This is a genomic window from Akkermansia muciniphila (assembly GCF_900184965.1).
GTDB classification, from domain to species: domain Bacteria; phylum Verrucomicrobiota; class Verrucomicrobiia; order Verrucomicrobiales; family Akkermansiaceae; genus Akkermansia; species Akkermansia muciniphila_A.
The window spans coordinates 114,691-229,593 of record NZ_FXYA01000214.1; the positions used below are offsets into that span (position 1 = coordinate 114,691).

The following is a 114,903-nucleotide window of genomic DNA, read 5'->3' on the forward strand; positions in this document are numbered from 1 at the left end:
ATTTCCTGATAACGGTAACCCGTTTTGCCGGAACAGGCATTTTTCTCCTGGTACAATGTAGTCAGGATGGAAGATACTTCCATCGAGTCCATTACGGGAGGGAGTAGGAAGGGAACCTTGATGTTGATTTTGAGTTTTCTCATGGGGTTGATGAAGTCGTCGTCTTCCCTTTCAATAAAGTTTAGCATGGCTTTGAGCGTAGCCATTTTCCTTTTCATGGTTTTGGGCTGAAACTGCGACAGTGATTTGACGTATTGCTTCAAGTCTTCCACGGAGATGGAGGGCAGGGAACATATCTGCCGTTGATCCGTCATGAAGGCCACAAATTGTCTCAAATCGATCGCATATGCTTTCAGGGTTTTTTCACTGAGGTTTTTTTCATATTGGGAATGGAACAAAAAGCGTTCGGTAGTGTTTTCTAACAGAGATGAATGTGATGTGTTTGACATAGCGGAACGGAATAATGGGAGTATTCCGCGGTTGCAAGGTTCTTTTTGATCCTGAATGAAGATGGAATGTTTGAGCCGTGGGACGGCTAGGTGTGCAAAAAAACAGAGAAGAATGGTTTTCGTGAAAGGGAATTTCGGCTCTGCTGACCATGGAGCCGACGACCTATATGTCCCAGTCCGTTGCGTTCGGCGTGACGGATGAATTCTTTTTCCTTCCGGGTCATCAGATATTGTGACGGTTGTTCCTAGCCCGCTAACAATGCCAATTTGCCTCTGAATATTATTCCTGTGACGCAGCCCCTTGAGGACATGAACCATCTGGACGCCATAGGGTGGCAACGCCTGGCTGGCAGCCCTGTACCGTTCACTACTACAGGGGACTTTTTGAGCATTACTTGCACACTTTGTGGAAACGGTCTAACTGATTATTGACGATACAGCGGTTATTTCCATCAACGAATTCCGGGCCAAGACGCGCTGCGTCATGCTGGATCTGGGTAGCCTGACCGTTATTGGCGTGGATTATCTACAACTGATGCGTTCTACGCATGTCCGACTTGCGGGAGTCCGCTCCCATCAAGCAGGACGCGGACATGATAGGCCTGCTTTATCGCTCCGACTACACCGCTGAGGGCAAGAACCAGCGGCAGCAGCTCGCCAAAAACCGCAACGGCTCCTCAAGAGCATTCCGCTCCGCTTTGAAGCAGAACTCATGCGTTTCTCTTTTTCCCGTCCTGATCCTTGCGATTATTTTAAGGATTCACTCTTGCCGTGATTTATGGTTGGTTACACCGGACGGATGAAAGGAGCCTGGATTCCCGAGAGGGAAACGGTTTCTGGAATTTTATTTGGACAGGAATATATCAGGCATTCCCGTTCCTCAAAAAATGATTGCCGTGTCCGTCTGAAACGGGTAGCATGCCAAAAATCGTTGTTTAATCCTGCATTATCTGTATGAGATATTTTTCCAAGCATTCCGGAATGGCTCTGCGCTGTTCCTTGTCAGGGAGCAAAGGGTTTACCCTGGTGGAACTGATTGTCGTGATCACCATTATGGTGGCCATGATGGCCCTGGCCGCCAGCATGTTAAGAGGTGGGGGCAGGGGGCAGGGCCTTCAGGCCGCCGTTGAAATGGTGGACGGCCTGGTGCAGGAGGCGCGGCTGGATGCCATGGGCAAAGGAACGTGGAGCCGCCTGATTATTGTGAGCACTCCCGATGACGAAGCCCGCAATATGCGAACTTTGGGCGTGATGTCCAAAAATACCCGCACCGGGAAATGGCATCTGGTGAACCGTTTGCAGACTCTTCCCGCCGGTTTTTACGTCAGTCCTGCCTACAGCACCCTTCTGGAAGGTTCGAAGAAGGCCCGGGGCGAGAAATCCACGGCCCGCGATTTTTCCAGCCGTGACGGGCAGGATACCGTCAACCTCCCCGGCAACAGAATGACGGATATTTACTTCATTGAATTTGACGAGGAAGGCCGCATGTCCCAGCCGAACGCCCCCACCCGCCTGGTGGTGGTTGCCGGTTCCGCCGGGAACGGCAAGGAGGAGAGGCCAACCCCGATGGTGGACGGCAAACCGGGCCTGGCAGGCGGCATTGTGATTTATCCCAAAGGCAATATCAGCCGTCTGAGGACGACGGAGCAGGTGATTCCCAATTAGTTTCTGTGATATAAACCGGATTTCCTATTTTATGTTGACCAAGCGTATGAAACAGTCTCGTGCCAAGGGGTTCACCCTGACGGAAGTGGTGCTTGCGATCGGCGTGGTTGCCGTGCTGATCGTCGTGTTCATGGCCATGTTTATTCCTGCCAGAAGGACGGTTCAGTCCGCCCTGACTATTCGTGAAGCGGACCGCATTGTTCATGCCCTGACGGCGGAACTGGGAGAACTCCGCAATTCCGAGCGCGCCGCGTCCAACGCCAGAAAGTCTTCCTCATCCAAATATGTTTCCGCTTTTGACAAGGCGTTTTACTGGATGCAGTTTACGTCCAGGCCTGCTACGACCATTCTTGTTTACAATTACAGGGCGGATTTGACCAAAGGAGCCCGCAGGGACGGAACTCCCCAGCCCTGGCTGGAGGAAGGCGGAAGCGTTCCCGGCAAAAATACGGCGGTAGTGACAGGGGTTTGCCTGGCGAACAACAAAGAGCGTTGGGATGATTTCAAGGCCCTTGTGGGTCCCGTCTTCGCCGTGCGCATGACCCAGCTGGTGGTGGAGCGCATGGATTCCAGCTCTTACGGGTATAAACTGGCCCCCAAGTATGGAACGATTTACAATCCTTATAACCGCGGCAAGGTGATTAAGGAACCTTCCCTGTATGTTTATACGCCGGAGAAAGGAGGAGGCCTGAATTTGCCGTGGGGGGCGGAAGTCCTGTACCAGGCGGAGTTTTTCCAGCTGTTGAATACGGATCCCGAGCGGTTACAGCATTTAACGTGGGAAAATTTAAAGACTCCCGTGTTTACGCGCAATCTCGCTTTCCGCCGTTAGCGGGCATTATCTGAAGACCTCTGAAAAAACATGAAGACATTTGCCAAAATCAAATCCGGCGCGTTCACCCTGATTGAACTCCTGGCAGCCATGACCATCACTACCGTGCTGGTTCTGGTCATTGTGGCCCTGACTTCCCGCGGGGTGGATATCTGGAGATGGGTGTTGCAGGATGTGCGGACCACGACGCTTGCCCGCACGGCCATGGATACCATGACCAAGGATTTTGAAAGCATGCAGTTCCGGCCCGGGAATCCCTTTGAGTGGATGCTGGTGCAGCGGGACAGCGACCTGGTTGCCCGTGCGGGAAAGACTGCGGTTTCCAGGAAAAAGGGCCGAGCGTCCTCCCTGGATGAAGCCCGCGTGAACCTGATGACCATGGGGCCGGAAGGCGCCAAAGTCACGAATGCCTCTCAGTTGGTTTTCTTTACCACGGCTACAGACCGCAACCCGGCCAAATCCAGCATGGATATGCGTAATGACCGCATCATCGGTGACGTGAATTGCGTGGGGTACAAGCTTCTTTACCGCGATCAGATTCTGGATCAGGACGCTACGGCGGAGTCTGACGGTTTTCCCGTTTATTCCCTGTACCGCAACTTGATCAGTGCGGAAGATACCGTGCGGAACCTTCTGGGGCAGCAGGATCTCTGGTCCGCTTACGAACGGTACCGGCAGGATGAAACCGTCCCTTCCAACTTCCTGGTGGAGAATATTGTGGAAATGACGCTGATTTTTGAAGTGGATTACCAGAAAAAGATCGGCAATTCCGGCAGCAACAAATCGGACAAGGATGCCACGCAAAGAGCATCCGTGCTGGTTCCTGTCATGACTACGGGCGCCAACCGCCTCGGCTCCTGCACCCAGATGGATGTGTATGGCAACCGCCTGGATATCGTAGGCAGCAGCGTGAATATTGATGATTTGAAATCCGGCCGCGTTACTGCCGTGACGATTTCCATGACGGTGGTGACGGATGAAGGCATGGCCCTTGTGGACCAGATCCGGCAGAAGAAGCGTCCCGCTCCCTCTCCTGAAGAATTTTTCGAACGTTATACCCGGTCTTTCACCCAGCGGATCGCATTGCCTATGAACCGTTAGGCCTGTATCCGGGAAATTGGGAGAGGACGGAGTGTCCGTTGCCGCCTTTTGCCCAGAGCGTTTCCTGCCATTCATTGTTCTGTAGTTGCAATATGTTGGGGTTTACAAATATCGTCGGTAATTTATCCCCTCTGCCGGAGCTGGTGCTGTGGCGTGATCCTGTCGCCAGAAGCGGGGAGGAAGCCATGGCCGTGGACGAAGCTTTGCTGGAATGGGGCAGGAAACCTGTGTTGAGGGCGTACCGCTGGGCGGAACCGACCGTGACTTACGGTTATTTTGATGAGGAAGCCACAGCGCGCGCCATTTTCCCGGGTGAGGAGCTTCATTTTGTCCGCCGCTGGACGGGCGGGGGAATTGTGGATCATCGGCAGGATATTCCCTTTACTCTGGCCATGCACCGCAAGGGAGAACAAGAGCGTCCTTCCAGCGCGGTTCTGTACCGTTGGATTCATGGGGCGCTGGCCCGCGTCCTGAGGGATTGCGGCGTGGAGTGCGTGATGCTGGACGGGGATGCTCCGGATGGAGGCCGGGCCTGTTTTTCCAGCCCCGTAACGAGTGATCTTGTCCTTCCCGGCGGGGAGAAACTGGCTGGCGGCGGCCAGAGAAGAGTCCGCGGAGGCGTTCTTCACCAGGGGAGCATCCAGAATTGTTTTCTTCCTTCCGGATGGGATGAATTGCTGGCCGCCCGTCTGGCGGAGGAACATTCCCTGTGCGTGGACGCGGAACTGTTCCCCGGCATGGATGCCCGCGTGGAGGAACTGCTGGCTTCCAAATACCGTACGGAAGCATGGCGTTCCGGCGTACGGCATGGGCGCCCGTCTCAACCACGGTAATTTCCCTTTTTTCTGATGAACTATCTTCCTGATCCCGGCCGCTACAGCCATGCGGCCTACCGCCGCTGCGGGCGCAGCGGTCTGCTGCTCCCTCCCGTTTCCCTGGGGCTCTGGCACAATTTCGGCGCAGCGGATAATTTTGAAAACGCCCGCCGGCTTATTCACGGCGCGTTTGATGCCGGCATTACGTATTTTGACCTGGCGAATAATTACGGTCCTCCTCCCGGTTCGGCGGAAGAATGCTTTGGCCGTATTTTCATGCAGGATTTGTCCCGTTTCCGGGATGAACTTGTCATTGCTACCAAAGCCGGGCATTTGATGTGGCCCGGCCCGTACGGGGACTGGGGATCCCGCAAACACATGCTTGCCAGCCTGGACCAGTCCCTTTCCCGCATGAAGCTGGAGTATGTGGATATTTTCTATGCGCACCGGCATGATCCGGAAACTCCCCTTGAGGAAACGGCCGGAGCCCTCATTACGGCGGTTCGCTCCGGAAAGGCCCTGTATGCCGGTATTTCCAAGTTCCCGGCGGAACAGGCCAGACAGATGTGCTCCATGCTCGGGGAGGCCGGCGTTCCGTGCCTGGTGCATCAGGTTCGTTACAATATGTTTAATCGGGAACCGGAAACATCCGTTTTCCAAGCTGTCCGGGAAACGGGTACCGGATGCGTCGCTTTTTCTCCGCTGGCCCAGGGGATGTTGACGGACCGTTATCTGGAGGGTATTCCTGAAGATTCCCGCGCGGCAGGTTCCTCCGTCTTTTTAACAAAAGAACGGGTTCTTCAGTATGGGGATAAGATTCGCCGTCTGGCCGCCCTGGCCCGGAGTCGGGGCCAGAGCCTTGCCCAGATGGCCCTGGCCTGGGTGCTGAAAGATCCCGTAGTGACCACGGCCCTGATTGGCGCCAGCCGCCCCTCGCAAATCAGGGATTGCCTGAAAGCTCTGGATAGCGCGCCGTTTACGCCGGAGGAGCTCTCTCTTATTGACGCAAATGCGGATAGATAGGCGCTGCTTTTCCCGTGGAGCTGGTCTTTTTGCAGGAAGGGGCATTTTCCGTTCCGGACACAGGTTTTTTCTTGGAGTAAAGTAGAGCTGGTGTTATGTTTCCACCACTTTAATTTAAAGTGTACTGACAATGATAAGCATCCAGGATTTATTTTGGCTCATCCCATCGGCTTCCGTGCTGGCCCTCATTTTTGCGGGCATCTTTTTTTACCGCATGAAAGCGCAGGATGAGGGGAACGAAGTTATGAAAATGATTGCCAGGCATGTCCGCAGCGGCGCTATGGCCTATCTGCGGCAGCAGTATAAGATTGTCGCCATTTTCTTTGTGCTGATTACCATTGTATTCGCTTTCCTGGCCTATTGCCTGCATATCCAGAATCCATGGGTGCCGTTCGCGTTCATTTCAGGCGGCTTTTTCTCCGGTCTGGCCGGGTACATCGGCATGAAGACGGCTACGTACGCTTCCGGCCGCGTGGCGAATGCCTGCCGCCATTCCCTGGATGCCGGGCTGCAAATCGCTTTCCGCTCGGGCGCCGTGCTCGGCCTGACCGTCGTGGGCCTTGCCATGCTTGATATTGGCGTCTGGTACTGGGTGCTGGATTGGTTTTACGGGGACATGGAGCTTTCCATGCGCCTGGTCGTCATCACTACCACCATGCTGACCTTCGGCATGGGGGCTTCCCTCCAGGCGCTGTTTGCCCGTGTGGGCGGCGGCATTTTCACCAAGGCGGCGGATGTAGGAGCCGACCTGGTAGGGAAGGTGGAGGCCGGCATTCCGGAGGACGACCCCCGCAACCCCGCCACCATTGCGGATAACGTGGGCGATAATGTGGGGGACGTGGCCGGCATGGGGGCGGACCTTTACGAATCTTACTGCGGTTCCATTCTGGCTTCCGCCGCTTTAGGCGCGGCAGCTTACATGGCCGTTCCTGAAATGGCGATCAAGGCCGTCCTTACGCCCATGCTGATCGCCGCCCTCGGCACCATTCTTTCCCTGTTGGGCGTGTACGCGGTGCGCGTGAAGCGCGGCGCTTCCCAGACGGAGCTGATGGCAGCCCTGAACCGCGGCATTAACCTGAGTTCCTTCCTGATTGCCATAGCCTCCGCTTTCCTGCTCCAGCTCATCGGCCTGGATAACTGGGCCGGCATCTGGGGGGCCATCGTCACCGGCCTGGCGGTGGGCATCGTCATCGGCAAGAGCACGGAGCATTACACCTCCCATGATTCCTATCCCTGCCGTAAAATCGCCCACAGCGCGAAGACGGGGCCTGCCACCGTCATTATTTCCGGCATTGGCATTGGCATGATTTCCACCTGCATTCCTGTAATTACTGTCGTCGTGGGAACTGTGCTGGCTTACGGCATGGCTTCCGGGGACTGGCATTTCACCGGGGCTGAAATGAGCAAGGGGCTATATGGCATTGGCATTGCCGCCGTCGGCATGCTTTCCACGCTGGGGCTGACATTGGCGACGGACGCTTACGGCCCCATTTCCGACAACGCCGGGGGTAATGCGGAGATGAGCAAGCTGGACCCGGAAGTGCGCCGCCGCACGGATGCCCTGGATGCCCTGGGCAACACGACAGCCGCCACGGGCAAGGGATTCGCCATCGGTTCCGCCGCGCTGACGGCGTTGGCGCTTCTGGCTTCCTATATTGAAGAATTGAAGATTGCCATCCTTCACTGGAGTGAGGCCACGGGCAATACCATTTACAAAATTAATGACGCCGTAAGCGTGGAGGTTTCCAAAATCGCTACTGCTTCCCTGTCTGATTTCATGGGCTATTTCCAGGTAACCCTGATGAACCCGAAGGTGCTCATGGGGCTCTTCGTGGGGGCCATGATGTCCTTCATGTTCTGCGGACTGACCATGAATGCCGTTGGCCGCGCCGCGGAAAAAATGGTCAAGGAAGTGCGTCGCCAGTTTAAGGAAATCAAGGGAATCCTGACCGGGGAGGCAGAGCCGGATTACGTGCGCTGCGTGGAAATTTCCACGGCGGGTGCGCAGCATGAAATGATCTGGCCGTCCGTGCTGGCGGTCATCACTCCCATCTGCATGGGTATCGTCTTCGGCGTTCCCGGCGTGTTCGGTCTGCTGGCCGGCGGCCTGGCTTCCGGCTTTGTGCTCGCCGTATTCATGGCGAACTCCGGCGGCGCGTGGGACAATGCCAAAAAATATATTGAACAGGGCCATGTGGGCGGCAAAGGCTCGGAAAGCCATAAGGCAGCCGTTATCGGCGATACGGTGGGCGACCCCTTCAAGGATACGTCCGGCCCGTCCCTCAATATCCTGATCAAGCTCATGAGCATGGTGGCCATCGTCACCGCCGGCGTGAACATCGCCGTGACCCTGTTTTAAACAGGAAAATTTTTTTCACGGTTAACGAAGGGAGCCCGCGGGATTGGCGGGCTCCCTTTTTTGGGCTGATAGAGAACTGTCCACTGGCAAGCGGTTGCTTAATGGCCGTTTCTTTCAACGGCTTTTTATTCTGCTGTCAGTATTGACATCAAAAATACTGGATCCAGGGCCGGCAAAGAAACTGTTTTCCGGTATATTCACGATAAAGTGGCTTCAATATCGCAACCGGGGAGGCGGGTTTGCTTCCTTTGGCTCTGTTGGGAAAGCTCCGGTGTTTTTTCGTCATGGACAGAAAGTTTTTTTGACAAGGCAGAGGCAGAGGAGTAATAAACGCGCAGATGCGTTTCAGCACTGTACAGCCCTTTTTTAGCAAGAACCGTTATTATGGCAACGGCTATTGGTGGCGCGTACCCATGTCCGGACGGGGGAATCCCGAGGTGCAGTAATAGCATTCAGCTATGACCATTTTTCAAGAACTGCTTTGATTCCTCCGAGAGTCAAAGCAGTTTTTTTATTTTCAACTTACATCCATCATCCATGCAAACACCATCCATGATTACTCTCCAACAGCGTAGCCGCCGCCTGAGTGCCGATCTGGAGACCCCTATCAGCCTGTTTCTGAGCCTGACTCAGAACAAAATTCCCGGACTTCTGCTGGAAAGCGCGGAAGTGGACGGCAGATGGGGGCGCTACAGCATCATCGCCTGCGATTATCTGATGACCGTTTCCTGCGTAGACGCCAGGCTTTCCCTTTCCATCGAAGACTACCGCCTGGCATCCCTGAAAGAGCTGGAAGGCATGCCTTACCTGGATGGGCTGCGCGTTCTGATGCAGCGTCTGGAGCTGGTAGGGGACGATATGAGGCAGGCTCCCATCACGAGGGCTCTGTACGGCTATTTCGGGTATGAAACCGCCGCCCTGTTCCAGCCCAGGCTGGCGCAGGCCATTCCTGCCTCTTCCGCAGAGTCCTGCCTGGTGCTGGCCGGCACCGTGATTGTTTTTGACCATTTGTACAATCGCCTTACCCAGCTCAGCCTGGGCGAACACCGTGATTTGTCCCATGCCCCGCTCCATGGGGCGGAGGAACCTTCCATAGGGGAGGTTTCCCGCACGCCGGACCAGGCGGCTTACATGAAAGGGGTGGAGCATATCAAGGAGCTGCTGCATGACGGAGAAGCCATCCAGGTGGTGCTTTCCTCCCAGGCTTCCGCGGAGTTCCACGGAGACGCTTTCATGCTGTACCGCCGCATGCGCAGCATTAATCCGTCCCCATACATGTTTTTCATGCGCCTGCCGGAGGTGACGTTGTTCGGTTCTTCTCCGGAGCTGATGGTGCGCTGTACGGACGGCAAACTTCAGCTTTCCCCCATTGCCGGAACGCGCAGGCGCGGCAGGGATGATGAGGAAGACGCCGCCCTGGCCGCCGATCTTCTGAAAGATCCGAAGGAATGTTCGGAACATGTCATGCTGGTGGATCTGGGCCGCAACGACCTGGGCCGTGTCGCCAAGCCCGGTTCCGTGAAGCTGGAACGCCTGATGGAGATTGAACGTTTTTCCCATGTGATGCATATGACTTCCCGCGTGACCGCCCAGGTGAACGACGGGTTGGGCGTCTTGGACATTCTCGGCGCTGCTTTCCCTGCCGGGACGGTTAGTGGAGCCCCCAAGGTGCGCGCCATGGAAATCCTGGCGGAGGAAGAGCCTTTGCCCCGCGGTCCGTATGCCGGATGCATCGGGTGGCTGGGGTTGGACAAAAACGGCGTTCACATGGATTCCGGCATTACCATCCGCAGCATGTGGGTGAAGGATGGGCGCATCCACTGGCAGACGGGAGCCGGCATCGTATATGATTCCGATCCGGCCGCCGAATGGCAGGAGTGCATGAACAAGGGCAAAATTATTGACGTTATTTTGAAAGGAGAAGACCATGTTTCTGTTCATTGATAATTACGATTCTTTTTCGTGGAATCTGGTGCAGGCGTTTTACGCCCTGGGACGCAAGCCCGTGGTGCATGCGAATGACGATCCGCGTATCCTGGAACTGGCGACCAGCCCGGAGCTGGAAGCCGTGTGCATTTCCCCAGGCCCCAGCCATCCGCGCAACGCCGGGCTGTGCCTGGAGTTCCTGAAACGCCTCCCTGCTTCCGTTCCCGTGCTGGGCGTGTGCCTGGGGCACCAGCTCCTGGGCTACTTCGCCGGAGCGGAGGTTTCCCGCGCCCCGTATGTCATGCACGGCAAGAGCTCCGACATCATCCATGACGGCGCGGGGTTGTTTGCCGGACTTCCTAATCCCATGACCGTGGGCCGCTACCATTCCCTGGTGGTCCAGTCCAAGGAGGACGAGCCGAACCCCCGTTTTACCGTTACTTCCCGCGGGCCGGAAGGGGAAGTCATGGCTCTGCGCTACAATGACCGGCCGTGGGTGGGCATTCAGTTTCATCCGGAATCCATCCTGACGCCGGACGGGCTTCAGCTTCTGGGCAACTTTCCGGATAACGTCGTGCCCTCGGGGCAGAAGGAAAAGCGCATCAGCCGCATTTTGGACGCCCTGGCCGCCGGACAGGATCTGACGGCGGATATGGCCGCCGCAGGCTTTGCGGACATCATGGATGGCCGCATGACTCCGGCCCAGGCGGGCTGCTTTTTAATGGGGCTCCGCATGAAAGGGGAAACCCCGCTGGAAATGGCCCACGCCGTGGGCATTGCCCTGGGGCGCGCCAACCGGGTGGAAGGATTGGAGGGCGACTGCATTGACGTGGTAGGCACGGGAGGGGACGGCCGCAACTCTTTCAATTGCTCCACGGCTACGGCTTTGACCCTGGCCGGAATGGGATACAGGGTGGTGAAGCACGGCAACCGCGCCGTGTCCTCCTCCTGCGGTTCTGCGGATGCTCTGGAAGGCCTGGGATTCCCGCTGGACGTAGCTCCGGAGGATGTCCGGCGCCTGTTGGACGAGCGGAACTTCGCTTTCCTGTTCGCGCCTAATTTTCATCCTGCCTTCCGTAATGTAGGCCCCATCCGCCGGGAGCTGGGCATCCGCACCCTGTTCAATCTGCTGGGGCCCCTTATCAACCCGGCGCGCCCCACGCATATCCTGCTGGGTGTGGCCCGTCCGGAACTCGTTGAGCTGCTGGCGGAGACGCTCCGCCAGTCCCACATCCGCAAGGCTGCCGTAGTATATGGCGCCGGGGGATATGACGAGGTGACGCCGCTGGGGCCCACCAAGATGATGATCGTCCACAACGGTAACTTGACGCCCATGTCCCTGGACCCCTCGGATTACGGCATCCAGCCCTGCAATCCGGAGGAACTGGCCGTTCATTCCAAGTCGGAAGCCGTGGATGTGCTGAAGAACATCCTGGCGGGGAAAGGCCCGCGTGCCATGATGGATATGGTGATTCTGAATGTGGGGGTAGCCATGTTCCTGCTGGAGGAGCACATGGACCTGTCCGTCTGCATGGCGAAAGCGCGGGAAGCCGTCTGCGCCGGCATAGGAAGGAGAACGCTTCATGCTGCTTGACCGGTTCCGGGAAGCCAAGGCGGAGGAAATAGCCCTGCTTATGGACATGGCCTCCCGCCGGGAACTGCCGCGCCCGTGGAAGGGGCGCCGGCCGGATTTCCTGAAAGCCATTGCGGAACCGCCGGACGGTCAGCCGGTGGCGGTCATTGCGGAGTTCAAGCAATCCTCTCCGTCGCGCGGCGTCATCGCCTCCGGGTTGAAACCGGAGGAAGTGGCTGAACAGTACGCTGCGTCGGGAGCCTCCTGCATCTCCGTGTTGACGGAAGAACAGTTTTTCGGCGGCCGCATCGGATATTTGGAACGCATGAGCCGCGCCGGGCTTCCGCTTCTCCGCAAGGATTTCATTTTTCATCAGCTTCAGGTGATGGAGACGGCTTCTACGCCGGCTTCCGCGTTGCTGCTCATCGTCCGTCTGACGCCGGACGCACGGACGCTCCGTGTTCTCAGGGAGCAGGCGGAGGCTTACGGCATGCACGCCGTTGTGGAAGTGTTTGACGCGGCGGATCTGGAAATTGCCAGGGACTCCGGCGCGCGCATCATCCAGGTAAATGCCCGTGACCTGGATACCTTGAGAACGGACAGGCAGGCCTGCCTGGACATGGCGAAATTCCGCCGTGAGGGGGAGGTGTGGATTGCCGCCAGCGCCATGAGCGCCGGGGCTCATCTCAGGGAAGCCGCGGAAGCGGGCTTCCAGGCCGTACTGATGGGAACAGCCCTGATGGACGGAGGAAGGCCGGGTGAAAAACTGGCAGCAATTTTAGAAGAAACAATATGAAGAAGCATTCATTTGCAATCAAGGTGTGCGGAATTACCCGCCAGAGCGATTTATCAACCGCCATGGGGATGGGGGCCCATTTCTGCGGCTTCATCTTTCATCCCGGAAGTCCGCGTTATATTGCGCCGTCGCGCGCGGCAGCCTTGGACTCCGCCCTGATCCGCCGCGTGGGCGTTTTCGTGAACCAGAACGCGGAGGAAATCATGGATATCATGAAAACGGCCCGTCTGGAATTTGCCCAGCTTCATGGTGCCCATTCTCTGGACTGCGCGCGCCGCATCGGTCCGGAAAAAGTGATCCGCGTATTGTGGCCGGACCGGTATGAATCCGTAGATGCCCTGCAAAGGGAAATGGAGCTATGGGCGGACAGCTGCGCCTGGTTTCTGCTGGATGCCGGCAGCCAGGGCGGCGGCCACGGCGTTTCCCTTGACTGGTCCTCCCTGGCGTTTCTGAGTTCCCCCCGGCCCTGGTTCCTGGCGGGCGGCCTTTCCTCCGCCTCTCTGAACAGGGCGCTGGAACAATGCTCTCCGGACGGCATAGACCTGAACTCCGGCGTGGAAGCCATTCCCGGCCAGAAAAGCCCGCAAAAACTGCTGGCGGCCCTCAAACCACTCACCCCTTACACTCCTTACCACATCGCATGAAGAAAGAAGGATATTTCGGCAATTTCGGCGGTCGCTTCGTACCGGAAGCGCTGCGCCCCCCGCTTATGGAGCTGGAGGAAGCCATGGACTCCATCATGCCGTCCCGCGAGTACCGGGATGCGCTTCAGGATCTGCTGGTCCATTACGCTGGGCGTGAAACTCCCCTCACGTTCTGTCCCCACCTTTCGGAAAAACTGGGCTTCCGCCTGTGGCTGAAACGGGAGGACCTGCTGCACACCGGAGCCCACAAAATCAACAACGCCCTCGGCCAGGCCCTTCTGGCCAAAATGATGGGGAAAACGCATCTTATTGCGGAAACCGGGGCGGGGCAGCACGGCGTGGCTACGGCTACGGCGGCCGCCCGGCTTAACATGGATTGCACCATTTTTATGGGCGCAGAGGATGTAGAACGCCAGTCCATGAACGTCATGCGCATGAAACTGCTGGGAGCGACGGTTTTCCCGATTGAGAGCGGTTCCCGCACGTTGAAGGATGCCATCAATGAGGCTTTGCGCTACTGGATTTCCCATCAGGCGGATACCCTGTATTGTTTCGGTACGGCGGCTGGCCCCCATCCGTTCCCCACATTGGTCAGGCAGCTTCAATCCGTCATTGGGCGGGAGGCCCGCGCCCAGATGCTGGAGCGCGCAGGCAGGCTGCCGGATGTGGTGGTGGCATGCGTGGGCGGCGGCTCCAACGCCATCGGCATGCTTCACCCCTTTGTGGAGGATGAAGGCGTCCGCCTGGTGGGTGTCGAGGCGGGAGGCACCGGTGAGCCCGGCTGCTATAACTCCGCCCCCATCAATCTGGGCAGTCCCGGCGTGCTGCACGGCCATGTGACGATGCTTTTACAGGATAAAGACGGGCAAATACAGCCGTCCCATTCCATTTCCGCCGGGCTGGACTATCCCGGGGTAGGCCCGGAACACGCCTATCTGGCGGAAACGGGGCGCGTTCATTACGGTATGATTTGCGACGCCTCCGCTTTAAACGCTTTCCAGACGCTCACCAGGAAGGAAGGCATCATTCCTGCGCTGGAATCCTCCCATGCCGTGGCCTGGGTGCTGGACCATGCGGAGGAATTGCCGCAGGGAGGGGACGTTCTGGTCAATCTCTCCGGCCGCGGAGACAAGGACCTGGGAATCGTCAGGAAATATATCAATCTTTAAGCCGCATCATTTCCATGAACAACATGCAGAAAACACCGTTACAGGAAGCCGTGGAAAGGGCCCATGCCCTTGGCAGACGCGCCGTTATTCCTTTTATCACCGCCGGATTTCCGGACAAGGATTCTTTCTGGACCCACCTGTCCCGCATTGACGAATCCGGCGCGGATATTATTGAAATAGGAGTTCCCTTCTCGGACCCCGTGGCGGACGGCCCGGTTATTGAACAGGCATCCCGGGATGCCCTGGCCCGCGGCGTCAGCCTGAAATGGATTCTGGACGGCCTGAAAGCCCGTAAGGGCTGTTTTTCTGCCAAGCTGGTGCTGATGGGATATGTAAATCCCTTTTACCAGTATGGCCTGGAACAGCTTGCCCGGGATGCGGAGGAGGCTGGCGTCAGCGGTTTCATCGTACCGGATATGCCGCTGGAGGAATCCGGAATGTTCCGGGAAGTTTTCAGCCCCCGTGGCCTGACGCTCGTCACTCTGGTGGCTCCCAATACTTCCGTGGAACGCATGCGGGAATACAAGCCTTATACTTCCGGCTTCGTTTATGTGGTTTCCGTTCTGGGAACCACCGGAGGGAAGGCTAACCTGGAACAGAGCGTGACGGAAACTATGCGCCGTGCCCGGTCAGTTTTTGATGTGCCGCTGGCGCTGGGCTTCGGGCTTCAGACGCCGGACCAGCTGGAGACGCTGCCTGAAGATGCCCGGCCGGATGCCGCCGTGCTTGGGAGCGCTCTGCTCAGGCATATTGGAGAAGGGAAGGACGCCTGGGAATTTTTGGGAAAATGGACCAGAGGCTGAACCGCGCGTTTCTCCCTGGCTTTTAAGGATAGGCCTGCGCAACTTATTGTGCAGGCCTATTTTATTTTATCTGGTAATAGGTTATGAAAATACGGATTCGCAATCCGCTTCGCTTTTATTCACATATTATTCAATTTTCTAAATAAAAATTGTATTGATAATTAATATGTTATTATCTTCAGAATAATCTGTCGGAGGGAAATCTGGATTTTCTTTGACGGAAGGAACGGCCCGGATATTCCGGAAAACCGTTGTAACTGCTTCTTTTCCTTTGACAGCGGATTGCGAATTCCTTATTTATATTCACAATCATATTCCCCTTGCCGTGTTGTGGGAAAGGGTCTTATTTGTTTCATTAAATACCTAATTATCAAACGTTACATGAAATTACACCTCCCTTTGAATTTGTTGGCTGCCCTGATGACCTCCTTCTCCGGAGTAACGCTTGGCACTGCCACGCTGGCAGGAGTTTCTGGTCTTCTGATGACAGCATCACAGTCTTATGCGGCGGATGTTGCCTTTGACGGAACGCAGGTGAATGTGGCGGCGGGAGGTACGGCCTCCTATGACATTGGTACTGTCACGGCTTCTACCACCTTGAATTTTGCCGGAGCCGGCACGGCCACCATCACCAATTTGAACGGAACGGCCCCGGAAGCCATACTGACGGTAAACCGCGTGGCCAGCGGGGGCGCCAGCCTTTCCACGCTGACGTTGAACGGAGCAGGGACCTTCAACGGAATCATTTCCCTTTATTCCAACACGACGGGAGGATCACAGAATAACATCCTGAATCTCAACCACGCGCAGGCTGCCCAATACGCCACGATCAAGCTGGGCGGCCACGGTTACACGACGGGAGCTTCCGTCCTGAAAGCCGGCGTGAACACTTCCATCAGCAAGCTGGAGCACAACAATACCGCGGCTCTGATCACCGGGGAGGGGACTACGCTGACCATCACGGGGAATTCTTCCTCCTACGGCGGCAGTTTCGGCGGGACCGTGACAGTGGACTATACGGGGGGAGGGACCTTCACCCTGGGCAATTCCAACAAGGGTACGGCGCTTACGCCCGCGTCCTCTCCTGATGCCACTCTTAAAATCAGCAGCGGCACTCTTTCCCTGTTTTCCGGCAATGTCACCTGGTCCCAGAAACTGGTGATGGGTGACGGCACCACGCTGAACGTACAGGACGGTCCTTCCGTGGCGGGGTCTGCCGGCTATAACGCCACTTCCGTCAACAGCGGCGGTTTTAACTTTTCCGGAGCGACGACGTTCGGCAGCGGCGTCAATCTGACTTCCAGCTGGGGCAAGAACGTGAAGTTTTCCGGTGTTCTTACCGCGGCAAGCGGTTTCTCCATCAGCGGCGGCGCGAATGAATATACCTATTACAACCTGCTCAATGCCTCCAATGAAATTGGAGGGACGATTGCCGTTACGCGTAACTTCACCTCCCTGGGAATTAGTTCTTCTGGCTCCCTTGGCAATGCTGCCGTAACCACTTCCACTGGTTCCCAGTATGTGACGTATTATGGTACTGCGGGAGAAACGGCGGATGTTATTGGCAACTCCATCACCGGAGCCGGCAACTTTGTTGCCCAGTCGGGCTGGGTGCATCTTTCCGAGAACGTAGCGCTTACGGGAACCTATACCGTCAATTCCGGCGCTGTTCTCTCCAAGGTCGGCTCTATCAACGCCGCTCTTGCCGGGGGCAGACTGGATGCGGGGGCCGGAACCATGACCGTGGCGGGGCTGTCGGGAAATGGCGTCCTTTCCGCTTCTGCGGGCACCATGCATTTCCAGGACGCCTTCACGGTAGGGGAAACGATGGGCATCCTTGCCAACGGTTCCGGGGAGATCACGGGCAATGTGACGGTGGATGGAGGCCGCCTGTATTATACTTCCATGGACAATGTAGGCAGCGTGCTGCAGAACGTGACGCTGACTTCCGGTCTCATTGATTTCTCCGGTTTTCAGGAATTCCAGGACCTGTTCGGTTCTGAAGCCCTGGTGAACACCTCCTATAACCTGGGCGTTGATCTGGGGTCTGGCTTCACTCTGGCGGATGTTGACGAATCCCTGTACACGATCAGTACTGTGGACGGAAAAACAGTCATCACCTTTACGGCTTCCGGCGCCCATGAGACCGTCTGGGACCCTGCCTGGGGGCTGGAAGAAGCTCCCTCTTCCGCAACAGGTACGCTGGCGAACCAGCAGTCTTTGTCCCTGTACGGTATCCGGCCTTCTTCCATGCAGGAGGGGTTCGGTTCCGTGAATGCCGTCACCGGAACGGGAGACCTGACAGGAGTGACCCTGGCCGGCGGCTACTACAATACTGCGTCCAATGCCACGGCTACGCAAATCACCACCGGCATCTGGACGGATGTGCTGGGGGGCAATTATAATCTGATTATCGGCGGCAGCTATGCCAACAACTGGAGCGGTTCCGGCAAGTGGAACGTTACGGGAGACGTCCATACCCAGATTCAGGGGGACACCTCCGTCAACTGGGTCGTGGGAGGCAACTACAAGGACGGCCAGGCGGCAGGCATCACGGGAAACGTTTACGTATCCGTGGACGGGAATGCCGTCATTAAAGGCAGTTTGGTAGGCGGAGGCACGGCAGCCCATAATTCCGTAAACAACCTTGACGGCAGCACATACGTCGTCGTGCGCAGCATGCAAAGCGTCACGGACGAAACCATTTCGCTCAACTCCGTTGTCCGGGGCTTCATCATCGGCGGCAGCACTTATGAAGCCAACTCCTCATCCCGTGCCGCCATTACCGGAAGCACCAATGTGACGATTGATTTGGGAACGGCCTCCGGCAGCTTTGTCAAGAGCATCGTGGGCGGTTCCTATTCGGGAGGTTCCGGGGCGTATACGATAGGAGGCGATTCCAGCGTCAGCATTACCGCCGCCAGTGACGCCGTCTTTACCGGGGCTGTCTATGGCGGCGGCTACGGCACCTCCGGAACATCCACCGTCAGCGGCAATTCCAGCCTGACGCTGGATGGCGGCACTTATACGGGAGCCCTCTATGCGGGCGGCGGCGGGGCAAGGTCCGCTGTGAACGGGGACGCTACTCTTACCGTTAAGAAAGCAGTATTCCGTACGGGCAGTACGCTGAATGCATCGGAGGGTACGGTAGGCGGCACCTCTTCCTTGCTTCTGGGCGGTTACGGCAATACGGCGGACCATGCCATTTCCTTCTCCAATACGGCTGTGACCGGTTTCGACATCGTGACCATGTTCCAGGATTCTTTCTTTACGGGGAATCTGAACATGACCGGTTCCAGCGTGCTGGCGCTGGCGGGAGGGGCAGGAACGGGAATCAGTGTGGACGGTACGTTCGCTCTTTCCGCTGAAGGAGAATTGAGCCTGGATCTTTCCGAATTCGGAACCCTGACAGACGGCATGTCCGTCCTTTCAACTACAGGCCTGTCCAATATATCTTCCATTAAGGTTTCCTTTGCTGACGGCGTGGCGGGAACCGTCACCGTTTCCGAAAACGGCAAAGACCTTGTTTATACGGCGGGAACCCTCCTCTTGTGGGCGGGCGGTGAAAGCGGCGTCTGGAGCGCGGAAAATGTCTGGACGGACGACGGCGCCCCAGCCTCGTATGAGGACGGTCTGGCGGTTTCCTTTGCAGACCAGGCCGGAGTCTCTAACTCTGTTGTACAGCTGGATTCCGAGGTTTCGCCAAGCTCCATGCTTGTCCGCAACTCCACTACCCGTTATGAACTGACGGGGACGGGAGAAATTACCAATACGGCCGTCACCAAGGAAGGCACGGGAACGTTGGTCCTCGGCACCTCTTCCATACTCGGCACGGGTACTACTGTGGCTGTGTCGCAGGGTGTTCTGGCATTCGGTTATGATACGGCCCTTCCCGGCACGGGGGTAACCTGGGAGGCCGGTTCCTTTTTGGGTGCGGCCAATGGAGCGACGGTGACGGTGGATTTGGGAACCGTCACTAACCCGGTATTCTCCCTTTCTCCGGATGCCAACTCTTTCATCACTCTGGCGACTCCGTCCGACATCGTTTTCGGCAATGCCATTACTGGGGAAGGAACTGTCCGGAAAACCGGCACGGGCTTGCTGAAACTGACGGGGAGCAACTCCGGCCACATCGTGGTGCAGGAGGGCAACCTCCAGATAGGGAACGGAACCTCATCCATCCGCTGGGGAAGCGCGGGTTCTTCCGTCACCCTGGAAAACGGCACGTCGCTGATTATTGCCGGCAACAGTTCGGGAACCTCCCACCATACCATCAACTCCGATTTGATTTTGGGAACAAACGCGTCCGACGCCGTTTCCCTGAAATGGGTGGACGCCTCCCAGGCAAGCGCCGCGGACTATCAGCATAGCTTCACCGGAACCGTTACCGTCAACGGGGCGGTCTCCCTGGTGGGCAGGGACAACTGGGCCAAAGAAATGGGCTTCACCGGAACGCTCACTGGAGCCGGCTCTCTGACTTACAGCCGCGGAGCGGGCGACGGCAGGTACAATTCCAACGGAAAGCTCATCATCAGCGGAGACGCTTCCGGATTTACCGGAATGATCACCATGAATGCTTCCAACGGCTATAGCGCCGGGCTGGATCTGCGCACTTCCATCTCTCAGGGTGGCGTCACCCTGACATCCGGAACGGACACGACCGGATTCGCTTTCATGCGCGTGCTGGGGGATGTTGAAATTGCCTCTCTGGACGGAACGGAAAATTCCCAAGTGGGAGCCGTAGGCGGTGCGCGCACGCTGACGGTGGGGGCCGGCACGTACAACGGCACGCTCACAGACCGTGGTGTTGCTCTTGGGTACGGAGCCACTTCCATTTCGTATGACGAATCCGGCGTCCTGTCTCTGACCAAGGTCGGCGAGGAAACGCTGACGCTGGGAGGAACGGTCAGCTACACGGGGCTGACGGATATTCAGGGGGGAACGCTCGCTCTTACTGCTTCCGGAGCTACGTCCCTGGGGAATATCACGATGGCGGCCAATACGCGGATGACGACTGCGGGCGCCCTGAACCTGGCGGCCAACTCTACGCTGACACTGGATATCAGCTCCGCCCTCGAAGTGGGCGGCGCTTTCGGGGCCGGAACGTTCAATCTTACGCTGAACGGGCTTGAAGGCATTACGGATGCCGGGGAATATACCCTGATTTCCGCCGCCAGCGGTCTTGATGCCGCCAGCGCCGTCTTTAACTGGGCCGGATATACTGGGGACGAAACGCTGATTTATGAACTGGAGCAGACGGGAACATCCCTCAAGCTGGTAGTGACTTCCGCCGGGGACGTGTGGATCTGGCAGGGAGCGGAAGGAGTGACCTGGAGCGATACGAACACGGGCGCCATGTGGGGCATTGAAGGTTCCACGGATACGGCTGCCGGGAAGAATCTGATCTTCAACAGTACCGGGGCGGGAACCGTCACCCTATCCGGAGCGGTGAATCCTGCTTCCATCACAGTCAACAATGCTGCCGGCAGCGATTATGTCTTCGTTTCCGACGGCACCGGAAAAATCGCCCAGGGAACGCTGACCAAGCGCGGCGAAGGGAAGCTGGTCCTTAATTTGGACAACACGGGCTGGAACGGGGATATTTCCGTCCAGCAGGGCGAACTGGTAGCCCAGGTCGTCAACTCCCTGGGGTCCGGCGCCATTACCGTTACGGACGGCATGCTCACGCTGGCTACCGCGGAAGTTCAGCCGGGAATGGGCATGATCAACCTGCAGGGCGGCAGCCTCAATCTGGCTTCCGGTTCTTTTGCCACGGCGTTTACCGCAGACAACATGACGTGGACGGGCGGTTCCATGACGCTGGGCGAGGAAGTGGCCGCCACCGTCGCCAAGGCTCTGGCCAATGGAAAAGCCGTGGAATTGGCGGACGGTTCCGTACTGATGGTCAGCGGGGCTAATGATAACTCGGCTCTGAACCTGAATGCCTCCGGTTCCGGTACCGTTTCCGTGGGACTGGGAACCAGCTATGGGGCCAATGTCCTGAATATGAGCACGGAATTTCAGGGGATCCTGTCCGTGACGTCCGGCTATTTCCAATTGAATAACGTAACGATGGGGGCGGACGGCATCTTGAAACTTGCGGATTCCAACGTCCGTACGGAATGGAACGGAACAGCCGGAGGAACGTTTGCCAATGACGTTGTCTTTACGGGCAACCAGGTCTTTGCCACCAAGGATTTCACCTTCAGCGGCGATTTGAGCGGAACGGCGTTCTCCACCCAGGGCGCGGGCAATATGACCCTGGCGGGCGGCGTCAACCTGGACGGTCAGCTAAAGGTGCACCGCGGCACGGTGACCGTGAATTCCGCCAATGTGACCAAACTGGGGGACAGCATTGACATCCAGAACAACTCCACGCTGGCCTTTGCCCGCGATTTCTCCTACGGAGGCGTCATCAGCGGCACGGCCGGCAGCACGGTATCCGTAAACGCCGGAACGCTGGAACTCACTGGAGCGAACACCTTCCTGGGCGCACTCTCCATTGCGGGCGGCGCTACGGCGCGTCTGGGTGACGGGAGCGCCTGGGCCGGGTCCCTCTCCGGAGACGGTTCCCTGGTCATTGACACTGCCGGAGAGATAACGCTGGCGGCCGGCAACACCGGGTTCACCGGTTCCACCACCCTCGCGGGAACGGGCACCGTTACTTTGGGAGGGGCTGACTCCCTGGGGTCCGGGCGGGTCACCGTCAACGACGGCGTTCTCGATCTGGCTTCCCTGGATGCGGCCAACGTCATTCTGATTACGAAGGGCAGCCTGGAAAACGCGGAAGCCAAAACCGCCGGGAATGTGGAAGTAGCCGCTTCCGCCGGAACGCAGGGAGACCTGAATACGATCAACCTGGGCGGTTTGTCCGGTTCCATGGTCGGCTCCATCGTCATGGAGGATTACTCCCGGCTTACAGGCGTTTCCGGGGCTCTGGACATGACGGGCAAGACGGTGACGCTGAAACTGGATTCCGGCAGCCTTACCGCGGGCGGAACAACCGGACAGGGCGTCATTGATGCGGACAGCCTGACGCTCTCCGCCGCCGACACAACCATCAACCTCAGCAACCAGGGCGTTCTGGACCTGCTCGCCGCCAACCGGGATTCCACTGACGGCGTAGGGCTTGTACTGACAATGGGAACCCTGGCTGTGGATAATTTCAAGCAAATCGGATTCTCACCTCTTCTGACTTCTCTCGGTTATACCGTGACGGAAGTCCTGGGTGCGAACGGGACGCTGATGGTCAGCGGCAATACGGATCTTGTCTATCTGGTGGACACCACCCCCAATTCAGACGACCCCAATATCGGCGATTACGCCGCGCTGGATCCCTACAAGTCCGTCGGTATTAATGGCACTACGCTTCATGTGAGCCTGAACGGGGCGCCGGAAGCCTCCCGGAACGGAGACGGCTTGAAAGTCAGCAATCTGGTCGGCAGCGACGGTGCGCTGGTGGTGACGAATACGGCGGATGATGCGGCCTCCAACCACGTCGTAGTGGATCTGGTTCAGGACGTTGACGCCGGCAGCAACAGCTACGGCGGAACCATCAGCGGGGACCATGTGGATTTTGTCAAAAAAGGCGCGGAAACCCTCACCGTGGAGGGCAACTTCACCGGAAATGATTCCAGGCTCACTTCCTCGGAAGGGAACATCGTCCTGAACGGCGCCGGCAATAGCCTTACTGAGCTGGAACTCGCGGGCGGAGACATAACGCTGGGCGGCCGTGATGACGGCGCGTCCCGCATAACTACGGTGGAAACACTGGCTTCCGGCGCGGAAGGGGGAACTCTGGAGCTGGGTAACGGAACCCAGATGGTTCTTACCGGCCAGCAGGCCGGCAGCCATGTCACGGAGGTGACTATCTCCGGGGACGGTACGCTGACCCTGGGCGGCACGGGCACGGACTCCTCCCTGACATTGGGCAACGGCTCTTCCCTGAATGGTGTTCTGCTGGACATCCGTGAAGGTTCCGCCCTGTCCGCGGCAACCGGTTCCGTGAACACCGTTTCCGGATTGGCGGGCGGCGGAGCCCTGAAGCTGAGCGGCGCGGAAATGACGATCAACTCCTCCGCCTCCCATACCTTTACCGGTACGCTGGACGGGGCATCCGGAACGCTCAACGTCAAATCCGGCAACGGAAGCGTCCAGACTCTCAAGGGTGCGGGCAATGCGGGTTATCTCCTGAATGTGAGTGACGGCGGCGTCCTGACCCTGGCCGGAGCGGCAGGGGAGGGCGGCAATCCCGCCCAGGCTTCCTATCAGGGGATTACCGTGAACGGCGGCACGCTCAATATCGGCAGTGCGGACGATCCTAAAACCCAGCTGACGCTTGGCTCGGACGGCCTGAGCGTAACGGGGGACAGCACGGTTGCCATTACCACCTCCGCCACCACGGTGGACGGCCTGGGCAATCCTTTCGTTACTTCCAGCGGCAACATTACGCTGGGAGACGGGACGGGAGAAGTCACGCTGGTCATGAACAATCTGGATACCCTGGTTTCCGGGAGCGCGGAAACGCTGAATATGGAATTGTTCAAGACGACGGACGGCGCGCTGGTGTCCCTGGGCGGCAACGTCACCCTTCAGGACATGATTCTTGGCTCCATGTATGAAAATCTGGAGCTGGCCACCAATGACAGCATGACGGCCATCATCCTCACCGGCACGGCGCGCACGGAAAACATTTTCCGTAACTCGTCCCTGACGCGGAATGCCTCCACGGGAGCGGACATCCTCTGGAATTCCCGCTACCACATGGAGGAAGGCTCTGCCTTGCGCGATTTCTATACCTCTGTTCTTCTCTCCCAGAATTCAGGCGACTATTCCGGCGCCGCCCGCAAACTGGCCGCCGCCGCCGGCAGCACGGTTACCAGCCTGGGCATCGCCCAGCGCGACTCCCTGCGTGACCAGATGGGCTGGATACGCAACCGCGTGGCGCAGATGGGCGTTAATCCCGCATACGTCCATGAGGACATGCCCTACTTCCATATGTGGATGCAGGGGACAGGGTCCTATGCCAAGCTGGATACCAAGGGCGATGAAAGCGGCTACGAACTTACTACCTGGGGCGGCACGGTAGGCATGGACGTGGATATCAACGCCCGCTTTACGGCGGGAGCGGCGTTTACGGCCAATTACGGAAGCCTGACAGCCAATGCTGCGGATACGGCGGATGGAGACCTGGACAGTTACTATGTCAATTTGTTCGTCCGCTACCAGTCCCGCAAATGGTCCCATCTGCTGATCCTGACGGGCGGCTGGAATGATGCCGCGCTGACGCGCACGGTGAACTATGGTACGGGTTCTTACCAGGCCCACGGCAGTACGACGGGGGCCGGTTTCGGAGCCATGTACGAATTGGCGTACGACATCGCTCTCAATGAAGACAGGAGCGTGATTCTCCAGCCTTTATTCAACGCTTCCATTGTGACGACCCGCATGGACGGTTATCAGGAAAGCGGCTCTGCCGGAAATGCCGGATTGAGGGTGGAAGACCAGGAACTGACTACGGCTGCTGTCGCTGTGGGCGTCCGGCTCTCCGGACTCATGGGGGCCAACGTCTTCGGGCGTGAAGCGCTGGGAGAGGTACGGGTGAACGTTTCCCAGGATATGGGAGACCGCCGCGGGCAGGCCAATGTGGGCTTCCTGGCGGATCCTTCCTATACGCGTCCGGTATATGGCGCCAAGGTTGGAAGCACGGCCTTCCAGATTGGTGCGGGGCTGAGCGTTCCCGTGGGCACCAAGGGCGTCATTTTCGTGGACGGCAACGCGGATGTCCGCAGCGGTTCCAGCTCCATCAACGGGAGCGTCGGCTACCGCTACAACTTCTAAAGGAAAAACGTTGGCAATCGAAAAGCCGCTGCGGATGATTCCGCAGCGGCTTTTTTATAAACAGGCGGGATTTTGAGGATAACTTCAAGCTTGAGTTTTTGGCCCTGATGGCGGCTTACTTCCATTCCCATTCAATGGGCGTTTCCAAATCAGGCCGCAGCGCCTGGCGCACAGGGCAGGACATGGCGGTTTTTTCCAGCATGGCGCGGAGAGGGTGGCTGCCTTCCAGGGGCATAATGGCCTTGAGTTCAATTTTTTCAATTCCCCTGGATGATTCCGCCGCACGCGCCAGAACGCGCATGCCTTTCAAATCCACTCCTTTTCTGGCCGCGACCACGGAAACAAGGCTCATCATGCAGGAGGCGAGCGTGGAGCCGAGCATGACGCCGGGGGAGGGGAATTCTGCGCGGCCTTCAAAAGAAGCGGGCAGGTCCGTGGCAAAAGTGATGTTGGAAGGAATAAAGGTGGTTTCGCAGCGGAATTGCCCGACATTCTCCGTTTCGGAGGTATAATAATGATCAGTCATGAAGGTTTGACAGCGGCAACCCCGTCCGGGTTCATCCGAATCAGGTTATTTTCATATGAAAGCGCCGTGTGGTTCCGCGGTGCAGGGAACCCGGCCGTTCCTCCATGACATGGTCAATTTTTTCTTTTTACCTTCTCACGGCGGGAAAAAGCTTACGCCGACCTCTTCGGCTGCTTTGCCGTCAGAATGCGCCGGATGGGTTCCGCATAAAGCTCCGGCTCCAGCAGGAAGGAATCGTGTCCCTTGGTGGAAGCGATGGTATGGAACTCCGTGGGAATATGGGCGGCTTCAAGCTGCGCCGCGAAATCCTGCTGTTCCGCCGGGCGGAAACAGCAGTCCGTATCAATGGAAAAGACAAGCGCGGGAATCCCTGCGCGGCGGAAGCCTTCCAGGGCGGTTTGAAAGGTTCCGTCCGGGGTATGGTCGCGGATGTCGAACTCCGCCCACATATCCGCAATGCGGATATAGGAGTTGGCGTCAAAGCGTTCCGCGAACTTGGTCCCCTGATGAAGCATGTAGCTTTGCGTGCTGCGGGTGGGGGTCATCCACGTGAGCAGGCCGTATTGGCCACCTACCTCTTTTCTGGCGCGCTGTTCCAGCCCCTCCTGGTAAACAAATGATTTGTGGCCGATGATGCGGGCGAACGCCAGCCCTTTTTTGGGCGCCGGCCCCCGGTAATAATCTCCGCCCTGGAAATCCGGGTCAAGCTCAATAGCCAGGATTTGTTCGAACAGGGACAGGCGGTGTTCAATGGAAGCCCGGTAACCGGAACCGATGGAAATGAAGCTCCGTACCCGTTCCGGGAACTGGCACGCGAAGCTGAGGGCGATCAAGCCGCCCACGGAGGGACCCATAAGATGAACGCGTTCTATGCCCAGGCTGTCCAGCAGAAGGGCCTGGAAGCGCGCCTGGTCTGCGACCTCCACATGCGGGAAGCGGGAGCCGTAGGGCTGGCCGTCCGCAGGGCATGGGGTAGCGGGGCCTGTGGTGCCGTAGCATCCTCCCAGGTAATTGGCGCAGATAATGCAGAAGCGGTCCGTGTCCAGCGGCTTGCCGGGGCCGATGATGCTGTTCCACCAGCCTTCGTGGTTTTCCGGTTTCCAGAGGGAGCCGGTGCCCGGGACTTCCGGATTGTAGCCGTAGGCGTGCTGACTGCCGGAAAGGGCATGGAACAGCAGGATGGCGTTGTCTTTTTCCGGCGTCAGGCTTCCGTACTGTTCATAGGCGACGCATACCTTGTCCAGTGTAGCTCCATTCCTCAGGGAGAATGAATTGGACAGATGCAGGAATTTGGTTTGGACGGCAGGAGGCTGCATGGTTGTACGGAAAGATGCTTGGTCAGCAAAAAAAGACCGGCACCCGGCGGGCGGCGGTCTTCTTGAAATCTGTGCTGGGCCAGGGAATTACTTGACGCCCTTTTTGGAAAGGCGCGTACCTGCCGTAGCGCCCTGGCGGGCCTTGAACTTGGGATTGCTCTTGCAGATCACATACAGCGTGCCCTTGCGCTTCACGATTTGGCAGTCTGCGTGGCGGCGCTTCATAGAGGCTAAGGAAGAAAGAACTTTCATGGTGTATAACTCCGGTTTGGTGTTCGGTTCGGGAGACGGAATATACCGATTAGTTAAGAATTGTAAAGTCATTTCTTTGCCAAAAGTAAGATGCGGTCTCCTCGGGGATGCTTTTGTGAGGAATATGCCGTGGGCATGGATGGCTTTGAATTCCGGTCCGGCGGAACAATTTTGAGAAGACATGATTTATCCGAAAAGATAAAGTGCGGGAATGGGGGCAGTCGGGGAATAAAGGGTTTGTGGACCGGAAGGGATTCGTATAACATCTTTTCCGGTTTCCTTATGACTGATTCTTCCTCTTCTGATTCCACCCCGGCTTCCCGGAATGCGTTTGTTCATCATCTGGGAATGAAAGGGTTTCTGCTCATGGAAGGGCTGTTGAAGCTCGTGGGCATGAAAACGCTGTACCGTCTGGGGCGCGTGGCAGGGGCCGTGGCGTGGCATTTGCTTCCCCAGCGCCGGAACATTGTGGAAAGAAACCTGCGCATCGTTTTGAATCCGGCCCTGCGCGGAAGGGAATTGCAGAAATTAAGCAGGGAAAATTTCAAAAGGACTATTGCCAATTTCCTGTGTTCCGCGAAGACGGCCACCCTGACGGATGAGCAGCTGAAACATTGCGTGACGGTCGGAGGGCACGAACAGTTTGCCGCGCCTGTGCTGGAAGGGCGCGGGCAGGTCTGCGCCATAGCCCATTCCGGCAACTGGGAAGCGCTGGCGAGAATACGCGCGTTTTACCCGGAGGTGGAGCGTTACGGGTCCATGTACCGCCAGTTTGACAATCCGCTGATGGAGGAATACGTGTACCAGCGGCGCACGGAACGTGGAACTCAGATGTTCTCCAAGGAGGGCGGCATTAAGGCGCCCATGAAAATGCTCAAGGAAGGAGGGGCCCTGGGCGTGCTGAGCGACCAGTTTGTATGGGAGGGGGTGTATGTCCCCTTCTTCGGCAAGGTGACCGGCACGACTCCGCTGCCCGCTCTGCTGAGAAAAAGGACGGGCGCGGACATGGTGGCCATAGCGGTGCGCACGGACGCTCCCGGACACTGGATAGCGGATATGGGGAATGTGGTGGATTTTTCCGGGTCGGACGGCTCTCTGGCGGGAGATACTATTGAAGTGAACAGGGGGCTGGAAACGTTGATCCGGGAATCCGTGCTGGATGTGTTCTGGATGCACCACCGCTGGAAATCCGTTGACCGCTTTGCTCCGCAGGATAAAAAAACGGCTGCGCTTCTGGAAAATATGGAGCTGAAGCCGTACCGCATTCTGGTAGCCGTTCCCGGGGCGCTGGATGAAGCCCTGGCGACTGTTCCCCTGATTCGTGCCCTGAAAACCGTCCGGTGCGACATGCAGGTGAACGTCATCTGCCCGTCTGCCCAGCTGGGGATATGGAAGACGGTGCCGGAAATTACCCATGTGCTGCCGCACGATTCCCTGAAGCAGCTTCGGGAAGCTTTGGCGGCAGATGAATTTTACAATGAAGGCCCGCTGGATCTGGGCGTCATGCTGGATGGAGATATGGAAACCCTGAAAGCGCTGGAACCGTATGGCCCCATGATGTTCTCCGGGCTGGACACGCATCCCGGCGCCCGGAAATACAAATTCCGGGTAAAGGCCCCCGTCCTGCGCGCCGCCCCCCCGGTGCACCGGGTGCAGCTGTATCTGCAATTGGGTGGGCTGCATGGGCTGGACGTCGGCAAACCGTCTTTGTTCCCTGTGAAAAAAGCGGCCCCGGCGGAAGGCGCCCCCATTTTAATTGCTCCGTTTTCCCGTCTGGGGAGCGCCAGTGAATGGAGCAGGGAGCAGTGGACGGAGCTGGTTTCCCTTCTGCCGGGCAGGACGGTGCTGGCGGCTTTGGAAGAAGACCGGGAGCGCGCCGCCGCGCTGGCGGAACATTTGAATGTGGAGCTCGCGGTGGGAACGCCGGAGGCTCTGTTCTCCGTGATGGACGGCGCTGCGGCGGCGGTAGCCGTGGATGGCGATTTCCCGTCCCTCTGTTCTTTCCGGGGGCTTCCGGTGGTGACTCTGTTTTCCACCCGGCTTCCGGATGTGTACCGCCCTATGGGCACGTTCAACCGCTCCCTTTACAGCCACCAGTGCTGTTCCCCCTGCTTCCGGGAGACATGTGACCGGGATGTCCCCTGCAACCGTCACATTGCCGTGCGGGAAGTACTGGATGCTTTGCGGGAAATTTCCGGGAAGGAATAATTTGGGAAAGGGGGGGAAGATACCTGTATCCGGGGTTTGTTGCGGTTGATGGCGCCAAGGCGCGCAAATCCGGTTAATGCACGCAATCCGGAAAGCCTTCCCGCCGGAAAACGGCGCGTACCTGTTCCACAAGTTCTGCGGACGGTTCCGGGACGTCCTTCAAGGTATAATCCAGCTTCAATTCGTCCCATTTGAATCTCCCCATCTGGTGGAAAGGGAGCACGTCCACGCGTTCCACGTTGCCCAGGAGTGCCGCATGGCGGGAGAGTTCCTCAATTTCTTCCAGATTGTCCGTAACGCCGGGTACCAGCACATACCTCAGCCACACGGGCTTGCGGAGGGAGGCCAGGCGTTCCGCAAACTCCAGCGTAGGGCGCAGTTCCCCGCCTGTCAGGGCGCGGTACCGTTCCGGATTCCATGCCTTGATATCCAGCAGGACCAGGTCCGTATCCGCCAGCATTTTTTCGTCTGCATTCGCGCCCAGATGGCCGGAGGTGTCCAGGCAGGTGTGCAGCCCAAGCTTCCGGCAGCCTTTCAGCACGGCGCCGGTAAAATCCGGCTGGAAGAGGGGGTCCCCGCCGGAGAGGGTAACGCCGCCGCCCGCCGCCTGCAAAAAATCCCGGTAACGGGCTATTTCCCTGAGGACATCATCCGCGCTTCTGGTCCGGCCCCGCCGCACGTAGGAGGTATCCGGATTGTGGCAGTAGCGGCAGCGCAGGCTGCAGCCGGACAGGAAAAGGACGAAGCGGATGCCGGGGCCGTCCACGGTGCCGCAGGATTCCACGGAATGAACCAACCCGGTGACGGAGTTTTTCCCGTCCGGGTCATGGTTTTGTGGAAAAACCTGCGGCATCCGTTTGTCTTCCGGGTTAGCGGGTGTGGAAGGTGCGGTTGATGACTTCCTGCTGCTGTTCCCTGGTCAGCTTGATGAAATTCACGGCATAGCCGGAAACGCGGATGGTAAGCTGCGGGTATTTTTCCGGGTGGTCCATGGCGTCGAGAAGCGTTTCCCGTTCCAGTACGTTCACATTAATGTGGTGGCCTGTAGCGGCAAAGTAGGCGTCCAGCAGGGAGACGAGCTTGACGCGGCGTTCCCGTTCCTCCTTGCCCAGGGCCTGCGGAACGATGGAGAAGGTGTAGGAGATGCCGTCCAGGGAGTCGTCATAGGACAGCTTGGCTACGGAGAGCATGGAGGCCACGGCTCCGTTCCTGTCCCTGCCGTGCATGGGGTTGGCGCCGGGGGCGAACGGTTCCCCGGCGCGGCGGCCGTCCGGCGTGTTGCCCGTCTTTTTGCCGTACACCACATTGGAGGTGATCGTCAGGATAGACTGGGTGGGCAGGGAATTGCGATAAGTGTGGAGCTTGCGCAGTTTTTCCATGAAATTGCTGACCAGGCTGCATGCTATGTCGTCCACGCGCGGGTCATTGTTCCCGTAACAGGGGAATTCCCCTTCCGTCTTGAAGTCCACAATCAGCCCTTCTTCATTGCGGATGGCTTTCACGGTGGCGTATTTGATGGCGGACAGGGAGTCCGCCGCCACGGAAAGCCCGGCGATTCCCGTGGCCATCGTGCGCAGGATTTCCGGATCATGCAGCGCCATTTCAATGCGTTCATAGCAGTATTTGTCGTGCATGTAGTGGATGATGTTCAGCGCGTCAATGTAAGTTTTGGCGAGCCAGTCCTGCATCTTGTCGTACAGGGCCATCACTTCATCATAGTGGAGAACTTCCTCCGTATAGCGGGGGGAGGGCGGGGCCACCTGCTTGCCCTTGAGTTCATCCACGCCGCCGTTCAGGGCGTAAAGAAGGCACTTGGCGAGGTTGGCGCGCGCTCCGAAGAACTGCATCTGCTTGCCGATGCGCATGGCGGACACGCAGCACGCGATGCCGTAGTCGTCGCCCCAGTGCGGACGCATCAGGTCGTCGTTCTCGTACTGGACGGAGGACGTTTCAATGGAGACCTTGGCGCAGAAGCTTTTGAAGGCTTCCGGCAGATCCCGGGACCACAGAACGGTCAGGTTCGGTTCCGGAGCCGGCCCCAGGTTGTACAGGGTCTGCAGCATGCGGAAGGAGCTGCGGGTGACGAGGGTGCGCCCGTCCTCTCCCATGCCGCCGATGGATTCCGTCACCCAGGTGGGGTCTCCGGAGAACAGATTATTGTAATCCGGCGTGCGGATGAAACGGACGATGCGCAGCTTCATCACAAACTGGTCGATGATTTCCTGAGCTTCCTCTTCCGTGATGAGCCCCTGTTCCAGGTCGCGGGTGAAATAAATGTCGAAGAAAGTGGAAACACGGCCCAGGGACATGGCCGCTCCGTTCTGTTCCTTCACGGCGGCCAGGTAGCCCAGGTACGTCCATTGCACGGCTTCGCGGGCGTTTGCGGCGGGGCGCGTGAGGTCGCAGCCATAGGAGGCGCCCAGCTGGGCGAGTTCTTCCAGGGCGCGTATTTGTTCGCTCATTTCCTCACGCAGACGGATCAGCTCATCCGTAAGGGGGGAATGTTCACGGTTTTTGAGATCTTTGCGGCGTTCGGCAATCAGCCTGTCTGTGCCGTACAGGGCCACCCGTCGGTAGTCCCCGATAATGCGGCCGCGGCCGTAGGCGTCCGGAAGGCCGGTGATAATGCCGGCGGAACGGGCCGCCCGGATGTCGGAGGTGTAGGCGTCGAAAACGCCTTCATTGTGCGTTTTGCGTATCTTTTTGAAAATATCCGCGGTTTTCTCGCACATCTTGAACCCGTAGGATTCCAGGGCCTGCTGGGCCATGCGCAGGCCGCCAAAGGGCATCAGGGCCCGTTTCAGGGGGGCGTCCGTCTGGAGGCCTACGACCACTTCCAGTTCCTTGTCAATGTAGCCGGGCTTGTGGGATGTGATGGAGGATACTACTTCTTCATCAGCATCCAGTACGCCGCCGTTGTCTATTTCCCGTTTCAGCAGGACTTTCAGTTCATCCCATAAACGAAGCGTGCGCTGGGAAGGTCCGGAAAGAAACTCTTCATTGCCGGAATAGGGTGTATAATGATGCTGGATGAAGTCCCGTACGTCAATGGACTCCGTCCATGCTCCCGGCTTGAATCCCCGCCATTCCTGCGGAAGGGCGGTGGATTCCGTCAAGTCTTTTACTATGCTGATCATAAATGGAATGTAGTGAAGAAGACCGGAGAAAAACGTTCCGCAACCCCTGAAAGGCCGGAAACGGCAAAACTCCGCGCCGCGTAATTATATCGTGAATTCCGGGGGACAACAAGGCTAATTCTTTGTGAACGGAATATGGGAGCGTTGGCTTGGCATGTTTCACCTGTTTGTCCGTTGCGGAACGGGAGATGAGGGGGGAAATACGATTGCGGGAAAGTGGCGGAAACAATGTATTTTTCTCCAATCCCGGCGGGGAATTTCAGGGGAGGGAGGCGTGTCCGCAAAGCCCGGGCTGCCGGCGGATGGGCTGTATCCCTGTGCCGGGGGGACGACATGCGGGGAGGTCATTGAGCGTATTGCTGAAGAAAATGGATCGCAAGTACGGCAAACTGCCCTTTCTCTGATGGAAGTAGAATAAGAAGGGGAGATCGCTCCTGTTCCAGGAGATGCCGGGAGATGGATGAAATGGAATGCATTTTGGAAAAGGCCGGACGCGGTGTTTGCCTGGGGTCTTATGATGGCGGGATTTGCCGGACGGGCAGTGGTCTTTTTTATTCCGCCGGCGGAAGTGCCGCCTGCGGTCTTGATCGCCCGGCGGGATTTGCTTAAAATGAAAACCGGTTTCACTTTTTTATCATGAAGTTCCTATCCTGCATGCTCACCATATTGCTGGTGGTTTACTGTCTGGTGTTTTCTGCATCTTCCGTTCCGGCCCCCGTGTTGCCCGCTACCCTGAAGCCGGAGCCCCATCAACGGGACCCGTATGATTGGAATGCCCGGCATGAAGCCGTTAAAAAAAGAAACCGGACCGTCAAACCTGAATACGTGATGATAGGGGACAGCATTACCCACCATTGGGGAGGAGAGCCTTCCGGTGACGGAAAAAATACGGGAGCGGGTTCCTGGGAGAAATTATTCGGCCCGCATGCGGCGACGAATATGGGTTTTGGATTTGATTATGTGGATAATGCCTATTACCGTGTGCAAAACGGGGAGCTGGACGGCATTTCTCCGCGGGTCGTCATTGTGTTGCTGGGAACCAATAATCTGGGGCACCGCAAGGATACGCCGCAGGCATGTGCGGACAATATCAGGGCTTTTGTCCGCCTGGTGCGCCAGAAATGCCCTTCTTCCAAAATTTTGTTGCTGGGCGTTCTCCCGCGGAAGGAGAAAAACCTGGCGGAACCGGTAAAGCAGACGAACAGGCTTCTGGCGGGGCTGCATAACGGAAAGAACATTTTCTTTGCCAATCCGGGAAAGGCGCTTCTTTCCGCAGACGGCGTTTCCCCGAAGAATGAATTCATGAAGGATGTGGTGCATCCCAATGCCAGGGGGTATGAGGTTTTGGAAAAGGAACTGGCCGTGCTTTTGAAAAAGCTTGATGCAAAATACCGGGGAGGGAAGCAGTAGGGAAAGCGTCCTGATGAACGATCTTTTGGAGGAAAGCGGGAATTGCGCTTGAAGAGAAAGCCCCGGTTGAGGAAATATACGGCCTTTATTTAGTTTATGAAAAACCTGTTGTTTGCATTGTTGACCGGTTCCTTTTGTTGCTGTTATGCCCAACAGAAGGCTGCACCCGTTCCGGAGCCTGAAGTTGTCGCCATTCCGCCGGCTGACGCGGGGCGCGGCCTTATCCGTGTGGACTCCCGTGAAATACGCCATTATTCCGGTACCCGCAAGGAACCGGATTACCTGGTGAGCAGGGATAACGGAAAAACATGGGAAATGAAGGCCGCTCCGGCCGGCTATCCTCCCAACTACGGCGGCATTCCCAAGGAATCCCCGGCTATTGTGCGCAACCCTCTGACCAGGGAATTCATTCGTGTGCAGCCTATCGGAGGCTTTGTTTTTCTTTCCAGGGGCGGGCTGGACGGCAAGTGGCTTGCCGTCACGAATGACGGCAAACTGGAAGAAGACTGGAAAGACCCGGAAAAGAGGAAAAACCTGAAAAAACTGGGCGGCATTATGCGCACCCCCATTTTTGTGAACAAGGGACGCAGGGTGATCGTGCCGTTCCACAACATGGGCAGCGGCACCAAGTTCCATATTTCCGATGACGGGGGGCTGACCTGGCATGTATCCAGGAACGGTGTGACTTCCCCCAGACATGAAGCCAGGCCTCCCCACCAGGGCGTCAGATGGTTCAACAATGCCGTGGAAGCCACGGTTTTGGAAATGAAGGACGGTACGTTGTGGGCGCTTGCCCGCACTTCCCAGGACCAGGCGTGGCAGGCTTTCTCCAGGGATTTCGGGGAAACATGGAGCAGCCCGGAACCTTCCCGCTTTTTCGGCACCCTGACCATGAACACGTTGGGTCGCCTGGATGACGGAACCATCGTTTCCCTGTGGACGAATACGATGCCCCTGCCTGAAAACGCTACAGCCGGCAACGGAACGTGGGAGGACGTGTTCACGAACCGTGATTCCCACCACATTGCCATGTCCGGGAACGAGGGCAAAACCTGGTACGGGTTCCGGGAGATTATCCTGGACGAACACCGCAACCATCCCGGCTATGCTACGCTGGATGGTCCGGAAGACCGCGGCAAGCACCAGAGCGAAATGGTGCAGCTGGACAAAAACCGCATCCTTATTTCCCTGGGGCAGCATAAAAACCACCGCCGCCTGGTTATTGTGGACCGCCGCTGGGTAGGGGCCAAAACGCGCGCCACGCAGACGGGGAAAGATTTGGATTCCCAGTGGACCATTCATACTTATATCCCCCAGAAAAAAGGCCATTGCAGTTATAACCGCAAGCCTTCCGCAGAGCTGGTCCCGGACCCGTCCGGAGGCGCGAAAAAGGTTCTGCAAATCAAGCGTCTGAATGATCCCGAACTGGTCAATGAAAAATCCAATGTGGATTACCGGAACGGCGGAGCTTCCTGGAACTTTCCGAACGGAACTACAGGGTTGGTCAAATTCCGCTTCCGTGCAGCGGACGGGGAGCAGGCGGATGATTCCGGCCTTCAGGTCTCTCTGACGGACCGGCTGTTCAATGCCTGTGATTCCACCACAAAGGATTATGCCCTGTTCACCTTCCCGATCAGGCTGAGACCTGCGCCCCATCTGTTGCTGGGGATGAAAAAAGTGCCTTTCACGCCCGGCGCGTGGCATGAAATTTCCCTTCTGTGGCAGGGGGCTCAGGCTGTGGTGTCTTTGGACGGAAAGAAGGCCGGAACGTTGAAGATGGCTAATAAATCCCCCAACGGAGCCAGCTATATTCATTTCATCAGCACCGGTTCCCAACCGGATGCCGGCATTCTGCTGGATACGGTGAATGCCCGGGTGAAGTAAAGAGCGGCGGGATTCAGCGGTTTTCCTTCTTCGGCAGCGGCGGAGCGCTTAATTCCGGCAGGTATTTCAGCACCATTTGGAGATGTTCGTTTGACCGGCTGCCTGTCCGCTGGAGGGCTGTGCGTCCGTGTTTGTCTCTCAGGGAGGGGTTTGCGTGGTGGTCTAGCAGAAGACGCGCGATACCCAGTTTCAGCCGGTCCAGGGAATCGTCTCCCAGCAGCATGCCCTGGCAGCACGCCATGAGGGGAGTTTCTCCTGCGGCGTTTTGATGGTTGACGTCCGCTCCCTTGCTGATGAAGAGACTGACCAGCTCCCTGATTTGAGGGAGGTAGGACACATCAATGAAAGCCAGCTGGCGGCACAGGTTCAGCAGGGCCGTATCCCCCGCGGTTTCCGGCAGGGTTGTGGACGCGGGCATGGCCGCATTCACGTCCGCTCCGTATTCCAGCAGAATATGTGCTGTTTGCAGTGCGGTGTTCGGAGTGTTCAGATTCAGGGAAAGAAGGGGAGGGGCCATCTCCCCGCGGAAATTGGGATCATACCCGGCTTCGCAGAGCTTGCGGATCAGCCGTGGGTATCCGGCGGCCGCGGCCCAGGTGAGAAGGCTTGTTTTTTGGCCTTTCAATTCAGGCTGGAGGGAAATATCCGCACCGCATTTCAGGAGAAACAGGGCCGTTTCCTCATAAGGCGCTCCTCCAATGCCGGACACGCAGGTGATGACGATGGGCGGCCAGCCCAGCGGCCCCGGTTTATTCACATCCGCACCGTGTTGAATCAGGAGATGAATGCAGGAGAGCCTGTTATGCACCGGCAGGGGAATGGAATCGTCCATGCCTGGCTGGCAGGCGTAAGTCAGGGGGGTATTTCCCTGTTCGGAGTTCGGGATGGAGGGAAAAGCCTGTTGCGGCAGGATAATCTGAACGTTCGGGTCCGCATGGCGCTGTAAAAGGCGGTTCAGCAACTGCACTTCTCCGAGCCCGGCGGCAAGATGCAGCAGGGTTTCATGGGAGGGAGTGATGCAGCGGCCGTCTGCGCTTTCCGCCGTGTTCCGTATCATCTGAAGCCGTTCCCTGATTTCGTCCTGCATATATTGGCGCATGGAAACCTCGGAGAACATGTGCCAGTCAATATGGCGTGAATTGAGGGAAAGCCCGCGGTAAATGAAACGTTCCGGATTCCGATGGGCTGTGAAGTTCGCAGCGGTAAGAATTTGTTCTTTTTCCGATTTTGTCCAGATGGGGTTGAAATTCCATTCCACGGAAGAAGAATTATTCCTGTTGAGCCAGAAGATAGCGAACCCTGCGGCAAGAGGGGCAAAAAAGCTCAAAGCTCCAAGAAACCAGAGAGTTTTCTTTCTTAAAGTCATGTGTATCATAAGCAGGGGTACTGCGAAACGCCATGATGCAGGAATCCATAACTACGGGCAATGAAAAAATCGTATGAGTAAAGAATGCCCGGGGCAAATGAGGCGGGAATTCGGGTGGCGGATTGCAAATCCGGAGGAGAATTTTTTCCGCTTTATCTAGGAAAAGAACCCGTGGATAAAGCGAATTACGAAGGAAACGGAAAATATGGTGTCATGACCTGGCTTTCAAAAAAGTTATGGGGTTTATGGCGTGGATCATTTAGTTCCAGTTATTTGAATTGTATCCGGATTTGCAATCCGGTATAATATGTTAGATATTGCAGATGTGCTGTTGATTTCAAATTATTTGCATTTGTCGTTGTTGCAATCACGGTAAAATAAAGGAAACGGAGGTTGATGGAAGAAATGGAAAGTTTCCCGTAAGACGAAGGGGAAAACTCTATCTCCGCTGTTGGCCCGCTGCTTTCTCCTTTCATAGTCCGGTCCGTGCTGTCTGAAGCCGCTCTTGCCTTGGAAGAGAGGACAAACGATGATTCTGGCAACGTTATGGATTCCGTCAAACTTATTGCGTCCGATATGGATGGGACGCTGCTTAATGGAAAGGGAGAGCTGGACCCTGCGTTTTTTCCCTTGTTTAAGGAGCTTGAGCTTCGCGGCATTCGTTTTGCGGCGGCAAGCGGACGCCAGTATGACGGGTTGCTACGAACCTTTGCCCCTGTGGCGGACCGGATGCTGTTCATTGCCGAGAATGGCGCCTATGCGGCGGAGGGGAGAGAAGAGTGGCTGCTTCTGGATATGGATCATGAAACGGTAGCCGGTTTGATTGCCGGGATCAGGCGCATTGAAGGGACCTGCATCGTCCTCGCAGGGCGGGATTCCGCATATATTGAGGACAAACAGCCGGAATTCGTCCGGGAGGCCCGCAAATATTACACACGCTGTCAAGAAGTGGGGAATCTGCTGGATGTGCAGAGGGACAGATTTCTGAAAATAGCAGTGTATGATTTTCTGGGCGCCGGGGAAAACAGTTATCCCCGGTTGAAACATCTGGAACATGGTTTCCAGGTGGCGGTGTCCGGAGAGAAATGGATGGATATCAGCCGGAAAGAGGCCAATAAGGGGGCCGCCCTGGAATTGATTCAGCGGAAACTGGGAGTTTCTTCGGAGGAGACGATGGTGTTCGGCGATCAGATGAATGACGCCCCGATGATGCGGCAGGCGCGCTTCAGCTATGCCGTGGCGAATGCCGTGCCGGAAATCCGTTCCATGGCTGCTCTCGAGGCGCCGTCCAATGAGGAAAACGGAGTGATGCAGATACTTGAAAAGATGTTGGAAGCCCGTTCTCTGCAGGAAAGGGCCGGGGATTGCAGAAGACCCCGTTCCTAATTGCCAGGGAGGAATGAAATCAGGGTTATGCTGATGTTCTTGTCAGATTTTTTTGAGATGCTGGTGATGGCCGTGTTCGCTTGCATAGGCGGTTTTTTTTTGGGAATGGGATTTCTGCTGCTCAAGTTGGCGGGGATTTTTTTGGGAATATTAGCGGGGTGCATTATTTTGATGGAAGCGGCCGGGAGGTGGATGTTCCATTTGATGGGAGCATAATCCTGTTATTCGCGGCAATGAAGGGGGCGCTTCCCGTTGTCGGCTGGTGCCGCTCCGCGTTTTCACCGGAAAATGCCCGGTTTGCCTTCTGCGTGCAGGGGAAAATCTTCCCTCAGGATTCCGTTGGCGCCTCCATGAAACGGACTTGTTGCCTTTGTACTATCTGGCAGGGCGGGAGACGGAATTTCCCCGTCTCTCCCGTCAGCATGAAAGCTGTTGCCCTTTTTAGTTTTGCTTTTCCGGAATGTCTGTGGTACATCCGTGCCAGACGTCATGAATCAGGAATTTTTTTCAGTGCTCGTGCAGGTGGCGGCCGCCCTGGGGCTGGCCGGCATGATCTTGTTGCTCAGTATCTTGATGGGCAAACGTTCTTCCGTGCGCAAACCTGCGGACATCCCCTATGAATGCGGGATGATTCCCATGGGGGAAGGAGCCCCCATGTTCTCCGTGAAATTCTATATGGTGGCCATGCTCTTTGTCATTTTTGACTTGGAAGTAGTATTCCTCTATCCCTGGGCCGTCAATTTCCGGGACTATATTATGATGAATCCGGAATCGTTCACGGCCATGTGCATTTTTATCGGCATTTTGCTGGTGGCCTACCTGTATGCGCTGGGCAAGGGTGCTCTGAACTGGCACCACGATCCCCGTTGACCGTTTTTGTTCCTTCTCCCTGACGCCGTGTTCCATGAGGAATACGGCGTTTTTTTATGTGAAAGAAAAATTGCTTTGGAAAAATGGCGGGGGGGAAATATCCGTAAATCCTGTCCTTTTCCCGGATGACTTTTTTGCATGTAACATCTTATTGTATAAAAGATGATTTCTCTTGCCAGGAAAAGGGAATAGGGGTAGCGTTTGCGCAGTCAGGAAATGCAGCATGAATGTGCCTCTTCCCAAAACCACGCAAGGTGTTTACCGCCTGTCGGTCAGCGCCTTTTATTTTCTTCAGGGTTTGGTATTCGCCAGTTGGGCCTCCCGCATCCCGGATATTAAAAGCGCATTGGGGATGAACGATGCCGACCTGGGCTCCGTGCTCTTTGCCGTTCCGGTGGGGCAGATGTCCGCCATGGCGCTGTCCGGTTACCTGGTTGGCCGCTGCGGCAGCCGGAAAATACTGATGGCGGCATCCGTCTTTTATCCTGCCGTGCTTGTATGCCTGGGGATGGCGGGGTCTTTCTGGGAACTGGCGGCCGGGTTGTTTTTCTTTGGGGTAGCCGCCAATCTGACGAATATATCCGTCAATACGCAGGGAGTGGGAGTGGAACGGCTGTACCAGTGCAGCATCATGGCCCGGTTTCACGGGTTATGGAGCCTGGCGGGTTTTTTCGGCGCTTTGCTGGGAGCTGCCATGGTGGACTGGCATATCTCTGCGGAGACGCACTTCATCGCCATTTTTCTGATATGCATGATTATTCTGGCCGTTTTTTCCCCCTCTCTTCTGCCGAGGGATGCCCGGCGTTCCTCCTCCCAGGGCGGCGGCATGTTCCGGAGCATGGATGCCTATGTACTGCTCATCGGGCTGATCGCCTTCGGAAGCATGGTGAGCGAAGGAACCATGTTTGACTGGAGCGGCGTGTATTTTGAAAGCGTAGTAAACCCCGGCCCGGGGCTGGTGCAGATAGGCTACGTGGCATTCATGAGCACCATGGCCCTGGGGCGTTTTACGGCAGACCGCCTGGTGATGCGCTTCGGGCCTGTGCGGGTTCTGCGCGCCAGCGGCATCCTCATTTCCTCCGGGTTGCTGGTCTCCGTCTTGTTCCCGATGTTGTGGTCAGCCACGCTGGGCTTCCTGCTGGTGGGTTTTGGCACCTCTTCCATTGTCCCGCTCTGCTACAGCATGGCCGGGAAATCCCGGAAAATGATTCCCAGCATGGCGCTGGCTTCCGTCTCTACCATCGGCTTTCTGGGATTCCTGCTGGGGCCTCCGGTCATCGGACATATCGCCCATGCTTCTTCCCTCCGGTGGTCCTTCTCCCTGATTGCTCTGGTTGGACTGGGGACGGCTTTCATTGCCCCTTATCTCAAGAAATATAGGTAATCACTGTTAATGATATGCCTCTATTATGAACATGGTGCGTCTGGCAGGACTCGAACCTGTACGCCTTTCGGCACCAGATCCTAAGTCTGAATCTGTGTACTTATTATCAATAAGTTAAATGACTATACACACTTTGAGTTTGTCAATCTAAGTGATCCATGGGATACTCTCAACCGTGAAAAGATCCCGAAAAGACAGTACGGCTCTCATGCCTCTCTTTCCCCGAGAATGCACCAGGGAAAGAGAAAATGGCTGGTGCGCGGCATGTCGGGAGATCGTCATAATCACCGACTCTTTGATTCCTATGAAGAGGCATTGGAAGCATATCAACGACTTCAGCATCAATCATTGGACGATATGCTACTGGAGCACTTGCGAAAGCAGGAATGGTGGGAACATGTAGATGAACATGACTACAACGCCATTGTTTTATGGAGAGAATTCAGGAACATCTATGATGAAGTAACTCAGCAAACTTCTCTCCCTTTATATCTGGTTGTCCGGGAAGCGTTGCAAACCCTGAAGCAGGAAATAGCCAGTGGAGCGATTTATGGTCGGAAAGATGCTAATGGCAACTGGATGGTAACGCGTACGGACGAGGAAAATCTGGACAGGCTGGAGGAACTGACCAATTTGTTTTCTCTGACCAGATTTCTTGCCAATAAAACAGAACAGATCAAAGTCGATTTCAAAAGAAAGTTTGGTGTTCTTGCAGAACAATGTCAGACAGTTATCGGCAAGAAGCTTGAATCAAACCTGATCAAGAAAGCCCATCATGACAGCATGGTCATGGAACTGGAAAAATGGTCACAGGGATGGGAAGAGCTCCCGCTCAACCAGATAACGCCGGACATGATTGAAGAAAAGCTGGCTTCATTCCGATATCGGAAACAATCACTCAGTAATGCTACCAAACGACGTTACCGTACAACCCTGCATGGATTCTTTGTCTGGGCCCAGAGCAGGGACCTCATTGCGTATAACCCGGTTGAAAGGACGCTTGCTCCGAGAGCGGAATCTGTCCAGATTGGCATCATTTCTCCACCTGAGCTAAAGAAACTCCTGCAAGCTGCACTTGATCACGACAGAGGAATGTTGTTCCGATTAGTCTTGGCTGCCTTTTGCGGTTTGCGCCGTTCCGAATGCGTCAGAATAACACCGGATGACATCCTTGATGAAAAGGATGAAGTATTTGTCTCAGCCTCCATAGCCAAAACCGGGAAACAACGTTTTGTTCCACTCCCTGCCGCAGCCAAGGTCTGGCTTGCCTTGGCAGAGCATGAACCGTCTCCTGACGAAATTGACAGATTATACGAGAACCACCATGGACGTTGCCTCAAAAAACTGGCAGAAATTGCGGGCATCACGTTACCACGCAATGCCCTGCGCCATTCGTTCGCCTCATACGCAGCCGCCAAAACACACGATATCCCCTGGGATCCATGGGGCTCGGGCATTCGGGAACCAACATGACGGAAAAGCATTTCCGGGAAGGAGTCCGTGCTGCCGAAGGTGAAGCATGGTTAAGTGTTTTGCCGGAACAAAAGACGAGATAAATTCGTGTTTTACCACCAAGACTTGTCCCTGCAAGACCGGTAATATCGACCCCGGCAGCCTTCTCACGCAAAATCTTCGCGACAGCTTCCTTGGCGAAACCGAGTCCCCGGTATTCCGGGAGAATGCCGATGGAGTACGAGCCGATAAGTCTGCCTCCCTCCAACATTTGTTGCCATCCGACAAAGCCGGCGGCCTGCTTGGTCATCTTATCGCGAATAAGATAGACGCCGTCGTGTCCGGGAATACCGAGACCGTAGGGCCAGTAGCTGGGATCTTCGTTGTAGATGCGCTCCATAATGGCCTGCGCTTCCATGCGTCCTGAAAGATCATAAGCAGACTTTATGCCGGGCGATGGGAACGCGATATAATCGACTGTGTGCGCCTGTTTGGCCTGCATATCGAGGGCATCATTGATAGTTCCCTGCAGTTTGAGCGAAAGATCGTCGAGATTACCTGCAGGTGGGGCTCCGGATTTACTTGCTGCTGGAACTATACCTGGGGAAGGAGCAGGGTGTTCGTGACGGGACGCCGGACAAGCTGATTGGCTGGCCTGGGTGGGCCTTGATGTGGAGGAGCCGAAGCGTACTGGTCGAGATCGTCATCGCTGAAATCTTCATCCGGGTCGGCAGTATAGCCAGCTGGCGATGAGCCTGTGTTTGCGTAGGATGCTTGCGCTTCAGCCTTCGGAGCGCCCTCGGTGGCAGGAGGAACAACAGCATTTGCAACAGATGAACCTAGCAGTACACCGCTGAGATCTCCAGCTCCCATTCCAAGGATACCGGTCAGTGCGGTAGCTGTGTCCCCTGCTCCGAGATGTTTTGCCAAGTGAGCGGCTCCTGCACCGCCGCCAAGAGCTCCTATAAAAGTGTCTCTTTTGGCGGGTGTACTCTACGATGCTGGCCTTGCTCATCTTCGGGGGGCCTTGATTGGTTTACTTAGCTGGACTTTTTGCTCATGCCTTCCATCGTCCTCATATTTTGAGGCAACCAATAGGTTTTTCTCTTCCTTCGATTTTTCTCCAGCGTCCTGGCTCATGAGTCAACACGTTTGCGGGCTTATACGGACGAAAGCGTTTGACAATTGGTCCTTGCCTAAATATATAAATCGAGAAACATGCGATATACGCCCAGCGCATGAGCCGTCTTTAGAAGTTCAAGAAAGAAGGGGATGACGAGTGGGTGAAGGCTGGTATCACAGCTGATTGTAATAAGAAGGATTCGGAAGCATGATTACAAATTACCATGCAAGTTACTACGCGCATGAATTGAGCCGGGTCGGCGGCACCGGTGTCGACCGTCTTGGTCGTGCGCTATTTGATGCATGTGTAGACCTGAATCCTCACCAGATTGAAGCAGCCCTTTTCGCATTACGCTCCCCCCTTTCAAAGGGTGTACTGTTAGCTGACGAGGTTGGCCTTGGCAAGACCATCGAGGCAGGTCTTGTGCTATGTCAATACTGGGCGGAACGCAGACGAAACATTCTGGTAATTAGCCCAGCCTCTCTCCGGAAGCAATGGGCGCAAGAGCTCTCCGAAAAGTTTAACCTGCCATCCATCATTCTGGATGCAAAAAACTATAAGGAGCAGCAAAAGCTTGGGAGGGCAAATCCGTTCAGGGACAAGCAAATCATTATTTGCTCTATGCATTTTGCCGCCAGCCGGGCAGAAGATCTCAAAGAGATTGTCTGGGATCTTGTGGTTATTGATGAAGCGCACAAGCTCCGTAATGCCTACCGGGAAAGCAACCGACTGGGCCAGCGTATCCGCTGGGCAATAGAAGAGCGCAAAAAGCTCCTTCTGACGGCAACTCCGTTGCAAAACTCCCTTCTCGAACTCTATGGCCTTTCGACCCTGATCGATGACAGGTTGTTTGGTAACTTGGCATCTTTCCGAACGCAGTACATCAACTATGGCGGTGATATCTCTAGCCTGAAGGAACGCTTAGGCGCATTCTGCTGGCGTTCACTTCGCAGCCAGGTCATCGAATTCGTGCGCTACACCGAACGCAAGCTCATTACCAGGCCGTTCAAGCCTACGGAGCAGGAGCACAAACTATATGAGGCAGTTTCCAGCTATCTCATGCGAGACGAAACCTATGCTCTCCCATTCGGACAGAAACATCTCCTAATACTGCTTGTTCGAAAAGTTTTGGCCTCCTCGCCCCACGCCGTTGCCGGGACACTTGAGATCATGCGTGATCGCCTGCTGAAACTGATGGACGAAGCCAAGCAGAATGCAAGTGCTCTGGATCTGTTGATTTTCGGTGAAGAAATTGATGACGACCTTCTTGATGAAATTCTCGAAGACCAGGAGGATACATCTCTGGACGATGAAACCCCAATGCCAGAGAAAACACATGAGCCGCAGATCAAGAAGGTCAATCTGGAAAAGCTCAATGCCGAAATTAACGAGCTGACCGACTATATCCGCTGGGCCAGAAGCCTCGGTATTGATACAAAAACCCGAGCACTCCTAAAGGCTTTAGATATCGGCTTCAGTGTCATGGATGAAATGGGCGCGGCCAAAAAGGTCGTCATCTTTACCGAATCCCGGCGAACCCAGAGCTGGCTGAAAGATTTCCTCGAAGGGAACGGCTATGCCGGTCAGGTTCTAACCTTCAATGGCACCAACAAGGATGATGCTTCCGGCAAGATTTATCAGGAGTGGCTTGTTGCCAATAAAGAATCAGGTAGGGCAACCGGCTCTCGTCAGGTAGACCTCAGAGCTGCAATCATTGATCGTTTTCGTGACCAGGCAAGTGTGTTGATCGCGACAGAGGCCGGTGCTGAAGGCCTTAACCTTCAGTTCTGTTCCGCCATCGTTAACTTTGATCTGCCCTGGAATCCTCAACGTATCGAACAGCGGATTGGGCGATGCCACCGTTACGGACAGAAACACGACGTGGTCGTTATCAACTTCCTCAACGAGCGTAACGAGGCCGACAGGCGTGTCCATGAACTGCTGGAACAGAAATTTAATCTGTTTACCGGAGTATTTGGTGCCAGTGATGATGTTCTCGGCTCCATCGAAGCCGGTATGGATTTTGAACGCCGCATTCTGGAAATCTACCAAGGGTGTCGAAGTGAAGAAGAAATTCAGTCTGCGTTCGAGAAGCTGCAGAAGGAACTGGACGAACAGATCCAGACCAAGATGCGCGACACACGGAAAATGTTGCTGGAGCATTTCGACGAGGATGTACACGACCGCCTGAAAGTGAATCTAGATGGGACTCAAGAGCGTCTCGACCGTATTGGCCACTTGTTTTGGGCCGTCACACGGCACACATTGCAAAATCATGCTACGTTTGACGATCAGGACTTCTCCTTCACCCTGCAAAACAGCCCGGTCGCTCATGTTTCACATGGTCGTTATCACCTGATTTCCAAAACTCAGGAAAACGTGCCCGGCGAATACCTGTATCGCCTGAACCATCCACTAGGGGAATACGTCATTCATGAGGCTTCAAAGCGACCTTGTCCGCCCGCTGAAGTTGTTTTTGATATTTCCGGGCACTCTACCCGCATCGCGGTGGTGGAGCGCCTCAGGGATAGATCCGGCTGGCTGAGCCTCCAGCATATGCACATCGAGTCATTCGATTCCGAGGAATATCTGCTTTTTTCGGGAATGGACGATGCAGGCAACAATATTGACCAGGAAACCTGCGAAAAGCTGTTCAACTGCAGCGGTCAGGTTCGTAGCATTGCCGAGATTCCGAATTCTGCCAAAGAACGCCTCATGGGGGATCAGGTGCGCCATGCCAAGGCAACCCTGGCCAAAAACCTGGAGGAGAACAACCGTCACTTCTCCGAGGCCCGTGACCAACTCGACAAATGGGCCGAAGACATGGAAATGGCGACGCAAAAAGAATTGGACGATACCAAACGTCAAATCCGCGACTTGCAACGGCGCAGTCGCCAAGCTCCCACCATCGAGGAGCAGCACAACCTGCAGGAAGAAATAGCCAAGCTTGAGCGTAAGAAACGCGCCTTACGCGAACGTATTTTTGAAATAGAGGACGAGATTGCTGAAAAGAGGGACCGCCTCGTGGAATCTCTCGAAAAACGTATGCAACAAAAAACAACTGTCACGCCGGTGTTCACCATCCGGTGGAGCGTAATTTAAGGAACCAGGAGATAACCATGCCATCTACCGAACAACTTCGCAGCCGCCTTTTGAAAAAGCTTTCCGAGCTGTTTCAGCTCGACCAGCCGGACCTCGATTTCGGCTTTTACCGCATCATGCATGCCAAGGCGCAGGAAGTTCAGGAATTCATCGCCACTGACCTGCTGAAAATCGTGGCAGATGCCTTCGGTGATGTGGACGAGGCCCGCAAGGCCGAGCTACAGGCCGCCTATGAGAAGACCATTCAGACCGCCAAGGATTTTGGCGCTCCCAATCCGGAAGAGACCGAGCCAGTCAAAAAGGCCAAAGACGCTCTGGAAGCTGTCAAGGATATGGCCAGCGCCGAGGCCGATGTGTATGACCACCTGTATCGCTTCTTTGAGCGCTACTACGACGATGGCGACTTTATCTCCCGCCGCTATTACACCCGGGAGACATCCGGCAAGGCTGCTCCCTTTGCCGTGCCGTACAACGGTGAGGAAGTAAAACTGCACTGGGCCAATGCCGACCAGTATTACATCAAGAGCACCGAGTATTTTTCCAACTTCACCTTCGATTTGCGGCAGGCGCAAGAGATCCGCGCTCTGCGACAGCAAAATCAGATCGGTATCATGCTCGGTGCCGAGGACGGTTCCCCGATTAAAGTCCACTTTCGCGTCGTTGAAGCCACCGAGGGCGAGCATGGCAACGTCAAGGCTTCCGAGGCCAACAAGCGTTTCTTCATTCTGCATGCCGAAAATCCCGTCGCCTTGACCGAAACCGGCGAGCTGGTCGTCAATTTTGAATACCGGCCCGACCCGGAAAAAACCGGACAAGAAAACACCTGGCGGGACAAGCGCAACGCCGAGGCGGTGAAGACCATACTGGAGCGTCTCCAAGCCATGGCTACTGCTGGTGGCGAACACGAAAAACAGGTCGCAGAATATTTGCGTCTGTGCAAAGTCCCCGCTCCGACCGACAGCAACAAGGAGCGCCCCGTGCTGGCCAAGTACGTGAACCAGTACACCGCCCGCAACACCATGGACTATTTTATCCATAAAGACTTGGGCGGCTTTCTGCGACGGGAGTTGGACTTCTACATTAAGAACGAGGTCATGCGCCTCGATGACATTGAAAACGCCGAAGCTCCGGCGGTCGAAAGCTATCTGGCCAAGATCAAGGTGCTGCGCAAAATCGCGGACAAACTGATCGACTTTCTGGGCCAGCTTGAGGGTTTTCAGAAAAAGCTCTGGCTCAAGAAGAAGTTCATTATTGAAACCAACTACTGCATCACCCTCGACCGGGTTCCCGAGGAACTCTTCGCGGAAGTGGCGGCCTGTGATGCGCAGTGTGAAGAGTGGATCAAGCTGTTTGCCATCGACGAGATCCAGGCCGATCTGCACAGCCCAGGGTTCTCACGGCCTTTGACGGTCGAGTTCCTCAAGGCCAACAACAAGCTGGTGCTGGATACCCGCTTTTTCAATGACAGCTTCAAGGCCCGTCTGGTGGCGTCCATTGAGAACTTCGATGAGCAGTGCGATGGCCTGCTGATAAATGGAGACAATTTTCAAGGAATGACTTTAATTCTCGAACGATACGCAAAGCAGATTCGCCTTACTTACATCGACCCACCATATAACACGGGTGGTGACGATTTCATGTATAAAGATGCCTACCAACACTCTTCTTGGCTTTCGTTTATCCAGAGCAGAGTTTGCGCATCAATACCCCTACTTGCCAAAACATATAACTATATATCAAGTATAGATGATGAAGAGGCAGCTAAACTGAGGCTTCTTTTTGAGGAAATTCTGTCACATGATAATTTTGTTGCCGATGTTGCGTATGAACGATCAGGAAGTTCTGGACTGGGTCAAGGTGGGAAGATTGTTAATACAAAGGAGCATATCCTAGTTTACAGCTCAGACAAGTCTGCTATGAACGATGTACAATATGAGCGAGAAATAGAGTTTGAGACACTGAAACGCTATAACAAAATACTCAGCAATGCTGGCGATCGTGAGCTTGTGGAGTCTTTTGTGGCACCATCAACCGGGGAAGATGTCAAGATATATCGTCACGAGAACTTCCAGATAGATACAATATCACTTCGCAATTTCGTTGAGCGCAAGGACGAGATTAATCGAGAGTATATCTCTAATTTTAGGAATGTTTTTAGATTAACTAGTGTTCAGAAGGAAAACGAGTTTCAAAATAGAATATTATCATTATGCAAAATTGGACTTTATTCAGCGGACTATCTTGTATCAAGAGGACGTTTTGCTGGGAAAAACATTACGCTCTACTATTTTAATGGTCAGATATTTGTTTGGCTACGTGATAGTGCAAAGCTTGATGGGAATACAATACTCAAAGAAAACAAAATTACTGACCATTGGTCACATGGAGAAATTCCAAAAGCAGACTTAGCAAACGAAGGTGGAGTAACTCTCTCAAGAGGGAAAAAACCTGAACAGCTGATGAAGCGCCTCATCGAGTGGTGTTCAAACGAACGAGATATTATCTTGGATTACTTTGCAGGGTCAGGCTCTACTGCAGCTGTTGCAATGAAACTTAGAAGAAAATTCATTGCCATCGACGCAGAGAAATACTTCGACGACAAAAGTATTCTTCGAATCAAAAATGTTTTTGGTGGAGATAAATCAGGGATTTCCAAGCAAACTGAATGGAAAGGTGGAGGGCTTTGTAAATACCTCCGTCTAGAATCCTACGAGGACACACTCAACAACCTGCGCTTCGACCATAATTCCCAGCGTAAAAAGGCGGTGGCGACCAATCCTGCGCTCAAGGAAGACTACATGCTCCGTTACCTGCTGGATGTGGAGACACGGGGTAGTCAGTCGTTGCTCAATATAGACGCCTTTGCCGATCCTTGCCGCTACACCCTGGATGTCAAGAAGCCGGGAACGGACGAGTACGCCACCCGTGCGGTCGATCTGATCGAGACCTTCAACTATCTGATCGGCCTGCGTGTGCTGCACATCTCTGTGCCACAGACCTTCCAAGCGACCTTCAAGCGCATTACGGACCCGGAATTACCCGAAGACCAGAACACCAAGCTGGTGGTGGATGGCCGCATCCGTCTGGACGAAAACGGCCCATGGTGGTTCCGCAAGGTCGAGGGCTGGGTACCTAAGGACCCGACCAATCCCAACAATGGCCAGCAGGAAAAGGTTTTAGTTGTCTGGCGCAAGCTCACCGACGACATCGAGCAGGACAACCTGATGCTGGATGAATGGTTCCAGAAGAATCGCATCAGCACCCGCGATTTCGAGTTCGACACCATCTACGTCAACGGCAGCAACAATTTGCCCAATCTGAAGCTGGATGACGAGAACTGGAAGGTCCGCCTCATCGAAGAAGAGTTTATGAAACGCATGTGGGATGGCGAGAACGCATAAGAAGGCGATGTGATGGCAAAGAAACGTTTACGCGGCCCCAAACCGCATAATTTTCGCAATAAGCTGCTGCTCAATCAGTGGCTGGTGAGCCTATTCGGCATCGATCCACTCACCGAACACAAAGTAAATGGAAAGGTGGTTCGTCCCTTTCACAAGCTGGCTGAACCCATCCGCGATCCGCGCCTGGAAGGGTTGGACAAGGATAATCTGCATTTTTTCTACCACCATCTCGGCGATAGCCCGCTCTTCAGCTATGCCGATCCAACGGCTAATTTCCCGGACTTTCGCATCAGTCGGGACATGCTCTTGACCTATGAGCAGAACATCGTCCGCCATACCCAAGCAATCAACGAAAAACGCCACCGCCCGATTGGGTGGAAATACTACCAATGGCTGACACTGATCTTTGTTGAAATCTACTTGGACCGCTTTTTTGGCAATCGTGAAGGGATGCTTGCCGATCTCAATGCATTCGTTGAACGTTTCAACCGCCACTGGGACGATTATGCCGATGTGCCGCTTTACAACGAGAATGACCTGAACAAGCTCTGCATGCAGAACGCCACCGGCAGCGGCAAGACGCTGCTGATGCACGTCAACCTGCTGCAATACCGACACTATGCCACAAAGTATGGAAAGGATAAAGAACTCTCACGAGTTATCCTGCTGACGCCCAACGAGCGTCTCTCGGAGCAACACATCACCGAGTTTCGCGAGAGCGATATTTCTGCAGGCAGCTACCTGCAATCCCGTGGCGGCCTGTTCGGCCTGGTCCAGGGCCTTGAGCGTGTAGATGTGCTGGAAATCACAAAACTGGCCGATCAGGAAGGCCCGAACACCATCGCCACGCGAAGCCTGGGCGATCAGAACCTGCTTCTGGTTGACGAGGGTCATCGCGGCATGAGCGGCAAAGAGGAAGGCGTTTGGTTCACACGACGTTCAGACCTTTGCGCCAAGGGGTTTACCTTCGAGTATTCGGCCACCTTCGAGCAGGCCGTTCAGGCATCAGGCAAGGCCGATTTTGAGAACAGCTACGCCAAGACGGTCGTTTTTGATTACTCCTACCGATGGTTCTATGAGGACGGTTTCGGCAAGGATTACCAGATACTGAATCTGCCAGGGTCATTCGAAGAGACGCAGTCGATCTATATGACAGCCTGTCTTCTGAAGTTCTATCAGCAGCTCCGGATCTACGGGGAAAAGGCGAAGGATTTCGAGCCGTTCAATCTGGAAAAGCCGCTGTGGGTCTTTGTCGGTAGCACGGTTTCATCTGGCAAGATGAGCAAAGATGAACAGATCGTAGCCACGGACGTAGCGCTCATCATCCAGTTTATAGCCGACTTCCTCGAGAATCGGAAGGAGGCTACGCGGCGCATACACGAGCTTCTCACCGGCAAAGGCCGGGATACCGGGCTGCTGGACAAGGATGGGAACGACATATTTGCCGGGGCCTTTACCTATCTGGCCCGGGCCATGAATGGTGGTGAAACCGTTGAAACCATTTACCGAGATATTCTCGCAAGGCTGTTCAATCATGCCGCAGGCGGGCATTTGTCACTGGATCGAATCAAAGGCGAATCCGGCGAAGTGGCCTTGCGTGTGGGTACAAGCGACACGCCCTTCGGTCTGATCAACGTCGGTGATGCCAAGAGCCTGTGCGACCACGTGGCCGAAGTGGCGGCGCAAAACGGCACACGACTTACCGTAGAAGATAGTAACTTCACGGAGGCAATGTTCGCTTCCGTGAAGAATTCCACGTCACCGGTCAATCTGCTTATCGGCTCGAAGAAATTCGTTGAAGGCTGGGACTGCTGGCGCGTCAGCACAATGGGCCTAATGCATGTCGGGCGCTCGGAAGGTTCGCAGATTATTCAGCTCTTTGGACGTGGTGTTCGCTTGAAGGGTTACGAGTGGAGCCTTAAACGTAGCGGCCATTCCCATGCTCCGCACCGGCCACCCTTCATCGAGGAATTGGAAACCCTCAACGTGTTCGGCATCGAAGCCGACTTCATGGAGAAGTTCCGCGAGTTCCTTAAAGAAGAAGGCCTACCCGGCAACGAGCGCCGTAAGATCATTACCATCCCGCTGAATGTCACCTATGACTTCGGCAAGAAGCTTAAAATCCTCCGCCCTAAGCGGAAGGCCTCTGACGGCAAGGAATACGACTTCAAAAAAGATGCAGCGGTGCTCTCTGTCGGGGATATCCCGGACTACATGACGCACAACACGGTAGTTGCGGACTGGTATCCGCGCATTCAGACTATGCAGTCACGCGGTACATCTCAGACAACCCAAAAGGATAGAGTGTCGTTGCGTGAACAACATTTGGCTCTACTGGACTATGACACACTCTTTTTCGAACTGGAGCGCTTCAAACGCGAACGGAGCTGGTACAACTTCAACATCACCAAGGAGGGTATTCAACATTTACTGGTCACCCCGAACTGGTACACCCTCTACCTGCCCGAAACCCGCTTGAACCCGACAACCTTTGATGGCGTGCTCTTGCTGCAGCAGGTGGCGTTAGAGCTTTTAAAACGCTACTGCGATCACTACTACAACTATTGCAAACGTGAATACATTGAGCCACGTCTGGAGCTACGCGACCTAACGCCGGATGATGACAACATCCCGCAGGAGGAATTCTACCAGCTCATCGTGGATGGTGATGAAGAACAGGTCATTCAGGGGATTCAGCAGATCAAAAAGGATCTGGAGCAGAAGAAGGATGATCTGCTGAAGGTTGGTGATCTGAACGCCTGCAATTTCGGCAAGCACCTGTTTCAGCCGCTTTTTCACGTCCGGCGCGGTGGAAAAATCACCATCCTGCCTGTCGTCCTCAACGAGAGCGAATATCAATTTATCACCGATCTCAAAACATGGTGTGACGACAACAAAGCTGCTTTGGGAAAGGAGGGAGGGGAGATCTTTTTGCTCAGGAACATGAGCCGGGGCAAGGGTGTGGGATTCTTTGAAGCGGGAGGCTTCCATCCAGACTTCATTCTGTGGATGCTTATTGGCGAAAAACAGTACATCACTTTCATCGAACCGCACGGTCTTTTGCACGAAGGCCCCGCCAGCGAAAAGATTCTGTTTCACAAGCGGATCAAGGATGTTGAGCAACGGTTGAAGGACCCGACCGTGATCCTCAACAGTTTCATCCTCTCTTGGACGCAATATCCGCAACTGAAATGGGACAGCACGCAGGACGAGCTCGAGGATATGCACGTGTTGTTCATGACCAATGATCGGGAAAGATATATCGACAAGTTATTTGCTCGGCTGAGGGGGATGGTAAAATGAGTAAAAAACATGAGGCCTCACGTTTATCGCATCGAGAACCTTGATGTCCAAGTTCCCGATGATAGCAAAAGCATTGAACTCCAGAAAAAATATCGAACCTTGGCTGGCGGCTGTTTTTCAGTGTGAGCACCTTACTCTCTTACTTGGTAGCGGTTTCACAAAAGCGGTTGCATATCAGTTCGGAACAAACGCAGATGACATAGCTTGTAACTATGGAGGTTTCCCACTGAATGAAAAGCTGGAGGATGCCCGCTCAGTAGGCCACTGCGACCATGGGGTGTGTCGAGGCAAATATTAAGGATCAGATCCGGACCGCCAACTCGTTGGCTTAAGTTTGGTAAATCCTCTATCCAAGTCCAGCTTGTTATACCGTTTTTCTTGCCCCATGTAGCGTACAAGAGTCGTAAGTCGGCAAAGTTGGTGTCCCTTATGTGGTAAATATCACTCCTGCCGACCTAGCGGACATCATCTTTTATGGGATAGAAGACTTATTTTCAACTCACGCTACCTGCTTTTGAGAGGAAGCGAGAATGCATCGGAGTAGGGTACGAAGAGGATTGATCAACTCTTATATCTAACAGAAAAATGGCGGATGACTGGAACCATGACCGAATTGATTAAATTTCATCCGTTCATTATTGCAAGACGAACACCTTTTTACGGAGTAATTCCGCCTTCTTTCTTCACCGATGAGGCAGAAATGTAGATGTGCTGACTAAAAAGGCGACACACCTCACGACAAGTTTCTGAATAAGAATGGTTCTGTTACCTCCAGAACCACCAGGAATACTCCCTCCTGTACTGGCACCACGAGCCATTACATCCCAGGTTGGGATGGAAACGTTCGGTGGTAATGCCTTCGTAGGCGATCTTGTACAGGTCGGCGACGTGCTGCTGGCGCTGTTCGTTGGCTGGTACGACTGGAGACAGATAATCCAAGTGGATAGCAGAGAAAGGCGAAGACTCCGGGGAGAGAGGTAGATCTATTCCATCGTATAGCCCCTTTAATGCTGCTGGAGTCATTTCCTTCTCCATTAAAGTCGGATGCACTAAGTTCCTGGAAATACCCTTCGATAGCGCGTGCTTCATGAGCAGACCGTGATTGGCAAACGATGTAGTCGTCCTCCTTCCTGTCCACATTATGGTCCTGAAACAGGCGTTTTTCTGCATTGTTGGTTACTCCGATATAAACCCTGTTTCAGGTGATACCTTTATCTTCGAAGAAGGCGGTAATGCTTCGAATGATCTGTTGTCTTTCCATGATGCTCTTCAGCCGAAGCTTCTATTCGCACCATCGCATCAGTTGCGTTAGATGATAGCACGTCGCTACAGGGAAGCTGTCGGTGACCTCAGGAACTCGATCCTTCACCGCCTTCCGCAATGAGTTTCCCGAGAACGATTCGTTTCCCCGGGTCTGAGAACAGAACATCCCCGGCCGAGTACTTCCTTTCATGGCCGCAGAGCGTTTCATCCAGTCACCTCATCTGACAGGAACGAGTACAGATAGATATAAAACAACATAATATATTGATATTATATCAATTATAAATAATTTTCACGATTTTCGTTTTACAAAGCGGTCAATTGGGCCGTCTATTGTGTGATCCGTATGACAGAAATGCCTTGTGAAATAAGGGTAAAAACAACCTGAAAATGTACACACTTTGTACACAGATTGGGGCCGTTTGATGAAATTTGCACGAACTTCCCCTGAAACAAGTAACCCTTTTCAAGTTATTTACTTAAAGGGGATTATTGATGGTGCGCCTGGCAGGACTCGAACCTGTACGCCTTTCGGCACCAGATCCTAAGTCTGGCGCGTCTACCAATTTCGCCACAGGCGCGACGAACGGACGGACGCACTCTGCCATACCGGGCTCTGGCGTTCAAGATTAAACAGGAGTTTTTGCCTTTGACGCGCTTGCTGTAAGCGCCTGTGGTGAGAACCCATGGGGAAGTCGGCTGCCCTGTTGGGCGTCTTCTTTCTGGCGGCTGGAGAAAGGCAGGCTTTGTCTTAGGCTGGTGTTGCCCGTTGGTCATGGTTCCGGAGCGCATATTTCCCTTATGAGAAGTGCGAGGCTAATGCCAAAAAACGGCGCGTGAAATTAAGATGAAGGTTGTTGGGCCGGCTAAAAACAGTCCTGAACGGGAGGATGGAATATCCCGCATGTTTTCGCGGGCAGGCTCACCCCATGATTTGCTCCGGAAAGGGGAATAGTTTCACGAACAGGAAGTCCAGCATCCCCAGGCACAGGGCGATGCAGACGGCTTTTTTAGGGGGCAGGAGAGGCGTTGTTTTCAGCCACGCGACGATGCCGGCGTGAACCGCCAGGGAGATGCCCACAGACCACCAGAAGAACGGAATGCCCGTCATGGCGAAGAGGGCCGCCAGCGGGTAGGTGAACGCCAGAAAGAGTTTCATGACAGCTTCCCATTCATGCCCGCGCACCATCATCAGCTGCTTGGACAGAAGGGAGACATACAGGCAGGAAGGGACCACGACGCACAGGATGAGGGAAACAAGCCCTTTTTTTGCATACCGTTCTTCCTGTGTGGGAATGTACATGCCGCATATACTGGGTCAGGAGGGGGAAATTGTCAAACATTGTCCTAGCCCGGCGGGACGGGGGCATTATACTGACGGCATCGCGTATGTCGTCTTTTGAGTTGAATTCTTCCTTCAAGCCTTCCGGGGATCAGGAGCAGGCCATCGGCAAGCTGCTCAAGTCTCTGGAGGCGGGAAACAAGCACCAGGGGCTCCTGGGAGTGACCGGAAGCGGCAAAACATTCACCATGGCGAATTTGATTGCCCGGATGAACAGACCCACGCTGGTGATTTCCCATAACAAGACGCTTGCCGCGCAGCTTCATTCGGAGCTGAAGAGCTTCTTTCCGAATAACGCGGTGGATTACTACGTTTCCTATTTCGATTATTACCAGCCAGAGGCGTATATCGCCAGCTCCGACACCTATATTGAGAAGGATTCCGCCATTAATGACGAGTTGGACCGCCTGAGCCTGAATGCCATGAATTCCCTGATGACGCGGCGGGACGTGATTGTGGTGGCGTCCGTTTCCTGCATTTACGGCCTGTCCACTCCGGAGGATTACAGGAACCTGACGCTGCGCATGCGCGAGGGGGACGTCATGGACCGGGACGTATTTCTGAAGCAGCTGGTGGAACGCCTGTTTGAGCGGCAGGATTTTGATTTTACCCGCGGCACGTTCCGCGTGCGCGGGGAGGTGGTGGAGGTGTTTCCCGCCTATTCGGAAGGTGAGGCAATCCGCGTGGAGTTTTTCGGCGACGAGGTGGAGCGGGTTTCTTTGATTGACTCCGCCACCGGGCGCGTGAGGGAGCGGCTGGGGAGTTACACGTTTTTCCCGGCCAAACAGTATGTGGCCGCTCCGGAGAAACGGGCGGCGGCGTTGAAGGCTATCCGGGAGGAGCTGGAGGACCGCATAGGCTGGTTTGAGAAGCATGGGCGCCTTCTGGAAGCGCAGCGGCTGAAATTGCGCACGGATTATGATTTGGAGCTGATAGAAGAGCTGGGTTTTTGCAAGGGGATTGAGAATTATTCCCGCCATTTGTCCGGCCGCCTGCCCGGAAGCGCGCCGTCCACCCTGCTGGATTTCTTTCCCAAGGATTCATTGACCCTGATTGATGAAAGCCATGTGGCGGTGCCGCAGCTGGGCGGCATGTACGAGGGGGACCGGAGCCGCAAAAATATTCTGGTGGAGCATGGTTTCCGTCTGCCCAGCGCCCTGGATAACAGGCCTTTGAAATTCCATGAGTTTATGGAAAGGCAGAACCAGATAGTGTATGCTTCCGCTACGCCGGGGCCGTTTGAACTGGTGAATTGCCGTGCGGATAATAAGACGTATATTCCCGTGCGCCGTGCCGCCAGATCCGGAGAGAAGGCTCCGGAAGGGTTCAAAGGAATCCTGTTTACCTCCCCCAAAGACATTCGCGTCACTCCCAGCCCATCCACGGAACCGGTGGAAAAATTTGACCCTACCAGGCGTTCCACTCCTCTAATTGTAGAGCAGATTATCCGGCCTACCGGACTGCTGGAGCCGAAGATTACCATCCGCCCGTTGAAAGGGCAGATTGACGAGACGATTGCCATGTGCAATGAACGCGTCGCCAAAAATGAACGCGTGCTGGTTACGACGCTGACCAAGAAGACGGCGGAAGATTTGACGGAGTACCTGAGAGGGGTAGGGTTGAAGGTGTCCTATATTCACGCGGATGTGGATGCGATTGAGCGCGTGGAAATTTTGCGTGCTTTGAGAGCCAGGAAGATAGATGTTCTGGTAGGCATTAACCTGCTCAGGGAAGGGCTGGATTTGCCGGAAGTTTCCCTGGTGTGCATTCTGGATGCGGACAAGGAGGGGTTTTTGCGCAATGAGACGTCCCTGGTGCAGACGGCGGGCCGCGCCGCGCGGCATTTGAATGGGGAGTGCGTCTTGTTTGCGGATGTGATGACGGATTCCATCAAACGGCTGGTTGAGCTGACGGATTACCGCCGGGGCATTCAGGAGAGATACAACCGGGAACACGGCATTGTTCCCCAGACGGTGAGCCGTTCCGAACAGGGGCAGTTGAAGTTGTATGCAGAGGATGATGAAGAGTCCTTCCGCGTGGCGGAGGATGAAGCCGGGTATGGGCTGGAAGAACGCATCGCCAGGCTGGAGGCGGAAATGAAGGAGGCTGCTTCCCATTTGGAATTTGAACGCGCCGCCTTGATTCGGGATGAAATCAGAAGAATGCGCGGAGACGGCAAAAAAGCATGAAGGAGGAGTGTTTGTCTGAATTCAATTTCCGGTAATACGACTGTTCCATGCTTCTTTCCTGCTCTTCGCATCCCTGTTTTTTGGGGACGATGTGATGTTCGAGTGATCGCTTAATTGCTGAAAGAGATGTGAGGGTGTGACGCTAACGCAGATTAGAAATCCGTTGTCAAGGTAAAATGTTCTAAAAGGGTCATTTACGCATATTCAAGCGTGCATGAAAATGTTGCTGCTTATTCTTGGATCAGAGGTATTTTTCTCATTATAAACGCTTTTAGCATATGAAAAGGCGTTGCGGATAACAACGGATTTCTAATCCGTTAGCAAATAGACGGCATTTTGCCCCCCCTGTTTGCCATGTTCTCCGTTTCGTTTGCCCTGATCATCATCTGCTCTCTGTTTGTTTTATGGAAAATGCCCGTAAAAGAGCACGCCGTCCCTTGGCGATGGATTGTTCTTTTTGCCGCTCCTGGTGCCCTGGTTCTTTTCCCTTTATCTTATGTGTTCAGCGTAGAAGGATTCTGCTTTAACGACGCGAGGGCAATTTTAAGGAATGCGGGTGTGTTCTGTCTTATGTTTGCGGCGCTGTGTCTGTCTCTTCAAGCTTTGAACAGCATTTTGTGGTATGGCGCAGAGCATCAGTCAAACTGGAATCAACGACAGAAGTGGGGCGTTGCGGGGCTGATTGCGCTCGCACTGGCGCTCGTCTGGATGCGCACAGGGACAGCAACTTGCTGGGACTTTGAACATTGTCAATATCCGCAGATCCTCAGCGGACATTATGGCGTCACCCACACTTTGACCCACACATTGTTTTGCGAAGGAATTTTAGGAATCTGGCATCATATTCATGCAATCGTTCTAGTCCAGTTATTGCTCTTTCTGTTTGTTCTGTTGATGATGCTTTCCTGGGGGATCCGTGAAAAAATTCCCGCATGCATCGTGCTTGCGGCGATTCTGTTCAGCATTTACCAATTCAATCTGGTGACGACCGTCATTAAGGATACGCCCTATGCCATTTCCGTGATGACTTTGACTCTTGGCCTTTGCATGGAGATGCTGGAGACGGGAAAATCATCCCTGTGGATGATTGCTCTGGGTCTGGCGGGAATGGGGTGTTTTCGCTACGACGGAAGCGTTCCGTTTTTCCTTACCATTGCCGTGCTCGCGTGCTGCATGCTGCGTCAGAAAGAGGTGCGTTGTCGCCTGTGGATTCCTTTATCGGCTGCTCTGGCATGCTGGCTGTTCGCCTCTGCCGTACTTCCTGAAGCGTTGCATGCGGATCAGCAGAGAACAGGCACGAGGTATGCCAAAATGGCGCATGTCATTTGCGATGTCGTTGCGGAAGGGGGGCATGTGAGCGAGCAGGATATGGGACTTATTGAACGGGAAATCATGCCCAGGGAAATGATTCTGGAACGTTATTATCATTTTCATGATTCCCTGCACCCTGTTGTGTCGACTGCGCGCGGCGAGAAATATCTTTGGAGCGGTCTGTTCCCTTCCTTGGAAATTGGGGCCAGATATTCGTTCAATACAACCCTGACGGATAAAGGGGAAATGATCACCCGCTTGTTTTTCTCCGTCGCTGTCGATAACCCTCTGAAAGCGGCAAAGATCCTCCTTTTGAACAGCCAGATGGTATGGAACATGTCTCCCAATGCCTGCGTGGGCCGGTCTCCCCAGCTGTGTCTGTATTATGGCTGTTTCATCACTTTGCTTCTTGCCTGCATGTTCCGGCGCTGGAAATATCTGATCCCTTTCGTTCCTTTTTATGGGACCGTTCTTGTGATTGGAGCGGTTGCCACCACTTACGAGATCCGCTACCTGTTGCCTGTCATTATGACGCTCCCCATTTTGTTTCTTTATGCAATCGCCTGCATCAGAAGGCGACGGACAATATGCGACGCAGATACCGTCTGACGTAGTCTGACGGAAAAAAATCATAAAAATACTTGCGTAGTTGGAAAAAGCCTGTAATCTCCTTCCACCATGACCCGCAAAGGTGGTATCAATAAAACCCGCAAGGCAGTCGCCAAGCGTTTCAAGGTTACCGGCACGGGCAAGGTACTGCGCCGTAAACAGGGCAAGCGCCACATCCTCCAGAAGAAGTCCAGCAAGCGCAAGCGCCAGCTTGGCAAGGTGGCTCTGGTGGACGAGACGCAAGTCTGGGCAGTCAAGCAGAACCTGCCTTTCGCCTAAACCGCGGAAACGCTCGACTAATGCCGAGCTTTCCCCCCGCTGAACGGGGGGCCTTCATGCAGCCTTCTTCCGATGAGAAGATAAGAACAGGCGAGACTGCAGGGAGGTGAGGAAGAACAGTCTGTTCAAGATAGAAATAGAAATAAGCTATGCCACGTGCCACTAATGGACCGGCCTCTCGCAAGCGCCGTAAGCGCATTCTCTTGCGCGCCAAGGGTTTCCGCGGTTTCCGCAGCAAACTCTTCCGCTACGCCAAGGATGCTGTTTACAAGGCTTGGCAGTATGAATACCGTGACCGCAAGCGTCGGAAGGGACAATTCCGCCGTCTTTGGATTGCCCGTATTTCCGCTGCCGTCCGCGACCGCGGTCTGACCTATTCCCGCTTTATGGAAGGCTTGAAAGCCGCCAATATCGATTTGGACCGCAAGGTTCTTGCCGATTTGGCCGTCTCTGACGAAAAGGCTTTTGACGCCATCTTCGCTCAAGCGAAGAAAGCCATTGAAGCCAAGGATGGCGCCGCTCTCCGCGCCTGAATGTGCGGGAGCATCCATCTGTTCAGTAAACGTTAACCGACAGTCTCCGGAAAATTATTTCCGGAGGCTGTTTTCATGTCCGGGAATAACGGTGCCGGTCGCCGGCATCTTTTGGAATCCGTTCGGAACATCAGCATTCACTTTGTCATTAGGACATCTTTGAAGCTTGTTCACCGGAGCGCTCCGTGGTAGCCTGAACAGCAAAAACTACCATGGACAGCATTCTTTCCGTTCTTACCACCATCGCCATTATTTTCGGCGTGGTGATGTTGTTTAACTTCATGATTTTTATTCATGAGCTTGGTCATTTTTTCGCTGCCCGCTGGCGCGGTCTGTATGTGGACAGGTTTCAAATCTGGTTTGGCCGTCCCATCTGGAAAAAAACGGTGAACGGCGTACAGTGGGGGCTGGGCTGGATTCCGGCCGGCGGCTTTGTTTCCCTGCCTCAGATGGCTCCTATGGAGGCCATTGAAGGGCATGCGGAGCTTCCCAGGGATTTGAAGCCGGTCACTCCCCTGGACAAGATTATCGTGGCCGCCGCCGGTCCTGCCGCTTCTTTTCTGCTGGCTGTGTTGTTTGCCGTGGCCGTCTGGATAGTGGGCAAGCCGGATGTGGAGATGGGCGTGACTACGGTCGGTTTCGTTGCGCCGGACAGTCCTGCGGCGCAGGCCGGCATTCTGCCCGGGGACAGGATTGTGAAAGTGGACGGCCATCCTGTGGACAAGTGGGCGGGCAATATGGAAGGCGTGCGGGAGTTGATCATGCTGGGCGAGCATGACCGTGTGGTTTTTACGGTGCAGAGGCCCGGACATGAAGGAGAGATGGAAATTGCCTGCGGATTCCGGATTCCGGAAACGTCCTGGTGGCAGCGCTCCGGCATGCGCCAGGTGGGATTGATGCAGGCCATGCCCTGCGTGATTGGGGAAGTGCTTCCCAATTCTCCTGCCGCTCTGGCCGGATTGAATCCGGGCGATAAGGTTACGGCCGCCAACGGAGAACGCCTCTGGAACCCTGCCGCGCTGGACGCTCTGCTGAAGAAGAATGAACCGCTCCTGCTGGATGTGACGGACAGGGCCGGGGTTGCAAGGCAGGTGAATATCCAGGGGAAGCTTCCGGAGAATTGGCACAATGGTGCGGACGGCTCCCTGCTCAGGGGGGCCCAGCCTATTCTGGGCGTGAGCTGGGACCTGAGCTCCGTGGGCCGTGACGTCACCGTCCATCCTTCTCCGTGGGCGCAGATCAAGCAGAGTCTGAAATGGATGGGGGATACCCTGGCGAAGGTGGCGGCCCCCGGCAGCAGCGTAGGCGTGGAGCACCTTTCCGGGCCTGTGGGAATTGCCAATCAGTTTTACAAGATGTTCTCTCTGGATGAGGGGTGGAAGCTGGCCCTGTGGTTTTCCGTGGTGTTGAACGTGAACCTGGCGATTCTGAATATTCTGCCTCTTCCGGTGGTGGATGGCGGCCATGTGGTCATGAATGCCATTGAATTGATTTTCCGGCGCCCCCTGAATGCAAAAGTCCTGGAATTCATCCAGTTCGGCTTTGTGTTCCTGCTGATGGGGTTCTTCCTGTTCGTGACATTCAAGGACGTGGGGGATTTCTTTGGCAAGAAGCCGGACAAGCTGCCCTCCCCGGTATTCAAGGCCGTCGCGGATTAGTTGCGGACGGCGTTTTATTCCGGCTTGTTCCATGAAGCAGTCACTGGCGGCGCGTTTCCTGTTCCGGGTGGTGGTGCTGGCGTTTCTTGTGTATGCCATGCTGCTTACCTGGTGGACTCCTTTCACCGGGGACAGCTTGATGCATTCCGTGTTCGGGGCGGACCACCGCCTTGCCTTTCAGCCCGTGCTGGAGCGGTGCTGGTGGTCATACATGCACTGGAATCCCCGGCTGGGGGAATTCCTCGCTATTTTTACGGCTACGGCGGGGAAATGGCTTTTTCTGGCCGTCAATCCCTTCGTGCTTCTTTCCCTGGCGTTGATGATGTTTTTCCTGGCGCAGGGAAGAAGGGTAAATTCCGGAAACTGGCGGGATGTGCTGCTGTTTGCCGTGGGGGCGCTTCTTTTGCTTACGTCTTCATCCAGGCCGGGCATCACGATGTTCTGGCTGTCCGGAGGGACCAATTACGCATGGTCGGCCGCCATCTGGCTGGGTTTCCTGTGCCTGTACCGCTCCTTATGGGCAGGAACTTCCCGGATCCGGGACACTCCTTTTTCCTGGCTCTGGATAGGCGTCACGGCTTTTGCCGCCGGCATGACGAATGAGAACCAGGTTCCCGCGTCCCTGGGCATGCTGTTCGTGTACTGGTTTTACGCCCGCAGCCGGGGAATGGTTCTCCCCCGCTGGTTCTTCATTGGCTGGGGATTCCATGCGTTGGGAGGGGCCTTTCTTCTGCTGGCCCCGGGCAATGCCGCCCGCCTTCATTCGGAAACGGCGGGCGGCGCAGCCGTCCTTCATTCCTGGGGGGAGCGTTTCGGCGCTATTCCGGAACTGGTAAACGCCTTTTATGAATTCATGCCTATTCCTAAAATGCTGCTGGCCGGTGCCGCCGCCGCTCTGATCCTGCTGACTGTGAAAGCGGGGATGAAAATCTGGCGGGGGGAGGCCGGGCGGCGCATGTGCGCCTCCCTGCTGTTTATTCTGGTGGCTCATGCCATGGCAATCAGCTTTTTTGTACGCGTGATTCCGGCATGGCACGCCATGTTTTCCGCTACGGTGTTGATGATGACGGGCATTTTGGGGTTGTACGGAGTATGGATGGAGGCTGTGCAAAGGCGCTGGATTCCATTCTGCGTACTGCTGGCGGCGGCTGGCGCGGCCCTGTGGATATGCTCCGGATATCTGGATGCTTTCCCCCGTATCCACCGCCAGTGCGAGGAACGGAACATGTTCATCCGCCGTGAATTGGAACAAGGCAAGAAAAACATTACGGTTCCTCCTTATGATTCCGTGCCGTTGGCTCCTTATGTTTCCGTGATGTGGCGCATGAGCAGCGGGGATCCGGATGAATTTATCAATCGTTCCATGGCCCGGTATTTGGGGATTGAAAGCATCCGGGTGGCTGTTCCAGAACCTTGACGGCTTATTTTTTTGCCGTTTTACTGATCCATTTCCGGGCGGCCTTTTTTATTTAGCTGCCGGCTAATGTCCGCGGATCAACAATCCGGTGTCAATGGAAATCATGAAAACTTAATCATATACTACATTTATTTTTTATGGCATCAGTCATCTTCCATCAAGATGATAGAAATATATAACATGTTTAATGAGAATAAAATGGATTTTTATTGAGACAACCCGGGACTCACCGGATTGTTGAACCGGTTTACTCTCTTTTGTCATGAAGAAATCCTTATTTTCTTTAGCTTTGATCGCGAGTTCCCTGCTTGCAGTACAGGCGGCGACGGTACAGATTGATTTCGGACGCAGTGACGCCACGACGGAAGGCGCTCTCAATATGAATTATGATAACGCCACCGCCTCTTTGGGCAGCATGCCGGGAAGCGTTTCTTTGGCGTGGAGCACGGCCGGAGGATATGTATCGGAAAACGGTTATACCACCACCAAGACGGCTGAGGAAGAAGCCGATTGGAAAAATCCTTTCAACGGCAGCATGCCTTTCAGTCTGGGGGACTCCTTTCGTGACGGTCTTTTAACGCAAACGGCCGATGGTTCCGGTTATTTCATCGTAACGTTCAGTGGTCTTGCCGCCGGGGAATATGCCTTGTCCATCTTTGGAGGTTTCACAGGCAAGGACGTGTTTGCCGGTCAGACCTGGACGATTGGAAACGCCGATGCTTCCAATGCCGTGTGGACAAGCTTCGGTACAGACGCCAGCGGGAACTGGGCCGAAATTTCTTCCGTGACGGGAGATAATTCCGGCGTTCTGACTCCGGGAAATGCTGGAGCTTCCAGCGCTACCGCCAATAAAGGGCTTTATTCCTCGGTGGAGAACATTGTCGTGGGGGAAGACGGAACGCTTACCCTTACGATTCAGGGGAATGGTTCCAGCTCTTACGGCCGGACGGCCCTCAATTATCTTGCCCTGACGCAGGTTCCGGAACCCGCTACGGCAGCATTGAGCCTGCTGGGCGCTGCTGCTCTGTTCCTGCGCCGCCGCAGGGCCTGACCCGGAAAGCAACAAAGCCTTGTTATCAACGCCGCTCCGTAATTCACACGGAGCGGTTTTTTATTTGGCGTTTTTCCTCTTCCTGTCTGTGCGGCAGGGCATTTCTATTCCAGCCTGTTTTCCGGGTTCCCCTTTTTCCCATACCGGAGATGAGCCGGAATTGGAATGAAGCGCGGGAAAATACAGGGAAACGGATTTGTCCGGAAAGAAAGGCTTATTGGATGGGAACGGTTTCCTTTAAGCAGGTGGAAACAATGATGCGCGTTATGCGTTCCAGCGGTATTCCGGTGATTCTGGACACAATGCGGGCATAAGCATTCAATTGGTTTGAGTGGCGCTCGCGCAGTTGTTCCGGGGATTCGGCATGATCCGTCTTGAAGTCCACGATGACGGCGGCTTCGTCATCAAGAATCAGCCTGTCAATGATGCCGGAAATCCAGTTGTTCCCGTCAATGGCTTCAATACGCTGTTCCTTCATGATGCGCGCTGTTTCCGGAGGCGTGAAAAGTTCCCGGATGGATGGGATGTCCATGCACTCCGTTACGATGCGTTCCGCCTCCGTAGCAGGGTGGAGAGCCCACTCCGGCTTGTTTTCATCATCCCAGCGGGTAATCCGTTCAAACACGGCGTGGACGGCGGAACCAAGCGCGGCGGCCTTCCCTGCGCCCGCGTGTTTTTCTCCCTGGAGCGGGGAGGCTTCCTCCGACAGGCCGGAAGGGGATATCCGTTCTCTGGCCAACGGTTTTTGCGTCGGCCATTTCAGCGCGCTTTCCTCCGCGCGTTTTTGTATGATTTCCGGGAATTCCGCGTACCACCCTTCAAGACCGCGGGAGTACAGGCATGACGCTCCGGATTCCGGAAGTATGTCTTCCGTTCCCCGGTTGAGGGACCGGATAGAGGAACGGACCACTTTCCACATGGAATCTGCCGTCTCTTCTTCCTTGTCTTCCCGGTACGGGAGGATAACGTAAGTAGCCCGCTTGGCCCGGGTAAGCGCCACATACAGCTTGCAGAATCCGTCAAATTGCTGCCGCGCGCGCCATTCCCCGTAAAGTTCCCGGAATTGCGGAATTTCTTGATAGATTTCTTTGGGCGGTTTGATGACGATTCCTTCTATTCCACCATCCCTGTTTTTTTTGACGAAGTGAGTCAAATGCGTGGCGTTTGCGAAAGGAGTATCCCTGCCGATCTGGGGCAGGATGACGATGTCAAATCCCAGCCCTTTGGATTTGTGGATGGTCATGATGCGGACAATTCCCGCGGCGGGATCTTCCCGCCGGGTCAGGTCCTCCATGCGCCTGATCCATTCATCCAGGGAAACGCCCTGTTCGTCTACCTGTTCCGCCTCATTCTGCCAGACGGCCAGTCGGTCGCGGTGGAAGTCCGTCAGTTCCGTCCCTCCCCGGAGCAGGCGCCGTTCCAGTTCCTCCATGACGGCGGCGTAGCCCTCCCGTTCCAGCAGGAGGCGCCATTCTTTCCACCCCATGCTTTCCGGGCATCCCGGCGTGATGAGGGGTCGGAGCGGGGAATGGGTAAGCAGGCCGACGACAAAGGGATCTCCCGGCATCAGCAGCCAGCGGAAGAAGTACAGCAGGTTTTTCCCCAGCGGAGAGTCCACGCCTACCGGAACGTCGTCACACACTTCTGCGGGGATGCCGTGATCCGTCAGCCATCCCTTGATGACAAGAGCCTGGTTCTTCGTACTGACCAGTATCGCTGTTTCCAGGCCGCGGCGCAGGGCCCCTGTACGCTCCAGAATATCAGCCGCCGCCTGGCATACCAGGTCATTGGCGGAGACGTTTTCCGTCTTGGGCGCCTGCCAGATTTGGGAGGCGCCGGGGCGGCCTTCCAGATGGGGGGCGCACCGGTGCTCCGGATATTCCCCCCATTGTTCCAGGGCGGCGGGTTCGCACCCGGGCGCTGTCCGGGCATAGTCGCAAATATCGTTGACCAGATCCAGCACAGGCTGGACGGAGCGGTAGGAAGTGGACATGCCGCGTTGTTCCAGTTGAAGCTGTGAAGAAACGGAGCGGAACAGCTCCGGGTCTCCGCCGCGCCACTGGTACACGCTCTGCTTGATATCCCCCACCACGAAAATGCTGCCTTCATTTCCGGCCTTGGATTCCGCCAGGTCATCCAGGAAAGGCTTGATGACGCGCCATTGGGGCTGGGACGTATCCTGAAATTCATCCAGCATCCAATGGTCGTAACGGCAGTACATGCGGTATTGCAGGTCCCGTTTGAGTTCCGGCGTAATGGTGCCCCCTCCCAGCATGCGCGTAACGTCGTGGAACAGGAACCTTCCCCTGTTGCGGACCAGGGAGGAGTATTTGTCCTCAAACAGGAGCATCAGTCCGTGCGTGGCGCGGGTGCGGCGCAGTACCTGCAGCGTCTCCATGCGTAGCCAGCTCTGGATGAGTTTTTCCAATAGCGGAGACCAGTATTCAGCAAATTTGGCACGAGCCTTTTCCGGGGAGATGTCCGTCTTGGAACCGCTCTTTCCTCGGAACCAGACTTTACCCAGAAACGTGTAGGTGTTGAAACTTTTCAGATAACTGATGAAGTCTTCCCGCGTATTCGCTTCTCTTTTTTTCTCCGGTATGGGGGTGGCTTTGGCCTGTTCCAACAGGTCGTGCAGGACGGAGTCAAATTGTTCCAGGGGGACGGGAGGCGCCAGCTCCTCCTGCGTGAAGCCCAGCGTGACGGGGTTTCCCCACATCCCGGCATCCGGCACATCCAGAAAAAGTTCGTGATAGGTGTCCAGGCGGCGCATCATGGAATTCTCCGCGTCCGCGGCTTCCGCGTCAGAATCCGCCCCGGAAAGGAAAGCGTCCTCAAAGTCCTTCCTTCGCTCCCTGTTTACGGAGCATTCCCGGTACAGGGAGAGCAGGGCTTCACGGCGCGCCAGTTTCTCCGCCGTGGGGTCAATCATGCTGAAGCCGCTGACTCCCAGTTCAAAGGCGCTGGCGGAGGCAATCTGGGCAAACAGGCTGTCAATGGTGCAGAGGTTGAGCCGCGCCAAATTCTGCACCAGAATGTGCAGTAAATGGAGGAAGCGTTCCCGATGCAGGTTTTCCTCCTTCCATGCCTCCGGAGCGCCGGGCCAGAGGCCGGGCTCCCCATCCGTTCCCTTAATGACCGCCCAGAGCCGTTCTTTCAGCCGCGCCGCGCCTGCTTCGTCCGCGGCCCCCGCGGCCAGGTCTGTCAGAATGCGGTCCTTGAACTCTCCCGCCGCTTTGCGGGTGAATGTAATGGCGATGAGGCGTTCGGGGTGGTTGCCGCCGTTCAGCGCCAGCAATCCCAGGAAACGCAGGGAGAGCTGGTAGGTTTTTCCCGTTCCGGCGGAAGCGGAGATCAACATGTTGGTCAGGAGCGGCATCTTAGAAAGGCAGGTGGGGGGTGAGGCGGAGGCCCAGCAGATCCTGCAGGCTTTCCCTCCGGGAAGTCATCAGGTCCTTGAATACGTCATAAGAGGGCGGTGTCCAGCCCAGTTCCTCCGCGGTGATGAGCCCGCGGCCTTCATGAAGAAGCTTCATCAGCTCCACCGTCCAGGAACGGGCGCTGTCCAGCGCGCATTCCTCATACCCGGGCATGGTGTCGTGGAGGGAGTCCCAGGCGGAGATTCCGATGTCCATGGGATTGGCGGGAAGGGCGTAATAAGCCGCAGAGGGATGGCCCCCGTAGGTTTCCGAGGCCCACAGCACATAAACGGGCAGCTGCAGGTCTTTCCAGCGCGCGTGCGCCAGCTTCCCGTTTTCCCGGCGTTTGGTGTAGGGATGCAGGGCCGGGGAAAGCAGGGACAGGGCGTCCGGCCGTCCGAGCGGTTCCAGATGTTTTTTCTCACAGGAGGAGGCCGCTCCCGTTTTGTAGTCAATGACCCGTATGCGACCGTCCGCGTGGCGGTCAATGCGGTCAATGCGGAATTTCATGGGGAATCCGCCCAGTGCCCAGTTCTCTACCTGGCGCTCAAAGGCAATGCAGGACCATCCTTCCTGAAGGGCCTGCAAGTGCTGAACGGCGTAAACGGAAAGCCTCTGTTCCATGGAGCGTTTTTGCAGCAGCAGGGGCATGAGGGGGGAGGGGCCGTATTGTTTCCGGAAGGTGTGTTCCAGTATTTCCGTGATGGCGTCCTGAAGGGAGGCTGCGTTCATGCCGTCTTTCAGGACGGCGTGCTCCCGGCAGAAGCATTCCAGCACGTCGTGCAGCATGGTGCCCAGTTCGTTGACGGCCATGTCCTCTTTGTCCGGCAGGAATTCTTCCTCGTTCATATGCAACGCCTCCCGCATCCAGAAGCGCATAGGGCAGGCCAGGAACCTTTTGAGGACGGAGGGGGAGAAGGGAAGTCCTCTTTCCTTCCACGGGTTTTTGTAGCCGGGCGCCATCGCGCCGATGTCCGCAGCGGTCTTCCAGCCTTCCGCGGGTTGAAGATGCCAGTTCCCGCGCTGGTAGGGCAAGGGCGCGGGCGCATCGCTGATTTCCTGGAAAAGCAGTTCTACACGGCGCGGCAGCTCCGCCTCCGTGCAGTGCATGAGCAGGGAGGAAGGTGTCAGAGGATCGTTCCTGCTGCTGGTCCGGGAAAGAAGGATGGTGAGGCTGCCTTCCCGTTCGCGGGAATGGAGCAGGGCGGTCAGCAGAAAACTGTCCCGGGCTTTTTTCCGGTTAAAGGAATCAATGCCCAGGGTCTCCCGCAGCTCCTCTGGCATAAACTGGTCGGAAACGCCCCCTTCCGGTACGGCCCCTTCGTTTAGTCCCGTCAGAATGAGGTGTTTTTCCGGGCGGAAATGGACTTCCATCCAGCCCAGGGAATCCAGAGCCGCATGAGCTTTTCTCCTGTTTTTGACGCGCAACGGCTGGAGGCATTTCATCAGGAGCAGGAGGGCCGCCCCCGGGCTGGAGAACTCGGTGGAGCGCTGTTGCAGCCGCATGAGTCCGGAAAGGCAGGAATGGAACATTTCCATGGCTTCCGTCTCCGGGCCATAGATTGTTGCCAGGGCCGGAAACCATTCCATCAGCCGTTCCCCCAGCATTCCCGGTTCCGCCATCCGGTTCCGCCATTCCAGAATGTCCTGGATGGCAGGAAAGGCGCCGGGATAAGCCTCTTTCAGCCTGGAAAGCAGGTATTCTTCCGTTTCCGGAAGGTATTTCTGCTGGATTTTGTCCAGCGCGGCGCAGCAACTCTGCTGGTTCCTTATCCCCAGGGAGGCGCAGAGCAGGGCGGAGCGCGCCAGGGAATAGACGGGGCGCGCCGTCCCTTTTTCTTCCAGCGCCCGCCGGAGGTTGCGGAGCAGGTCCATGACGCCGCTTCCGGCAAAAGGCTTCCCTTCCGGATTGTGGAGGCCCCAGCCGTATTGGCGCAGGGCTGTGTCCAGGGCGACATTCATGTCAGGATCGCAAACGCCCAGGGCGATGTCCGGAGCTTCTCCTTCCGCTGTGCGGGCGATGATGCGGCATGTTTCTTCAGCGAGCCGCGCCGGATTGGCCGCCATTCTGATTTGGCCGTCGCGGATTTGGATGGGGCGCCGGGACCACTCTTCCGGCAGAGGGCATCCCCAGCAATCAAAGGTGGCGGCTTCTTCCTCCGGCGCGTGGATCCATATCTGGACGGGTACGCCATTGCTTTCCGCATGCCGGAGGGCATGGCGCAGGGGGGCCGGAACCTCCGCTGCGCAGGCCAGAATAATGTTTCCTCCTGTTTCCCTAAGAGAGTTCAGCAGCCGGGGAGGGGCTTCCGCCTTCATGGCGGTTCTGCTTTCAAGCTTCCAGCTTTCCAGTTGTTGCGCGCATTGTTCTTCCAGCCTTTCCATGTCCGTCCAGCGTTCGTCTCTGCCCGCACTGGCATGGTGGGCCATGATGCAGGAGACGCCCTGGTTCGCCATGGCGTGCCTCAGGTTTTGCAGGCTGCCGGCCATTTCCACCATGCTGGAAAAATCCTCCGGCATGGTGTGTGGAAACAGGCGGGGGTAAAGGCGGTGGGGAGAGTCCCCCAGGGCCAGGAGCCACCCGGCCAGTTCTTCCGGAGCGGATGCCGTTTCTTCCTTTTCTTCCATCCGGGGGAACTGGTCTGCCGGAATGACCTGGGGCGCGAAGATTGCCTGTGTACGGGAAATGGAGGCGAGGAATTCCCTCAGCTGCCTCCCGGATTCCCGTGTGGGAACCAGCACCAGATGCCGGTGGAGGTCATTTCCCAGGGAAAGCAGGCGTTCCGCCACGGCCCGGCAGACCGGTTTGTCCCAGGATAGAAAGAAGCGGTTCATGGCAGGTAAGCAGGATTCCCCGGCAAGGGGGAAAGCGGAGGACTACATGGGAATGCTATATCAGAATGACTGGATTTCCCACTTATTTTTTCATGATTAACGGGGCGGCGCATGGCGCGCCGTGAGGTGAACGGGTTTTGGCCGCATGTTGGCGGAGAAGGGAGGAATTTTTTTGCCTTTCCGGCAGGGCGTGGCGGCGGAAATCCGGAGGAATGGCGTGTTTATTGTTCCTGGACGGTCCGTTTTTTCCTGGTTCCGGTGACCAGAAGCACGCCTGTAAAGACCAGCAGGACGGAGAGGACTTTCATCCATCCGAAGTGGTCCATGCCCCACATCACCGCCACGGATGAGGCGATCACCGGCTGGCAGTAATTGTACATGCTGACGGCGGTGGGTTTCAGCCGCTGCTGGGCGAAAGACAGGCAGATATAGCTGACAAAGGTAGCCAGAGCCACCACGTAGGCAATGCCCAGCCATGTTTGTGCGGGCAGGGCGGAATAATGGATGGAACCAACTTCCCGGAAGGTGAAGGGAAGGCAGGCGGCTGCGGCATAAGTAAACATCCATTTCAGCAGGGTGACGGGCGAGTATCTGCCAATCAGGTTCTTAAAGAAGACAAAGTAAACGGCTACGCTGCACTGGGAAGCCAGGCAGAGAATGTCCCCCAGCAGGTTGTTGTCTCCCGGGAGGGCCGCCGCACGCTCTCCGCTGCCGGAAACCAGCAGAATGGCTCCAATGGCGCTGGCGCAGACCCCGATGATTTTTTTCCCCGTAATCATTTCCCGGAGGACGAAGGCTGCCAGAATCATGGTCAGTACCGGCGTAATGGTGGTGATGATGGCCGCATCCGCCGGGGAAGTGAACCCTACGCCTACCGTGAAGGCCATCTGGTTGAAAATGATGCCGAACAGGGAGGCATAAAACAGGGGCAGACGGTGCTTTCTTTCTATAGGTTCCCCTGGCACGAAAGCGGAGGCCAGCCAGAACAGGATAGCCGCTCCCAGCAGGCGGAACGTGGCGAGAGAAGCGGAACTTACTTCTCCCTGCTGCATGACCAGTTTACTGACGGGAGACATGAGGCCCCAGATGACGGCCGCCGCTCCCATCGCGATATGTCCTTTCAGCATTTCTGACGGCATGGTGCGGCCCGCTGCGCGGCGGGTCGCACATTCTCCGCTTCCGCAAGCGGATTGCAAGAGTTTTATGGGTGTTCCCGGCAAAGATAAAAAACGGAAGATGGTTTCTCTGTCCGTTAGATAATTCTGCGCCTGGAATGAATATGGGAGTCAACGCGGCAGGCATGGTTCCGGCTTCAGGCGATGCCGGGAACTGTTCCCTCTTTTTCCGGGGAGCCGGATGAAGAAGGCCCGATGAAGAGAGCGTTGTGGTTTAATTGCCAGAAGGCTGCGGATTCCCGGCGTGAAATCCCCTCCATATTGAGATAACGCGTGCGGAGCAGAGACAGGCTGGAGTGCCCCATGTCCATTTGCAGGGAGGAAAAATCCCTGAATTGCCTGGCGTGGTAGCTGGCGAAGGTGTGGCGGAGCACGTCCGCCTGCCATGGCCTGCCGGTCAGGGCGGAGAAACGCGCCCTGACCTGTCGCCATTTTTGTTTCCAGTTGGCGGGGGTGACGGGCATGTCTGCGGGCCTCCTGACGCGTTTCAGGATGCTGGACAGCGCGGGCTGGAGGCTGACATGGCGCGCCCCGCCCGTTTTGGAGTGTTGCGGCGGGATGGAGATTACCTTGTCTTCCAGGCAGACGTGTTTCCAGCGGAGCCGCTCCACTTCCGCCGGGCGGATTCCCGCAAACAGCATGATGCCTGCCGCCGCCAGACATTCCCCGTGGTGCATGTCCCCGGCCAGGCGCAGCAGCAGGGAGCATGCCTGTACGGGCAGGGCGGCAATGCGGCGTTCCTTGATGACGGGGATATCCACCCCCGCCGTTGGGTTGCGTTCTGCCCAGCCGCGGCGTATGGCGTGGGAGCAGACCGCGCTGAGGGCCGCCCGGCCATTCAGAAAGCGGCGCGGCGTGCGGAAGCTGCCGTTGAGCCATTCCCGGCAACTGGCGGCATCCAGCCCGCGCACCTGCCGCCGGGCCAGATCCGGCCTGTCCCGGAGCAGTTTGCCCGTCAGAGTGCGCAGCCCTTTTAAGCTGACTGGGCGCAGGCGGTCTTTTTTACTCTCCAGCATATCCTGCGCCGCCTGGGCTACGCTGACGCTTTGTTCCATTTCTTCCAGGTTTTTTGCCCCCAGCAGGATAATGCGGTGCGCTCTTTTCAGGGTTCCCCTGCCTCCGCGCAGGCTTCCCGCGGCTTCCAGTGCCTGCATGCCCAGCATGAAAACTTCCGCCGGTCTGACCTTTCCGCCCGTCAGCAGGGCGCAAACCTGTTCCCATGGTTCCTGATGATGTTCCATACGGGATGAAATAATGGATGTTGGCGCAACATGTGCATCAAGCTCGAAATGTTGAAAATGAAAGGAAAAAAGAATGAGTGGAATGAACAATATTGCTGCTATTTTGTTGGATGGCTTCTGTATATAATTTATAATAAATGCATACGGAAATAAGGTAGCATGTTGCGCCAACATACTCTGAACGGGTGCTGACTCCTCTTCAGATAGAACAGGCCGTTGCGGAAGCATGGGAAGCATGGAAGCATGCGGACGGGGATTCCCTGATTTTTAAATTCCTCCTGGCCTATGGGCTTCCCAAATCCAGCGTCAGCCGCCTGGAAAGCGGCGCCTTAAATGCGGCCGCCCGTCCGGGGGAGCTGCTGTGGAAAAAAAAGCTTTTTTACAAAAGGGCGGAGCCGGGGCTGCTGATGAGCGCGGTTGACTCCTGCCGCCGGGATCCGGAGGTATTGAAGTATGCTCCCCGGTTCATCATCGTCTGTGATGGCGGTTCCTGGGCCGCGGCGGACATGAAAACCGGGGAAGCCCTGGAATTCCCCCTGAAGGATCTGCCCCGGCATTATGACTTTTTTCTTCCCTGGGCGGGGATGGAGAAGACGGTCATCACGCTGGAGAATCCAGCCGACGTTCGCGCCGCGGAGAAGATGGGGAAAATATTTGACTCCCTGAAAAAAGATAACCCGGGGCTGGACAGCCACGCCATGAATGTGTTTATGGCGCGCCTGCTGTTCTGCTTTTTCGCGGAAGACAGCGGCATTTTTGAGGAAGAACGGCTTTTTACGGATTTCATTGAACGCGCTACGGCGCCGGATGGATCCGACCTGCGGGAACAGCTGGAACGGGCGTTTGCCGTCATGAATCTTCCGCCGGGTAGCCCGGAACGCGCCGCCGTCCCGGTTTCCGCGGCGCGTTTCCCTTACGTCAACGGCGGCCTGTTCCAGGGGGCGCACGCCGTGCCGCGCTTTTCCTCCCGTTCCCGGAAAGCGCTCATTGACGCGGGGAATCTGGATTGGTCAGACATCAATACGGATATTTTCGGCAACATGTTCCAGGCCTGCGTGGCGCCGGACAAACGCTCCTGCCTGGGGGAGCATTACACTTCCGTTCCCAACATCATGAAGGTGCTGCGCCCTTTGTTCCTGGAAGAGCTGGAAAACGCCGCCCGGCAGGCCCGGGGCCATGAAGCCCGGGCCAGGAAGTTTATTGAGAGGCTCAGCAACATCCGTTTTTTTGACCCCGCCTGCGGTTCCGGCAACTTCCTGATTGTGGCGTTCAAAGAAGTGCGCCGGCTGGAAATGGAGGTGCTGGAAAGCGTGCCCGCTCTGCTGCCCATGCCCTCCGTTTCCATCAGCCAGTTTTACGGCATTGAAATAGATGACTTTGCCCATGAGATCGCCATGCTTTCCCTCTGGCTGGCGGAACACCAGATGAATCAGGAGTTTTTTGAACGCCTGGGCAAACGGGTGCCTACCCTTCCGCTCCGTCCCAATGATCACATTGTGTTGGGCAACGCCCTGCGCCTGGACTGGGAAACCGTGTGCCCGAAGACGGCTCCCGCTCAGGCTGCGCCCCTTTGGACGGTGGAGCCCCTGCTTCAGCGCGCCGCGCCGGAAGCCAGAGAGCCGGAGATTTATATCTTCGGCAACCCGCCGTATCTGGGGTCAAAGATGCAGAGTGTTGCTCAAAAGGAAGAAGTCAAAAATATCTACGGAAATTCAAATTCAGAAAATATTAGTAATTTAGATTACGTTTGCGGGTGGATTGGGTTGGGAGCAGAATTCATAGCTGGGTCACCATATCAATGTGCGTTTGTAACAACAAACTCTATTACACAGGGGGAACAAGTTGGCCCGGTATGGGATTTGATATTTAAAAAAAATATTGAAATTTCTTTTGCATATACATCATTTAAATGGACAAATAACGCGAAATATCAAGCGGGAGTGACATGCGTAATTATTGGATTAAGAAGGAAGCATGTTAATAGCAAATCTTTTATTTATAATGAAAACAAGGTGAAGGAAGTCGATAAAATTTCTCCATACCTGATTCCTGGATCTCCTGTCATTGTAAGGAGGACTAAAAAACCTGTAACAAAAAAATTCCCGCCAATGGTGTTTGGAAGTATGCCGAGGGATGGTGGTCACCTAATTTTAACGGAAGAGGAATATCATGAAGTTGTCAATAAGGAACAGGAAAGTATATCGTTTATTAAACGGTTTTCTGGTTCTCAAGAATTCATAAGAGGAACAATACGATATTGTTTTTGGATTGCTCCTGAACAAATAGCTCAGGCCAGGAAGATTTTTGAGATAAGAAAAAGATTGGATCTTGTGTCCAAGGAAAGAAAGGAAAGCAAGGCCCCAAGCACGCGAGCCTATGCAGATCGTCCTTATTTATTTGTTCAAAGAGCTTACAAACCTACTGATTCCATCATCATTCCGAGAGTTTCTTCTGAACGGCGGGAATATATCCCGATGGGATATCTGGACAAGGATACGGTTATAGCAGATTCCGCCTTTGCCGTTTATGACGCTGAGCCGTGGGTCTTTGGTATTCTTACCTCCAGAATGCACATGGCGTGGGTGCGCGTCACCTGCGGCCGGTTGAAAACTGATTATCGTTATTCCGCTACGCTTTGCTACAACACGTTTCCATTGAGGGAACTGACGGAGGGAGAAAAGGCGCGGGTGACGGAAGCGGCGCTGGGGGTGCTGGACGCGCGGGAGGCGCATCCGGAAAAGACGCCGGCGGAGTTGTATGATCCGGACAGGATGCCGGAGAACCTGAGGAAGGCGCATGACCGGCTGGATGCGGAGGTGGACCGGCTTTACCGGGTGAAGGGCTTTAAGGATGACGGGGAACGGCTGGAATGCCTGTTTGAGCTGTACCGGGAAATGACGCAGGGGCAACAAACGGAATAAGAAACATGAACGTGATGCAGGTCAACTACGGGGCCACGGGGACCAGCACGGCGGTGGACGCGCTGGGGATGCGCGATATGCAGGCGCGCGCGTACGCCAAAAGGCGTGAGCGGTATCTGCTGCTAAAGGCGCCGCCGGCATCCGGCAAGAGCCGCGCGCTGATGTATCTGGCTCTGGATAAGCTGGAACGGCAGGGGCTGCGCAAGGTGATTGTGGCTGTGCCGGAACGGACGATTGGCGGTTCTTTCGCGCCCGTACGGCTGACGGAAAGCGGATTTTTCGCGGACTGGACGCCGGACTTGCGCTACAACCTGTGCACGCCCGGAGCGGATGCCGGCAAGGTGGCCCGTTTTGTGGAGTTTATGGAGAGCGAGGCCCGCATCCTGATTTGCACGCATGCCACGCTGCGCTTCGCGTTTGAAAAGCTGGCTACGGAAGCGTTCAGCGGCTGCCTGCTGGGGATAGATGAATTTCACCATGTGTCCGCGGACCGTGAAAGCAGCCGGCTGGGCGCTCTTCTGCATGACGTGATGAGGGAAACGGACGCCCATGTGCTGGCCATGACGGGCTCCTACTTCCGCGGGGACAATGTGCCCATTCTGCTGCCGGAAGATGAAGCCAGGTTCAGCCGGGTAGTGTATACGTATTATGACCAGCTGAACGGGTACAGGCATTTGAAATCCCTGGGGATAGGCTATCATTTTTACCAGGGCCGTTATCTGGACGCCCTGCCGGAGGTTCTGGATACGGACAGGAAGACCATCCTGCACATTCCCCATGTGAACAGCGGGGAATCCACCAAAGAAAAGTATGATGAAGTAGGCCATATTCTGGATATCATGGGCACGGTGGAGGGAGAAGACCCGGAGAATGGCCTCCTTTACGTGCGCCGCCGCGCGGACGGGCGCGTGCTGAAAGTGGCGGATCTGGTGAATGATGAGGCCGCCCACCGCAACAGGCTGGTGGCTTATCTGCGTAAAGTGAAACAGAAGGATGAACTGGATATTATCATTGCCCTGGGCATGGCCAAGGAAGGCTTTGACTGGCCCTGGTGCGAACATGCCCTGACGGTGGGTTACCGGGGGTCTTTGACGGAGATCATCCAGATTATCGGCCGCGCCACGCGCGACTGCCCGGGCAAGACCCATGCCCAGTTCACCAATCTGGTGGCCGCCCCGGCGGCGAAGGATGAGGAAGTGACGCTGGCGGTGAATAATATGTTGAAAGCGGTGACGGCCTCCCTGCTGATGGAGCAGGTGCTGACCCCGGAATTCAAATTCCGGGCCCGTGCGGAGAGCGAGGACGAACGCAGGCCGGGGACGATTCACATCCGCGGATTCAAAGAACCGGGCACCGGGCGTGTGAGGGATATCGTGGAGAATGACCTGGCGGATTTGAAAGCCCGCATCATGCAGGATGATATGGTCAGAAAGCTGATTGCCCATCCGGATGCGGACCCCCGCATCGTCAATAAGGTGCTGGTGCCTAAAATCATTGCGGAACGCTATCCCGGATTGACGGAAGAGGAACGGGAAGAAGTGCGTCAGGCCGTGGTGACGGATTGCGCCATCAGGAGCGGGGAAATCAGGGAAGAGAAGGATTCCGTGAGCGGTCAGAGCCGGGAATTTATTAAGATGGGTGAAAAATTTGTTAATGTTAATGATTTGGATATCAACCTGATAGACGGAATTAATCCCTTCCGCGGGGCATTTGAGATTATGTCCAAGCAACTGACAGCCCCCGTTTTGCGGCTGATACGGGATGCCATTGCGGAAACGCGCATCACCCTGGGGTTGCAAGAGGCCGTTCTGCTGTGGGAATCTGTGCTGGCTTTCAACAAGGCGCGCGGCAGGGAACCTGACCCGAACGCGGAGGATGCCAATGAAGCCACTCTGGGGCAGGCTCTGGTGCTGATACGCAGGGAAAAACGGAGGAGGGCGCGTCATGGATAAGGAAGCGCTGGAAAGAAGGCTTGCTGCCATTTTTGAGGAGGCGGAGGAAGCCGGGATCCACCTGGACGGCAAGCCGGAGCGAGTCCCTGTGAGCAGGGGGGACAGGCTGGCGGAGTCTTTTGAGGAGATCTCCCGTTTTGTGGATGAATGCGGGAGGGAACCGGTCAAGGGGCTATCCATGAATGAACGCAGACTGGCCGCCCGGCTGGAACAAATCCGTCAGGATCCCGTCAGGGCGGCCCAGCTGCGCCCCATTGACCGGCACGGGCTGCTGCCCCAGCCGCCTGCCACGGTGGAGGAGGTGTTCTGTGATAAGAGCATGGAGGCTCTGCTGGAGGATGAAGACGCTGCGGATATTTTTGACGTGAGCGCTCTGCCCCGGCGGGAGCTGCCGGAATATATTGCCAAACGCGTGCCATGCCGGAATTTTGAGCGGTTCCGGGAGCTTTTTGCGCGGTGCCAGCGTGAACTGAATGAGGGTAAACGCCATACTTCACGTGTGGCCAATGGGCAGAAAAATGTGCTGGAACAGGGAAATTTTGTTCTGTTGAAAGGGATGCTGGCCTATATAGCCGATAAGGGAGAGACTACGTATAACCGCCGCAAAGAACGGAATAACCGTTTGCGCGTGATTTTTGAAAATGGAACGGAGGCCGATCTGCTGATGCGCTCCCTGTTTTGTGCCTTGTATGACGGCGGCCGCCTGGTCAGCGAGCTGGATGAAACGGAATTGAAGCTGGAAGGCCCCGTGAATGAAGATGACTGCCTTACCGGCTGCGTGTATGTGCTGAAATCCGCCAGCAGGCTCCCGGAAGTGCGGGCCATTCCTCATCTGTACAAAATAGGGGTAAGTTCCGTGCCGCTGGAAGAACGTATTGCCCATGCTCGCCATGAGGCGACGTATCTGATGGCGGATGTCATTCCCGTGCGGAAGTGGGATTGTTACAATCTGGATGCCCGCAAGGCGGAAAACCTGCTTCACCATTTCTTTGCCGCCGCCTGCCTGGATTTGGAAATCAGGGATGGGAGCGGGCGGCTGTGCCGTCCGCGGGAATGGTTTTCCGTTCCTCTGGGGATTATTGAACAGGTGATTCCTCTGTTGCTGGACGGCAGCATTATTCATTACCGGTATGATCCGGAGTCCATGACGTTGGAAAAACGGGCGGGAGACGGAAAAGGGAGGTGAGGGGGAAGGCAGACAGGCCGCTCTTCACCTGACCGGCCTGCTTCCAGAGGCGCCCGGCGGCATATCCGCCAGGGGCCATCATGGAATGACGGATATTTCCAGAAGGTCTTATGGCATGGAAATGCCGATTTTGTGTTCCCGGCTGTTGCCGCGGAGTTCCGGGGCGTACATGGCCTCAATGACGGCCGGAAGGGCGCTGAAGCGTCCCGGACGTTCCGCGCGCAGGCGGTGGCTGATCTGGTACTGGCCCATGGGCAGGGAGGAAAGGAAGAGGCGTATTTCTTCATCCCCTATTTCCCTGTAGCCGGAAACGGTTCCCAGCCGGGTGTAGCCGCTGGCGGTTTCCCGGGATTCGCAGCCTGCGGGCTTGGGGTCCCGGAGCATGAGGTATTCCACGTCGTTCTTCGTTTTCACGGTCATCACCACTTCAATGATGTCGCCGCTGGCGATGACGTCCCCGTTTTTCAACAGCGTGCGCCGTGTCAGGTCTCTGCCCTGGGAGACGAGCTCCCCTGCATCCGTCTGGGTGTCCTTCACGGAACCGTCTTTCACCGTTTCCTTCCGGATGCGGTAGTAGGAGCGTTCCACGGTGACGGCATTCCCCGCGGCGGGAATGGGATCTTCCAGGGAGAAGTAGCTGAGGGTGGAATGGGCATAAATGTTCCCTCTGCCCTTTTTCCTGCGGATGGTGATGACATGGCTGCCGTCCGTCAGGTCTTTCCCGCGCATGCGGAAGGCGTTGTCAAAGGTGAACAGGGTTTCTTTCGTGCTGGAAACCGTTTTAACCGGAACGCCGTCGTACAGGATTTCCGCTTCCATGTCCTCCATGCCTTCCCTAGTCTGGAGAAGATAGGCGGACAAGGCTTCCAGACAATCCGCCGTATCTTTGGTGGAGTCCCAGTAGGAACCGTTGGCGCGGTTGTCGAGCAGCCATTTTGCCAGGCGCGCCGTGACGGGATTGCCGGGGTCGCTCTTGGCCATCAGTTTCAGGTAGGCCGCCTGCGTGGCCGTGCCGCTGCCGTACCACCGCCACCAGTAGCCTTCATTGGGAAGGCGCAGCCAGGCGGTTTGCAGGGAGTCGTCCTGCTGGAGGAACTGGGAAATGATGGGCATTACCTTCTTGAAGTCGTCCATGCGGTGGGCGTCCAGCAGGATTTCCGCCAGTTGAATCTGGCTGATGACGGGAAGTTCCAGCCTGTCGCGGAACAGGCAGCGTTCCATGGGAAGGTTTTTGACGCCGCATTCCGCCAGGACGGAGTAAACCAGGGCGTCCGTCGCGGAGGCCATCAGGCGGTAATCCCCCAGCTTGCGGATGGCTTCCTTCTTTTTCGGTTCGTCCGGCAGTTGTTCCAGTTTCCGGTATTCGTCTCCTTTTTCAAGAAGAGCTGTCTGGCGTTCCTGATAGTTTTTCAGCCAGCGGACGGCTTTGGAAAGCATCCCCTCCGGGACATTGACCGTGTTTGAAGCAATCTTCAGGCCGTGCGCCACATGGGCCGTCATGACGGGGTCCCCTTCGCTGGCTCCTCCGAACCATCCCCAGGAACCGTTGGAGAGCTGTTTCTCCCGGAGGGAGGAGATTCCCCTGGCGGCCATCTTCTTCAGCGCGGCTTCATCATAAACGGGGTTGCGTTCCAGCTTCTTCATGACGCTGTCATGGAAGGCCTTGTCCCTAATGTCCCGGGGATTCAGATTGCGATGGCTTGTCAGCGCCGCTCCGGGATTCAGGCCGAGCTGCTTGAGCGTGTCCATGACGACGAGAGCAGGCAGGAAACGGTTGAGCGTCTGTTCCACGCAGCCGTAGGGGTATTCCGCCAGATAAGGCAGCGCTTCCACCATGCTGAGGGCGATGCTGGGGGAGACCTTGACGACCAGTTCGCTTTCCTCCCTGCGCCGCTGCTGCGGCAGGGAAATGGAGAGCGTCTTTTCCTGTTCTCCGGAGAGCACTGCGGCGCTTTCCGCATGGAGCTGCTTCATGCCGTGCACCAGTACGGGAAAGTTCATCTGCATGGCGTCTCCGGTAGAGCCTGCCGCCGCTTCCATGGCGACGGCGGCGGTTCCCTCCCTGACGGCGGAGGTCCACCAGTTGACGACCGTCTGCCCCTGGGCGGGAACGTCCACTTCCCGCGCGGCTGAATTGTCCGAATCTGCGGAAAGCCCCTTCACGGCCGGAGCGTCAGCCGGGAGAAGTTCCAGGCAACCGTTTTTCAGGGAAATGGAAACGCGGGCGCGGATGTTTTTGTCCGTCCGGTTGCGGATCAGGGCGCTGAGCATCACGACATCTTTTTCCACAAAGAAGCGCGGGGCTTGCATGCTGACCATGAAGTCCTTCGTGGTCAGGAATTCCGCGGAAGCCTGCCCCACCTGCAATCCGGGGGTGATGACCCAGGCTGAGGCTTTCCATGTGGTCAGATTGTCCGGCATTTCCACAGGGACGGCAACGTTTCCTTCTTCATCCGTTTTGAGCGTGCCGCACCACTTGATGCAGTCCGCAAAATGGGTGCGCAGTTGAATATGCGGGGAACCGTTTTCCTGTACGTCCGCATTTCCCTGTTCGGCTGCATGGGAATCACTTTTTGCGCCTTCCTTGTCCACTGCCATAGCCATGGCCGGAGCGGCGGCGGGGGCTGCCGCTCCTGTAGCCAATACGCGGCTTGCGGCGGCATCAGCGCCGGAATCGAGTTCTGCCTCCGCAAAGCCGTTGACGGTTCCTTTGGCCTTTCTCACCATAGGGCCGTAATTTTTGTAGAGCAGGGATTGGAAATAGGGCTGGTCCGGACCGCGGTCCTGCTGCGTTCCGGAAGCCGTCATTTTTTTCAGGCTGAGGAAGCCGGTTTCGTTCAGGCTGCCCCATACGGTTTTGGCAATGTCCGTAATATTGGGGCGCGCAATGTATTCCAGAGCCTTGTCATAAATGGCCAGGGCGACGACGCCGTTTCTGACGGGGGTGCCGTCCGGCCCCTTGACCTGAATGCTGACGTTGCCTTGTTCACCGGGCCGGTATTGGGATTTGCCCGGCGTGACGGCAGGTTCCAGAATCTGCCCGGAGGGCGGAATCAGCAGTTCGGCGGAAGTCGTATGAAGTTCTCCGTTTCTGACGGTGAAGGCGTTGACGCCCATATTGGGCATGTCTTCCCGGGTCAGGCGGCATTCCACAAGGGCTGTCTGCCGGTCCAGGGGAACCAGGCTGCGGGATTCGTTTTTCCAGGAGTTTCGCAGGAAGGTCCAGACGCGGGCGTCCGGATAATCAGAGGTGACGAGCAGCCTGGCCGTATCTCCCGGAGCGTATTCCTTTTTGTCCGGAGTGATGGAAAGGGGATTGATTTTAAAAGGATTCTGTTTGCCCTTGCCGTAGGAAAGGAACTGGAAGGTCTCTTCCACCCTGTTGTCGTGCCCGTCCTCCAGGGTTGTGGAAAGGGCATACAGGCCGGATTCCCCGGTCTGGAAGGACAGGGAGGCTTCCCCATCTTTTCCGGTGGCTATGTTCCAGGTTTCCAGAGTTTCCCGTTTGCCGTCCGCACGGATATGCCGCAGGACGCAGGTTCCCCTGGCATGGGCAATTTTGGCGCCATCCGCCGTGGCTGCGGTAATGGATGCCTGAACCGGCGTTCCGGCGGGGGCATAGCCGCGATTCAGGGTGGTGAAGATATTGAACGGACGGAACGTGGCAATGACCTGTCCGGAAGCGGCAACTTCCCGCAGGGAGGCGTCCGTCACGCTGACGGAAACGCGGTAGGTGATGTTGCTGGAGGGGAAATCCCGGGCATCCTGCGCTGTGGATAATTCTACGGATGCTTTTCCGTCTTTGTTCAGCGGAACCGTCTTTTCCAGGACAGTCAGAGGCGCATCCGGGAAAAAGGGAATGCTGTACGGGCTGAAAGACCTGTCGTACAGCCAGCTCCATTTCCAGTAAGGCGTCCAGACATCCGCTCCCAGCGTCCGGGTAATCGTGATGGTTGCTTTTCCCTCGCTTACGGGGCCGCCCGCGTAATAATCCGCCTGAATGGCGACGGGAATGGGCTGACCCAGCCGGACTGGTTTGGCGGGGGCATCCATTCTGACGGAAAATTCCGGCTTTTTATACTCTTCCATCCGGAAAAGGGGGGCATACAGCCGGAAATCCGGGTCTGCGGAGTCATGCAGTTTCAGCTTGGCTCCGTACTGGCCCAGCGGAGCTCCCGCGGGAATAAGCAGTTCCAGTTCAAAGCTGCCTGTGGAATCCGTCGTAACGGTTTTTGGCGGGAAAATGCTTTCATCCCCTGTTGGGGAGGCAATGGTCAGCGTCAGTTTTTTCCCGGCGCAGTCTTTTGTTCCGGGATTCGCGATGTCCGGGCGGAAGAGGACGCCTTTGAAACGGGCCGTCTGTCCGGGGCGGTACACGGGCTGGCTTTCCAGGAAAAAGCAGGAATAGGAGTCGGAGGCCTTGTTGGCCGTATCCATGAGGTAATTGCCGGATTCCCAGCCGTAGTCAGATATTCCCGCCAGCACATAACTTTCCCCCTTGGAAGCGATGCCCAGGAACATGTTGTAAGAGGGTTCTCTGGAATCGCGGGGAGGTATTGTTTCCACCATGGCTCCGTCCTTGTCCGTGATCCCTTTTACCTGGCGTTTTTGGAGCGTTTTATCCTGCCGGTAGCGTAGGAACCGCAAGCTGCCTCCTTCCACGGGCATTCCCGTTCCGGCGTCCGCCAGGAACCAGAGATTGCCTTCCGGAACGGAACGGCGTACCAGCACCATGTCCGACAGAGTGAGAAAGCGATGGAATCGGTAGCCATTTTCCAGGGTGACGGTAAGCAGATACCAGCCGGGCTTGCGGGTGGGAACGGGAATATGGGCGATGTAGTTCAGGTGCCGGTCCCCGGGAGTCAGGGCTATTTCTTCCCCCTTGATTTCCTCCCCCAGATAGCGGGCACAGGATGAGTCATGCAGCAGGTTGGAGAGCAGGTTTCCCAGATTGGAATACCCGTTTCTGTAAGCTTTTTCCAGCGTTTTGGAGGTCTGGATCTTGTCCATGCGCTCCTCCTGCCACCGCTTCATATCTACGGGGCGGACCGCTACGCAAGCCCGGGAGGCGTTGCGGTAGGAGAAGGAGACGGTCACCGATTCTCCTGCCAGCAGTGTCCTTTTATCCGTATCAAATGTCCCGTTAGGTTTCGTGATGGAGGCGATGCGTTTCTTCAGGTTGTCCGCCACGTTCAGAAATTCCTTCCTGTCTTTCTTGTCCCAGGATTGCGCGTTCCAGTTCTGAAGGGCTTTTCTTAATAACTGCGCGGCGGCGGGCCTCTGGTTGCGGGCCAGGAACTCATCCGCTGCCAGATGGGCGGCATTGACGTAATCATCCGGCTCCGGAGTTATCCGGACGGCGGAAGCAATCCGGATGAAATCATAATCCGGGGGAAGGGTGGCGAGCAGGAATTTACCGTTGCCCGTCCGGTCGGTTTTAACGACGGTCTGGTTCGTTTTTAATTCCGCCGGGTTGACGCCCGCCACCATGCCCGCATTGCCGGGACCGTACACGAATTCCTGATCCGGCGCCGTATTGGCATAAGAGAACAGCCGGCGGCACCAGGATGCGGTGAAATAATTGACCTGGTTGGCCAGTTCCGGATTCGCCTGAATGGCGGCGTCCAGCAGCCAGCGCATGCGTTCTCCGTCGTTTTTAGCCGTCTCCCAGGAGGAAGAGGCATGATAAAAGACGACTTCCGGCTTCCCCGTTTTGGCATTGACCTCGACGGGCACGGTGGCGACGTTCCGGAACGGGGAGGCTTCCTCCCTGGCGACGTACCCCGGCAGTTCCTCCAGGCTGGTGAGGTTCCCCAGGGCGGCGTAAGCCTGGAAGGGGGAAGGGGAACTGTAGCGGCTGCCTTTCACCAGCAACGCCTGCGCCGTGATGAAGCGCAGTTGCCCCAGAAGTTTCATGTTGTTGTCCTTTTCCGCCAGCCGCATGGCCTTGACAAGGCACCGCAGGGTTTCCACTCGGTCCCTTGCTTCTCCGGAATATTCCCCATCCCATGGTCCGGCGCCACGGATATAGGCGCCGTCCACCAGTTTGAACGTATGGCAGGCGTTCTGGTACAGGAGCGCGGCGTCCATCAGGAAATACGGGTTGCCGCCGTGACGCTTCATCTGTTCCTGCAAAATGGAATTCAGATTGATGGAATCATCCAGGGCATTGAGACGGGTAAGAGCCTGGCAGTAAAGAAGCAGATCTGTCCCACTGTATTGGTCGTCATATTCATGGAGTTGTTTCAGGGCCTGTTCCGCCGCTTTTTTGAACAGCCTTTTACCCAGAAGCTTTTCAATGTTTTCAACAGCTTGCTTCCTTTGCTGCGGGGAAACAGGGGAATTTTTAACTTCCGCAGGGGCATGTTGTTGCGGAGGGGTGGAGGCGTCCACCGGAGACGGCATTCCTGAGGCCAGCAATCCTGCCGCCAGAAAAAGAGCGGAAAAGAATCTGTTCATTCCGCCAGACTACTTCCAAGTAAAATCGTTGGCAAGTTGCAAGTGGGTTACGGGAAAAGGGAGAGTGTCTTAATGCTGTTAACAACACCGGGAGCGCTGGAAGGCCGGGAACTTCATGAATGGATGTTTTACCCCTTTCGTCATGCGTGTTGCAGATTACTGCAACCCAGTTTGTAGATGGCCTGGATGTCCCGGACATCCAGCTTTTCCAGGCTTCCGACGGAGCCGCGCACACTGATGGCCTGTTCCGCCATCAGGGGGAAATCCCCGGGAAGGATGTCCAGCTCCTCCATAGTCGTCGGAAGCCCTAATTCCCGGTAAAAACGTTCCAGACGGGAAATGCCTTCCCGGATGATGGCCTCCGGTTCCCGGAAAGAACCTTCCACACCCATCACATTCACGGCGAATTGCACGAATATTTCCTGGTGTTTGGGGGAAACATACTTCATCCACGCCGGGGTGACGACGGCCAGGCCTGCGCCGTGGTCCACATGGTACAGTGCGCTCAATTCGTGTTCCATGGCGTGGCAGCCCCAGTCCTGTTCGCGGCCTACGCCCAACAGGTTGTTGTGGGCGATGTTGCCGGAAAACGCAATCTCCGCCCAGGCGTTGTAATCATTTAGGTCCCCGTTCAGGATGCGGGCGTTTTTCATGATGGTGCGCAGGGTGGCTTCACAAAGGCTGTCGGAAAGGTCCGTATGCAGGGTTCTGGTGAAATAGCGCTCAAAAATGTGGCTCATCATGTCGCTGACGCCGTTGGCCATCTGGCGGCGCGGGAGCGTGAAGAACAATTCCGGATTGATAATGCTGAATACGGGGCGCAGTTTGGGGGAACCGTACCCCAGTTTTCTTCTGGTCTCTTCATTGGTGATGACCGTATTCGGGCTGCTCTCGCTGCCTGCGGCGGGAATGGTCAGCACGGTGGCGACGGGCAGAGGGTCGGACTGAGGCTGTTTTTTGGAAAGGTATAGTTCCCATACGTCCCCTTCGTAGGGCACGCCCAGCGCAATCGCTTTGGCAGAGTCAATCACGCTGCCTCCTCCCACGGCCAGCACGAGGCCCAGACCGTGTTCCCGGCAGAGGTGGATGCCCTCATACACCAGGGGGAGCGTGGGGTTCGCCTGAACGCCTCCCAATTCTTCATACTCCACGCCGGCGGCTTTCAGGGACGCCGTGACGGCATCGTAAAGACCGGAACGTTTGATGCTGCCGCTACCGTAATGGAGCAGGATTTTTTTGCCTAACGGCTTGAGAAGGGTTCCCGTTTCATGGTGGGTGCCTTTTCCGAAAATAAGAGTGGTTTTGTTATCGTAAACGAAGTTGAGCATGGCGGGAATGATACGGCAACGCTACGGTCCTTCCGCTCCCTGCTCAAGATTTTTGTATGGCCTGTTCCCTTTCCAGGGGGCCGTTCTGGAGGATATGCTCCCATGCAGGGTTCCGGTTCGCCTCTGTTTTCCCGGAATTGGCTCATCTGGACGGAGCTTTCTGGGAACTGTTTTCTTTCCGTTGTTTTTGGCGATAATATTCAGCAGGAATGATTCTCTGCGGGAGTGGGGGCGCCTTCCGGCCCCAAGGGGGCAGCGGAAGACGGTTATTTCATTATTCTGGGCCGCTTCCGGCAGGCAATCAGAACAATGACCGTCTCCGTCCAGGGAAGAGCGGGGAACGGAATGAGAACAGGAAGTTGTGAAAATCCGGGAAAATCGTTCTGGTGAACACTGTTCAAAATCACGATGCATGGCATACTCATTCTGCTTTTTGCTTGAGCGCGGAGGACTTCCCGTTTATTGTCGCGCACGGGCCATGTACGGTCCCCGTAGTTCAATGGATAGAACGGGTCTCTCCTAAAGACTAGATGCAGGTTCGATTCCTGCCGGGGACGCCACCCAAAATTATTCAGAGCCTTGCATCAGCATTAAAAACGCGAGGATTTTGCTTCTCTTTTGCGGGGCCTCGTGGAGGTTGATTGAATTGGGGTGATTCAGGGGGAAAGCCGGTATCCGGATGAGCGGCGCCCGTTCGGGGAGGACGTGATAACCTGGGATTCATGTCCGATTGGAAAAAAAGCAAATGCGGAAGAAAGATTGCAGACAGCAGGGAAATGTGCTAAAGATTATAAGAGAAGAGCCTTTGGGACGGAACATGATGCTTTGAGACATGAACCGGGCAGGCATGGAGCAATGCTTTCCAGCCGTACAAGGGATGGATGAAAGAGCATTATGCAATGACAAGGACAAGAAGATGGAGGCAATTAACATCATCCGTTATCTGTCGCCCGTTGGAGAAATGATGATTGGCTCCCATGGCGGCAAGCTTTGCATTTGCGACTGGGCGAGGGAAAAACGCCGCGGCACGATAGACCGCCGCATTTGCCGGCGTCTCAACGCTGAATATGAAGAAGGGACTTCCGAGGTTATTGAACAGGCGGTAAGCCAGCTCCGTGAATATTTCCAGGGGGAACGCAGAGACTTTGATATACCCATTGTATTTACGGGATCGGAATTTCAAAATTCAGTCTGGGGGGAATTGATGAACATCCCTTACGGTTCCACCATTTCCTATGCAGAGCTGGCGCGCCGCATTCATCATCCGAGGGCTGTCCGGGCTGTAGCGTCCGCTAACGCCACCAATCCCATCTCCATTTTCGTGCCCTGTCACCGCGTCATTGGCAGCAATCAGAAACTGACAGGTTACGGCGGGGGGCTTGATGCCAAACGGGAATTGCTTGCCCTGGAGGGGCGGGTAAGCGGCAGAATGCTGGTCTTGTGACCCGGTGATGTGCGGGGCAGGCAAGGACGTGTCAGGATCTTTACCATTTGAGGAGGGTATTTCCTCCCTGGGCGAATCCGGAGAGCAGGGTACCCATTGCTGAGGTTTTCTGGGCTCTCGCATTGGCGCGGCCCATGTATTGCTCCATGTTGGCGCGGTTGTACAGGGATTGGGCGTTTCTCATGGCTTCCGCCGCTTCGTCCTGAATCCGGGTTTGCAGGCGCGTCGCCAGAGCCTGTTCCCTGATGGGAACGGAACCTTCCCGGAGCAGGGAGGATTGGGCGGCGTCCAGTCGGGCTTCTCCCATTTGGCGCGCAGCGTCCTGCTGCATGCGTTTGGCATTTTCCATCCCTGTCTGTTTTTGGAGGTCCGCTTCGTTCCTGAGTGTGGCGGCATTGGCATCCGCCGCCTGTCTGGTGGCTTCCGCGCTTTTTTTCTGTGCAGACGCGGACGCCGCGCCTGCTGCCGCTGAAGTAGCGGCCAACGTTATTATTCCCAATGATGCTGGATCAAATCCCATGCGCGCATTCTGATATGAAAAACGGTTCAGGCGCAAAACGCCTGAACCGTTCGACATGAATCAGGGTTTGGCGCAGAAGGGGGATTATTCAATCACGATGCTTTCAATGTTCAGCACCGGACGTTCCGGAGTGGAATGGGGATCAATGGTTCCGGTAATGATGACGGCGTCCTGTTCTTTCAGCCCGTTCACGCCTTTGGCGGAGTGTTTGATGGGCTGCCCCTGTTCATCCACGAACTGGACGGTCATCGTATTGTTTTTCCGTATTTCCACCGGTACCGTACCGGAGGCCCAGACTCCCTTCTCCTTCATATTGACCAGGAGCTGAGCCGGGTCCCCAATGGTGAAGGAGGCAATGTTCTTTGAAAAGACGGGGTCATCTCCGATCACTGCTCCCTTGACGGTGACTTTGTCGCCCGGAGCCGCTTTTCTGGCATCTGAAACGACCAGGGCGCGTGGCAGGCCAACCATATTTTCCGCGAATCTCACGGCCATCTTCTGAGTAATGTTCTGGTCGGAAGTGAGGGCGTTTACCGTTTCCTTGGGATTGCAGCCCATCAGGGAAACTGAAGCCATCGTCAAAATAATCAAGCGTGTGGTATGCATGGAAGCTCCTTTCTATCGAAAGGTTGGATTCCTTTTCTCCTTCTGCCGTTCATCATTCCGTGTAAGGAAAAGAATATTTTTTACAGGAACAGCCCGGCAGCCAGCATGGCGAGGTCCCTGAGAACGTCCCACAATTTTTCCGCATTGTGGATGCAGTCCGCCAGAAAGCGGTGGAGGCTGACGGCGTTGAACAGGCGCAAGAGCGCCAGGAAGAGAAGAAGATTGGCAAAATATACGAGAATCAGAGAGAAAAAGGTGCCGTTGTCCGCCAGGTCCGGCTGATCCTTGGGAATGATCCACGCCGTCCAGAACAGGTGGAAGCACCACCAGAAGCCCAGGCCGGAATAAAGAAGGGCCTGGCAGGTGACCGTAGGCCAGAAGATGTACGTTACACCCCATACCAATCCCCACAGCATGGCCCAGAGAGGCAGGAAATAGGGGGAAAGGGAGATAAAGATGTTGTTTTTATCCGTCTGGATGTAACCTCCGTCCAGATCCGCTTTGAAAGCATGGATGGAGCCGCGGCTGCAAATAACCGCCAGCGCGTGCGTCAGTTCATGCCCCAATACGTACAGGTACAGCAGGGAGGACGTGAACAGCCTGCTGCTGCCCAGCACCACCCACACGGCAGCTCCCATCAGGGCGTACCATACGGGAATGGAGAAGAGGATATTGAGGCTGCCGGAGGCATGGGCCAGCTGGTCGCACAGGGACATGGCCGTGATCAGGGCCAGCGGGAGCAGGATAAGGGTGGCTACGGCATGTCTGGTGAACCGGGTTCTGCGCGGGAGGTCCATGAAGGAAAATTCCTGGCATTCGTCCTCCCAGTATTCGGAGGAGACCTGGGCGCGGTAAGTCTTGTCCCAGGCGTCCCGGTTGCATTGCCTCATCATGTCGCCGAGGCTTGCCGCGGATCTTGGTTTCCGGGCGGTTTCTGCATACCGGCGCCAGTCCTGGCGCGGCGGTGTGTGTCTGGAGGCCTTGGGCATGCGGTGTGAGGTCTGAAGCCAGCATAAAGGGACTTGGCGAGAAATGCGAACCAAATTTGCCTCTTCCGGAAACCGGAGGAAAAAATGTTTTATGCGCGTTGGATGTTCCTGTATAATCCGCCGCATGCAAGATGTCCTGCTGGTTCTGGAAACTTCCTGTGTGCAGTCTTCCGCTGCGGCTTGGTGCGGGGAAAGACTGCTGTGCCAGACGGCATGGAGAGCGGAGCGCAATCATTCTTCCGCTATTTTCAAAGCGGTACGGCAGGTCCTGGATGCTTTGGAAGGGCGGCGTTTGAAGGAAATCGTGGTAGGTTCCGGTCCGGGCTCTTACGGCGGAATCCGCGTCGCGCTCGCCGTGGCGGACGGTCTTTCCCTGGTGCACGGTTCCCGCGTGGCGGCTTTTTCCTCATGGAACGGGCTGGATTTGCTGCATGGGAAGGCCTGCGTAATGTCAGACGCCCGGCGTGGCGGCTGGACGTGGGGGAAGCTGGAAAACGGCGTTCTGACGGATGTGCCGGCAGTATTGTCCGCGGAGCAGGCCCGCGCCTGCGTGGCGGAGTGTTTGGAAAAAGGCGTGCCCGTTTTTTCCACGGAAACGGAGGAACATCTGACCGCCCGGGAAATGTCGGGGATTGTTCCCGTGTGTCCTTCTGCGGGGGCGCTCGGAGTCGCGTGGATGGCCCAGACGGAGGCCCGCAGAGAAGAACTTCTGGAAAGTCCGGCGGAACCGCTGTATATAAGGGCTCCGCACATCACCCGCGCCAAACGTCCCGCATGGGCCGTGAAGGCGTAATTAAGGTTTGACTTTCTGGAAGATTGTTAGACTTTTAACCGGTAATCTTCACCACCAGTAGCATTTTTTAACATGAGCAATGACACTTTTTCCGAACGCCTCGCATATCCCAAAGGTTTAAAAGGAATCATCGCCAATGAATCCGCTTTGAGTGACGTGCGCGGCGAGGAAGGGCGTCTGTTGTATCTGGGCTATGATATTGATGATCTGGTGGAGATGTGCTGTTTTGAAGAAGTGGTTTATCTGCTTCTCAACAAGCGTCTTCCCAACCGGGAGGAATTGGAGAGCATCAAGAAGCGCCTCCGTTCCGACCGCGACCTGCCCCAGCCCATTCTGGATTTCTTTAAAACGGCCACCAAGTCCGCCCGGCCCATGTCCGCCCTCCGGACGGCTGTTTCCATGCTCGGCATGTATGACGACCGGACGAAGGACGCCGGGCAGTTGAAGGAAATAGGCCTCAGCCTCATTGCCAAGGTTCCCGTGATGGTGGCGTATTACTACCGTTTGTGCCAGGGGCTGGACCTTCCCCCCGTTCGGGAAGACCTGAGCGAGGCGGAACATTTCCTGTGGTTGCTGAAGGGGGTGGAACCGGATCAGGATGAAGCCCATATCCTGGAGGTAGCCTACATTCTGCACGCAGACCACGGCATGAATGCTTCCACCTTTGCGGCCCGCGTCTGTATCGCCACGCTTTCGGATATGTATTCCGCCATCACAGCGGCCATCGGCACGCTGAAAGGGCCGCTTCATGGCGGCGCCAATGAGGGCGTGATTGAAATGCTCAAGGAAATAGGCACGGAGGACCGGGTGGACTCTTACATTGAGGACAAGCTGGCGCGGAAGGAAAAAATCATGGGCATGGGCCACCGCGTGTACCGCGTGCTGGACCCCCGCGCTCCGCATTTGCGCCGCATGGCCATCCGCCTCGCCTCCCGGATCGGAGAACCCAAGTGGATACGCATGTCGGAACGCATCGCGAAACTTGTTCGGGAGCGCAAGGGATTGAATGCCAATGTGGATTTTTATTCCGCCACGGTTTATTACAGCATCGGGATTCCCTCCAGGCTGTTTACCGCCATTTTCTCCATTGCCCGCTGTAGCGGCTGGGTGGCCCAGGTGCTGGAACAAATGGAAGATAACACGCTGTACAGGCCGCTGACTCTTTACACGGGGCCCAAGGACCGCATTCCGGTTCCTACGATAGACATGCGGTGACAAGTTTTGAGCGGGAAAGGCGCCGGATATGGCTTCCGGCGCCTTTTCTGTAAGTGTCTACCGCTTCTCCGTAATGTTTGTTCATTGTCCTGGGCATTTCCTTCCTTCTCCCCGTTCCGTCTGGCTGGGGAAATGATTTCCGTAGTACTGGCGGTGAGCCTTTTGGCTGCGGGATTCCGGAGATTCTATATTAGCGGTTAGTTCTAGACGTTGATGTTCTTTTGACCGGCCTTCCATATAGTGGGGCACATGGCGCTTTTGCAGAGGCCCCTTTCAAGTGATTCCGGAGGGCTGGCGGGAGTCCCCCGCAACCCGTCTGACCGGGTGGCCCGTGTTACGGTGGAGTTTTATGCCTTTCCCGTAGAAAAATATTTGATGCGCAGGAAATATGCCGGAAAAGAGCCGGCAGGCATTTTCAGATCCCTTTTTCCCGTGATGGCCGCGGCGGCCTCGTCAAATGCCTGTCTGGCGCAGTCCTTCATAAAGAACAACAGCTACGGCTGTGGATAGATTCAGGCTGCGGGCTCCTTCCCCGGGCATCGGAATCGTCAGGGCGGTATCTGCGTGCTCTCTCAGCATGCTTTCCGGCAGTCCTCGGGATTCCGGTCCAAAAACCAGATAGTCCCCCGCATGAAAAACCGCATCCCAATGGGAACGTGGCGCCTTGGTGCTCAGGTACCAGAATTGCGCTCCGGGGGCTGCCGCCTGCTTCAATTCCTCCAGGCTGTCCCAGACATGCAGATCCACTTTGGCCCAATAGTCCAGCCCCGTACGGCGCACATGCTTTTCATCCAGGCTGAACCCCAAAGGTTTGATCAGATGGAGCCTGGAACCCGTTGCCAGAGCCAACCGTCCGGCGGCTCCCGTATTATGCGGAATTTCCGGATGAAACATGACGATGTGGAAACGGGGCTGCATGCGCTTATTCTCATCACAAACATGCCTCCCGTTCAAGTGGGACTTGTCCAAAAGTGGCAAATAATGTACGTTTTCACCCGATGAGAGACATCGTGTATTTTGATTTGGAAACCCGTCATTCCGCGGCGGAGGTGGGCGGCTGGCACAATACGGCCGAGATGCGCCTTTCCGTGGGCGTGACTTATTCCACGGCTTCCGGAAAATATACGATTTATTCCGAGGAAATGGTGGATGATCTCATCCGGCAGCTTTCCCAGGCCGACCTGGTGGTGGGTTACAACCACGAGCATTTCGACTATGGCGTGTTGCAGCGTTATACGATGTGGAACATGATTGATATCACGAACAACCTTGATTTGTGCAAGGACATCGAACAGCGCGGGGGAGTGCGCGTCAAGCTGGATTCCGTGGCGGCCGCCTCCATCGGTTCTTCAAAAACGGCCGTGGGCACCCAGGCTCTCAAATGGTGGGCGGAATACGTGCAGACGGGCAATACGGAGCTTTTAATGGATATAGCCCGTTATTGCTGTTTTGACGTGAAGGTGACGAGGGATGTGCACTGGTACGGTGCGGAGCACGGTTTCATCCGTTATGATGATAAAAAGGGCGGCCAGGTGGAATTGCCCGTAGATTGGAAGTTGTAATTCTGTGGGCATTTCCGGACGGCTGTGGCCGTTTTTTCCCCGGGTGCTGGAATGTGTCTGGTTTCCCGCCTTTGGCGGCGCTGCCGTTTGTCCCGGGCGGATGCCGGTTATCAAGAAATGGCAGGGGCAGAGAAAAAGCTTCCGGCAGGAGGCGGACGGCAACCGCATGGTTGCCGTTTGGCTTACCGGCGGTTGATGCGGGCCACTTCCCGCTGGGCTTCGCGCATTTCCACGCGGGCTTTCAAATCGTAGCGTTGGTCGCGGTGGGTTTTGCCCTTGCCCAGGCCAAGAGCCAGTTTCACCTTGCCGTTTTTCCAGTACAGCTTGAGAGCCACCAGGGAGCAGCCTTTCTGGGAAGTCTGCTGCTCCAGTTTGAAGATTTCCCGTTTATGGAGAAGAAGACGGCGGGGGCGGCGCGCCTGGTGCTGGAAGAATTCTCCTGCTGTCTCCCAGGGCTGGATGTCGCAGCCGTACAGGAGCATCTGGCCGTTTTCCACCCTGGCGAAGGAATCGGCAATGTTCACCTTGCCGGCGCGGATGGACTTGACTTCCGTGCCCTTGAGTTCCATGCCGCATTCGTAGGTGTCCAGAATTTCGTAATCCCGGCGGGCTTTTTTGTTGGTGGAAATGTCGGAGCTCATGGCACGAAGGGGAGAAGGAGGAAAAGGCCCCGGACTGGGAGACCGGGGCCTTGCTGGATAGAGAGGATTCCGTACGGAATTCCGGTTCGGAACGGCAATAAAGGGAATGTATTGTTATTGGTTGTCTTCCTGGAGGTCGCCGGATTCCGCATGATAGACGAGCTTGCCTTCAATGATCTCCGTCAGGGCAATGTTCGCGTTGCCCATATGGGGCGTGGTGGGTACCAGCGGAGCGCGGCCATTATTAAGCTGGGCAACGCGGCGGGAGACCACGTTGATCAGCATCTGGGGCTCGGAAATGATTTTGGAGGCTTGTTCGACGAGTTCGGCTTTCATGTAAAAAGGTCTAGGTGGATATCCTGATGCGGAAAAACATATAAGGGCGGCTTCTGCCCGGAATCAAGCCTATATTACGGCATGAGCTGCCTCCGTTCGCGGGAATCCAGCTCTTTCCATGAGCCGGGTTTCAGTCCCGACAAGGAGAAATTTCCGATTCTGGCGCGCAGAAGCCGGAGCGTGGGAAAGCCGATGGCGGCGGTCATGCGCCGCACCTGGCGGTTTTTCCCTTCCACCAGCGTCAATTCCAGCCATGAAGTGGGAATGGAGGCGCGGTAGCGGACGGGAGGGATGCGGGGCGGCACGTCAGGCTCCCTGCGCATGAGGCGTGCCCGGCAAGGCAGCGTGCAGTGCCCGCGGATGCGGAGGCCACCGAGTTCCAGCGGGCGCAGGTCCGTTTCGGAAGGAGTGCCTTCCACCTGGCTCCAATAGGTTCTGGGATGCCTGCCGGAGGGGTTCAGGAGACGGTCCGCCAAGCCCTTCTCATCGGATAGAAGAAGCAGCCCTTCCGAATCCGCATCCAGCCTTCCGACAGGATACACGCCGGGAGGAAAACCGAATTCGGCCAGTGTCCGGTGGTGGGGAGCCTCCTTCGTAAATTGGGAGAGAACACCGTAAGGTTTATTGAACGCCAGAATCATGCCGTGTGCGGCGAGGGTAGCATGAAATGCCGGCTTTGGCACGGGAATTTGAAGCGGCTTGACTTGTCTGCGTTGGGGAAGGAAAGTATCTGCATGCATGGAAAAACGGCAGGCTGCGTCCTGATGCTTGCGTGCTGCGTGCCCTCCTGGGTTCAGGCCGCGCCGGATACGGCAGAAGTGAAGGCAAAAATTGCGCGGAAAATCTGGCAAAACGAATGTGCCGGGACAATAAAGGGGCTGGTTTCCTGGAACCGGGGAGAGGCGTTTCCTTCCCTGGGCATCGGACATTTCATCTGGTTCCCAGCCGGAGTCACGGAAAGGTTTGAGGAAAGTTTCCCTTCTTTCATTCATTTCTGCCGCAGGAAGGGAGGCCGGGTTCCGGAATGGTTTTCCGGTGCGGCTCCGTGGCGGACCAGGGATGAGTTTGAAGCGGCGGATGTTCGCGGCGGTCTTCCTGAACAAATGCGCCGGTGGTTGTCCAGTCCGGCGGCCCTGCAAATGCAGGCGGATTTCATTATTGCCAGGTCTGTGGCCGCTCTGGAGCGTATCAAGAGCCAATCCCGCCGCCCGGAAGAGATGGCGGCCCGCTATTATGCCGTGGCGGCGGCGCCCAACGGCATGTACGCCCTGATTGACTACGTGAATTTCAAGGGAGAAGGAACCAATCCGGCGGAACAGTACGGGGGGAGGGGCTGGGGGCTCAGGCAGGTGCTGGAAGAAATGCGGCCTGTTTCTCCCGGACAGCCCGCGGCGGTTGAATTCGCGGAAGCGGCCAAAAGGGTGCTTCAGCGCCGCGTGGACAACAGCCCCCCGGACCGCGGAGAAGCGCGCTGGCTTGCCGGATGGCGGAACCGGTGCGATTCCTATAAGAGGAATTGGTGACGAATTCCTTTCCTGACGGAAAAGACCAGTTGCGCAATTATCCTTGACCTGACGGGGATTAAGGTGTAATTCCCTCACTTCATCCTGAAACTTCGCTAAGTTTATGCCAGACACTCAAGAAGAAACAACGCTGATTCTGCTGAAGCCCGACTGTGTGCGGAAAAACCTTTCCGGCACCATTCTGAAACGTTTTTTGTCCGAAGGGTTTCGCCTGCGCGGCATAAAGATGATTCAGCTTGACGAACCGGTTCTCCGGGAACATTACGCCCACATTCTGGACCTGGTTATCAACGGAGAACCGCTTTTCCCGAAGCTGCTTGATTTCATGACCAGTTCTCCGGTCATCGCCATCGCCCTGAAGGGGCCCGGCGTTATTGTGCGCGTGCGCGAACTGCTGGGGCCCACCAACTCCCAGAAGGCGGAGAAAGGCACAATCCGCGGCGATTACGGAACAGACAGCATGATGAACATCTGCCATGCGTCCGACAGCCGTGAATCCGCCGCTGTAGAGCTGGCAAGATTTTTCCGGGAAGAAGAATTGTTTGACGGCCTTAATTAAGCGAAGGCCGCCTTTTTCCCGTCCGGTTCATTGTAGGCCGCAGCTGTTGTCGCAGTTGCGGCCTTGGTCGTGTCGGAACTGTGCCTCCTATGGGATGATGAAGAGGGAATACAGCGGTTTTGCAGGGAAAAGCAGAAAAGAACGGATTACTTTTCCCAAGGAGTGGTGAGATAAAGGAAGGCCTTTTTCATGCGGTAGGCCTCGCGCATGAAGCCGTCCATGATATTGTTGCAGCTGTGCTTGGAAAAGGAATAGCCGTAAATGCGCTTGATGGCGGCATCCTCCCCGTGCTGCTTCTGGCGCTTTAATTCCGCGTCCATGTCCCGGCGTTCGATGTTGGGGGCGCTCAGATTGTCGCCATGCCAGCGGAAATCCGCCAGCAGCCTGTTGTAATGCACGAATTTCTTTCCGGCACGGCCCAGGCGCGCGTAATATTCCCCGTCCATGTCATAGTGGAAACGCTCGTCCAGCAGAAACCCCTCTTCAATAGTAGTGCTCCGGCGCAGGAACAATGCCGTGGAGGCCAGATAGGTTCCGTACCAGATGTGCATGTTCAGGCTGTAGGGCAGGGCTTTCATGGCGCGTTGGATATCTCCGTCCGGCCCGATGAAATTCCATGCTCCGTGCACGATATCCGCATCCGGGCGGGAATCCGCAAAGGCCTTGACCGCCGCCAGAGCTCCCGGCAGCAGCCGGTCATCCGTATTCAGCCACATTACCCATTTCCCGCGCGCTTTGCGGAAGCCGCGGTTAATGCCTTCTGACATGCCGGAATCCTTCTCCACATGCAGTTTCAGGTGAGGATAGGAATGCAGGATATCCAGGGTGCCGTCCGTGGAGCCTGCATCCTGGATGATGTGTTCAAATGTGGCTCCTTTCTGGTTATGGACGCTCTCTATGCATTCCCGCACGTAGCGGGCGTAATTATAGCTGGGCGTAATGATGCTGAAGTCCGGTTCTGTGTCCATGGGCAAGGTCAGTTAAAAGGCTTGATGGAACGTTCCTTGGCGATGTAAATAGGGCGCTTTTTAACTTCCGTATAAGTCTTGGCCAGGTACTGGCCCAGAATGCCCAGGCACAGCAGCACGATGCCGCCCATCATGCAGAAGACGCATACCAGGGAAGTCCAGCCGTAGGCGGAATGGGGCCAGATTAATTCGCGGACCGTCAAGATAATGATGGAAAGGAATGAGATGAAGGAAAGAAGCACCCCCATGATGGAGGCCAGCGCCAGGGGGGCGGTGGAAAAAGCCACAATGCCTTCAATGGAATACAGGAACAGCTTGAAGAAAGACCACTTGGTTTGTCCTGCCACACGTTCCACATTTTCATATTCAAACCATTTGGTCCGGAACCCCACCCATTCGTACAGCCCTTTGGAAAACCGGTTGTACTCCTTCAGGGAAAGCAGGGCTTCCAGTACGGGACGGGTCATCAGCTTGTAGTCCCGGGCTCCATCTACGATGCGGGTATCCGATATCTGGTGAATGGTCTTGTAAAAGGCACGGGCGAAAAAGGACCGCAACGGCGGTTCCCCCTGCCGGGTGACGCGTCGCGTCCCCGCACAGTCGTACCCTTCCTCTTCAATGGCTTTCACCATATCCGGGAGCAGGGAGGGAGGATCCTGGAGATCCACATCCATGACGGCGGCATAATCCCCTGTGGCCGCTTCCAGGCCCGCATAGATGGCGGCTTCCTTTCCGAAATTGCGGGAGAAGGAAATGAATTTTACCTCAGGGGAATATTCCGCCAGTTTCTTAATTATTTCAAGGGAACGGTCCGTGGAACCGTCGTCCACGAAGATAAGTTCCGGGGAATAGCCCTCCAGGCGTTCCTTGAAAACCCGGTCTACTTCTTGCTTGAACACCGGAATGGCTTCTTCTTCATTCAGGCAGGGAATGATCAGGGAAATGCGTTTCATATCAGTGCCCGAATCATACTTGAGAGGCCGTACGGATACCAGAAAATAGTCCTAGCATGCACAAAGCCTTCCTCCGCCTTTTGGCGGAGGAAGGCTGCCGGAGAAGGAAGCCGTGAGCGGCAAAATACCGGTAAAGTCAGAATTTCGGCAGGTTGCCGATGTCATCTTCGTTTTCAGGGGCGTGCGGGTCTTTCAAATCACTATCCCCGTCTTTTCCAAAAGACCAGAAATCATAATCCGGATTCAGGCCGTTGCCCATTTTCAGGTTTCTGGCCTTGTCAGTTCTGGTGGGGATGGACTGTTCGCTGCCCAGGCGGTAACGGTAGGGAGAACCCCATGGATCCGCCAGAATATAAAGGGTAACCGGTCTGCCGTCCTTGCCTTTCACATGGACCTCCCGGACAGTCGGATTGCTTTTGGGCTGCGTAGAGGGATTCAGCTCGTCATTGTAAATGGTTGTATCCCTGGCAGGGACACCCTCATTCTTATGGTCGCCGAACAGGGCCATGTAAACTACATTGGAGCTGTATTCCTCCCCGTCGGCCACGGCTACGCCGTGATTGTTGAAGGGAGCTTCCGTGCCGTAGGGATAGCGGTCATGGTCGCTGTGGTAGCTCTCCAGCCCCATTTCAATTTTGCGGACAATGGATTCCGTAGCCTGTTCATTCTTTCTGGTTTCCAGCCAGGTGTAAATGGAGATGGTCAGCGTGGCCAGCACCACGATGATCACCATCACCACCAGGATTTCCATGAGGGTGAACCCCTTTGCCTCCCGGAGCCTGCAGTATGCGGAGTGATTTTTCATCTGCTTCTGCTTGAGCGGGTTACCCCATCTTTTCAATAACCTGCAGGAGGGGCAGGAACATGGCGAACACAATGCCGCCCACGACCACGGCCAGGAATACGATCATGATGGGTTCCAGCATGGAGGTCATGGCTCCCACGGCATTGTCCACTTCATCGTCATACACATCCGCGATTTTCAGGAGCATGTCCGGCAGTTGGCCTGTTTCTTCCCCCACGTCCACCATGGAGATCACCATGGGCGGGAAAAGCTTGGAGGAGGACATGGGCGTCACTACGGATTCGCCTTCTTTGACGGAGTCATGGATGAGGCCGATGGCGTCTCCCACGATCATGTTGCCGGCGGTGTCCTTCGTGATGGTAAGCGCCTGGAGGATGGGAACGCCGGAAGTCACCAGCGTGCCGAAGGTTCGGGCAAAGCGGGCGATGGCGCTTTTGCTCTGGACATTGCCGATGACCGGCATTGTCAGCAGTGCGGAGTCAATCTTGCGGCGTCCGTTGGGCGTCTTGCTCATGGCCGTGAAGACAGCGTACAGGATGGCGACTACAGCGGCCAGAATGACGGCATTGGGTACGAAGAAGGGAGCGGCCATGAACCAGTCGCTGATGCCGAACACAAACTCGGAAATACCGGGAAGCTCCTGATTCTGCTCTGCGAACATCGCCTTGAATTTGGGCACGATGACCAGCATCAGGAAGATCACAATGCCTACGGCGATGAACAGGACGATGGAGGGGTACACCATGGCGGAGATCACCTTGCTTTTCAGTTTTTGAGCCTTTTCCTGGTATTCCGCCAGACGGTTCAGCACGACTTCCAGCACGCCGCCCAGTTCCCCTGCCTTAACCATGTTGACAAACAGACGGTCAAAAATTCTGGGGTGTTGGGCCAGGGCTTCCGAGAAGGTGGAGCCGCCTTGAACGGAATCTCCCAGAGCTTCGATGGTTACGCGCAGGTTGGGGTTTGCCTCCTGTTTGGCCAGCACGTTCAGACTCTGGAGCAGGGGAAGCCCTGCGTCAATCAGCGTAGCAAGCTGGCGGGTGAAAATCATCAGAGCCTTGGCTTTGATTTTGCCTCCCAGCTTGCCCTTTTGCTTCTTGGCCCCCTTGGCCTTTTTCTTGGCGGCAGGCGTCTGCTGAATTTTGCCCTTGCCCGCTTCTACGATCTGGGTGGGGTACAGGCCATGCGCCCGGATGGCTTCCATGGCCTCCGCTTCGGAATTGGCCTCCAGGGCGCCTGTTTTCTGGTCGCCTTTATGGTCAAGTGCTGTATATTGATATTTAGGCATATATATTATGTTTTAAGTGTTTTTTCTTGGTGGTTGAAATAAGGGGGGAAGCAATGGCGCCGGTTGTCCATTAAGTATATTTCAGCACTTCTTCAATAGTAGTGTTGCCGTCATAAATATTTCTCAGCCCGTCTTCCCGCAGCGTGGACATACCCATTTCAATGGCTTTCTGTTTCAGCACCACGGAAGGAGCGCGATCCGTAATCATGTCACGCAGGGTGTCGTTAATATCCAGAAGCTCATAAATTCCCTTGCGGCCCCTGTAGCCGGAATTGGAGCATTTATCACAGCCGCGGCCCGTGAAAAAGTGCTTGTCCCCCAATTCATAGGGAGATACGCCAAGCTGGGAGAGGATGGTGGATGAGGGTTCATACGGCGTGCGGCAGTCCGGACAGATGGTGCGCACCAGGCGCTGGGCAAGCACCCCTTCCAGGGAGGCGGCCACCAGGAAAGGTTCGCACCCCATGTCCACCAGTCGCGTAATGGCTCCGGCAGAGTCGTTCGTATGCAGGGTGGAGAGAACCAGGTGCCCCGTCAGGGATGCCTGGATGGCGATTTGAGCTGTTGCCATGTCTCGCATTTCCCCCACCAGAATACGGTCCGGGTCCTGTCGCAGGAAGGCGCGCAGCACCATTGGGAAGTCCAGGCCGATGGCTTCATTGATGGGAATCTGGATGATGCCGTCAATGTCGTATTCAACGGGGTCTTCCGCCGTCAGAACCTTGGAATCAATGGTATTGATTTCACGCAGGGCGGCATACAGCGTGGTTGTCTTGCCGGCGCCGGTGGGGCCGGTAACGATGAAAATGCCGTTGGGTTTGTGGACTGTGTCCAGAATATACTCGTGGATATGCGAGGGAAGCCCCAGATTGTCCATGTTCAGGTTGACGGAAGAACGGTCCAGGACGCGGAGCACTACGGATTCTCCGTACTGAGTGGGGAGGGAAGAAACGCGCATGTCCACGGAACGGTCCCCTATCTGCTTGACGATGCGGCCGTCCTGCGGAATGCGACGTTCCGCAATGTTCATGTTCGCCATGACCTTGACGCGGGAAATGACCGGCACAGACAGGTGAACGGGGGGCGGCTGCATTTCATACAGGGCGCCGTCCACACGGTAGCGGATTTTGAATTCCTTCTCAAAGGGTTCAAAGTGAATGTCGGAGGCCTTCTCCTTGATGGCCTGCGTAATGACGAGGTCCACAAAGCGGATGACGGGAGCGGCAGCGGAATCTTCCGTCTCATTGTTGACCTGCATGTTGTTCAGTTCCTGCATCAGGTCGGACATGGCGGCGGATTCGCCTCCATAGAGTTCATTGATACGGTCGGAAATCTGGTAATCCGGCGCTACCAGAACATGGATGTCCTGGCCGAGGGCGAAGCGCAGGTCTTCTACCGTCTGGGGATTCAGGGGATCCACCAGGCAGACGTACAGGCCTTCCGGGCCGTGCCGGACAGGGAGCGCCCCGTGCAGGCGCACGAGCGTGGCCGGCATCATGTTCTGCACATTCGGGTCAGGCTGGAAGTTGTCCAGTGTAATAAATTCCGTGCCCAGGTCGCTGGCGATCATCTGCCAGATGTCGTCCTTGCTGCCGATAATGCCGAAGTCCGCAAGCACTTCCGGCAGTTCCTTGCCGGAGGCGGTCATTTCCTCCTTGATGTCCTTTGCCAGGGATTTGTCGATCATTCCCCGGCCGATAAAAAGTTCCAGTGTGAGGTTGGTGTCCATAATAAGCAGAATGAATAGCGGGGAAAAATCAGTTGGCGTCTCCCATGGTGACGTTCAGCACTTCTTCCGGAGAAGTAAGCCCGGCCAGCACTTTGCGTACGCCGTCTTCTCTCAAGGTTCTCATGCCCAGTTCCCGGGCGCGCTGGCGCAGCTGGGGGGAAGTCAGGTTCTCGTTAATCATGCGGCGCACCTCGTCGTCGATTTCGAAAATTTCAAACAGGCCCATTCGTCCCTTGAATCCGCCGCCGCGGCAAAAGTCGCAGCCGTGGGGCGCCTTGATTTGGCCCTGGGCAAGACGGGACATATCAATGTTCAGCGTATGCGCCTGCTTTTCCGTCAGAGCGCCGTCCACCTTGCAGCGGTCACACAGCTTGCGGACGAGACGCTGGGCCATGATGGCGCGGACGGAGGAGGCGATCAGGAAGCGTTTGATGCCGATGTCCGCCAGACGGGCCACGGCGCTGGGAGCATCATTGGTGTGAAGGGTGGAGAATACGAGGTGCCCCGTCAGGGAGGCGTTGATGGCGATACTGGCTGTTTCCATGTCTCGAATTTCCCCAATCATAATGATGTTGGGAGCCTGGCGGAGCATGGCGCGCAGGGCGGCGGCGAAGGTCATGCCGATATCCGCTTTCACCATGACCTGGTTGATGCCGGAGAGTTCATATTCCACAGGATCTTCCACCGTGATGATTTTTTTATCCGGGCGGTTGATGTGGTTCAGGCACGCGTAGAGGGTCGTGGTCTTACCGGAGCCGGTAGGCCCCGTTACCAGGATAATGCCGTCCGGCAGGGTGATGAGGCGGTCGAACACGGCTTCATCATCCGAGAAAAATCCGAGCTGGGGAAGGCCCAGCACCAGGGCGGATTTATCCAGAATACGCATGACGATGCTTTCCCCGTGGTTGCTGGGGACGGAGGAAACACGGAGGTCGATTTGCTTGCCGCCGATGCTCATCTGGATGCGTCCGTCCTGGGGCATGCGTTTTTCCGCAATGCTCATGGTGGTGCTCATTACCTTGAGGCGCGCGATGATGGGGCTGAGCAGTTTTTTGGGATGCGTGGCAATCTCCACCAGCTTGCCGTCCACGCGGTAGCGGATGCGGAGCCTGTTTTCCATGGGTTCAATGTGAATATCGGAGGCCCTCATCTTGAAAGCGTCCGTCAGCATTTGCTGCACCAGCCGGATAATGGGAGCGTCCTCCCCTTCCAGTCCGTCGGTTTCTTCCGGAACGCTCAGATCCCGGTAAAATTCATTTAACCGGCTTTCTACCGCGCTGCGGGTGGCGACGCTGAAAATCACGTCCCGTCCCATCAGCTGGGGCAGGCTGTCCATCGTCTCCAGATTCAGGGGATCGTCAATGGCTATGTTGATGGAAAAACCGTCGTCGGAAATGGGAATAGCCCGGAAACGTCTGGCAAGTTCCGGCGTGATGAGTTCGCGCACCTCCTGGGGAATGTGCATGGCGCCCAGGTCTACAACGGGGAGAAGGGAGTTGGACGCCGCCACCTGGGCGATGACGTCTTCCGTAAGATAATTGGCCTGAATCAGAAAATCGACCAGGTCCTGGGTGGGAGATTTTTGACTGCGCGCGTACTGAAGAATTTCTTCATTCAGATATCCGGCCTGCGTAAGAAGTTCGATGAGATATGATTCGTTGGAGTACACGTCGATCTCTGGATGCTATTGTTGAAAGTCTGCCGAAATGGAGCGGCAGGATACTCCCCTATTTCTGACAGGTTCGGAACGTAAAGTCAACTTAGCTTCCCTCAAAATGGCATTTTTTTTCAGGCGTGTGCGGAGGAGGAAAAAAACTCTTTCCCTCTCCGCCGTTTCCCGAACCTGCGGAATCTCCCGGAAGGAGGGATTTTCCCTGTTTTCAGGGCTTCTGGCCGGGAAGGTTGGAAAGCAGGTCTTCCAGTTCCGACATGCTGGATACGCGCACCAGGCGGGAGCGCATTTCCTTGGCGTCGGGAAATCCCTTCGTATAAGCCAGGATTCGTGACCTCATATGGCGCATGGTGTGAAGTTCGTCCCCATAATGGCGGGACTCCAGGGCCATCCGGGCATGCCGCAAAATCAGGTTTGTCTTTTCCTGCGGGGCTCTGGCCGGCGGCATGGCCCCGTGCAGCAGATAATACTTGGCGTCTCCGAAAATCCATGGGTTTTCCATGGCCGCACGACCAATCATGACGCCGCTGACGGCCGTATTCTCTTTTACATACGCTACTGCCTGCGGGGTGGAAATATCCCCGTTCCCGATAACCGGCACGGACATGGCCCGCGCGCATTCGTCAATAATGTCCCAGTTGGCCGTCCCCGAATACTGCTGGGAGCGGGTGCGTCCGTGAATGGTAATCATGGAAATTCCCTCATTCTCCAGCAGGCGGCACGCGTCCATGGCGCACAGGCTCTGGAAATCCCAGCCAATGCGTATTTTGGCTGTGACGGGGATTCGTTCTCCTACGGCTTTCACGACGCTTCCGGCTACGGAAGCCAGCAGGGGCAGATCTTTCAGGAGGGAAGAACCTCCATTTTTGCCAACCACTTTGGGAACCGGGCAGCCGAAGTTGATGTCGATAAAATCCGGCTTCTCATGGTCAAGGATCATTCTGGCCGCCTCTCCCATGTGGTTTCCGTCCGCCCCGAAGAGCTGGATGCCTATGGGGCGGTGGGCATTTTCTATCTTTGCGTACCTGCGGTTCCTCTCCCATGCCTGGAGAATGCCTTCCGCAGAGACGAATTCCGTCACCATCACATCCACTCCCAGTTCCTTGCAGATGGTGCGGAATATAGGGTCCGTCACTCCTGCCATTGGAGCCAGGAACAGTGGGAAATCCGTTTTGAAGAACGGGAGGGGAGCGGGACGGTTGGAAAAAGTCATGATTCCTTAGGGTGAGGCTAGCACGGGTTTCTATTCCATTCAAGCATCTTGCCTGTTTGGGCGGGGAGGGGAAGACGCAACATGACGGTACTGCGCAGGCATCGGAACTTTGGAAAAATACGGTGAGCGATAAAGAGGCGCGGTATTCCTCCCGGTTTCCCGGAGGGAATTGCAGGCGTGCAGGACAACATCTTTGCGTGCGTTTTCAGGAAGAAAAAACGGCTTCACTTGTTGAGTGAAGCCGTTTGGCAAAAGTTGAAAGATTGTTTTAATGGTTGCCGCAGCCGCAACCGCCGTCCTTGTGGTCGTGGTCGCACTTGCCGTCGCAATCACAATTTTCCTTGTCGCACTGGCCGCCGCAGGAGCAGGAGGACTGGGCGCTCATGGCGCGCTGGCGGGCTTCCTCTATTTCTTCTGGAGTGGGGGCGCGGCCCAGGTCAATGGACATGCCCAGATAATGATTGATGGTGTTCAGAAGTTCGTCAATGGTCTGGCGCGCTTCCAGGAAGCCGCGGGCCGCATCATTTTTGATGACGTTTTCACGCAGGGTGTCGAACTTGGAAATTTCCTCTTCGGTAGGAGGCATCCCGGCCAGGTGCTTGTTGCGCAGTTCTTCGCCGTAAGCGTTGACTTCTTCAAAAAGCTTGGTTGCTTCAGGATTCTGGAAAAAGAGACCTATTTTTGCCTTGGAGGCCACAACTTTGTCTTCCTTGGCGAGCAGGTTGCAAAGGGCTTCCGTGGCGGCGCGCAGGTTGTCGTTGAGAACGGGAGTATTCATATGGAATTTATTTAATCATGTCTTTTCGTGCAGGGCAATCCGGTTGCGAGGCATGGCGTGCATTTCCTTGACGCAGATTTGCTGCAGGCGGGAAATCCGGAAGAATAAAAAGGCGTTCCACGTCAAGCGGAACGCCTTTTGATGACGATCAACGTTTTTTAATGCGCCTTGCAGAATTCTTCAAAACGGTCCAGCGCTTCCTTCAGAATGTCCAGCGTGGTGCAGTAGCTGATGCGGATGGCCTTGTCATTGCCGAAGGCGATGCCGGGGACGGCCGCGACCTTGTAGCGTTCCAGAAGCTTGTCGCACAGGTTCAGGGAGGTGAGCCCCAGCCTGCTCGTGTCCACAAAGAAATAGAAAGCGCCCTGCGGTTCCACAACGCTGATATTCGGGATGGCGCTGAGGCGGGAGTAAACGTATTGGCGTCGCATGTCGTATTCGTCGCGCATGTCGCTGATGAAACTCTGGTCTCCCGTAAGGGCCTCAATACCGCCATACTGGGCGAAGGTGCAGACGTTGGACGTAGTGTGGTCCTGAATCATCTGGATGGCCTTGGCAATGGCGGCCGGAGCTGCGGAGTAGCCCAGGCGCCAGCCGGTCATGGCGTAGCCCTTGGAAAAGCCGTTGATGGTGATGGTCAGGTCGTACAGTTCCGGACTGAGGGAGGCGATGCTGACGTGCTTGGTGTCTCCATATACGAGGTGTTCGTAAATTTCATCAGCCAGGATGAGGATGTCTTCGCTCAGGGCCACTTCTCCCAGGGCGCGCAGTTCTTCTTCGGAATAAACGGCTCCGGTCGGATTGTTCGGGGTAGTGAGGATGACCATTTTGGTGCGGGGGGTCATGGCTTCCTCAAATTGTTCGGCGGTAAGCTTCCATCCGTTTTCCGCCGTAGTTTCCACGATGACGGGAATGCCGCCGCACATGCGGACCATTTCCGGATAGCTGACCCAGTACGGTGCGGGGATGATGACTTCGTCTCCCTCGGATACGGTCGCCATGATGGCGTTGAAACAGGCATGCTTGGCGCCGGCTCCCACAGTGATCTGGGTGAAATCGTATTCCAGGTTGTTTTCCCTCTTGAGCTTTTCAGCAATGGCCTGGCGGAGTGCGGGCAGACCGGCGGAAGGCGTATATTTGGTGGCTCCGTTGTTCAGGGCCTCGATGGCTGCCTGTTTGATGTTTTCCGGGGTGTCCATTTCAGGTTCACCGCCTGCCAAACCGTAAACTTCTTCACCGGAGGCTTTCATAGCCTTGGCCCGGTTGGTCACCTTGAGGGTCAGGGAAGGGGTCAATGCCGCAATGCTGGGGGAAATCATGTCCATTGTTGTGGTGCAGTCGTAAATTTTGATGCCCTGGCGGAAAACAGGCTATTCTCCGCATAAGCGGAAAAACTTTACTCACTGAGCGCACCCCTGGCAAGGAGAATGCTTGCGGCGGCCATTCTTTTTCTTGCGGAGGGCGTTTCTCCCTTTGTAGAAGGGAATTTTCCCGTCAGCGTTTCAGGAGTTTGGCGCGCACCGCTTCCAGCTCCGGCGTTTTCAGCAGGAAAGCGGCCGCCAGATAAACGATGCCGGCACAGCCGCAGACCAGGGATATCCCCAGCACTCTGGCCGGGAAGGGCCAGTTCAGGAAGCCCTGGAGGAACCATGTCTTGCCTGCCCAGCACACCGCACCCAGCAATATTCCCGCCGCCATGATTCTGGACAGCCCGGAAAGCAGCGTCCGTCCGTCTGCGCCGCCCAGCTGGCGGCGCAGGTAAAGGAAGTAAAAGAGAAAATTGAAGGTAGTGACTACGGAGGTGGTCAGCGCCAGCCACGCCGCGTTTTTATGCAGGATATAGACAAAACAGTAGTTGAGGCCGATGCTGATGGCCAGAGCCGCGGCGGCGGCGATCAGAGGAACCCAGCGTTTTTCAAGAGCCAGGAAGACGGGCTGCACCACCTTGGTTCCGGCATAGCCCAGCAGGCCCAGGGAATAGGCCCCCAGCACTTCCCCCGTGTAGCGCACGGCCTCCTGGTTAAAGCGCCCCCACTGGTACACGGCGGAGACGAATTCCGTTCCCAGGATGGAGAGGATGAGAAAAGCGGGTACCGCAAAGAATGCCACCAGCCGCAACCCCTTGGCGATGTGGACGGCCACTTCGTTTCTCCCGTCTCCCACCATCATGCGGGAAACGGCGGGCAGCACCACCATGCCCGTCGCTACTCCGAAGAGCCCCACGGGAAGCTGCCAGAGGCGGAACGCCGTGGTCAGGGCGGTGACGGAGCCTTTTTGGAGATCCAGAGCGAACCCCGTATTGATGAAGATGGTGAATTGCGTCACGCCTGAAGCCAGCACGGAGGGAAGCATCAGCCCCCAGATTTTGCGCATGCGGGGATCGTCCCAGCGGAAATTGGGTTTCCAGCGGAAGCCGGTTTTTCTGAGTTTGGGAAGCTGCACGGCAATCTGGGCCATGCCCCCGATGGTAACGCCGCAGGCAAAACCATACAAAGCTTTGGGGCCGAAGGATGGATCAATGAAATATCCGATCAGCAGGCCGAACAGGACGGAAGTAACGTTGAAAGCGGCGGAGGCCAGCATGGGCAATCCGAAAACTCCCACTATGTTCAGCGCTCCCATGATGAGGGCGGACAGGGAGGCGAAGCCGATGAAAGGCCACATGAGGCGGCTCAGGTCCGTGGCGAACAATTGCTCCGCCGGAGAGTGATCCCCGCTGTAAAGGGCTTCCATGACGGGCCCCGCAAACAGAATCCCCAGGGTTACAATAGCGATCATCAGGGTGGAAAGCTGGGTTGCCACCTTGTTGGTCAGTTCCCACGCGGCCGCATCGCCCTGCGCCTCCCTCGTTTTGGAGGCTACGCTGGTATAGGATTGGGAGAGAGCTCCTTCCGCAAACAGGTCCCTTAACAGGTTAGGGATGCGGAAAGCCGTGTAAAAGGCGTCCAGGGCCCCGGTAGCCCCGAACAGGGAGGTGTACACAACTTCCCTGACCATGCCTGTCAGGCGACAGGCAAAGATAGCGCTGGAGGCAACCAGGCTGTTCCGCATCAGGGACATGGAAGAGGGAGTCTACTTGAACAGCTGGCGGCAATAAGGCTCCACCTTTTTCATTGCCGGGTTGTCCTTGACAGCCTGATCGCGATCATCCCGGCAGGGGAAAAGGTACAGGGCATATCCTCCGTAGCCGCCCCCCAGGTATTTTTTTGCAAGGGCGTTGGGAATATCCGGCAGGGGCCGCATTCCTTCGTCAAGCTGTACGCTGTAATACAGGGCTACGCCTGCCGCCAGGGTATTGATGTTGCGTTCCAGCACTCCGGTGCGGGCAATGAGGGAGGATTGGGAGATGCGTACGTAGTCCCGTTGTTCATCCGCCATTTTTGGAGTGTCGTGTTCCTCGCCCGTGTATAGAATAGCCATTCTGCCTTCCAGGAAGTCGCCCGTGCCTTTGACGTCCAGCACCGGAGAACTGCCGGAGCGCCATACGCACAACCCCGTTTCCGCGATGACGGCGGGATCCTGCCAGCCGACGCCCAGAGCGAGTTCGGAAGCGACCGGATCACGCCCTTCCAACATGGCCCACGCGCCGCTGCCTCCCAGCCCGGAACGTTTTTCATACGGCCATTCGCAGAGGGAAACCATGGGGGTGATGGCGCAGTTGACCACATAGGAACCTTTTCTGGAGTAGCGGGGCACGTCCAGCCATCCCCCGGCGAAGTCCACGCGAAGAGGTACGGAGGACGGGGCCTTAATGCGGTTCACCAGCATTGTGGTGGAAACGGGAGTGAATTTGGGGGGCGTTTTGGGAAGCACCACATAATCGGCTCCGACGCGGGCGCACAGCTCTTTCTTAATATCGCTGTAAAGGTCATCTTCCGTGACGGCCAGAATGTCCGGTTTTTCCTGAAGAAATTCCTCTTCAAAATCCAGGCCTTTCTTCATGCCGGTACCCAGAATAACCTTGTCAACCATGCGCAGGCTTTCCAGCAGAACTTTTTTGTGTTCATCCGGAATGGACGGCTTGCGCTGCTTGTGGTGCCACAGCACGGGTTCCGAAGCAAAAGAGACGATCAGAAAGTCGCCCAGAGCACGGGCTTCTTCAAAAAACTGGATATGGCCAGCGTGGACAATATCATAGCAACCGGAGACGAAAACTTTTTTCATACGTGTGAAAATGATAATTAGTCTGCGGCAGTATGCCCTATTGCCGCGCCGGATGCAAGAGCGAGATGCAGGTATATCAAAAAACGGCACGGGCTGAAGGAAGCCCGTGCCGTCAGGGGTAAGAAAATAACCTTTGCAAAGAACAGTCAGGAAGCCATGGCTTCCTGGTAGCGGCGTTCCACATCGTCCCAGTTGATCAGGCGGCAGAAGTCTTCAATATAGTCCGCCCGGAGGTTCTGGTGCTTCAGATAATAAGCGTGTTCCCAAACGTCGCAGACGAGGATGGGGACAAGGCCGGGAATTTCCAGATTCTGATGTTTTTCCGCCCCGCAGATTACCAGCGTCTTGCTGACGGGGTCCACGCCCAGAATGCCCCAGCCGGAACCTTCCACGCCCTGGGAGGCCGCCTTGAATTCCTTCATCATGGCTTCCAGAGAACCGAATTTTTCCTTGATGGCATCTGCCAGAGGACCTTGCGGCTTTTTTTTGGGATCAGGCGTCATGTTGGTCCAGTAAATGGTATGGAGAACATGGCCGGAAACATTGAAGGACAAGTTGCGCACCCAGTTGGTGGTGGCGGAAGCGTCCAGCTTCCCGTCCGCAATTTCACGGAGCTTTTCAGCCGCGGCATTGGCGCCGGCGACATAGGCCGCATGATGCTTGTCGTGGTGGATGCGCACGGTCTTTTCATCCAGCACGGGTTCAAGCGCGTCGTAAGCGTACGGAAGGGGAGGTAACACATATTTGCCGTCGGCATAACCGATCGTGGAGGGATTTTGCTTTTTAGTCATCTTGCGTTGTGAATGTAGGAATGGCCCTGCTGCCCGGACCTGGCTGATTGTTCCCAGCGCCGCCAATGAGGAAAGAACAATAAAACGTCTTCTGTTCATGTCCGCGCCACGGGAATCCATGGGAGTTTGGACATGGGTTGTTTTGGAGTTGTTCAAAAAAACTGGAACCCCGGGTGTTTTATTATGCTCCCTGGGTGGCGGGTCGGGGAAAAGCTTTGCTACCTCTTGACGGCCGATGCCGGCCCCTGGGCCCCGTAGGCGCTGACGCCCCTGACGGCGACAGCCCCCGCATCTCCCAGGAAAGATTTGGGCAGGGTTACGCGGGTCTGGCTGCCCGGAAGGAGGATGCGCGTGGCCCACCGGCTGCCGTAGCGCGCCTGAACGGCCCATTTCCGGGAGGGATTGCCGGACGGCTGCCAGGAGAGGGTTACGGTGGACCCGTTGTCCGCCACGTAAAAATTCTGCGGTTGTCCGGGCGTGCCGGTTCCGCACCAGGGCATGGCGGGCGGAACAGCCATGGAGGGATACAATCTGTTCAGGTATTTCTGGATGCCTCCTGCATTCCGCATGATGGATTTGATGCTCCAGAAGCATTGCCCGGGGGCGGTTCTGGCAAGGCTGCGGGAATAGTTGACCTGAGCCGCTATTTCAGAGGCGGGGCGGCCCGGGTCTTCGCTGCTCATGATGCGTGCCGTGGCAATGCCGGGCCACACCGGGCGTCTGGAGTTCTGGGCTGCCCACCATTGCATCAATGCGGGAAAGCTCTGCTTGGCCGGGCTGCAGCGCCAGTAAAGCTGAGGGGCCAGGTAATCCACCCATCCGCGGGAAAGCCACTTGCGGGCGTCGCAGGCCAGGTGCTCGTAGGCGTCCACTCCCGCTTCAATGCCGCCGGGAACGCCCGGCCTCCAGATGCCGAACGGGCTGACGCCCACCCGCACCCAGGGTTTGGAAGATTTGACGGATTTGTACATGTCCTGCACGAAGTCGTCGATATAGCTCCGGCGCTGGGAGGGAGATTTCCCGTCTCCAAAGGCGGCGGGAGACCACGCCCGGCCGGGAGTGGGGTAGGGGTAGAAATAGTCGTCCAGGTGCACCCCGTCAATGTCGTAGCGGCGCACGACGTCCATGATAACTTTCAGCGCGTGGTCGCGGGAGGCGGAAGCGCTGGGGTTCATCAGCAGCACGGAGCCGGTTCGTTTCATCAAATCGGGGCGCATGAGGGAAACATGGTTGTGGCCTACGGCATGCTTGACGTTGGCCTTCGCCCGGAAGGGGTTGAACCAGGCGTGCAATTCAATGCCGCGGCGGTGAGCCTCCTGAATGGCGAAGGCCAGAGGGTCATACCCCGGATTGACTCCCGGGCCGGAGAGCCACTGGCTCCATGGCTCCAGAGAAGATCGGTACAGGGCGTCGGCATTCGGGCGCACCTGGAGAAACACGGCGTTCAGCTTTAACTGGGCGCAGGTATTCAGAATGTTCAACAGCTCCGCGCGCTGGGCTGCTCCGGGGAGGCCGGAACGGGAGGGCCAGTCAATGTTATGAACGGTGGATATCCATGCCGCGCGGAATTCCTGAGGGACGGCGGGGACGGATTCTCCGGAGGGCTGCCACCCGAGCGCCTGGGAAGCCAGGGCAAGCAGGGAGCAGGAAAAGGCACGAAACAGGGGAAATCTGGTCATGACGAGGGATGGAAAGGGGTGTTTCCGGAACATTTAACGCCCATTCGGCGGATCTGTCCATGACGGATGCCGGAGGTTCCGTCATGGAGAGGCGCCCCTCAGCAGGGCCTGGACGCCAGGCTGTTGATCAGGTGGGCGTTGAATCCGGCTCCGAAACCGTTGTCTATGTTGACGACGGAAACGCCGTTGGCGCAGGAATTCATCATGGCGAGCAGGGTGGTCACCCCGCGGAAATTGGCTCCATAGCCCACGCTCGTAGGCACGGCGATTACGGGGGCCTTTACCAGGCCTGCCAGCACGCTGGGAAGTGCTCCTTCCATGCCCGCCACGGCCACCAGCGCGGTAGCTTGGCGAATGGAGTCCAGATGGGAGACCAGGCGGTGCAGGCCGGCTACGCCGCAGTCCCGGTACCGGACTACACGGCTGCCCAGAAATTCCGCCGTCAGGGCGGCTTCCTCCGCTACGGATTGGTCCGAGGTCCCCGCGCTGACGATGCCGACGAAACCCTTCGTCCGCGGGACGGGATTCGGAGCAATGCGCATGAGACGGGCTTCCGGGTGCATGTCCGCCGGAAAGGCGCGGGTCAGGTAGTCCAGAGCTTCCCCGCTCAGGCGCGTAGCCAGAACATTTTGTCCGGCGGCAAGCAGACTGCGGGCTATCTCTTCAATCTGCTCCGGCGTTTTTCCTGCGCCGTAAATGACTTCCGGGCATCCGGTACGTTCCAGGCGGTTGTAATCAATATCCGTGTGGGAAGAGGCGGGAGCGGTGGCGGCCCGGATTTTTTCCGCCGCTTCCTCCGTGGAAAGGCGGCCTTCCTCAAACTGGTGCAGGATGGCGGTAATGTCATTCATGATGGTTCGTTCATGCTCCCTCTGGAATATCCTTCCAGATCCAGGGTGATGTGGCGGAAACCCAGTTCCCGCAGTCGGCGCGCCACGGTGGCGGCAAGTTTCCTGTTCCAGAACAGGTCGCCTTCCTTTTCCGGCAATTCAATGCGGGCCAGGCTGTCTCCGTGGACACGGACGCGGCAGCCTTTCAGCCCCAGGGTCCTCAGGAAAGATTCCGCTGCGTCCACGCGTCTCAGCAGGGCTTCCGTTACGGGACGGTTGTGCTCCAGCCGGGTCAGCAGGCATGCGTAGGCCGGTTTGCCGCTGACTGATTCCGGAAGGCCCAGCCGGCAGGCCAGACGGCGGATATCCGCCTTGTCCATGGCAGCTTCCAGAAAGGGACTCGGGATGCCGAGTTCCTGCAAAGCTCTGCGTCCGGGCCGGTAGTCGTCCAGGTCGTCAAGATTGGAGCCGTCCGCCAGCAGGGGGAACCCCAGCTCCGCCGCTTTGTCTGCCAGAGAGGAAAACAGGGCGTGCTTGCACAGGTAGCAGCGCAGGGGCGGAT

80 protein-coding genes, 2 tRNA genes and 1 pseudogene (1 of these 83 only partly in view) are annotated in these 114,903 nt (G+C 56.1%); 44 read left to right on the plus strand and 39 right to left on the minus strand.

Annotated elements, in window-relative coordinates:
• A protein-coding gene (locus CI070_RS10425) for a tyrosine-type recombinase/integrase (RefSeq protein ID WP_218823927.1) crosses the window boundary here: on the minus strand, nt 1-767 show its 5' portion. The gene continues 511 nt to the left of window position 1, outside the view; only the first 767 of its 1,278 coding nucleotides appear in the window; its start codon is at nt 765-767; its stop codon lies beyond the left edge, outside the window.
• A 109-nt stretch (nt 768-876) separates the two neighbouring features.
• Between CI070_RS10425 and CI070_RS14615 the strand changes: the two genes are divergently transcribed.
• The 15 genes from CI070_RS14615 to CI070_RS10500 all read left to right on the plus strand — a co-directional run bounded on the left by CI070_RS14615 (nt 877) and on the right by CI070_RS10500 (nt 24,995).
• A complete protein-coding gene (locus CI070_RS14615; RefSeq protein WP_440588065.1) occupies nt 877-1,080 on the plus strand; it encodes a hypothetical protein in 204 nt (67 codons plus the stop codon).
• Nucleotides 998-1,252: a DnaB-like helicase C-terminal domain-containing protein gene (locus CI070_RS10430; protein ID WP_094135763.1), complete on the plus strand. Its 255-nt coding sequence runs from the start codon at nt 998-1,000 to the stop codon at nt 1,250-1,252. The genes CI070_RS14615 and CI070_RS10430 overlap by 83 nt, the downstream gene beginning before the upstream one ends.
• 151 nt (nt 1,253-1,403) lie before the next feature.
• Nucleotides 1,404-2,114 carry a prepilin-type N-terminal cleavage/methylation domain-containing protein gene (locus tag CI070_RS10435; protein ID WP_094135765.1) on the plus strand — a complete coding sequence of 237 codons (711 nt, stop codon included), beginning with the start codon at nt 1,404-1,406 and terminating at the stop codon, nt 2,112-2,114.
• Nucleotides 2,115-2,160: 46 nt separating this feature from the next.
• Nucleotides 2,161-2,946, plus strand: a complete 786-nt coding sequence (locus tag CI070_RS10440) for a type IV pilus modification PilV family protein (RefSeq protein ID WP_179218322.1) — start codon at nt 2,161-2,163, stop codon at nt 2,944-2,946.
• Between the two features lie 30 nt (nt 2,947-2,976).
• Nucleotides 2,977-4,047, plus strand: coding sequence for a PulJ/GspJ family protein (locus tag CI070_RS10445; protein WP_094135769.1), 1,071 nt, complete (start codon nt 2,977-2,979; stop codon nt 4,045-4,047).
• A 92-nt stretch (nt 4,048-4,139) separates the two neighbouring features.
• Nucleotides 4,140-4,880 carry a lipoyl protein ligase domain-containing protein gene (locus CI070_RS10450; protein WP_094135771.1) on the plus strand — a complete coding sequence of 247 codons (741 nt, stop codon included), beginning with the start codon at nt 4,140-4,142 and terminating at the stop codon, nt 4,878-4,880.
• A gap of 15 nt (nt 4,881-4,895) precedes the next feature.
• Nucleotides 4,896-5,885: an aldo/keto reductase gene (locus CI070_RS10455; protein WP_094135773.1), complete on the plus strand. Its 990-nt coding sequence runs from the start codon at nt 4,896-4,898 to the stop codon at nt 5,883-5,885.
• Between the two features lie 130 nt (nt 5,886-6,015).
• On the plus strand, nt 6,016-8,244 hold the full coding sequence (locus CI070_RS10460; RefSeq protein WP_179218323.1) for a sodium-translocating pyrophosphatase: 2,229 nt from the start codon (nt 6,016-6,018) through the stop codon (nt 8,242-8,244).
• A 552-nt stretch (nt 8,245-8,796) separates the two neighbouring features.
• Nucleotides 8,797-10,188: an anthranilate synthase component I family protein gene (locus CI070_RS10470; protein ID WP_094135777.1), complete on the plus strand. Its 1,392-nt coding sequence runs from the start codon at nt 8,797-8,799 to the stop codon at nt 10,186-10,188.
• Nucleotides 10,172-11,764, plus strand: coding sequence for an anthranilate phosphoribosyltransferase (gene trpD / locus CI070_RS10475; protein ID WP_094135779.1), 1,593 nt, complete (start codon nt 10,172-10,174; stop codon nt 11,762-11,764). Before CI070_RS10470 ends, trpD begins: the two co-directional genes overlap by 17 nt.
• On the plus strand, nt 11,754-12,539 hold the full coding sequence (locus CI070_RS10480; RefSeq protein ID WP_094135781.1) for an indole-3-glycerol phosphate synthase TrpC: 786 nt from the start codon (nt 11,754-11,756) through the stop codon (nt 12,537-12,539). Before trpD ends, CI070_RS10480 begins: the two co-directional genes overlap by 11 nt.
• Nucleotides 12,536-13,183: a phosphoribosylanthranilate isomerase gene (locus CI070_RS10485; protein ID WP_094135783.1), complete on the plus strand. Its 648-nt coding sequence runs from the start codon at nt 12,536-12,538 to the stop codon at nt 13,181-13,183. The genes CI070_RS10480 and CI070_RS10485 overlap by 4 nt, the downstream gene beginning before the upstream one ends.
• The gene (gene trpB / locus CI070_RS10490; protein WP_094135785.1) at nt 13,180-14,352 is read left to right on the plus strand and encodes a tryptophan synthase subunit beta; all 1,173 of its coding nucleotides are present in this window, start codon (nt 13,180-13,182) and stop codon (nt 14,350-14,352) included. The genes CI070_RS10485 and trpB overlap by 4 nt, the downstream gene beginning before the upstream one ends.
• Nucleotides 14,353-14,375: 23 nt before the next feature.
• Nucleotides 14,376-15,155, plus strand: coding sequence for a tryptophan synthase subunit alpha (trpA, locus tag CI070_RS10495; RefSeq protein WP_179218331.1), 780 nt, complete (start codon nt 14,376-14,378; stop codon nt 15,153-15,155).
• 381 nt (nt 15,156-15,536) lie between these two features.
• Nucleotides 15,537-24,995 carry an autotransporter-associated beta strand repeat-containing protein gene (locus CI070_RS10500; RefSeq protein WP_094135789.1) on the plus strand — a complete coding sequence of 3,153 codons (9,459 nt, stop codon included), beginning with the start codon at nt 15,537-15,539 and terminating at the stop codon, nt 24,993-24,995.
• A 115-nt stretch (nt 24,996-25,110) separates the two neighbouring features.
• Here CI070_RS10500 and CI070_RS10505 read toward each other — a convergent pair whose 3' ends face one another.
• From CI070_RS10505 to ykgO, 3 genes are all read right to left on the minus strand, one after another.
• Nucleotides 25,111-25,521, minus strand: coding sequence for an OsmC family protein (locus CI070_RS10505; protein ID WP_094135791.1), 411 nt, complete (start codon nt 25,519-25,521; stop codon nt 25,111-25,113).
• Nucleotides 25,522-25,673: 152 nt separating this feature from the next.
• Nucleotides 25,674-26,837: a homoserine O-acetyltransferase MetX gene (gene metX, locus CI070_RS10510; RefSeq protein ID WP_094135792.1), complete on the minus strand. Its 1,164-nt coding sequence runs from the start codon at nt 26,835-26,837 to the stop codon at nt 25,674-25,676.
• An 87-nt stretch (nt 26,838-26,924) separates the two neighbouring features.
• The gene (ykgO, locus tag CI070_RS10515) at nt 26,925-27,089 is read right to left on the minus strand and encodes a type B 50S ribosomal protein L36 (RefSeq protein ID WP_065529996.1); all 165 of its coding nucleotides are present in this window, start codon (nt 27,087-27,089) and stop codon (nt 26,925-26,927) included.
• Nucleotides 27,090-27,371: 282 nt separating this feature from the next.
• Between ykgO and CI070_RS10520 the strand changes: the two genes are divergently transcribed.
• Nucleotides 27,372-29,297, plus strand: a complete 1,926-nt coding sequence (locus CI070_RS10520; protein ID WP_179218324.1) for an LpxL/LpxP family acyltransferase — start codon at nt 27,372-27,374, stop codon at nt 29,295-29,297.
• A 73-nt stretch (nt 29,298-29,370) separates the two neighbouring features.
• Here the strand turns inward: CI070_RS10520 and pflA are convergent, their stop codons facing one another.
• Nucleotides 29,371-30,150: a pyruvate formate-lyase-activating protein gene (gene pflA / locus CI070_RS10525; RefSeq protein ID WP_094135796.1), complete on the minus strand. Its 780-nt coding sequence runs from the start codon at nt 30,148-30,150 to the stop codon at nt 29,371-29,373.
• A gap of 16 nt (nt 30,151-30,166) precedes the next feature.
• Nucleotides 30,167-32,434, minus strand: coding sequence for a formate C-acetyltransferase (pflB, locus tag CI070_RS10530; protein WP_094135797.1), 2,268 nt, complete (start codon nt 32,432-32,434; stop codon nt 30,167-30,169).
• A 460-nt stretch (nt 32,435-32,894) separates the two neighbouring features.
• Here pflB and CI070_RS13205 point away from each other — a divergent pair, with 460 nt between their 5' ends.
• The 3 genes from CI070_RS13205 (at nt 32,895) to CI070_RS10545 (ending at nt 35,728) form a co-directional block, all read left to right on the plus strand.
• Nucleotides 32,895-33,074, plus strand: a complete 180-nt coding sequence (locus CI070_RS13205; protein WP_094135801.1) for a hypothetical protein — start codon at nt 32,895-32,897, stop codon at nt 33,072-33,074.
• Nucleotides 33,071-33,844: a GDSL-type esterase/lipase family protein gene (locus CI070_RS10540; RefSeq protein ID WP_094135803.1), complete on the plus strand. Its 774-nt coding sequence runs from the start codon at nt 33,071-33,073 to the stop codon at nt 33,842-33,844. Before CI070_RS13205 ends, CI070_RS10540 begins: the two co-directional genes overlap by 4 nt.
• A 96-nt stretch (nt 33,845-33,940) precedes the next feature.
• A complete protein-coding gene (locus CI070_RS10545; protein WP_094135805.1) occupies nt 33,941-35,728 on the plus strand; it encodes a sialidase family protein in 1,788 nt (595 codons plus the stop codon).
• 13 nt (nt 35,729-35,741) lie between these two features.
• Here the strand turns inward: CI070_RS10545 and CI070_RS10550 are convergent, their stop codons facing one another.
• Nucleotides 35,742-37,094: an ankyrin repeat domain-containing protein gene (locus CI070_RS10550; protein WP_179218325.1), complete on the minus strand. Its 1,353-nt coding sequence runs from the start codon at nt 37,092-37,094 to the stop codon at nt 35,742-35,744.
• A gap of 546 nt (nt 37,095-37,640) precedes the next feature.
• Between CI070_RS10550 and CI070_RS10560 the strand changes: the two genes are divergently transcribed.
• From CI070_RS10560 to CI070_RS10585, 5 genes are all read left to right on the plus strand, one after another.
• Entirely contained in the window at nt 37,641-38,480 is an 840-nt protein-coding gene (locus CI070_RS10560; protein WP_094135811.1) for a Cof-type HAD-IIB family hydrolase, read from the plus strand.
• Nucleotides 38,481-38,507: 27 nt separating this feature from the next.
• Nucleotides 38,508-38,696 (plus strand): hypothetical protein, encoded by a 189-nt coding sequence (locus CI070_RS10565; RefSeq protein WP_143245535.1) that lies wholly within the window; start codon nt 38,508-38,510, stop codon nt 38,694-38,696.
• 273 nt (nt 38,697-38,969) lie between these two features.
• On the plus strand, nt 38,970-39,350 hold the full coding sequence (locus CI070_RS10575; RefSeq protein ID WP_012420587.1) for an NADH-quinone oxidoreductase subunit A: 381 nt from the start codon (nt 38,970-38,972) through the stop codon (nt 39,348-39,350).
• Between the two features lie 223 nt (nt 39,351-39,573).
• The gene (locus CI070_RS10580) at nt 39,574-40,734 is read left to right on the plus strand and encodes an MFS transporter (RefSeq protein WP_094135816.1); all 1,161 of its coding nucleotides are present in this window, start codon (nt 39,574-39,576) and stop codon (nt 40,732-40,734) included.
• A gap of 228 nt (nt 40,735-40,962) precedes the next feature.
• The gene (locus CI070_RS10585; protein ID WP_094135818.1) at nt 40,963-42,207 is read left to right on the plus strand and encodes a tyrosine-type recombinase/integrase; all 1,245 of its coding nucleotides are present in this window, start codon (nt 40,963-40,965) and stop codon (nt 42,205-42,207) included.
• Here the strand turns inward: CI070_RS10585 and CI070_RS13210 are convergent.
• The gene (locus tag CI070_RS13210) at nt 42,098-42,688 is read right to left on the minus strand and encodes a GNAT family N-acetyltransferase (protein WP_143245536.1); all 591 of its coding nucleotides are present in this window, start codon (nt 42,686-42,688) and stop codon (nt 42,098-42,100) included. The genes CI070_RS10585 and CI070_RS13210 overlap by 110 nt on opposite strands.
• Nucleotides 42,689-43,516: 828 nt before the next feature.
• On the opposite strand from CI070_RS13210, the gene CI070_RS10600 reads away from it, so the two are divergent.
• From CI070_RS10600 to CI070_RS10610, 3 genes are read left to right on the plus strand one after another with little or no spacing between them, the layout of a single operon-like run.
• Nucleotides 43,517-46,411: an SNF2-related protein gene (locus CI070_RS10600; protein ID WP_094135825.1), complete on the plus strand. Its 2,895-nt coding sequence runs from the start codon at nt 43,517-43,519 to the stop codon at nt 46,409-46,411.
• 17 nt (nt 46,412-46,428) lie between these two features.
• Nucleotides 46,429-49,812, plus strand: a complete 3,384-nt coding sequence (locus tag CI070_RS10605; protein WP_094135827.1) for a DNA methyltransferase — start codon at nt 46,429-46,431, stop codon at nt 49,810-49,812.
• A gap of 12 nt (nt 49,813-49,824) precedes the next feature.
• Nucleotides 49,825-53,115 (plus strand): DEAD/DEAH box helicase family protein, encoded by a 3,291-nt coding sequence (locus tag CI070_RS10610; protein WP_094135829.1) that lies wholly within the window; start codon nt 49,825-49,827, stop codon nt 53,113-53,115.
• Nucleotides 53,116-53,880: 765 nt separating this feature from the next.
• Here CI070_RS10610 and CI070_RS13990 read toward each other — a convergent pair.
• The 3 genes from CI070_RS13990 to CI070_RS10630 form a co-directional block, all read right to left on the minus strand.
• Nucleotides 53,881-54,054 carry a hypothetical protein gene (locus CI070_RS13990; protein ID WP_179222832.1) on the minus strand — a complete coding sequence of 58 codons (174 nt, stop codon included), beginning with the start codon at nt 54,052-54,054 and terminating at the stop codon, nt 53,881-53,883.
• A gap of 820 nt (nt 54,055-54,874) precedes the next feature.
• Nucleotides 54,875-54,959, minus strand: a tRNA-Leu gene (locus CI070_RS10625).
• A gap of 341 nt (nt 54,960-55,300) precedes the next feature.
• The gene (locus tag CI070_RS10630) at nt 55,301-55,681 is read right to left on the minus strand and encodes a hypothetical protein (protein WP_094135832.1); all 381 of its coding nucleotides are present in this window, start codon (nt 55,679-55,681) and stop codon (nt 55,301-55,303) included.
• A gap of 86 nt (nt 55,682-55,767) precedes the next feature.
• Between CI070_RS10630 and CI070_RS10635 the strand changes: the two genes are divergently transcribed.
• The 7 genes from CI070_RS10635 (at nt 55,768) to CI070_RS10665 (ending at nt 64,767) form a co-directional block, all read left to right on the plus strand.
• Entirely contained in the window at nt 55,768-57,909 is a 2,142-nt protein-coding gene (locus tag CI070_RS10635; RefSeq protein WP_094135834.1) for an excinuclease ABC subunit UvrB, read from the plus strand.
• Nucleotides 57,910-58,263: 354 nt separating this feature from the next.
• Nucleotides 58,264-59,829 (plus strand): hypothetical protein, encoded by a 1,566-nt coding sequence (locus CI070_RS10640; protein WP_143245537.1) that lies wholly within the window; start codon nt 58,264-58,266, stop codon nt 59,827-59,829.
• Between the two features lie 69 nt (nt 59,830-59,898).
• The gene (rpmI, locus tag CI070_RS10645; protein ID WP_012420592.1) at nt 59,899-60,108 is read left to right on the plus strand and encodes a 50S ribosomal protein L35; all 210 of its coding nucleotides are present in this window, start codon (nt 59,899-59,901) and stop codon (nt 60,106-60,108) included.
• 149 nt (nt 60,109-60,257) lie between these two features.
• Nucleotides 60,258-60,641 carry a 50S ribosomal protein L20 gene (gene rplT, locus CI070_RS10650; protein ID WP_022198715.1) on the plus strand — a complete coding sequence of 128 codons (384 nt, stop codon included), beginning with the start codon at nt 60,258-60,260 and terminating at the stop codon, nt 60,639-60,641.
• 212 nt (nt 60,642-60,853) lie between these two features.
• The gene (rseP, locus tag CI070_RS10655; protein WP_094135838.1) at nt 60,854-62,299 is read left to right on the plus strand and encodes an RIP metalloprotease RseP; all 1,446 of its coding nucleotides are present in this window, start codon (nt 60,854-60,856) and stop codon (nt 62,297-62,299) included.
• Between the two features lie 31 nt (nt 62,300-62,330).
• Complete coding sequence (locus CI070_RS10660; protein WP_094135840.1) at nt 62,331-63,716, plus strand: DUF6056 family protein; 1,386 nt, start codon at nt 62,331-62,333, stop codon at nt 63,714-63,716.
• A 262-nt stretch (nt 63,717-63,978) separates the two neighbouring features.
• Nucleotides 63,979-64,767 carry a PEP-CTERM sorting domain-containing protein gene (locus tag CI070_RS10665; protein ID WP_094135842.1) on the plus strand — a complete coding sequence of 263 codons (789 nt, stop codon included), beginning with the start codon at nt 63,979-63,981 and terminating at the stop codon, nt 64,765-64,767.
• Nucleotides 64,768-64,981: 214 nt separating this feature from the next.
• On the opposite strand, the gene CI070_RS10670 is transcribed toward CI070_RS10665, so the two are convergent.
• The 4 genes from CI070_RS10670 to CI070_RS10685 form a co-directional block, all read right to left on the minus strand.
• A complete protein-coding gene (locus tag CI070_RS10670) occupies nt 64,982-68,146 on the minus strand; it encodes a UvrD-helicase domain-containing protein (RefSeq protein ID WP_094135844.1) in 3,165 nt (1,054 codons plus the stop codon).
• Nucleotide 68,147: 1 nt separating this feature from the next.
• Nucleotides 68,148-71,021 carry a PD-(D/E)XK nuclease family protein gene (locus CI070_RS10675; protein ID WP_094135845.1) on the minus strand — a complete coding sequence of 958 codons (2,874 nt, stop codon included), beginning with the start codon at nt 71,019-71,021 and terminating at the stop codon, nt 68,148-68,150.
• Nucleotides 71,022-71,242: 221 nt separating this feature from the next.
• Nucleotides 71,243-72,160, minus strand: coding sequence for a DMT family transporter (locus tag CI070_RS10680; protein WP_094135880.1), 918 nt, complete (start codon nt 72,158-72,160; stop codon nt 71,243-71,245).
• Between the two features lie 173 nt (nt 72,161-72,333).
• The gene (locus CI070_RS10685) at nt 72,334-73,437 is read right to left on the minus strand and encodes a tyrosine-type recombinase/integrase (RefSeq protein ID WP_179218327.1); all 1,104 of its coding nucleotides are present in this window, start codon (nt 73,435-73,437) and stop codon (nt 72,334-72,336) included.
• Nucleotides 73,438-73,622: 185 nt separating this feature from the next.
• On the opposite strand from CI070_RS10685, the gene CI070_RS10690 reads away from it, so the two are divergent.
• From CI070_RS10690 to CI070_RS10700, 3 genes are read left to right on the plus strand one after another with little or no spacing between them, the layout of a single operon-like run.
• Nucleotides 73,623-76,358, plus strand: a complete 2,736-nt coding sequence (locus CI070_RS10690) for a class I SAM-dependent DNA methyltransferase (protein ID WP_094135847.1) — start codon at nt 73,623-73,625, stop codon at nt 76,356-76,358.
• A 5-nt stretch (nt 76,359-76,363) separates the two neighbouring features.
• Nucleotides 76,364-78,310: a DEAD/DEAH box helicase gene (locus tag CI070_RS10695; protein WP_094135848.1), complete on the plus strand. Its 1,947-nt coding sequence runs from the start codon at nt 76,364-76,366 to the stop codon at nt 78,308-78,310.
• Nucleotides 78,303-79,496 carry a GIY-YIG nuclease family protein gene (locus CI070_RS10700; protein WP_094135849.1) on the plus strand — a complete coding sequence of 398 codons (1,194 nt, stop codon included), beginning with the start codon at nt 78,303-78,305 and terminating at the stop codon, nt 79,494-79,496. The genes CI070_RS10695 and CI070_RS10700 overlap by 8 nt, the downstream gene beginning before the upstream one ends.
• Nucleotides 79,497-79,604: 108 nt before the next feature.
• On the opposite strand, the gene CI070_RS10705 is transcribed toward CI070_RS10700, so the two are convergent.
• The gene (locus CI070_RS10705; RefSeq protein ID WP_094135850.1) at nt 79,605-85,955 is read right to left on the minus strand and encodes an alpha-2-macroglobulin family protein; all 6,351 of its coding nucleotides are present in this window, start codon (nt 85,953-85,955) and stop codon (nt 79,605-79,607) included.
• 140 nt (nt 85,956-86,095) lie between these two features.
• Nucleotides 86,096-87,283 (minus strand): iron-containing alcohol dehydrogenase, encoded by a 1,188-nt coding sequence (locus tag CI070_RS10710; RefSeq protein WP_094135851.1) that lies wholly within the window; start codon nt 87,281-87,283, stop codon nt 86,096-86,098.
• Between the two features lie 485 nt (nt 87,284-87,768).
• Here CI070_RS10710 and CI070_RS10720 point away from each other — a divergent pair.
• Nucleotides 87,769-87,843, plus strand: a tRNA-Arg gene (locus CI070_RS10720).
• 356 nt (nt 87,844-88,199) lie between these two features.
• On the plus strand, nt 88,200-88,727 hold the full coding sequence (locus tag CI070_RS14235; RefSeq protein ID WP_094135881.1) for a methylated-DNA--[protein]-cysteine S-methyltransferase: 528 nt from the start codon (nt 88,200-88,202) through the stop codon (nt 88,725-88,727).
• 40 nt (nt 88,728-88,767) lie between these two features.
• Here the strand turns inward: CI070_RS14235 and CI070_RS10730 are convergent, their stop codons facing one another.
• From CI070_RS10730 to CI070_RS10740, 3 genes are all read right to left on the minus strand, one after another.
• On the minus strand, nt 88,768-89,211 hold the full coding sequence (locus tag CI070_RS10730; protein WP_143245538.1) for a hypothetical protein: 444 nt from the start codon (nt 89,209-89,211) through the stop codon (nt 88,768-88,770).
• A gap of 120 nt (nt 89,212-89,331) precedes the next feature.
• Nucleotides 89,332-89,853 (minus strand): hypothetical protein, encoded by a 522-nt coding sequence (locus CI070_RS10735; RefSeq protein ID WP_094135854.1) that lies wholly within the window; start codon nt 89,851-89,853, stop codon nt 89,332-89,334.
• An 80-nt stretch (nt 89,854-89,933) separates the two neighbouring features.
• Entirely contained in the window at nt 89,934-90,842 is a 909-nt protein-coding gene (locus CI070_RS10740) for a hypothetical protein (protein WP_143246913.1), read from the minus strand.
• A gap of 124 nt (nt 90,843-90,966) precedes the next feature.
• On the opposite strand from CI070_RS10740, the gene tsaB reads away from it, so the two are divergent.
• Nucleotides 90,967-91,635 (plus strand): tRNA (adenosine(37)-N6)-threonylcarbamoyltransferase complex dimerization subunit type 1 TsaB, encoded by a 669-nt coding sequence (gene tsaB, locus CI070_RS10745; RefSeq protein WP_179218328.1) that lies wholly within the window; start codon nt 90,967-90,969, stop codon nt 91,633-91,635.
• 72 nt (nt 91,636-91,707) lie between these two features.
• Complete coding sequence (locus CI070_RS10750) at nt 91,708-92,850, plus strand: citrate/2-methylcitrate synthase (protein ID WP_094135857.1); 1,143 nt, start codon at nt 91,708-91,710, stop codon at nt 92,848-92,850.
• A gap of 453 nt (nt 92,851-93,303) precedes the next feature.
• On the opposite strand, the gene CI070_RS10755 is transcribed toward CI070_RS10750, so the two are convergent.
• Nucleotides 93,304-93,768, minus strand: a complete 465-nt coding sequence (locus tag CI070_RS10755) for a tRNA (cytidine(34)-2'-O)-methyltransferase (protein ID WP_012420609.1) — start codon at nt 93,766-93,768, stop codon at nt 93,304-93,306.
• Between the two features lie 80 nt (nt 93,769-93,848).
• Here CI070_RS10755 and CI070_RS10760 point away from each other — a divergent pair, with 80 nt between their 5' ends.
• A complete protein-coding gene (locus CI070_RS10760) occupies nt 93,849-94,412 on the plus strand; it encodes a ribonuclease H-like domain-containing protein (RefSeq protein ID WP_022198735.1) in 564 nt (187 codons plus the stop codon).
• A 182-nt stretch (nt 94,413-94,594) separates the two neighbouring features.
• Here the strand turns inward: CI070_RS10760 and smpB are convergent, their stop codons facing one another.
• From smpB to CI070_RS10780, 3 genes are all read right to left on the minus strand, one after another.
• Entirely contained in the window at nt 94,595-95,053 is a 459-nt protein-coding gene (smpB, locus tag CI070_RS10770) for an SsrA-binding protein SmpB (RefSeq protein ID WP_012420611.1), read from the minus strand.
• Between the two features lie 114 nt (nt 95,054-95,167).
• A complete protein-coding gene (locus tag CI070_RS10775) occupies nt 95,168-95,389 on the minus strand; it encodes a DNA-directed RNA polymerase subunit omega (protein ID WP_094135859.1) in 222 nt (73 codons plus the stop codon).
• A gap of 74 nt (nt 95,390-95,463) precedes the next feature.
• Nucleotides 95,464-96,030, minus strand: a complete 567-nt coding sequence (locus CI070_RS10780) for a pseudouridine synthase (RefSeq protein WP_179218332.1) — start codon at nt 96,028-96,030, stop codon at nt 95,464-95,466.
• A 93-nt stretch (nt 96,031-96,123) separates the two neighbouring features.
• Between CI070_RS10780 and CI070_RS10785 the strand changes: the two genes are divergently transcribed.
• Together CI070_RS10785 and CI070_RS10790 are read left to right on the plus strand one after the other, a co-directional pair.
• Nucleotides 96,124-96,912: a hypothetical protein gene (locus CI070_RS10785; RefSeq protein ID WP_256943524.1), complete on the plus strand. Its 789-nt coding sequence runs from the start codon at nt 96,124-96,126 to the stop codon at nt 96,910-96,912.
• Between the two features lie 103 nt (nt 96,913-97,015).
• A complete protein-coding gene (locus tag CI070_RS10790; protein ID WP_094135860.1) occupies nt 97,016-97,471 on the plus strand; it encodes a nucleoside-diphosphate kinase in 456 nt (151 codons plus the stop codon).
• Nucleotides 97,472-97,617: 146 nt separating this feature from the next.
• Here the strand turns inward: CI070_RS10790 and CI070_RS10795 are convergent, their stop codons facing one another.
• The 15 genes and pseudogenes from CI070_RS10795 to CI070_RS13655 form a co-directional block, all read right to left on the minus strand.
• The gene (locus CI070_RS10795) at nt 97,618-98,439 is read right to left on the minus strand and encodes a glycosyltransferase family 2 protein (RefSeq protein WP_143245539.1); all 822 of its coding nucleotides are present in this window, start codon (nt 98,437-98,439) and stop codon (nt 97,618-97,620) included.
• 8 nt (nt 98,440-98,447) lie between these two features.
• A complete protein-coding gene (locus CI070_RS10800) occupies nt 98,448-99,392 on the minus strand; it encodes a glycosyltransferase family 2 protein (protein WP_094135862.1) in 945 nt (314 codons plus the stop codon).
• A 136-nt stretch (nt 99,393-99,528) separates the two neighbouring features.
• The gene (locus tag CI070_RS10805) at nt 99,529-100,197 is read right to left on the minus strand and encodes a prepilin-type N-terminal cleavage/methylation domain-containing protein (protein ID WP_094135863.1); all 669 of its coding nucleotides are present in this window, start codon (nt 100,195-100,197) and stop codon (nt 99,529-99,531) included.
• A gap of 19 nt (nt 100,198-100,216) precedes the next feature.
• Nucleotides 100,217-101,485: a type II secretion system F family protein gene (locus tag CI070_RS10810; RefSeq protein WP_094135864.1), complete on the minus strand. Its 1,269-nt coding sequence runs from the start codon at nt 101,483-101,485 to the stop codon at nt 100,217-100,219.
• 70 nt (nt 101,486-101,555) lie between these two features.
• Nucleotides 101,556-103,214 carry a GspE/PulE family protein gene (locus tag CI070_RS10815; protein ID WP_094135865.1) on the minus strand — a complete coding sequence of 553 codons (1,659 nt, stop codon included), beginning with the start codon at nt 103,212-103,214 and terminating at the stop codon, nt 101,556-101,558.
• Between the two features lie 28 nt (nt 103,215-103,242).
• Entirely contained in the window at nt 103,243-104,883 is a 1,641-nt protein-coding gene (locus tag CI070_RS10820; protein WP_094135866.1) for a GspE/PulE family protein, read from the minus strand.
• 211 nt (nt 104,884-105,094) lie between these two features.
• Entirely contained in the window at nt 105,095-106,099 is a 1,005-nt protein-coding gene (dusB, locus tag CI070_RS10825; protein ID WP_094135867.1) for a tRNA dihydrouridine synthase DusB, read from the minus strand.
• A 268-nt stretch (nt 106,100-106,367) separates the two neighbouring features.
• The gene (locus CI070_RS10830) at nt 106,368-106,877 is read right to left on the minus strand and encodes a YlbF family regulator (RefSeq protein WP_094135868.1); all 510 of its coding nucleotides are present in this window, start codon (nt 106,875-106,877) and stop codon (nt 106,368-106,370) included.
• A 158-nt stretch (nt 106,878-107,035) separates the two neighbouring features.
• Nucleotides 107,036-108,202: a pyridoxal phosphate-dependent aminotransferase gene (locus tag CI070_RS10835; protein WP_094135869.1), complete on the minus strand. Its 1,167-nt coding sequence runs from the start codon at nt 108,200-108,202 to the stop codon at nt 107,036-107,038.
• 169 nt (nt 108,203-108,371) lie between these two features.
• Nucleotides 108,372-109,937: a murein biosynthesis integral membrane protein MurJ gene (murJ, locus tag CI070_RS10840; RefSeq protein ID WP_094135870.1), complete on the minus strand. Its 1,566-nt coding sequence runs from the start codon at nt 109,935-109,937 to the stop codon at nt 108,372-108,374.
• Between the two features lie 12 nt (nt 109,938-109,949).
• Nucleotides 109,950-111,041 (minus strand): adenylyltransferase/cytidyltransferase family protein, encoded by a 1,092-nt coding sequence (locus tag CI070_RS10845; protein WP_094135871.1) that lies wholly within the window; start codon nt 111,039-111,041, stop codon nt 109,950-109,952.
• A 146-nt stretch (nt 111,042-111,187) separates the two neighbouring features.
• Nucleotides 111,188-111,832, minus strand: coding sequence for a superoxide dismutase (locus tag CI070_RS10850; RefSeq protein WP_094135884.1), 645 nt, complete (start codon nt 111,830-111,832; stop codon nt 111,188-111,190).
• Nucleotides 111,833-112,050: 218 nt separating this feature from the next.
• On the minus strand, nt 112,051-113,511 hold the full coding sequence (locus CI070_RS10855) for a glycoside hydrolase family 10 protein (protein WP_094135872.1): 1,461 nt from the start codon (nt 113,509-113,511) through the stop codon (nt 112,051-112,053).
• A 98-nt stretch (nt 113,512-113,609) separates the two neighbouring features.
• Nucleotides 113,610-114,362, minus strand: coding sequence for a nickel pincer cofactor biosynthesis protein LarB (gene larB / locus CI070_RS10860; protein WP_094135873.1), 753 nt, complete (start codon nt 114,360-114,362; stop codon nt 113,610-113,612).
• Nucleotides 114,359-114,903: pseudogene (locus CI070_RS13655) on the minus strand (ATP-dependent sacrificial sulfur transferase LarE); the annotation flags it as partial. The pseudogene CI070_RS13655 and the gene larB, both read right to left, overlap by 4 nt.

Excerpts from the sequence above, each read along its gene's own strand:
- CI070_RS10540 (WP_094135803.1), top strand. The coding sequence starts at position 33,071 with ATGAAGTTCCTATCCTGCATGCTCACCATATTGCTGGTGGTTTACTGT.
- CI070_RS10710 (WP_094135851.1), bottom strand. The coding sequence starts at position 87,283 with ATGCTCAACTTCGTTTACGATAACAAAACCACTCTTATTTTCGGAAAA.
- dusB (WP_094135867.1), bottom strand. The coding sequence starts at position 106,099 with ATGACTTTTTCCAACCGTCCCGCTCCCCTCCCGTTCTTCAAAACGGAT.
- CI070_RS10580 (WP_094135816.1), top strand. The coding sequence starts at position 39,574 with ATGAATGTGCCTCTTCCCAAAACCACGCAAGGTGTTTACCGCCTGTCG.
- rseP (WP_094135838.1), top strand. The coding sequence starts at position 60,854 with ATGGACAGCATTCTTTCCGTTCTTACCACCATCGCCATTATTTTCGGC.
- pflA (WP_094135796.1), bottom strand. The coding sequence starts at position 30,150 with ATGCCGCAGGTTTTTCCACAAAACCATGACCCGGACGGGAAAAACTCC.
- pflB (WP_094135797.1), bottom strand. The coding sequence starts at position 32,434 with ATGATCAGCATAGTAAAAGACTTGACGGAATCCACCGCCCTTCCGCAG.
- CI070_RS10470 (WP_094135777.1), top strand. The coding sequence starts at position 8,797 with ATGATTACTCTCCAACAGCGTAGCCGCCGCCTGAGTGCCGATCTGGAG.
- CI070_RS13210 (WP_143245536.1), bottom strand. The coding sequence starts at position 42,688 with ATGCAGGCCAAACAGGCGCACACAGTCGATTATATCGCGTTCCCATCG.
- CI070_RS10610 (WP_094135829.1), top strand. The coding sequence starts at position 49,825 with ATGGCAAAGAAACGTTTACGCGGCCCCAAACCGCATAATTTTCGCAAT.
- CI070_RS10780 (WP_179218332.1), bottom strand. The coding sequence starts at position 96,030 with ATGATTCTGGCGTTCAATAAACCTTACGGTGTTCTCTCCCAATTTACG.
- CI070_RS10810 (WP_094135864.1), bottom strand. The coding sequence starts at position 101,485 with ATGCCTAAATATCAATATACAGCACTTGACCATAAAGGCGACCAGAAA.
- CI070_RS10815 (WP_094135865.1), bottom strand. The coding sequence starts at position 103,214 with ATGGACACCAACCTCACACTGGAACTTTTTATCGGCCGGGGAATGATC.
- CI070_RS10605 (WP_094135827.1), top strand. The coding sequence starts at position 46,429 with ATGCCATCTACCGAACAACTTCGCAGCCGCCTTTTGAAAAAGCTTTCC.
- CI070_RS10800 (WP_094135862.1), bottom strand. The coding sequence starts at position 99,392 with ATGAAACGCATTTCCCTGATCATTCCCTGCCTGAATGAAGAAGAAGCC.
- CI070_RS10695 (WP_094135848.1), top strand. The coding sequence starts at position 76,364 with ATGAACGTGATGCAGGTCAACTACGGGGCCACGGGGACCAGCACGGCG.
- CI070_RS10545 (WP_094135805.1), top strand. The coding sequence starts at position 33,941 with ATGAAAAACCTGTTGTTTGCATTGTTGACCGGTTCCTTTTGTTGCTGT.
- trpA (WP_179218331.1), top strand. The coding sequence starts at position 14,376 with ATGCAGAAAACACCGTTACAGGAAGCCGTGGAAAGGGCCCATGCCCTT.
- CI070_RS10500 (WP_094135789.1), top strand. The coding sequence starts at position 15,537 with ATGAAATTACACCTCCCTTTGAATTTGTTGGCTGCCCTGATGACCTCC.
- CI070_RS10600 (WP_094135825.1), top strand. The coding sequence starts at position 43,517 with ATGATTACAAATTACCATGCAAGTTACTACGCGCATGAATTGAGCCGG.
- CI070_RS10755 (WP_012420609.1), bottom strand. The coding sequence starts at position 93,768 with ATGCAGCCCCGTTTCCACATCGTCATGTTTCATCCGGAAATTCCGCAT.
- CI070_RS10835 (WP_094135869.1), bottom strand. The coding sequence starts at position 108,202 with ATGGACATGATTTCCCCCAGCATTGCGGCATTGACCCCTTCCCTGACC.
- CI070_RS10735 (WP_094135854.1), bottom strand. The coding sequence starts at position 89,853 with ATGCATACCACACGCTTGATTATTTTGACGATGGCTTCAGTTTCCCTG.
- CI070_RS10585 (WP_094135818.1), top strand. The coding sequence starts at position 40,963 with ATGCACCAGGGAAAGAGAAAATGGCTGGTGCGCGGCATGTCGGGAGAT.
- CI070_RS10560 (WP_094135811.1), top strand. The coding sequence starts at position 37,641 with ATGGATTCCGTCAAACTTATTGCGTCCGATATGGATGGGACGCTGCTT.
- CI070_RS10670 (WP_094135844.1), bottom strand. The coding sequence starts at position 68,146 with ATGCCGCTCCTGACCAACATGTTGATCTCCGCTTCCGCCGGAACGGGA.
- CI070_RS10575 (WP_012420587.1), top strand. The coding sequence starts at position 38,970 with ATGAATCAGGAATTTTTTTCAGTGCTCGTGCAGGTGGCGGCCGCCCTG.
- CI070_RS10485 (WP_094135783.1), top strand. The coding sequence starts at position 12,536 with ATGAAGAAGCATTCATTTGCAATCAAGGTGTGCGGAATTACCCGCCAG.
- rpmI (WP_012420592.1), top strand. The coding sequence starts at position 59,899 with ATGACCCGCAAAGGTGGTATCAATAAAACCCGCAAGGCAGTCGCCAAG.
- CI070_RS10435 (WP_094135765.1), top strand. The coding sequence starts at position 1,404 with ATGAGATATTTTTCCAAGCATTCCGGAATGGCTCTGCGCTGTTCCTTG.
- CI070_RS10440 (WP_179218322.1), top strand. The coding sequence starts at position 2,161 with ATGAAACAGTCTCGTGCCAAGGGGTTCACCCTGACGGAAGTGGTGCTT.
- CI070_RS10565 (WP_143245535.1), top strand. The coding sequence starts at position 38,508 with ATGCTGATGTTCTTGTCAGATTTTTTTGAGATGCTGGTGATGGCCGTG.
- CI070_RS10480 (WP_094135781.1), top strand. The coding sequence starts at position 11,754 with ATGCTGCTTGACCGGTTCCGGGAAGCCAAGGCGGAGGAAATAGCCCTG.
- CI070_RS10850 (WP_094135884.1), bottom strand. The coding sequence starts at position 111,832 with ATGACTAAAAAGCAAAATCCCTCCACGATCGGTTATGCCGACGGCAAA.
- smpB (WP_012420611.1), bottom strand. The coding sequence starts at position 95,053 with ATGAGCTCCGACATTTCCACCAACAAAAAAGCCCGCCGGGATTACGAA.
- metX (WP_094135792.1), bottom strand. The coding sequence starts at position 26,837 with ATGCAGCCTCCTGCCGTCCAAACCAAATTCCTGCATCTGTCCAATTCA.
- CI070_RS10805 (WP_094135863.1), bottom strand. The coding sequence starts at position 100,197 with ATGAAAAATCACTCCGCATACTGCAGGCTCCGGGAGGCAAAGGGGTTC.
- CI070_RS10505 (WP_094135791.1), bottom strand. The coding sequence starts at position 25,521 with ATGACTGATCATTATTATACCTCCGAAACGGAGAATGTCGGGCAATTC.
- trpD (WP_094135779.1), top strand. The coding sequence starts at position 10,172 with ATGTTTCTGTTCATTGATAATTACGATTCTTTTTCGTGGAATCTGGTG.
- CI070_RS10460 (WP_179218323.1), top strand. The coding sequence starts at position 6,016 with ATGATAAGCATCCAGGATTTATTTTGGCTCATCCCATCGGCTTCCGTG.
- CI070_RS10750 (WP_094135857.1), top strand. The coding sequence starts at position 91,708 with ATGAGCAATGACACTTTTTCCGAACGCCTCGCATATCCCAAAGGTTTA.
- CI070_RS10450 (WP_094135771.1), top strand. The coding sequence starts at position 4,140 with ATGTTGGGGTTTACAAATATCGTCGGTAATTTATCCCCTCTGCCGGAG.
- CI070_RS10665 (WP_094135842.1), top strand. The coding sequence starts at position 63,979 with ATGAAGAAATCCTTATTTTCTTTAGCTTTGATCGCGAGTTCCCTGCTT.
- CI070_RS10845 (WP_094135871.1), bottom strand. The coding sequence starts at position 111,041 with ATGAAAAAAGTTTTCGTCTCCGGTTGCTATGATATTGTCCACGCTGGC.
- larB (WP_094135873.1), bottom strand. The coding sequence starts at position 114,362 with ATGAATGACATTACCGCCATCCTGCACCAGTTTGAGGAAGGCCGCCTT.
- rplT (WP_022198715.1), top strand. The coding sequence starts at position 60,258 with ATGCCACGTGCCACTAATGGACCGGCCTCTCGCAAGCGCCGTAAGCGC.
- CI070_RS10635 (WP_094135834.1), top strand. The coding sequence starts at position 55,768 with ATGTCGTCTTTTGAGTTGAATTCTTCCTTCAAGCCTTCCGGGGATCAG.
- CI070_RS10550 (WP_179218325.1), bottom strand. The coding sequence starts at position 37,094 with ATGACTTTAAGAAAGAAAACTCTCTGGTTTCTTGGAGCTTTGAGCTTT.
- CI070_RS10705 (WP_094135850.1), bottom strand. The coding sequence starts at position 85,955 with ATGAACAGATTCTTTTCCGCTCTTTTTCTGGCGGCAGGATTGCTGGCC.
- tsaB (WP_179218328.1), top strand. The coding sequence starts at position 90,967 with ATGCAAGATGTCCTGCTGGTTCTGGAAACTTCCTGTGTGCAGTCTTCC.
- CI070_RS10775 (WP_094135859.1), bottom strand. The coding sequence starts at position 95,389 with ATGAAAGCCGAACTCGTCGAACAAGCCTCCAAAATCATTTCCGAGCCC.
- CI070_RS10685 (WP_179218327.1), bottom strand. The coding sequence starts at position 73,437 with ATGGAACATCATCAGGAACCATGGGAACAGGTTTGCGCCCTGCTGACG.
- CI070_RS10740 (WP_143246913.1), bottom strand. The coding sequence starts at position 90,842 with ATGCCCAAGGCCTCCAGACACACACCGCCGCGCCAGGACTGGCGCCGG.
- CI070_RS10680 (WP_094135880.1), bottom strand. The coding sequence starts at position 72,160 with ATGCCGTCAGAAATGCTGAAAGGACATATCGCGATGGGAGCGGCGGCC.
- CI070_RS10455 (WP_094135773.1), top strand. The coding sequence starts at position 4,896 with ATGAACTATCTTCCTGATCCCGGCCGCTACAGCCATGCGGCCTACCGC.
- CI070_RS14235 (WP_094135881.1), top strand. The coding sequence starts at position 88,200 with ATGGAGGCAATTAACATCATCCGTTATCTGTCGCCCGTTGGAGAAATG.
- CI070_RS13205 (WP_094135801.1), top strand. The coding sequence starts at position 32,895 with ATGAAATGGAATGCATTTTGGAAAAGGCCGGACGCGGTGTTTGCCTGG.
- ykgO (WP_065529996.1), bottom strand. The coding sequence starts at position 27,089 with ATGAAAGTTCTTTCTTCCTTAGCCTCTATGAAGCGCCGCCACGCAGAC.
- CI070_RS10445 (WP_094135769.1), top strand. The coding sequence starts at position 2,977 with ATGAAGACATTTGCCAAAATCAAATCCGGCGCGTTCACCCTGATTGAA.
- CI070_RS10430 (WP_094135763.1), top strand. The coding sequence starts at position 998 with ATGTCCGACTTGCGGGAGTCCGCTCCCATCAAGCAGGACGCGGACATG.
- CI070_RS10855 (WP_094135872.1), bottom strand. The coding sequence starts at position 113,511 with ATGACCAGATTTCCCCTGTTTCGTGCCTTTTCCTGCTCCCTGCTTGCC.
- CI070_RS10675 (WP_094135845.1), bottom strand. The coding sequence starts at position 71,021 with ATGAACCGCTTCTTTCTATCCTGGGACAAACCGGTCTGCCGGGCCGTG.
- CI070_RS10785 (WP_256943524.1), top strand. The coding sequence starts at position 96,124 with ATGCATGGAAAAACGGCAGGCTGCGTCCTGATGCTTGCGTGCTGCGTG.
- CI070_RS10760 (WP_022198735.1), top strand. The coding sequence starts at position 93,849 with ATGAGAGACATCGTGTATTTTGATTTGGAAACCCGTCATTCCGCGGCG.
- CI070_RS10630 (WP_094135832.1), bottom strand. The coding sequence starts at position 55,681 with ATGTACATTCCCACACAGGAAGAACGGTATGCAAAAAAAGGGCTTGTT.
- CI070_RS10700 (WP_094135849.1), top strand. The coding sequence starts at position 78,303 with ATGGATAAGGAAGCGCTGGAAAGAAGGCTTGCTGCCATTTTTGAGGAG.
- trpB (WP_094135785.1), top strand. The coding sequence starts at position 13,180 with ATGAAGAAAGAAGGATATTTCGGCAATTTCGGCGGTCGCTTCGTACCG.
- CI070_RS10640 (WP_143245537.1), top strand. The coding sequence starts at position 58,264 with ATGTTCTCCGTTTCGTTTGCCCTGATCATCATCTGCTCTCTGTTTGTT.
- CI070_RS10795 (WP_143245539.1), bottom strand. The coding sequence starts at position 98,439 with ATGGACACAGAACCGGACTTCAGCATCATTACGCCCAGCTATAATTAC.
- CI070_RS10660 (WP_094135840.1), top strand. The coding sequence starts at position 62,331 with ATGAAGCAGTCACTGGCGGCGCGTTTCCTGTTCCGGGTGGTGGTGCTG.
- murJ (WP_094135870.1), bottom strand. The coding sequence starts at position 109,937 with ATGTCCCTGATGCGGAACAGCCTGGTTGCCTCCAGCGCTATCTTTGCC.
- CI070_RS10520 (WP_179218324.1), top strand. The coding sequence starts at position 27,372 with ATGACTGATTCTTCCTCTTCTGATTCCACCCCGGCTTCCCGGAATGCG.
- CI070_RS10790 (WP_094135860.1), top strand. The coding sequence starts at position 97,016 with ATGCCAGACACTCAAGAAGAAACAACGCTGATTCTGCTGAAGCCCGAC.
- CI070_RS10830 (WP_094135868.1), bottom strand. The coding sequence starts at position 106,877 with ATGAATACTCCCGTTCTCAACGACAACCTGCGCGCCGCCACGGAAGCC.